This window comes from Synechococcus sp. CCY 9618 (genome assembly GCF_019038415.1).
Taxonomy (GTDB): domain Bacteria; phylum Cyanobacteriota; class Cyanobacteriia; order PCC-6307; family Cyanobiaceae; genus Cyanobium.
The window spans coordinates 108,652-219,199 of record NZ_JAFKRG010000048.1 but is presented as its reverse complement, the minus strand read 5'-3'; the positions used below and the strand labels follow the sequence as shown (position 1 = coordinate 219,199).

At 70.1% G+C, this 110,548-nt stretch carries 113 protein-coding genes (2 of these 113 running past the window's edge); 61 read left to right on the top strand and 52 right to left on the bottom strand.

The genetic code is table 11. The features are described 5' to 3' along the window. The 3 genes from trpS to KUG41_RS13050 all read left to right on the top strand — a co-directional run. On the top strand, positions 1-530 hold the 3' portion of the coding sequence (gene trpS, locus KUG41_RS13060; protein ID WP_216904622.1) for a tryptophan--tRNA ligase. Its footprint begins 508 nt before the window's first position; 530 of the gene's 1,038 nt are visible here — the last part of the coding sequence; its start codon lies beyond the left edge, outside the window; its stop codon occupies positions 528-530. Positions 531-762: 232 nt separating this feature from the next. Beyond that, positions 763-1,542 (top strand): hypothetical protein, encoded by a 780-nt coding sequence (locus KUG41_RS13055; protein WP_216904621.1) that lies wholly within the window; start codon positions 763-765, stop codon positions 1,540-1,542. 321 nt (positions 1,543-1,863) lie between these two features. Then, on the top strand, positions 1,864-2,445 hold the full coding sequence (locus KUG41_RS13050) for a muramidase (RefSeq protein WP_371734140.1): 582 nt from the start codon (positions 1,864-1,866) through the stop codon (positions 2,443-2,445). Between the two features lie 6 nt (positions 2,446-2,451). Here KUG41_RS13050 and KUG41_RS13045 read toward each other — a convergent pair whose 3' ends face one another. After that, positions 2,452-2,970 (bottom strand): TM2 domain-containing protein, encoded by a 519-nt coding sequence (locus tag KUG41_RS13045; protein WP_216904619.1) that lies wholly within the window; start codon positions 2,968-2,970, stop codon positions 2,452-2,454. Between the two features lie 86 nt (positions 2,971-3,056). On the opposite strand from KUG41_RS13045, the gene thrS reads away from it, so the two are divergent. The 5 genes from thrS to KUG41_RS13020 all read left to right on the top strand — a co-directional run bounded on the left by thrS (position 3,057) and on the right by KUG41_RS13020 (position 10,803). Next, positions 3,057-4,889, top strand: coding sequence for a threonine--tRNA ligase (thrS, locus tag KUG41_RS13040; RefSeq protein ID WP_216904618.1), 1,833 nt, complete (start codon positions 3,057-3,059; stop codon positions 4,887-4,889). After that, entirely contained in the window at positions 4,886-5,923 is a 1,038-nt protein-coding gene (locus KUG41_RS13035) for a glucokinase (protein ID WP_216904617.1), read from the top strand. Before thrS ends, KUG41_RS13035 begins: the two co-directional genes overlap by 4 nt. Before the next feature lie 46 nt (positions 5,924-5,969). Further along, complete coding sequence (thrB, locus tag KUG41_RS13030; protein WP_216904616.1) at positions 5,970-6,944, top strand: homoserine kinase; 975 nt, start codon at positions 5,970-5,972, stop codon at positions 6,942-6,944. Between the two features lie 93 nt (positions 6,945-7,037). Next, on the top strand, positions 7,038-8,633 hold the full coding sequence (locus KUG41_RS13025) for an NAD(P)H-quinone oxidoreductase subunit 4 (RefSeq protein WP_216904615.1): 1,596 nt from the start codon (positions 7,038-7,040) through the stop codon (positions 8,631-8,633). 61 nt (positions 8,634-8,694) lie between these two features. Further along, positions 8,695-10,803 (top strand): M3 family metallopeptidase, encoded by a 2,109-nt coding sequence (locus tag KUG41_RS13020; RefSeq protein WP_216904614.1) that lies wholly within the window; start codon positions 8,695-8,697, stop codon positions 10,801-10,803. Between the two features lie 28 nt (positions 10,804-10,831). Here the strand turns inward: KUG41_RS13020 and KUG41_RS13015 are convergent, their stop codons facing one another. The 5 genes from KUG41_RS13015 to KUG41_RS15955 all read right to left on the bottom strand — a co-directional run bounded on the left by KUG41_RS13015 (position 10,832) and on the right by KUG41_RS15955 (position 18,422). Next, entirely contained in the window at positions 10,832-11,422 is a 591-nt protein-coding gene (locus tag KUG41_RS13015; protein WP_254217244.1) for a triacylglycerol lipase, read from the bottom strand. A gap of 67 nt (positions 11,423-11,489) precedes the next feature. Beyond that, entirely contained in the window at positions 11,490-11,855 is a 366-nt protein-coding gene (locus KUG41_RS13010; protein WP_216904613.1) for a dihydroneopterin aldolase, read from the bottom strand. Further along, entirely contained in the window at positions 11,852-13,180 is a 1,329-nt protein-coding gene (locus KUG41_RS13005; protein WP_254217243.1) for a glutamate-5-semialdehyde dehydrogenase, read from the bottom strand. The genes KUG41_RS13010 and KUG41_RS13005 overlap by 4 nt, the downstream gene beginning before the upstream one ends. An 8-nt stretch (positions 13,181-13,188) precedes the next feature. Beyond that, positions 13,189-14,103 carry an ROK family protein gene (locus tag KUG41_RS13000; RefSeq protein WP_216904611.1) on the bottom strand — a complete coding sequence of 305 codons (915 nt, stop codon included), beginning with the start codon at positions 14,101-14,103 and terminating at the stop codon, positions 13,189-13,191. Positions 14,104-14,150: 47 nt separating this feature from the next. Beyond that, the gene (locus KUG41_RS15955) at positions 14,151-18,422 is read right to left on the bottom strand and encodes a translocation/assembly module TamB domain-containing protein (protein WP_216904610.1); all 4,272 of its coding nucleotides are present in this window, start codon (positions 18,420-18,422) and stop codon (positions 14,151-14,153) included. A gap of 128 nt (positions 18,423-18,550) precedes the next feature. On the opposite strand from KUG41_RS15955, the gene KUG41_RS12990 reads away from it, so the two are divergent. The 9 genes from KUG41_RS12990 to KUG41_RS12950 all read left to right on the top strand — a co-directional run bounded on the left by KUG41_RS12990 (position 18,551) and on the right by KUG41_RS12950 (position 27,373). Then, the gene (locus KUG41_RS12990; protein ID WP_216904609.1) at positions 18,551-19,018 is read left to right on the top strand and encodes a Ycf51 family protein; all 468 of its coding nucleotides are present in this window, start codon (positions 18,551-18,553) and stop codon (positions 19,016-19,018) included. A 4-nt stretch (positions 19,019-19,022) separates the two neighbouring features. After that, entirely contained in the window at positions 19,023-19,454 is a 432-nt protein-coding gene (locus KUG41_RS12985; protein WP_216904608.1) for a DUF4332 domain-containing protein, read from the top strand. Positions 19,455-19,517: 63 nt separating this feature from the next. Further along, positions 19,518-19,850: a hypothetical protein gene (locus KUG41_RS16185; protein WP_371734139.1), complete on the top strand. Its 333-nt coding sequence runs from the start codon at positions 19,518-19,520 to the stop codon at positions 19,848-19,850. 3 nt (positions 19,851-19,853) lie between these two features. Further along, on the top strand, positions 19,854-21,530 hold the full coding sequence (locus KUG41_RS12975) for a CocE/NonD family hydrolase (protein WP_371734138.1): 1,677 nt from the start codon (positions 19,854-19,856) through the stop codon (positions 21,528-21,530). A 21-nt stretch (positions 21,531-21,551) separates the two neighbouring features. Then, positions 21,552-22,322: a DUF3887 domain-containing protein gene (locus tag KUG41_RS12970; RefSeq protein WP_216904607.1), complete on the top strand. Its 771-nt coding sequence runs from the start codon at positions 21,552-21,554 to the stop codon at positions 22,320-22,322. A gap of 52 nt (positions 22,323-22,374) precedes the next feature. Further along, the gene (glgB, locus tag KUG41_RS12965) at positions 22,375-24,669 is read left to right on the top strand and encodes a 1,4-alpha-glucan branching protein GlgB (RefSeq protein ID WP_216904606.1); all 2,295 of its coding nucleotides are present in this window, start codon (positions 22,375-22,377) and stop codon (positions 24,667-24,669) included. Between the two features lie 170 nt (positions 24,670-24,839). Then, the gene (gene hemE, locus KUG41_RS12960; protein WP_216904605.1) at positions 24,840-25,898 is read left to right on the top strand and encodes a uroporphyrinogen decarboxylase; all 1,059 of its coding nucleotides are present in this window, start codon (positions 24,840-24,842) and stop codon (positions 25,896-25,898) included. Then, on the top strand, positions 25,895-26,926 hold the full coding sequence (locus KUG41_RS12955) for an NAD(P)-dependent oxidoreductase (protein ID WP_216904604.1): 1,032 nt from the start codon (positions 25,895-25,897) through the stop codon (positions 26,924-26,926). Before hemE ends, KUG41_RS12955 begins: the two co-directional genes overlap by 4 nt. A 105-nt stretch (positions 26,927-27,031) precedes the next feature. Then, positions 27,032-27,373 (top strand): c-type cytochrome, encoded by a 342-nt coding sequence (locus KUG41_RS12950; RefSeq protein WP_216904603.1) that lies wholly within the window; start codon positions 27,032-27,034, stop codon positions 27,371-27,373. A gap of 76 nt (positions 27,374-27,449) precedes the next feature. Here the strand turns inward: KUG41_RS12950 and KUG41_RS12945 are convergent, their stop codons facing one another. Further along, a complete protein-coding gene (locus tag KUG41_RS12945; RefSeq protein WP_216904602.1) occupies positions 27,450-27,659 on the bottom strand; it encodes a hypothetical protein in 210 nt (69 codons plus the stop codon). Positions 27,660-27,747: 88 nt separating this feature from the next. Here KUG41_RS12945 and KUG41_RS12940 point away from each other — a divergent pair, with 88 nt between their 5' ends. From KUG41_RS12940 to KUG41_RS12930, 3 genes are all read left to right on the top strand, one after another. Then, complete coding sequence (locus KUG41_RS12940) at positions 27,748-28,077, top strand: hypothetical protein (protein WP_216904601.1); 330 nt, start codon at positions 27,748-27,750, stop codon at positions 28,075-28,077. 161 nt (positions 28,078-28,238) lie between these two features. Continuing rightward, positions 28,239-30,872, top strand: coding sequence for an ATP-dependent chaperone ClpB (clpB, locus tag KUG41_RS12935; protein ID WP_216904600.1), 2,634 nt, complete (start codon positions 28,239-28,241; stop codon positions 30,870-30,872). Between the two features lie 33 nt (positions 30,873-30,905). Further along, on the top strand, positions 30,906-31,376 hold the full coding sequence (locus KUG41_RS12930; protein WP_216904599.1) for an NUDIX hydrolase: 471 nt from the start codon (positions 30,906-30,908) through the stop codon (positions 31,374-31,376). A 2-nt stretch (positions 31,377-31,378) separates the two neighbouring features. Here KUG41_RS12930 and KUG41_RS12925 read toward each other — a convergent pair whose 3' ends face one another. The 5 genes from KUG41_RS12925 to KUG41_RS12905 are packed head-to-tail and all read right to left on the bottom strand — an operon-like array spanning position 31,379 to position 34,205. Next, positions 31,379-32,011: a Uma2 family endonuclease gene (locus tag KUG41_RS12925; RefSeq protein ID WP_216904598.1), complete on the bottom strand. Its 633-nt coding sequence runs from the start codon at positions 32,009-32,011 to the stop codon at positions 31,379-31,381. A 49-nt stretch (positions 32,012-32,060) separates the two neighbouring features. Next, positions 32,061-32,348, bottom strand: a complete 288-nt coding sequence (locus KUG41_RS12920; protein WP_216904597.1) for a 4a-hydroxytetrahydrobiopterin dehydratase — start codon at positions 32,346-32,348, stop codon at positions 32,061-32,063. A gap of 45 nt (positions 32,349-32,393) precedes the next feature. Next, entirely contained in the window at positions 32,394-32,666 is a 273-nt protein-coding gene (locus tag KUG41_RS12915; protein WP_216904596.1) for a cupin domain-containing protein, read from the bottom strand. A 16-nt stretch (positions 32,667-32,682) separates the two neighbouring features. After that, positions 32,683-33,135 (bottom strand): secondary thiamine-phosphate synthase enzyme YjbQ, encoded by a 453-nt coding sequence (locus KUG41_RS12910; protein ID WP_216904595.1) that lies wholly within the window; start codon positions 33,133-33,135, stop codon positions 32,683-32,685. An 8-nt stretch (positions 33,136-33,143) separates the two neighbouring features. Then, positions 33,144-34,205 (bottom strand): fatty acid desaturase, encoded by a 1,062-nt coding sequence (locus KUG41_RS12905; RefSeq protein WP_216904594.1) that lies wholly within the window; start codon positions 34,203-34,205, stop codon positions 33,144-33,146. A 160-nt stretch (positions 34,206-34,365) separates the two neighbouring features. Here KUG41_RS12905 and KUG41_RS12900 point away from each other — a divergent pair, with 160 nt between their 5' ends. Continuing rightward, on the top strand, positions 34,366-35,967 hold the full coding sequence (locus KUG41_RS12900) for an NAD(P)/FAD-dependent oxidoreductase (RefSeq protein WP_216904593.1): 1,602 nt from the start codon (positions 34,366-34,368) through the stop codon (positions 35,965-35,967). On the opposite strand, the gene KUG41_RS12895 is transcribed toward KUG41_RS12900, so the two are convergent. Next, a complete protein-coding gene (locus KUG41_RS12895; protein ID WP_216904592.1) occupies positions 35,954-36,403 on the bottom strand; it encodes a DUF2721 domain-containing protein in 450 nt (149 codons plus the stop codon). The two genes, KUG41_RS12900 and KUG41_RS12895, sit on opposite strands and share 14 nt — an antisense overlap. Positions 36,404-36,480: 77 nt before the next feature. Here KUG41_RS12895 and KUG41_RS12890 point away from each other — a divergent pair, with 77 nt between their 5' ends. Beyond that, positions 36,481-36,894 (top strand): OsmC family protein, encoded by a 414-nt coding sequence (locus tag KUG41_RS12890; protein WP_216904591.1) that lies wholly within the window; start codon positions 36,481-36,483, stop codon positions 36,892-36,894. 7 nt (positions 36,895-36,901) lie between these two features. On the opposite strand, the gene KUG41_RS12885 is transcribed toward KUG41_RS12890, so the two are convergent. From KUG41_RS12885 to KUG41_RS12875, 3 genes are read right to left on the bottom strand one after another with little or no spacing between them, the layout of a single operon-like run. After that, positions 36,902-37,597, bottom strand: coding sequence for a hypothetical protein (locus KUG41_RS12885; RefSeq protein ID WP_216904590.1), 696 nt, complete (start codon positions 37,595-37,597; stop codon positions 36,902-36,904). 57 nt (positions 37,598-37,654) lie between these two features. Then, positions 37,655-38,050, bottom strand: a complete 396-nt coding sequence (locus KUG41_RS12880) for a type II toxin-antitoxin system VapC family toxin (protein WP_216904589.1) — start codon at positions 38,048-38,050, stop codon at positions 37,655-37,657. Then, positions 38,047-38,298 carry a type II toxin-antitoxin system Phd/YefM family antitoxin gene (locus KUG41_RS12875; protein ID WP_216904588.1) on the bottom strand — a complete coding sequence of 84 codons (252 nt, stop codon included), beginning with the start codon at positions 38,296-38,298 and terminating at the stop codon, positions 38,047-38,049. The genes KUG41_RS12880 and KUG41_RS12875 overlap by 4 nt, the downstream gene beginning before the upstream one ends. 124 nt (positions 38,299-38,422) lie before the next feature. Here KUG41_RS12875 and KUG41_RS12870 point away from each other — a divergent pair, with 124 nt between their 5' ends. From KUG41_RS12870 to KUG41_RS12855, 4 genes are all read left to right on the top strand, one after another. Beyond that, positions 38,423-39,937: a carboxypeptidase M32 gene (locus tag KUG41_RS12870; RefSeq protein WP_216904587.1), complete on the top strand. Its 1,515-nt coding sequence runs from the start codon at positions 38,423-38,425 to the stop codon at positions 39,935-39,937. Positions 39,938-39,987: 50 nt separating this feature from the next. After that, positions 39,988-40,575 (top strand): inorganic diphosphatase, encoded by a 588-nt coding sequence (locus KUG41_RS12865; protein ID WP_216904586.1) that lies wholly within the window; start codon positions 39,988-39,990, stop codon positions 40,573-40,575. A gap of 45 nt (positions 40,576-40,620) precedes the next feature. After that, the gene (locus tag KUG41_RS12860; protein WP_216904585.1) at positions 40,621-41,211 is read left to right on the top strand and encodes a L,D-transpeptidase; all 591 of its coding nucleotides are present in this window, start codon (positions 40,621-40,623) and stop codon (positions 41,209-41,211) included. Between the two features lie 143 nt (positions 41,212-41,354). Next, positions 41,355-41,525, top strand: a complete 171-nt coding sequence (locus KUG41_RS12855) for a hypothetical protein (protein WP_216904584.1) — start codon at positions 41,355-41,357, stop codon at positions 41,523-41,525. Here KUG41_RS12855 and KUG41_RS12850 read toward each other — a convergent pair. From KUG41_RS12850 to KUG41_RS12830, 5 genes are all read right to left on the bottom strand, one after another. Continuing rightward, a complete protein-coding gene (locus tag KUG41_RS12850; RefSeq protein ID WP_254217242.1) occupies positions 41,471-43,519 on the bottom strand; it encodes a chloride channel protein in 2,049 nt (682 codons plus the stop codon). The two genes, KUG41_RS12855 and KUG41_RS12850, sit on opposite strands and share 55 nt — an antisense overlap. Continuing rightward, on the bottom strand, positions 43,494-44,447 hold the full coding sequence (gene hemC, locus KUG41_RS12845) for a hydroxymethylbilane synthase (RefSeq protein WP_216904583.1): 954 nt from the start codon (positions 44,445-44,447) through the stop codon (positions 43,494-43,496). Before hemC ends, KUG41_RS12850 begins: the two co-directional genes overlap by 26 nt. Before the next feature lie 108 nt (positions 44,448-44,555). Next, on the bottom strand, positions 44,556-44,978 hold the full coding sequence (locus KUG41_RS12840) for a DUF1824 family protein (RefSeq protein WP_216904582.1): 423 nt from the start codon (positions 44,976-44,978) through the stop codon (positions 44,556-44,558). Beyond that, positions 44,975-45,637, bottom strand: coding sequence for a phosphatase PAP2 family protein (locus KUG41_RS12835; RefSeq protein WP_216904581.1), 663 nt, complete (start codon positions 45,635-45,637; stop codon positions 44,975-44,977). Before KUG41_RS12835 ends, KUG41_RS12840 begins: the two co-directional genes overlap by 4 nt. Next, positions 45,637-47,430 carry a glycosyltransferase family 39 protein gene (locus tag KUG41_RS12830; protein WP_216904580.1) on the bottom strand — a complete coding sequence of 598 codons (1,794 nt, stop codon included), beginning with the start codon at positions 47,428-47,430 and terminating at the stop codon, positions 45,637-45,639. The genes KUG41_RS12835 and KUG41_RS12830 overlap by 1 nt, the downstream gene beginning before the upstream one ends. A 168-nt stretch (positions 47,431-47,598) precedes the next feature. Between KUG41_RS12830 and KUG41_RS12825 the strand changes: the two genes are divergently transcribed. Further along, the gene (locus KUG41_RS12825) at positions 47,599-48,852 is read left to right on the top strand and encodes a hypothetical protein (protein WP_216904579.1); all 1,254 of its coding nucleotides are present in this window, start codon (positions 47,599-47,601) and stop codon (positions 48,850-48,852) included. Positions 48,853-48,870: 18 nt separating this feature from the next. Here the strand turns inward: KUG41_RS12825 and KUG41_RS12820 are convergent, their stop codons facing one another. After that, positions 48,871-49,962 (bottom strand): glycosyltransferase family 2 protein, encoded by a 1,092-nt coding sequence (locus KUG41_RS12820; protein WP_216904578.1) that lies wholly within the window; start codon positions 49,960-49,962, stop codon positions 48,871-48,873. 10 nt (positions 49,963-49,972) lie between these two features. Then, a complete protein-coding gene (gene rpoD / locus KUG41_RS12815) occupies positions 49,973-51,241 on the bottom strand; it encodes an RNA polymerase sigma factor RpoD (protein WP_216904577.1) in 1,269 nt (422 codons plus the stop codon). 437 nt (positions 51,242-51,678) lie between these two features. On the opposite strand from rpoD, the gene priA reads away from it, so the two are divergent. Continuing rightward, on the top strand, positions 51,679-54,003 hold the full coding sequence (priA, locus tag KUG41_RS12810) for a primosomal protein N' (RefSeq protein ID WP_216904576.1): 2,325 nt from the start codon (positions 51,679-51,681) through the stop codon (positions 54,001-54,003). Between the two features lie 26 nt (positions 54,004-54,029). Here the strand turns inward: priA and KUG41_RS12805 are convergent, their stop codons facing one another. The 3 genes from KUG41_RS12805 to KUG41_RS12795 are packed head-to-tail and all read right to left on the bottom strand — an operon-like array spanning position 54,030 to position 56,658. After that, a complete protein-coding gene (locus tag KUG41_RS12805) occupies positions 54,030-55,163 on the bottom strand; it encodes a DUF3153 domain-containing protein (RefSeq protein ID WP_216904575.1) in 1,134 nt (377 codons plus the stop codon). An 11-nt stretch (positions 55,164-55,174) separates the two neighbouring features. Continuing rightward, positions 55,175-56,071, bottom strand: coding sequence for an acetylglutamate kinase (gene argB / locus KUG41_RS12800; protein WP_216904574.1), 897 nt, complete (start codon positions 56,069-56,071; stop codon positions 55,175-55,177). Further along, positions 56,068-56,658 (bottom strand): DUF2854 domain-containing protein, encoded by a 591-nt coding sequence (locus KUG41_RS12795; RefSeq protein ID WP_216904573.1) that lies wholly within the window; start codon positions 56,656-56,658, stop codon positions 56,068-56,070. The genes argB and KUG41_RS12795 overlap by 4 nt, the downstream gene beginning before the upstream one ends. Positions 56,659-56,717: 59 nt before the next feature. Between KUG41_RS12795 and KUG41_RS12790 the strand changes: the two genes are divergently transcribed. Continuing rightward, positions 56,718-56,957 (top strand): hypothetical protein, encoded by a 240-nt coding sequence (locus KUG41_RS12790; RefSeq protein WP_216904655.1) that lies wholly within the window; start codon positions 56,718-56,720, stop codon positions 56,955-56,957. A gap of 4 nt (positions 56,958-56,961) precedes the next feature. Here KUG41_RS12790 and KUG41_RS12785 read toward each other — a convergent pair whose 3' ends face one another. Beyond that, a complete protein-coding gene (locus KUG41_RS12785; protein WP_216904572.1) occupies positions 56,962-57,492 on the bottom strand; it encodes a single-stranded DNA-binding protein in 531 nt (176 codons plus the stop codon). A gap of 14 nt (positions 57,493-57,506) precedes the next feature. Between KUG41_RS12785 and KUG41_RS12780 the strand changes: the two genes are divergently transcribed. Together KUG41_RS12780 and cutA are read left to right on the top strand one after the other, a co-directional pair. Beyond that, positions 57,507-58,364: a precorrin-6A/cobalt-precorrin-6A reductase gene (locus KUG41_RS12780; RefSeq protein ID WP_254217241.1), complete on the top strand. Its 858-nt coding sequence runs from the start codon at positions 57,507-57,509 to the stop codon at positions 58,362-58,364. A gap of 24 nt (positions 58,365-58,388) precedes the next feature. Further along, positions 58,389-58,811 (top strand): divalent-cation tolerance protein CutA, encoded by a 423-nt coding sequence (cutA, locus tag KUG41_RS12775; protein ID WP_216904571.1) that lies wholly within the window; start codon positions 58,389-58,391, stop codon positions 58,809-58,811. Here the strand turns inward: cutA and KUG41_RS12770 are convergent. From KUG41_RS12770 to KUG41_RS12755, 4 genes are all read right to left on the bottom strand, one after another. Further along, positions 58,747-59,745, bottom strand: coding sequence for an adenosine kinase (locus KUG41_RS12770; protein ID WP_216904570.1), 999 nt, complete (start codon positions 59,743-59,745; stop codon positions 58,747-58,749). The genes cutA and KUG41_RS12770 overlap by 65 nt on opposite strands. A gap of 64 nt (positions 59,746-59,809) precedes the next feature. Further along, positions 59,810-61,123, bottom strand: a complete 1,314-nt coding sequence (locus KUG41_RS12765; protein ID WP_216904569.1) for an adenylosuccinate synthase — start codon at positions 61,121-61,123, stop codon at positions 59,810-59,812. A gap of 74 nt (positions 61,124-61,197) precedes the next feature. Continuing rightward, positions 61,198-61,611 carry a photosystem II protein Psb27 gene (psb27, locus tag KUG41_RS12760; protein ID WP_216904568.1) on the bottom strand — a complete coding sequence of 138 codons (414 nt, stop codon included), beginning with the start codon at positions 61,609-61,611 and terminating at the stop codon, positions 61,198-61,200. 25 nt (positions 61,612-61,636) lie between these two features. Beyond that, positions 61,637-63,424, bottom strand: coding sequence for a proline--tRNA ligase (locus KUG41_RS12755; RefSeq protein WP_216904567.1), 1,788 nt, complete (start codon positions 63,422-63,424; stop codon positions 61,637-61,639). A gap of 314 nt (positions 63,425-63,738) precedes the next feature. Between KUG41_RS12755 and KUG41_RS12750 the strand changes: the two genes are divergently transcribed. After that, a complete protein-coding gene (locus KUG41_RS12750) occupies positions 63,739-64,149 on the top strand; it encodes a hypothetical protein (protein WP_216904648.1) in 411 nt (136 codons plus the stop codon). Between the two features lie 512 nt (positions 64,150-64,661). On the opposite strand, the gene KUG41_RS12745 is transcribed toward KUG41_RS12750, so the two are convergent. Continuing rightward, positions 64,662-65,348, bottom strand: a complete 687-nt coding sequence (locus tag KUG41_RS12745) for a class I SAM-dependent methyltransferase (protein ID WP_216904566.1) — start codon at positions 65,346-65,348, stop codon at positions 64,662-64,664. A gap of 133 nt (positions 65,349-65,481) precedes the next feature. On the opposite strand from KUG41_RS12745, the gene KUG41_RS12740 reads away from it, so the two are divergent. Both KUG41_RS12740 and KUG41_RS12735 read left to right on the top strand, forming a co-directional pair. After that, positions 65,482-65,844: a 2Fe-2S iron-sulfur cluster-binding protein gene (locus KUG41_RS12740; protein WP_216904565.1), complete on the top strand. Its 363-nt coding sequence runs from the start codon at positions 65,482-65,484 to the stop codon at positions 65,842-65,844. A gap of 6 nt (positions 65,845-65,850) precedes the next feature. After that, positions 65,851-66,216: a Spx/MgsR family RNA polymerase-binding regulatory protein gene (locus KUG41_RS12735; protein WP_216904564.1), complete on the top strand. Its 366-nt coding sequence runs from the start codon at positions 65,851-65,853 to the stop codon at positions 66,214-66,216. Here KUG41_RS12735 and KUG41_RS12730 read toward each other — a convergent pair. Continuing rightward, a complete protein-coding gene (locus KUG41_RS12730; protein WP_216904563.1) occupies positions 66,213-67,730 on the bottom strand; it encodes a hypothetical protein in 1,518 nt (505 codons plus the stop codon). The genes KUG41_RS12735 and KUG41_RS12730 overlap by 4 nt on opposite strands. A 67-nt stretch (positions 67,731-67,797) precedes the next feature. Between KUG41_RS12730 and lepB the strand changes: the two genes are divergently transcribed. Then, positions 67,798-68,544: a signal peptidase I gene (gene lepB / locus KUG41_RS12725; protein ID WP_216904562.1), complete on the top strand. Its 747-nt coding sequence runs from the start codon at positions 67,798-67,800 to the stop codon at positions 68,542-68,544. Here the strand turns inward: lepB and KUG41_RS12720 are convergent. Together KUG41_RS12720 and KUG41_RS12715 are read right to left on the bottom strand one after the other, a co-directional pair. Continuing rightward, entirely contained in the window at positions 68,498-69,778 is a 1,281-nt protein-coding gene (locus tag KUG41_RS12720) for a dihydroorotase (RefSeq protein WP_216904561.1), read from the bottom strand. The genes lepB and KUG41_RS12720 overlap by 47 nt on opposite strands. A 32-nt stretch (positions 69,779-69,810) precedes the next feature. After that, positions 69,811-71,136 carry a histidine phosphatase family protein gene (locus KUG41_RS12715; protein WP_216904560.1) on the bottom strand — a complete coding sequence of 442 codons (1,326 nt, stop codon included), beginning with the start codon at positions 71,134-71,136 and terminating at the stop codon, positions 69,811-69,813. A gap of 82 nt (positions 71,137-71,218) precedes the next feature. Between KUG41_RS12715 and KUG41_RS12710 the strand changes: the two genes are divergently transcribed. From KUG41_RS12710 to KUG41_RS12690, 5 genes are all read left to right on the top strand, one after another. Next, complete coding sequence (locus tag KUG41_RS12710) at positions 71,219-72,637, top strand: lysostaphin resistance A-like protein (RefSeq protein ID WP_371734144.1); 1,419 nt, start codon at positions 71,219-71,221, stop codon at positions 72,635-72,637. 58 nt (positions 72,638-72,695) lie between these two features. Beyond that, entirely contained in the window at positions 72,696-73,136 is a 441-nt protein-coding gene (locus KUG41_RS12705; RefSeq protein ID WP_216904558.1) for a hypothetical protein, read from the top strand. Then, the gene (locus KUG41_RS12700) at positions 73,136-74,992 is read left to right on the top strand and encodes a peptidoglycan D,D-transpeptidase FtsI family protein (protein ID WP_371734137.1); all 1,857 of its coding nucleotides are present in this window, start codon (positions 73,136-73,138) and stop codon (positions 74,990-74,992) included. Before KUG41_RS12705 ends, KUG41_RS12700 begins: the two co-directional genes overlap by 1 nt. Positions 74,993-75,100: 108 nt before the next feature. After that, positions 75,101-76,270, top strand: a complete 1,170-nt coding sequence (locus KUG41_RS12695) for a transaldolase (RefSeq protein ID WP_216904557.1) — start codon at positions 75,101-75,103, stop codon at positions 76,268-76,270. A 70-nt stretch (positions 76,271-76,340) separates the two neighbouring features. Continuing rightward, the gene (locus KUG41_RS12690) at positions 76,341-76,730 is read left to right on the top strand and encodes a cyclic nucleotide-binding domain-containing protein (protein WP_216904556.1); all 390 of its coding nucleotides are present in this window, start codon (positions 76,341-76,343) and stop codon (positions 76,728-76,730) included. 6 nt (positions 76,731-76,736) lie between these two features. Here KUG41_RS12690 and KUG41_RS12685 read toward each other — a convergent pair whose 3' ends face one another. From KUG41_RS12685 to pyrH, 3 genes are read right to left on the bottom strand one after another with little or no spacing between them, the layout of a single operon-like run. Then, entirely contained in the window at positions 76,737-77,876 is a 1,140-nt protein-coding gene (locus KUG41_RS12685; RefSeq protein ID WP_216904555.1) for a geranylgeranyl reductase family protein, read from the bottom strand. Continuing rightward, on the bottom strand, positions 77,873-78,412 hold the full coding sequence (gene frr, locus KUG41_RS12680; protein WP_216904554.1) for a ribosome recycling factor: 540 nt from the start codon (positions 78,410-78,412) through the stop codon (positions 77,873-77,875). The genes KUG41_RS12685 and frr overlap by 4 nt, the downstream gene beginning before the upstream one ends. Positions 78,413-78,443: 31 nt before the next feature. Then, positions 78,444-79,163, bottom strand: a complete 720-nt coding sequence (pyrH, locus tag KUG41_RS12675) for a UMP kinase (RefSeq protein WP_216904646.1) — start codon at positions 79,161-79,163, stop codon at positions 78,444-78,446. A gap of 100 nt (positions 79,164-79,263) precedes the next feature. Here pyrH and KUG41_RS12670 point away from each other — a divergent pair, with 100 nt between their 5' ends. After that, a complete protein-coding gene (locus KUG41_RS12670; RefSeq protein WP_216904654.1) occupies positions 79,264-79,464 on the top strand; it encodes a hypothetical protein in 201 nt (66 codons plus the stop codon). A gap of 25 nt (positions 79,465-79,489) precedes the next feature. Here the strand turns inward: KUG41_RS12670 and cobO are convergent, their stop codons facing one another. Together cobO and KUG41_RS12660 are read right to left on the bottom strand one after the other, a co-directional pair. Further along, on the bottom strand, positions 79,490-80,188 hold the full coding sequence (cobO, locus tag KUG41_RS12665) for a cob(I)yrinic acid a,c-diamide adenosyltransferase (RefSeq protein ID WP_216904553.1): 699 nt from the start codon (positions 80,186-80,188) through the stop codon (positions 79,490-79,492). 62 nt (positions 80,189-80,250) lie between these two features. Continuing rightward, positions 80,251-81,387 carry a site-specific integrase gene (locus KUG41_RS12660; protein WP_216904552.1) on the bottom strand — a complete coding sequence of 379 codons (1,137 nt, stop codon included), beginning with the start codon at positions 81,385-81,387 and terminating at the stop codon, positions 80,251-80,253. 165 nt (positions 81,388-81,552) lie between these two features. Between KUG41_RS12660 and hemH the strand changes: the two genes are divergently transcribed. The 6 genes from hemH to ppsA all read left to right on the top strand — a co-directional run bounded on the left by hemH (position 81,553) and on the right by ppsA (position 88,405). Beyond that, positions 81,553-82,728, top strand: a complete 1,176-nt coding sequence (gene hemH / locus KUG41_RS12655) for a ferrochelatase (protein ID WP_216904551.1) — start codon at positions 81,553-81,555, stop codon at positions 82,726-82,728. Positions 82,729-82,792: 64 nt separating this feature from the next. After that, the gene (locus KUG41_RS12650) at positions 82,793-83,347 is read left to right on the top strand and encodes a M23 family metallopeptidase (RefSeq protein ID WP_254217239.1); all 555 of its coding nucleotides are present in this window, start codon (positions 82,793-82,795) and stop codon (positions 83,345-83,347) included. A gap of 166 nt (positions 83,348-83,513) precedes the next feature. After that, positions 83,514-85,286, top strand: coding sequence for a biosynthetic-type acetolactate synthase large subunit (gene ilvB / locus KUG41_RS12645; RefSeq protein WP_254217259.1), 1,773 nt, complete (start codon positions 83,514-83,516; stop codon positions 85,284-85,286). Beyond that, on the top strand, positions 85,268-85,624 hold the full coding sequence (locus KUG41_RS12640) for a hypothetical protein (RefSeq protein WP_254217238.1): 357 nt from the start codon (positions 85,268-85,270) through the stop codon (positions 85,622-85,624). The genes ilvB and KUG41_RS12640 overlap by 19 nt, the downstream gene beginning before the upstream one ends. Further along, the gene (locus KUG41_RS12635) at positions 85,621-85,866 is read left to right on the top strand and encodes a GIVxVP protein (protein ID WP_216904548.1); all 246 of its coding nucleotides are present in this window, start codon (positions 85,621-85,623) and stop codon (positions 85,864-85,866) included. Before KUG41_RS12640 ends, KUG41_RS12635 begins: the two co-directional genes overlap by 4 nt. Before the next feature lie 94 nt (positions 85,867-85,960). Next, entirely contained in the window at positions 85,961-88,405 is a 2,445-nt protein-coding gene (gene ppsA / locus KUG41_RS12630) for a phosphoenolpyruvate synthase (protein WP_216904547.1), read from the top strand. Here ppsA and KUG41_RS12625 read toward each other — a convergent pair. Continuing rightward, positions 88,384-89,136, bottom strand: a complete 753-nt coding sequence (locus tag KUG41_RS12625) for an MBL fold metallo-hydrolase (RefSeq protein WP_216904546.1) — start codon at positions 89,134-89,136, stop codon at positions 88,384-88,386. The two genes, ppsA and KUG41_RS12625, sit on opposite strands and share 22 nt — an antisense overlap. A gap of 232 nt (positions 89,137-89,368) precedes the next feature. On the opposite strand from KUG41_RS12625, the gene KUG41_RS12620 reads away from it, so the two are divergent. Then, positions 89,369-91,072 carry an FAD-dependent oxidoreductase gene (locus KUG41_RS12620; protein ID WP_216904545.1) on the top strand — a complete coding sequence of 568 codons (1,704 nt, stop codon included), beginning with the start codon at positions 89,369-89,371 and terminating at the stop codon, positions 91,070-91,072. On the opposite strand, the gene KUG41_RS12615 is transcribed toward KUG41_RS12620, so the two are convergent. The 4 genes from KUG41_RS12615 to KUG41_RS12600 all read right to left on the bottom strand — a co-directional run bounded on the left by KUG41_RS12615 (position 91,011) and on the right by KUG41_RS12600 (position 94,485). Then, positions 91,011-91,373: an AbrB family transcriptional regulator gene (locus KUG41_RS12615; protein ID WP_216904544.1), complete on the bottom strand. Its 363-nt coding sequence runs from the start codon at positions 91,371-91,373 to the stop codon at positions 91,011-91,013. The genes KUG41_RS12620 and KUG41_RS12615 overlap by 62 nt on opposite strands. A gap of 166 nt (positions 91,374-91,539) precedes the next feature. Then, complete coding sequence (locus KUG41_RS12610) at positions 91,540-92,346, bottom strand: polyphenol oxidase family protein (RefSeq protein ID WP_216904543.1); 807 nt, start codon at positions 92,344-92,346, stop codon at positions 91,540-91,542. Then, positions 92,339-93,223 carry a Tab2/Atab2 family RNA-binding protein gene (locus KUG41_RS12605; RefSeq protein ID WP_216904542.1) on the bottom strand — a complete coding sequence of 295 codons (885 nt, stop codon included), beginning with the start codon at positions 93,221-93,223 and terminating at the stop codon, positions 92,339-92,341. Before KUG41_RS12605 ends, KUG41_RS12610 begins: the two co-directional genes overlap by 8 nt. Further along, a complete protein-coding gene (locus tag KUG41_RS12600) occupies positions 93,220-94,485 on the bottom strand; it encodes a S1 RNA-binding domain-containing protein (RefSeq protein ID WP_216904541.1) in 1,266 nt (421 codons plus the stop codon). The genes KUG41_RS12605 and KUG41_RS12600 overlap by 4 nt, the downstream gene beginning before the upstream one ends. A 71-nt stretch (positions 94,486-94,556) precedes the next feature. Between KUG41_RS12600 and KUG41_RS12595 the strand changes: the two genes are divergently transcribed. From KUG41_RS12595 to folE, 6 genes are all read left to right on the top strand, one after another. Further along, positions 94,557-95,387, top strand: a complete 831-nt coding sequence (locus tag KUG41_RS12595) for a creatininase family protein (RefSeq protein WP_216904540.1) — start codon at positions 94,557-94,559, stop codon at positions 95,385-95,387. 41 nt (positions 95,388-95,428) lie between these two features. Next, positions 95,429-96,169: an aldehyde oxygenase (deformylating) gene (locus KUG41_RS12590; RefSeq protein ID WP_216904539.1), complete on the top strand. Its 741-nt coding sequence runs from the start codon at positions 95,429-95,431 to the stop codon at positions 96,167-96,169. Between the two features lie 83 nt (positions 96,170-96,252). Continuing rightward, positions 96,253-97,302 (top strand): long-chain acyl-[acyl-carrier-protein] reductase, encoded by a 1,050-nt coding sequence (locus KUG41_RS12585; RefSeq protein WP_216904535.1) that lies wholly within the window; start codon positions 96,253-96,255, stop codon positions 97,300-97,302. A gap of 22 nt (positions 97,303-97,324) precedes the next feature. Next, the gene (locus KUG41_RS12580; RefSeq protein ID WP_216904534.1) at positions 97,325-98,314 is read left to right on the top strand and encodes an acetyl-CoA carboxylase carboxyltransferase subunit alpha; all 990 of its coding nucleotides are present in this window, start codon (positions 97,325-97,327) and stop codon (positions 98,312-98,314) included. 26 nt (positions 98,315-98,340) lie between these two features. Continuing rightward, the gene (locus KUG41_RS12575; RefSeq protein WP_216904532.1) at positions 98,341-99,051 is read left to right on the top strand and encodes an SDR family oxidoreductase; all 711 of its coding nucleotides are present in this window, start codon (positions 98,341-98,343) and stop codon (positions 99,049-99,051) included. Between the two features lie 8 nt (positions 99,052-99,059). Then, complete coding sequence (folE, locus tag KUG41_RS12570; protein ID WP_216904531.1) at positions 99,060-99,803, top strand: GTP cyclohydrolase I; 744 nt, start codon at positions 99,060-99,062, stop codon at positions 99,801-99,803. 19 nt (positions 99,804-99,822) lie between these two features. Here folE and KUG41_RS12565 read toward each other — a convergent pair whose 3' ends face one another. Continuing rightward, entirely contained in the window at positions 99,823-100,347 is a 525-nt protein-coding gene (locus KUG41_RS12565; RefSeq protein WP_216904530.1) for a hypothetical protein, read from the bottom strand. A gap of 56 nt (positions 100,348-100,403) precedes the next feature. After that, a complete protein-coding gene (locus KUG41_RS12560) occupies positions 100,404-101,051 on the bottom strand; it encodes a phosphoribosylanthranilate isomerase (RefSeq protein ID WP_254217237.1) in 648 nt (215 codons plus the stop codon). A gap of 95 nt (positions 101,052-101,146) precedes the next feature. Between KUG41_RS12560 and KUG41_RS12555 the strand changes: the two genes are divergently transcribed. Then, entirely contained in the window at positions 101,147-102,451 is a 1,305-nt protein-coding gene (locus KUG41_RS12555) for a site-2 protease family protein (protein ID WP_216904643.1), read from the top strand. On the opposite strand, the gene KUG41_RS12550 is transcribed toward KUG41_RS12555, so the two are convergent. After that, entirely contained in the window at positions 102,385-103,239 is an 855-nt protein-coding gene (locus KUG41_RS12550; RefSeq protein WP_216904528.1) for a lipoate--protein ligase family protein, read from the bottom strand. The two genes, KUG41_RS12555 and KUG41_RS12550, sit on opposite strands and share 67 nt — an antisense overlap. 62 nt (positions 103,240-103,301) lie before the next feature. Here KUG41_RS12550 and KUG41_RS12545 point away from each other — a divergent pair, with 62 nt between their 5' ends. Beyond that, positions 103,302-104,114, top strand: a complete 813-nt coding sequence (locus KUG41_RS12545) for a sulfite exporter TauE/SafE family protein (protein WP_216904526.1) — start codon at positions 103,302-103,304, stop codon at positions 104,112-104,114. Here KUG41_RS12545 and KUG41_RS12540 read toward each other — a convergent pair. Next, positions 104,075-104,560, bottom strand: coding sequence for a CRR6 family NdhI maturation factor (locus KUG41_RS12540; protein WP_216904525.1), 486 nt, complete (start codon positions 104,558-104,560; stop codon positions 104,075-104,077). The genes KUG41_RS12545 and KUG41_RS12540 overlap by 40 nt on opposite strands. 91 nt (positions 104,561-104,651) lie before the next feature. Here KUG41_RS12540 and psaM point away from each other — a divergent pair, with 91 nt between their 5' ends. The 5 genes from psaM to KUG41_RS12515 all read left to right on the top strand — a co-directional run bounded on the left by psaM (position 104,652) and on the right by KUG41_RS12515 (position 108,065). Continuing rightward, positions 104,652-104,756: a photosystem I reaction center subunit XII gene (psaM, locus tag KUG41_RS12535; RefSeq protein WP_035828799.1), complete on the top strand. Its 105-nt coding sequence runs from the start codon at positions 104,652-104,654 to the stop codon at positions 104,754-104,756. Positions 104,757-104,998: 242 nt separating this feature from the next. Then, positions 104,999-105,457 carry a hypothetical protein gene (locus KUG41_RS12530; protein WP_254217236.1) on the top strand — a complete coding sequence of 153 codons (459 nt, stop codon included), beginning with the start codon at positions 104,999-105,001 and terminating at the stop codon, positions 105,455-105,457. A gap of 35 nt (positions 105,458-105,492) precedes the next feature. After that, positions 105,493-106,518 carry a protochlorophyllide reductase gene (locus KUG41_RS12525; protein ID WP_254217235.1) on the top strand — a complete coding sequence of 342 codons (1,026 nt, stop codon included), beginning with the start codon at positions 105,493-105,495 and terminating at the stop codon, positions 106,516-106,518. Between the two features lie 99 nt (positions 106,519-106,617). Beyond that, complete coding sequence (locus KUG41_RS12520) at positions 106,618-107,184, top strand: hypothetical protein (RefSeq protein ID WP_254217234.1); 567 nt, start codon at positions 106,618-106,620, stop codon at positions 107,182-107,184. Continuing rightward, positions 107,181-108,065: a hypothetical protein gene (locus KUG41_RS12515; RefSeq protein WP_216904524.1), complete on the top strand. Its 885-nt coding sequence runs from the start codon at positions 107,181-107,183 to the stop codon at positions 108,063-108,065. The genes KUG41_RS12520 and KUG41_RS12515 overlap by 4 nt, the downstream gene beginning before the upstream one ends. Here KUG41_RS12515 and KUG41_RS16180 read toward each other — a convergent pair. From KUG41_RS16180 to KUG41_RS12500, 3 genes are all read right to left on the bottom strand, one after another. Beyond that, complete coding sequence (locus KUG41_RS16180; protein WP_371734143.1) at positions 107,999-108,376, bottom strand: manganese efflux pump; 378 nt, start codon at positions 108,374-108,376, stop codon at positions 107,999-108,001. The genes KUG41_RS12515 and KUG41_RS16180 overlap by 67 nt on opposite strands. Positions 108,377-108,717: 341 nt before the next feature. Continuing rightward, positions 108,718-109,629, bottom strand: coding sequence for a ferredoxin:protochlorophyllide reductase (ATP-dependent) iron-sulfur ATP-binding protein (gene bchL, locus KUG41_RS12505; RefSeq protein WP_216904523.1), 912 nt, complete (start codon positions 109,627-109,629; stop codon positions 108,718-108,720). A 115-nt stretch (positions 109,630-109,744) separates the two neighbouring features. After that, positions 109,745-110,548 carry the end of a ferredoxin:protochlorophyllide reductase (ATP-dependent) subunit B gene (locus KUG41_RS12500; protein ID WP_216904521.1) on the bottom strand. The gene runs 873 nt beyond the window's last position, so 804 of the gene's 1,677 nt are visible here — the last part of the coding sequence; its start codon lies off the right edge, out of view — the gene reads right to left on this strand; its stop codon occupies positions 109,745-109,747.

The following is a 110,548-nucleotide window of genomic DNA, read 5'->3' as shown; positions in this document are numbered from 1 at the left end:
AGCGGATCAATGCCCGCTTCGCCCCCGACGGGGAGCACCCCATCCTCAAGGTGCCCGAACCCCTGATCCTCAAGGAGGGGGCTCGGGTGATGAGCCTCACCGACGGCACCAGCAAGATGAGCAAGAGCGATCCCAACGAGGGCTCCCGCATCACTCTGCTGGATCCGCCGGAGGTGATCACACGCAAGATCAAGCGGGCCAAGACCGATCCGGTGATGGGGCTGGAATTCGGCAATCCGGAACGGCCCGAGGCCGACAACCTGCTCGGCCTCTACGCCCTGCTGGCCGGCCGCAGCCGCGAGCATGCGGCTGCCGAATGCGCCTCCATGGGCTGGGGAAGCTTCAAGCCGCTGCTGGCGGAGGCCACGGTGGAGGCCCTGCGGCCCCTCCAGACCCGTTACCTGGAACTGCGCAGTGATCCCGCCACTCTCCAGCAGGTGCTGCGCGCCGGCAGGGAGCGGGCTGCCGGCGTCGCCACGGCCACGCTGGAGCGGGTGCGCGCCGCCCTCGGGTTCCTGGAGCGGGGCTGAACCAACGGGGTCCTGAGCCCGGGACAGCGGCGGGGGCCGGACACCGGAGCACAGGGCAATGTCATGGAATGCCTGGTGAAAGCCGGCTTGGAATTTGCTGGGAGATCAGGGTGTAGATTTCTGCAATCCTGCTGCGGTCGGACCCGCGTTCTGCATCCCACTCCCCATGAGGCTCTCCGCACGCAGGCATGTTCATCGTTGGCTTGTCCTCACAGGACTCACCAGCCTGGCAATGGGTCCCTCGGCCGCCCATGCCGCCTCCGCCATCTTCGAGTACGGCGGCCTCGTCCCCGGTGCCGGTGCCACCCCCGGCAGTGTCAGCACCCCCGGCCCCTGGGCCAGGGTCACGCTCAGTGACACCATCGCCAACACGGTGACCCTGCTGGTGGAGAACCTGGTGCCGGCTCCGTACGGCGACACCCTCACCGCTCTGGTCTTCAACCTGAGCCCGAGCAGCAACTTTTTGCTTTCTGCCACCTGCAGCACCGGGGGTACGGCCTACGTCGCCACCACCGCCGGATCCGCCTGTGGAACCCTCAGTGGCCAGGGGACGAACAACCAGTCCCTGAGTGGCGGCGGACAGGCCACCAAGCGCTTTGATCTGCTCTTTGATCTCAAGCCCCAGGACAACAACCCGAACAAGGCGCTGAATGGGGGCGAGACGATGACCTTCCAGGTCACCAACACGGGCGCGGGCCCCTTCAGCGTCAGTTCGCTGCTGGCCACCAACCCAGTGTTCAAATCCGATCAACCCTCCACCGGCGGCTACTACAGCTTCGCCAAATTCCAGAGCGTGGGGAACGGGTCCGGCAGCGTCGAGGTGTACGGCACCCCCCGTCCCGTAGGTGGGCCCGGAGATGCTCCCGGTGACCCTCCTGGCACTGCGGTGCCCGGTCCGGTGCCTCTTCTGGGCGCCGCTGCCGGCTTCGGCTGGAGCCGGAAGCTGCGCCGGCGCCTGCGGGACTCGCGAAATGGAATCACTCCAGCCGGACGGGGCCGCCGCGAAGGGTGAACAAAGACTTAAGGATTGATCACAACACCTGATCATTCGCCGCAGATGGGGCAAGCCCCCAGCGTCCCGATCCGGTGACACCCGCATGCTGGACATCGGCGGACAATTCCTTGGTCCTGACTAGATTCTGTGCGAAACCTCCCAGCTCGGTGAGGAATCCAGAGCACGGTGTGGGTGGTTCTGTCCAGTACGGGCAGCGGGGTATCGCCCGGAGGCCTCGGATCTGAGCAAGGTCATGGCTCCCTTGCCTCCGGACCGCCCTTGCGTCTTGCTTCCCAGTTTCCGTCGGTGTCGCGGCAGCACGGGCCACTAGCCCTGGTCGTGGCGCTGCTGATGCTGCCGATGGGCGCCCGGCCAGCGCCACCCGCCCCGACCATCGCCCCAGCGGTGGTCAAGCCGCCGGTGGTGGTCGCCGCAGCGGGCCCCTTCAGCATCACCCCGGAGCGGCGGGCCCTGCTGAACACGATCCGCTACGCCGAAGGCACCTGGAAGGGCGGCAGCGTCGCCGGATACCAGGTGCTCTACGGGGGCGGCCGCTTCGGCGACCTCAGCCGTCATCCGGAGATCACCGTGCGACGCCGTTACATCAGCGCCGCCGCCGGCGCCTACCAGTTCCTGCCCACCACCTGGAAGCGGGCGGCCCAGCGGCTGCGGCTCAGGGATTTCCGTCCGGAAAGCCAGGATCAGGCGGCCCTGCATCTGGTGCAGCAGCGCGGCGCCCTGAAGCGCTTCGACCGCCAGGGCCTCAGCGCCGACGTCCTGGCGCGTCTGGCGCCGGAGTGGGCGTCCCTGCCGACGCTTCAGGGCGCCAGCCACTACGGACAACCGGTGAAGAGCCGCGAGGAACTGCAGCGCTTCTACGACCGGGAGCTCGACCGGCAGCGGCGGCTGGTCAGCGCCTGAGCCTGATCAGGGTTCGCGGTAGACCACCCGGCCCCGCTCGTCATTGCCCACATCCAGCAGGTGATCGAGCAGCAGCCGCTCGATCTCCGCGGTCACCACGGCGCTGTTGGCCTCCGGAGGCAGTTCCATCTCCAGCAGGGCGTCGTTGAGGGTGAAGCCGGTGGGACCGGTGCGCCTGGCCAGTTGCAGCAACTGGCGCTCGATCGGTGGGTAGGCCACCGCAGCAGTCCCTGCCAGGGTCTCCTCCAGCAGCAGGGCCTGGTTGGCCTGGCGCACCATGTCGGGCACCAGGATCAGATCCAGCAGCTGGCCGATGCCGCAGAGCCCGAAGGTGAGCAGCCAGAGCACGCCACTGGCGGGTTTGCGGTTGTAGAAGCGCTGGAGCCCGCACACCCCCACGAAGCAGGTGCACCAGAACAGATAGCTGAGGGCGACACTGCGCTTCTCCGCCGGGCGATCCAGGGCCGTCAGGCCAGCGGGGGACGCTGATCCTGGGACCGGTCTCGGCGCGGGTCGGGGGGCCATCACTGGATTCAGCCGATTCAACCTACGTCCGTCCGGCCCGGGCGCCAGGTGGAGCCTCGATACCATGCCATCAACAGATGCCCTCCATGACGTCCGCGCCCCCCTCGCCGGTGCCACCGGCCTCCAGCCCCGCCACGGCCGATGGGGCGACCCTCGCGCTGCCGAAGACCAGCGAGAGCCCCCGGCTGCTGAAGATCCGCCATTCCATGAGCCACGTGCTGGCGATGGCGGTGCAGAAGCTGTTCCCGAAGGCCCAGGTGACCATCGGCCCCTGGACCGAGACGGGCTTCTATTACGACTTCGACAACCCGGAGCCCTTCACCGAAGCCGATCTCAAGGCCATCCAGAAGGAGATGGGCAAGATCATCGGCCGCCGGCTGCCCCTGGAACGCATCGAGGTGAGCCGCGAGGAGGCGGAACGGCGCATCCGGGCCCAGAACGAGCCCTACAAACTCGAAATCCTCGCGGGCCTGAACGAGCCCATCACCCTCTACACCCTGGGCGACCAGTGGTGGGACCTCTGTGCCGGCCCCCACGTGGAGCACACCGGCGAGCTCAACCCCAAGGCCTTCGCCCTCGAGAGCGTGGCCGGGGCCTACTGGCGCGGCGATGAGAAGCGCGCCCAGCTGCAGCGCATCTACGGCACGGCCTGGGAAACGCCGGAGCAGCTGGCGGAATACAGACGGCGCAAGGAGGAAGCCCTGCGCCGCGACCACCGGCGCCTGGGCACCGACCTGGATCTGTTCTCGATCGAGGAGGAGGCGGGCGCCGGCCTGGTGTTCTGGCATCCCCGCGGCGCCCGCATGCGGCTGCTGATCGAGGACTTCTGGCGTCAGGCCCACTTCGAGGACGGCTACGAGCTCCTCTACACCCCCCACGTGGCCGACCTGAGCCTGTGGAAGACCTCGGGCCACCTCGACTTCTACAGCGAGAGCATGTTCGGCCCGATGGCGGTGGACGAGCGGCAGTACCAGCTCAAGCCGATGAACTGCCCCTTCCATGTGCTCACCTTCGCCAGCCGGATGCGTTCCTACCGGGAGCTGCCGATCCGCTGGGCCGAGCTGGGGACGGTGTACCGCTACGAGCGGCCCGGGGTGATGCACGGGTTGATGCGGGTGCGGGGCTTCACCCAGGACGACGCCCATATCTTCTGCCTGCCGGAGCAGATCTCCGATGAGATCCTGCGGGTGCTGAACCTCACCGAGCGGATCCTCTCCACCTTCGATTTCCGCAGCTACGAGATCCACCTCTCCACCCGGCCGGAGAAGTCGATCGGCGACGACGCCGTCTGGGAGCTGGCCACCGCCGGCCTGGTGGAGGCCCTGGAACGCAAGGGCTGGGCCTACCGGGTGGACGAGGGCGGCGGTGCCTTCTACGGCCCCAAGATCGACCTCAAGATCGAGGATGCGATCGGCCGGCTGTGGCAGTGCTCCACCATCCAGCTCGACTTCAACCTGCCGGAACGCTTCAACCTGGAGTACGTGGCGGCCGACGGCAGCCGCTCGCGGCCGATCATGATCCACCGCGCCATCTTCGGCTCCCTGGAGCGCTTCTACGGAGTGATGGTGGAGAACTATGCCGGCGACTTCCCCTTCTGGCTGGCGCCGGAGCAGCTGCGGCTTCTGCCGGTCACCGATGAGGCCCTGCCCTGGGCTGAGGAACTCAGGGGTCTGCTGATGGCCGCCGGCATCCGGGCCGCCATCGACCACAGCGGCGAGCGGCTGGGCAAGCTGATCCGCAACGGCGAGCAGATGAAGATCCCCGTGCTGGGCGTGATCGGCGCCCGCGAGGCCGAGACCCGCAGCGTCAGCCTGCGCAGCCGCCGCCAGGGGGATCTGGGCAGCGTGGCGGCCGACGCTCTGCTGGCCGCCGCCGCCGCCGCCAATGCCGGCCGGCTGGCCACCCTGGAGCTGGCATGAGCCTCCTGCTGGCCGGCGACATCGGCGGCACCAAGACCCTGCTCAGCCTCTGGCGGCAGGGCGGGGAGCGGCCGGAGCTGCTGCTCGAGGAGCGCTACCCCTCGGCCGCCTGGGACGACCTGGCCCCGATGGTGCGCCATTTCCTCGAGGGTCCCGGGGCGCAGGCCGGGGGGCCGGTGGCCGCCGCCTGCTTCGCGGTGGCCGGGCCGGTGCAGGGAGGCCGGGCCCGGCTCACCAACCTGCCCTGGCAGCTGGATGCCGGCGCCCTGGCCAGCGGCTGCGGCCTGCCCCGGGTGGAGCTGGTGAACGACTTCGCCGTGCTGATCTATGGCCTCCCCCACCTCTCCCCCGACCAGACGGCGAGGGTGAAGGAGGGCTCGCGGGATCCCCTGGCGCCGGTGCTGATCCTGGGGGCCGGCACGGGCCTGGGGGTGGCCATGGGCCTCCCCACCAGCGAGGGGCTGCAGGCGATCCCCAGCGAAGCCGCCCATGGGGAGTTCGCCCCCCGCGACCAGCAGGAATGGGAGCTCAAGCAATGGCTGCGGGCCGACCTGGCCCTGGAGCGGGTCTCGATCGAGCGCGTGGTGAGCGGCACGGGCCTGGGCCACGTGGCCCGCTGGCTGCTCAGCCTGCGCCATCCCGACGGCGACCATCCGCTCAGTCGCAGCGCCCGGCTCTGGAGCACCTCCGGCGATGGTCCGGCGGTGGCCGACCTGCCGGCGGAGGTGGCCATGGCCGCCGCCGCCGGCGACCGTCTGGCAGCGGCGGCCATGGATCTGTGGCTGGGGGCCTACGGCAGTGTCTGCGGCGACCTGGCCCTGGCCTGCCTGAGCCGCGGCGGGGTGTGGCTGGCCGGCGGCACCGCCGCCAAGCTGCTCGACGGCCTGCGCAGCGATGCCTTCCTGGAGCCATTGCTCACCAAGGGGCGTCTGCGGTCGGCCCTGGAGCCGATGGCCATCACGGCCCTGGTGGATCCGGGGGTGGGCACCTTCAGTGCCGCCTGCCGCGCCGGCATGCTGCTGGCCTCAGCCTGAGCGGACATGGGCCGGCTGCAACACTGAGCCCAACGACGCTGCACTTATGGTCCGGCCCCAGATCGGCCACGGGGTGCTGGTGGTGGTCCCCGCCACCACCGCCAACATCGGCCCTGGATTCGACTGCCTCGGCGCCGCCCTGGCGCTCGACAACCGCTTCGAGCTGCGCGTGATCGAGGGCGGCGGCGAGCGCTTCGAACTGATCATCGAAGGGCCCGAAGGGTCCCACCTGCGCGGTGGCCCCGACAATCTGGTGTATCGCTCGGCCCAGCGGGTGTGGCGGGAGGCCGGACTGGAGGCGGTGGCCCTGGAGGCCCGGGTGCAGCTGGCCGTGCCGCCCGCCCGGGGCCTGGGCAGCAGCGCCACCGCCATCGTGGCGGGCCTGATCGGTGCCAATGCCCTGGTGGGCGAACCGCTCAGCCGCGAAAAACTGCTGGAGCTGGCCATCGACATCGAAGGCCATCCCGACAACGTGGTGCCTTCCCTGCTGGGGGGGCTGTGCCTGACGGCCCGGGCCGCCTCCCACCGCTGGCGGGTGGTGCGATGCGAGTGGAACCAGGCCGTGAAGGCGGTGGTGGCCATACCCACCATCCGGCTGAGCACCAGCGAGGCACGCCGGGCCATGCCCCGCAGCATTCCGATCAGCGATGCGGTGCTGAACCTGGGGGCTCTCACCCTGCTGCTGCAGGGGCTGCGCACGGGCAATGGCGATCTGATCGCCGACGGCATGCATGACCGCATCCACGAGCCCTACCGCTGGGGCCTGATCCAGGGGGGACGGGCGGTGCGGGAGGCGGCCCTGGAGGCCGGGGCCTGGGGCTGCGTGATCAGCGGCGCCGGCCCCAGCCTGCTGGCCCTGGCTGCCGAGGACCGGGCCGCAGCGGTGGGAGCGGCCATGACCCGGGCCTGGGAGGGGGAGGGGGTGGGCAGCCACAGCGCCGTTCTCGATCTTCAGGAAGCCGGCAGCACCTGGAAGGCCCTGGCCACGGCCCAACCCCATCAAGCCGCCGGCCGTGAGTAGAACTACCCAGCTGGTAGGCTCCCGGCTTCCGGGATGTCCTGCCGCTGGGACCGAGCCTCCCGCCATACTTCCTGCCTGGAGCATTGCACCGTGATGGACGCCAGCCTGCCGCTTTCGCTCGCGTCCTCCCCGATCACAGATGTCCTTCCGGAATCCACAGCCTTTCCCTGGCTCAGCCTGATCGTGCTGCTGCCGGCCATGGCGGCCCTGCTGATGCCGCTGCTGCCCGGTGACGGCAGTGACCCTCGCCTGCCCCGCACCGTGGCCCTGGGGGTGCTGGGGGTCGACCTGGCCCTGATCCTGTGGGTGTTCTCCCGACACTTCGATGGCGGCCTGGCCGAGCTGCAGCTCGTGGAGCGGGTGCCCTGGGTGCCGGCCCTGGGACTGGAGTGGTCCCTGGCGGCCGACGGCCTCTCGGCCCCCCTGGTGGTGCTGAGCGGCCTGGTCACCCTGCTGGCGGTGGCCGCCAGCTGGAACATCCGCCTCAAGACGCGCCTCTATTTCGCCCTGATCCTGCTCCAGGCCACGGCCCAGAGCCTGGTGTTCCTGTCCCAGGATTTCCTGCTCTTCTTCCTGGCCTGGGAGCTGGAGCTGGTGCCGGTGTATCTGCTGATCGCCATCTGGGGCGGCAAGCAACGCCAGTACGCCGCCACCAAATTCATCCTCTACACCGCCACCGCCTCGCTGCTGATCCTGATCAGCGGCCTGGCCCTGGCCCTCTCCGGTGACAGCTTCACCCTCAACCTGAGCGAGCTGGCGACCCGCTCCCCCGGCGGCAGCTTCGGCCTGCTCTGTTACCTGGGCTTCCTGGTGGGCTTCGGTGTGAAATTACCGATGTTTCCTCTGCACACCTGGCTTCCCGATGCCCATGGGGAGGCCAATGCGCCGGTGTCGATGCTGCTGGCGGGGGTGCTGCTGAAGATGGGCGGTTACGCCCTGCTGCGCTTCAACGTCCAGATGCTGCCCGAGGAGCACCTGCGCCTGGCCCCGGCCCTGATCGTGCTGGGCATCATCAACATCGTCTATGGCGCCCTCAACGCCTTCGCCCAGGACAACGTCAAACGGCGCATCGCCTGCAGCTCGGTGAGCCACATGGGCTTCGTGCTGCTGGGCATCGGCGCCATCGATGCCCTGGGAATGAGCGGGGCCATGCTGCAGATGATCAGCCACGGTCTGATCGCCGCGGCGATGTTCTTCGTCACCGGCGTGTTCTACGAGCGCACCGGGACCCTCTCGATCCCCAACATGGGGGGCCTGGCCAAGGTGCTGCCGATCACCTTCGCCTTCTTCCTGGCCAGCTCGCTCGCCTCCCTCGCCCTGCCCGGCATGAGCGGCTTCATCAGCGAGATCACCGTGTTCCTTGGGGTCACCTCCTACGACGGCTTCACCATCGGCTTCCGGGTGATCACCATCGTGCTGGCCGCCATCGGCCTGGTGCTCACCCCCGTCTACCTGCTGTCGCTCTGCCGGAGGGTGTTCTTCGGTCCCCGGATCCCGGCCCTGGCCGTGGTGGGTGACATGAAGTCCCGCGAACTGGTGATCGGCCTGACCCTGCTGGTGCCCACCCTGGTGATCGGCTTCTGGCCCCGGGTGGCCATCGGGGTGTACGAGGGCAGCACCAACGCCCTGGCCGCGGCGCTGGCCAGCCAGGGTGCGGTGGCCATGGGGCGGTTCGCCGCCCTCGGCTGAGCCACATCCAGGCGAAAGGGTGGGCTGAAATGGTTCATCCCCATCAAGCGGCCCCCTGGCGATGACCTCCACCCTGAAGAGTCCTCCCGCCCTGCTGGCCGGCGAGGGCCTGCCCCGCTTCGAGGCCATCACGCCCGACCAGGTGGTGGAGCACATGCCCGAACTGCTCCAACGCCTGGGGGCTGAGCTCGACGGGCTGGAGACGGTCCTGGCGGCGGCGGCAGGCGAAGGCCGCCAACTCAGCTGGTCGGAGGTGATGGACCCCCTGCACCGGCTGGGGGAGCGGCTGCGCTGGAGCTGGGGGGTGGTGAGCCATCTGAACGGCGTGTGCAACACCCCCGCGCTGCGGGAGGCCCACGCCAGCCAGCAGTCGGCGGTGGTGGCCTTCGGCAACCGGGCCGGCCAGAGCCGGGTCCTGTTCGAGGCCCTGCGCAGCCTGCAGGCCCGGGAGGACCTCGATGCCACCCAGGAGCGGATCCTCAGCGCCGAAATCCGTGAGATGGAACTGCGCGGCGTCGGGCTCGACGGCCCGGCCCAGGAGGCTTTCAACGCCGCGAGCCAGGAACTGGCTGAGCTGGCCACCGGCTTCGGCAACCGGGTGCTGGATGCCACCAACGCCTGGAGCCTGAAGCTCACCGACCCCGCCGAGGTGGACGGGCTGCCCGAAAGCCTCAGGGAGCAGCTGGCCCAGGCCGCCCGCCAGGAGGAGGACAGCGAGGCCACCGCGGAGGCAGGGCCCTGGCTGCTGGGGCTCGACTTCCCCCGCTTCGGCCCGTTCCTGAAGTACAGCCGTCGCCGCGACCTGCGCGAAAGGGCGTACAAGGCCCACGTGAGCCGGGCGTCGGGTGAAAGCGACAGCAACTGGCCGACCATCGAGCGGATCCTCACCCTGCGCCGGGAGCAGGCCCAGCGGCTGGGCTACGCCAACTGGGCCGAGGTGAGCCTGGCCTCGAAGATGGCCGGCTCGGTGGACGAGGTGGAGGCCCTGCTGGAGGACCTCCGTGCCGCCGCCTACCCGGTGGCCGAGAAGGAACTGGCGGTGCTGCGGGCCTGCGCGGAGCGGGAGGGAGCCCAGGAGGCGGCCGACTTCAGGCCCTGGGACGTGAGCTTCTGGGCTGAGGTGCGACGCCGGCAGGCCTTCGAACTCGACAGCGAGGCCCTGCGCCCCTGGTTCCCCCTGCCCCGGGTGCTGAACGGTCTGTTCGGCCTCTGCGACCGGCTGTTCGGCATCCATATCCGCCCGGCCGATGGGGAGGCGCCGGTGTGGCATCCCGACGTGCGCTTCTTCCGCGTCAACGACGGCGCCAGCGGCGAGCCGATCGCCGCCTTGTACCTGGATCCATACAGCCGGCCGGGGAGCAAGCGCGGCGGGGCCTGGATGGACGAATGCCTGACGCGTTCCCTCGATGAGGACGGCCGTCCCGTGCTGCCGGTGGCCTACCTGGTGTGCAACCAGAGCCCGCCGGTGGGGAACACCCCCAGCCTGATGACCTTCGAAGAGGTGGAGACCCTGTTCCACGAGTTCGGTCATGGCCTCCAGCACATGCTGACCACGGTGGACCGCCCCCAGGCGGCGGGCATCAACAACGTGGAATGGGATGCGGTGGAGCTGCCCAGTCAGTTCATGGAGAACTGGTGCTACGACCACGCCACCCTGATGGGCATGGCCCGCCACTGGCAGAGCGGCGAGCCGCTGCCGGAGGCGGAATTCGCCAAGCTCCAGGCCGCCCGCACCTTCATGGGCGGCGCCGCCACCCTGCGCCAGGTGCACTTCGCCCTCACCGACCTGCGGCTGCACAGCCAGTGGAGCCCGGAGTGCGGCAGGACACCGGAGCAGCTGCGCCGGGAGATCGCCGCAACCACCACGGTGCTGGAGCCGATCGAGGAGGATGCCTTCCTCTGCTCCTTCGGCCACATCTTCGCCGGGGGCTATTCGGCCGGGTACTACTCCTACAAGTGGGCGGAAGTGCTCAGCGCTGATGCCTTCAGCGCCTTCGAGGAGGTGGGGCTGGAGAACGAGAACGCCATCCGGGCCACGGGCCGTCGCTTCCGCGACACTGTGCTCAGCCTCGGCGGCAGCCGCCATCCCGGCGAGGTGTTCGAGACCTTCCGCGGCCGGCCCCCCAGCCCCGAGGCCCTGATCCGGCACACGGGGCTGGCCGGCGACTGAGATCCGGCCGGGGCCCTCCCCTCCCGGCTCAGGGTCGCAGCAGATCCTGCACCAGCACGTCGAGGGCCCGCCTGTCGCGGATCAGGTTCCGGTGGTTCCACACCGGCAGACGGGTGCTGGATCCCAGGGGCAGCACGCCGCTGCCTGGGGGGATCACCATGTGGTCGAACCGGCCGACGTAGCTGTGGCACTCCACTTCCTCGAGGCTGGAGAGGTCGTCGTTGAGCCGGCGCAGCAGCGGACTGCCACGCTTCATGTCAGCGATTCCGGCCACCAGCCAGCCGGGCCAGGGCTGGGCGGTGAGCGTGCCGTTCTGAGGGGAGCCGACGCTGAAGAAGCGTCGGGTGCGGCGGTGCCCTCCCAACCGCTGCAACCACTGACGGGCGATCACCCCGCCCATGGAGAAACCGAGCAGGTCGATCGGCCTGCCCGGCCCATAGCGCTCCTCCACCAGGGTGCCGAGCCGATCGGCCAGCACCGGCAGCGGCGTGGCCCCGCAGCGATGGCTCAGATGGGGCGCGTACAGGTCCGGCAGCCGGCCGGCGAGCCGTTCCTGGAGCCGGCGGAACAGGCGCGGATCGTCCCACAGCCCGTGAACGAGCACCAGCGGAATCGTCAAGGCACCCTTCTCTCCTGCAGGCAGGGATCAGCCCGGCCAGGCGGCGCCAGGGAGGCCTGGGTGGCGGTCACTCCCAGCGACGCGTCCGGCGCACCGTCACCGAGCCGCCGAAACCTGGAATCGGAGGCCGGCACTTGGTGAGCTCCAGCGCCAGAGGAATCGGCCCGTAGCACTCCTCCAGCACATCGAGAATCCGTTCGCTGTAGTGCTCCAGGGTGTTGCAGCAGATCACCCGGGACCGGGCGCGCAGGGCTTCGATGCCGATGGCGTAGTCGGAACCGTCGCTCAGATCGTCGCGACAGGCCGTTTCGGAGAGATCGGTGCCCAGGGAGAAGGCCAGCTCGAACCACTGGCCGTGCAGCCGCTCTCGCTCCAGCACCCCCACATGGGCCCAGAGGCGCAGACCGCGAACGTGAATCACATCGCTGGTCACGGCAGCCGGCGGTGGGTGAACTGGCGGCGGCCGTCGGCATAGTCGGCGGCGATGTGGCCCTCGCCCCGCAGCCGGTAGCGGTAGGTGACGAGTCCCTCCAGACCCACCGGGCCCCGGGGGGGCAGGGTCTGGGTGCTGATGCCCACCTCGGCGCCGAAGCCGTAGCGGTTGCCGTCGGCGAAGCGGGTGGAGCAGTTGAGGAACACCCCGGCGCTGTCCACGGCGGCCAGGAAGCGGTCGGCAGCCACCGGATCGGTGGTGGCGATGGCATCGGTGTGGCGGGAGCTGTGGCGGCGCACATGCTCAAGGGCCTCCTCCAGATCGCTCACCAGCTTGACGTTGAGGATCAGATCCGAATATTCCGTGTCCCAGGCGCCGGGGCCGGCGGCATGGGCCACCCCGAGGGCGCAGGCACCGGGATCGCCGCGCAGCTCCACCCCCGCCGCCGCAAAGGCAGGAATCGCCTCCTCCAGAAAGGCGGGGGCGATGGCCTGGTGCACCAGCAGGGTCTCGATGGCGTTGCAGGCCGCCGGGTACTGGGTCTTGCTGTCGAGGGCGATGCGCAGCGCCAGGGCCGGATCGGCGGCCCGATCCACATAGAGATGGCAGATGCCGTCGGCGTGGCCGAGCACCGGAATGCGGGTGTGGTCCTGGATGAAGCGCACCAGGGCATTGGAGCCCCGGGGGATGATCAGATCCACCAGCCCATCCAGCCGCAGCAGGCCCAGGCTCTCCTGGCGGCTGGTGAGCAGCTCCAGGCAGCCCGGATCCACCGCGGAGCCGGCCAGGCCCCGCTGCAGGGCCGCCACGATTGCCCGGCAGCTGCGGCCGGCCTCCCGGCCCCCCTTGAGCAGGGCGCCGTTGCCGGAACGGATCGCTAGCGAGGCGATCTGCATCACCGCGTCGGGGCGGGCCTCGAAGATCACCCCCAGCACCCCGAGGGGCACACTCAGCCGCTCCAGCACCAGGCCCGCGTCCAGTTCGGTGTGCAGCTGACGGCGGCCCAGGGGATCCGGCAGGGCCGCCACCTGGCGCACCCCGGCGAAGGCGCCGGCCAGCTTGGGGCCATCCAGCTTCAGCCGCGCCACCAGGGCCGGGGCCAGCCCCTCCCCGTCGGCGGCGGCCAGGTCAGCCCGGTTGGCCTCAAGGATCTCCTCGGCGGCGGCCGCCAGGGCGTCGGCCATCGCTTCCACCGCAGCACGCCGCTCGGCGTCACTCGTCTGACCCAGGGCCATGGCGGCGCGGCGCACGACGGCGGCCCGCTGCAGCAGCTGGGCATCGGGTTCGGGGACGACGCCCGCGGGGGGGGTGATGGTCTGGCTCATGGCCCCCATCATCCCAAGCGATCGAGAGCCAGCCGCACCGCTCCCAGCCGGCCGGCTCCATTGCCCAGGGCACAGCGGCGGATCACCAGCCCCTCCCGGCTCACGGCCAGCACCCGCCGCTCCACCTCCTGCCACACCGCCGGCAGGAAGTGGTGGCAAGCGCCGCTGAGGCCGCCGCCGATCAGCACCAGTTCCGGGGTGAGTACATAGAGCAGCGAACTCAGCCCCACCCCCAGGGGCCGGCCGTAGGCCGCCCAGACCGCCCGGGCCTGGGCGTCACCGCCGTCGGCCCGGCGGCAGAGCTCCAGAGGGTCCACCGGGCTGAGGCGGTGCAGGGCCTCGATGCTGCAGAACTGCTCCAGGGAGCCCCGGTTGCCGCTGCGGCAGGGGGGGCCGTCGGGATCCACCACGATCAGGCCGGGTTCGGCCGCCGCGCCGCCATGGCCGGTGAACAGCCGGCCCTCCAGCAGCACCGCCCCGCCCACGCCGGTGCCCAGGGTGAGCAGCAGCACATCAGCCACCCCCCGGGCCGCCCCCTGCCAGGCTTCCCCCAGCAGGGCGCAGTTGGCATCGTTGCCCAGCACCACCCGTCGCCCCAGCCGGGGTTCGAGCCAGTCGGCCAGGGGCACGTCGTGCCAGCCCGGCAGGTTGATGGAGATCCGGGCCACCCGTCCGGCCCCGTCGCAGGGGCCCGGCAGGCCGATGCCGAGCCGATCCGCCAGGTGATCGGGGTCCAGCTGCTCGACGGCCTCCGCCAGGGCCATGGACACCGCCCCCGGTACGGCCGGCTGGGGGGTGGGGTGCTCGGCTTCGGCCAGCACGGTGCCGTGGCGATCGCAGCGGGCCAGCTTGATGGCGGTGCCCCCCAGATCGATGCCGATCAGCTGCCCCTCTGAGGGAGGCCGTGCGAAGGACGACGCCATCGGCGAACCTTACCGAGGGGCCTGAGGCCGGTCGGCAACCAGGGCGATCAGAACCGCAGGAACACCTGCAGCAGGGACTGCCAGGCCCCATCGGTGTCGATCGAGGTCTGCAGGTTGAAGGTGTCGGAGGCCTTGTAGGTGAGGGTCAGCTGGGGAGGCACGTCGGAGCGGTTCGGAGCCGCCAGCACCGAGGCGCTGAAGCGGTTGGTGATGTCGACCCCGATCTCCGCCCCCAGCACCAGCTGGGGCGGCACCCGCGTGGAGGTGAGCTCCTGATCGTTCCTGACCGACTGGTTCACGTAGGTGGGATAGAGGGCGAGGCTCACCCGCTGGCCGAAGGCGTCGCTGAGCGATGACAGCAACGGCGAGAGCAGGGTCTGGCCCACCACCGTCGCCAGGGCCGCCCCCGCCCCGCCGCCGCTCAGTCCCGCCAGGGAGTTGCCGCCGATCAGGGCCACCAGTCGTTCCTGGGGCAGGGGCGGACTGCTGCGCAGCTCGAGGTTTTCGGCGATGCGATCGGCCGGTCCGCTCACCGACACCGTCACCAGGATCAGATTCAGCTGGTTGAGTGCCGAGAAGCCCGTCTGGTTGGGCGCGTTCTGCACCGAGGGGCCGATCTCCCCCACCCCGGCGGGATTGAGGACACTGAGGCTGTCGGAGATGCGCGTGCGCAGGGCGATGTCGAGGAAGGGCACCAGCCCCAGGGAGGGGGTGAAGATCGCCACGTTGGGGGCATCGGGATCCAGGCTGAAGCTGGTGGTGAACAGGTTGAGCCGTCCCCCCAGCAGCCGCACCACACCGGAGGCCCGCAGGGAGGGATCCAGCCGGCCGGCGATCCGCAGCTGCCCGGCGGCGTTGAAGTTGGCGATGTTGGGGATCACCACGCGCAGATCCGGGCCCAGCCGCAGGATGAGGTTCTGGAAGGCCAGATAGGGGAAGCGGGGCACCGCCTCCCGCAGGGACTCGGCGGTGGTGGACTCCACGTCCGGGCCCAGCAGCACCAGAGGCTTGTCGAAGTTCCACTTCGACTCCAGCAGCTCGGGCATGGTGCGGGGCTGCACCGGCTGGTCGGACACCGGTTCGCTGATCGCCAGCTGGCCCGGCTGCACGTTGATGGTGCCGCGGCTGATGGCCACCTCACCCCCGAGCACCGGAGACACCAGGCTGCCGCTCAGGTCCAGCTGGCCATCCCCGACCGCCGCCAGCCGCGGCACCGAGAAGGGGATCTGATCCAGCTTCACGGTCAGGGTGCGGTCCTCGGCCAGGGGGCGGAACAGGCCCAGGCGGCCCTCACCGGCCACCTGGCCCTTCTCTCCCACCCGGGCACGGAACTCCTGCACCACCAGCTGCTCGAAGTCGAACAGGACCGTGGCGTCCACATCGCGCACGTCCTGGCCGACGAAGCGGCAGCGCAGATCCCGGAGCCGCAGGAAGCCGTTGGCGATCGGGTCGTCGAGGCTGCCGCGCACCAGCAGCTGCAGATCGGCGCCGCCCTCCTGCCACTCGAACGCCTGGCCGGCCAGCCGGGTGAGGAACTTCAGGCCATCGCCCCGGGTGGCGAGCCGCAGCTCCAGTCCCTGCTCGGACGCCACCAGCGGAACGGTGCCCGACAGGTCGACGCTGCGGGATGCCCCCTCGGCCCGCAGGGCCAGATCGAGGCCCAGTCCCTCCTCCTTCAGATCCACCCGGCCCCGCTCCAGCCGCAGGGGCTGGTCGCCGAGGCGACCATCCGCCAGGCTCAGATCCAGGCTGAGCTCGGGCCGGGCACCACCCAGCCGGTACCGGCCCTTCATGGCCAGGCTGCCTCGCAGGTTTTCGGGCAGGGGGGTCAGCAGGGCCAGAAGGGAGAGGGGCAGGTTCTCCAGGCTGAAGCTGCCGGCACCGCCGGTGAGCGGTCCCTCCAGCCGCACCACGAAGGGCTGGCCGGCCAGGGCCTCGGCCCGGTCACCCTGGTCGTACCAGAGATGGCCGGTGGCCTTGAGAACGGCCCGGGTGCGGGCAAACTCCGGGCCGCTGAGCTGCAGATCGGCGTCGATCAGGGCCTGCAGGCGGTTGAGCCGCTCCGCCCGGCTGACCTGGCTGGCCGCCTGGGTCCGGGCGGCCAGCCGTTGCTCGGCCTGCTCCAGGGCCCGCAGCTGCTCATTGACCGTGCCGCCCATGGTGTCGATCGCCAGGCTGCCCAGATCACTGGCCTGGCCGCGGGGTGGGGCCGGCGCCCCACGCCAGATGGGCCAGGCATCGTTGAGCTGCCGGAACAGGAGGGTGGACAGCTGACTGGCCTGGAAGCGGGCCCGGAAGGGTCCGTTCCAGCTGCCGCTCAGCGTGGCGGCGATGGTTCCCCGGCCCAGGGGCTCGATCCGCCCCTTCAGCTGGTAGCGGCGGTCGTCGTACTGCACGTCGGCCAGGATCCGGCGCCCCCCGACTCCCAGGAACTGGGGGGAGCGCAGATCCACCCGGCCCTCAAACCCGAGCGGCTGGAGCCCCAGTCGGCCACTGCCGCTGAGGGCCCCCTCCAGGGGGCGCAGCCGTCGCTGGGGTCCGGTGGTCACCGCCAGCCCGCGCAGGGGAAAGGCGCGCGCCGTCCAGCGGTAGTCCGCCGGACGCCCCTCCAGGGACAGCAGGCCACCGCCCCGCTCGATGCTGGCCCGCACCGGCTGCCAGCGCCGGTCCAGCAGGGCTGTGATACGGCCCTCGGGGGTCGGCGCCACCGCCGTCAGGTTGAGGCTGCGGTCCCGCAGGCTGCCGCGCCAGGTCTCGCTCAGCAGCAGGGGGCCCGCACCGGGCCTGGCGACCCGCAGCTGCAGATCGGGGCGCAGCTCGGCCAGGGGACCGGCGATGGCCCCCTCCGCGTCCAGCCGGCCCTGCAGGGAGGTGCCCAGCAGGGGTTCGAGGCGGGCGAGGGGATAGTCCCGGATGGCCAGGCGGGACTGGAGAGGACCGGCCACCAGGCCCTTGCCGGCCTGGATGGCCAGCGGCATGCGGGCCGTGGCATCGACGTGATCGGAGCGGAAGCGTTCCAGCCGCAGGGTGCGATCGCTCCACACCAGCGCCGCCTGCCAGGGCCCCAGCAGGAGCTGGGAGGGCTGTCCCGTCTCCAGCCGCAGGCGTGGAGTGGCCAGGCGGCCATCAGCCCGCAGCCGGCCCGCCAGGGGCAGGCGCAGCCACTCGGGCAGCTGGGAGGCCACCGGGAAATCCCTGGGATCCACCCGCCAGCGGGCGTCGAGGGCCAGGGAGCGCCCCACCGAACCGCGGGCGTTGAGCGTGGAGCGGCCCAGGCCGGCATCGAGCCGGGCGATGCGCAGCGCGCCGGCCCCCCAGCGGCCCTCCAGCTGGGCCTTGAGGGGCCGGCGACCGAGGGGATGGCGGGGCGGGGGCTGGGCTTCGAACTGCACGGACAGCCGGCGGTCCGCATCGGCCCGGGCCGCCAGACGACCGCCCCAGGGGCCGAAACGCCAGGGGCTGGCGGGCAGGGTCAGCGCCCGGTCGCGGCAGGTGAGGGGCAGCCGTTCCGCCGTCAGCGGGGCCGTGTTGCCATCCAGCTGCCAGCGCAGGGCCCGCAGCTCCAGGCCACCGTCACAGCGGCCCTTGCCGCGCTCCAGTGTCAGCCCCAGGCGGCCGTCGGCTTCGCCGGCCAGGATCCCTCCGGCCCGATCCCCGTAGGGAAGCAGGGGACGCAGCAGGGCCAGCGGAAAGCGGCGGGCCGTGAGCCGGCCCCGCCAGACATGCTGCTGCCACTGGCCGTCCAGGCTGACCAGCACCGACCCGCCGCCGCTGGCTGCGGGGGGTTGCAGCCGCAGGCCCAGATCGATCTCCCGCCGATGCAGGCGCAGGGACACCCGGCCCGCCGCCGTCAGCGCGAGGGGGCGGCTGGTCGCCCCCGCGCCCGAGAGACGCACGGCGGCGGGCTGGAGCAGGCTCAGGCGCAGGTCGAGCCGGGGGGGCTCCTGATCGGCGGGGATGGTGCCCAGCACCCAGAACTGCCCACGGGAATTGCGGTGCAGATCGGCCCGGGCCCGATTCAGCCCGATGTCCAGCACGGCACCGCGCAGCCACAGACTGGCCAGGGGGTCGACCCGCAGCCGCACCCCTTCCACCCCGGCGGTGGAGCGATCCTCTGGGCCGGGCAGGAAGCGGGTGGGGCCGATCCAGAGCCCGTCGGGCCTGAGACCCCGGTAGGGCCCCAGCAGCATCGGCCGGCCCATGGCCGCACCGATCTGGCGCTCCAGGGAGGGCTTGAGGCGGTGGTAGATCCCGGCGACGATCCGGTCGAACCAGAACACGCCACCCGCCAGGCCCAGCCCCAGGAATCCGGCTGCCATGAGCCCTCGACGCGCACGCCGGCGCGTCGAGGGGGACCATCGCCGGGGCAGCCAACGCATCACTGGGGGTCTACCGCCATACCCGCGCGGCCGCAAGATAGGAGGCCTGTTGCGTCCACCCGAGCCCGATGGCCCCTGATCCGATCCTGCTCGTGGCCGGAACCTGGCTCGGGGCCGCCAGCGGGGTGCTGGCCGTGCTGACCGTCGCCGGGTTCCTCTCCCGCTGGGGCATCCGCTTCCGCCTGGTGGGGATCACCAGCTTCACCGCCCTGCTGTCCCTGTCCTGCCTGGCCTTCTCCATCAGCTACAGCCCGCGGGTGAGCGTGCCGGGAGCCGTCCGGGCGCCCGTGGTGTTCGACAACGGCACCGACCTGGTGATCGCTGCCGCCTCCGCGGATCTGGCGGAAGAGGCCGTCGCCCCGACCCTGGAGGAGGTCGCCCGCAACCTGCGCGGCGGCGGCCGCAGCAGCAGCGTCGGCGAGGTGAGGGTGCGGCTGCGTCGGGTGGAGCCGGTGGAGCCGGGCCTGGGCCGGCCGGTGGTGCTGGCGGAAACCACCCGCGAACTGGCGACGGGCACCGTGGCCGGAGCCTCCTGAGCCCATGCAGCAGCCCCTGCAACCGGGCGACGATGCCCCCCCACCCTTCCGGCCCCCGGCCCACATGGAACGGGAACAGCGGCGGCTGCGCCAGGTGGGGATCGACAGCTGGGCCGGGCTGGCAGGGCTGGACGACCGTCGTCTCAGGCAGCTGGCAGCCTCCGGTGAGGCCAGCGAAGCCCGGCTGATCCGGCTGCGGGGCCAGGCGCGGCTGGTCACGGAGGTGGGACTGGCCCCGGAGGAAGCGGCCCTGCTGCTCCATGGGGGCATCGCCAGTGCCGCCGGCCTCGCCGAGGCCGATCCCCAGCGGCTGCTGCTGCAGCTGGGCCGGCTGCAGCGCCGTCTGACCGGGAGCACGGTGCCGCCGCTGGAGCTGCCCCGCGTCCTGGCCTGGATCCGCCGTGCCCGTCAGGGCTCCGGTCGCTCCCCGAACTGACCCCTCAGGCCTGCGCTTCCTCACCGGGCTTGACTGGAATGGAAACAACAGACGGAGGCAGTCATGCCCCGATCAGCCCCATCCCGTCGCAACAGAGCCACGAACCATCCCTTTCGCCTTCGCCGCAGCCTTGCCGCCCTCTGTGTCACGGCCTGCCTCGCCGCCGTGGCGGCGCCCCAGGTCCGGGCCCAGTCGGCCCTGCTGGAGTCGGTGAAGCAGAACCCGGCCCTGGCCAAGAGCATGTGTCAGCAGTTCCGCCAGCTGAATGCCCAGGGCATCTCAGCCACCTCGAAGGCCTCGATCACCAGCCTGGCCGGCAGCAGGGGGCTGAGCACCATGGATGCTGAGGTGCTGGCCACCTACGTGATCGGACTGCACTGCTCCAGCGTGTTCTGAACCGTGGCCCGAGCGGTCCGGATCCGGGACGCCTCGCTCACCTGTGCCGATGGCGTGCAGCTGGTCAGCCGCCTCTGGCAGCCCGATGGGGAAGGCCCCTGGCCGGTGCTGGTGATGCGCCAGCCCTATGGCCGGGCCATCGCCTCCACCGTCACCTACGCCCACCCCAGCTGGTACGCCGCCCGAGGCTTCCTGGTGGTAGTGCAGGACGTGCGCGGCCGCGGTGATTCGCAGGGCCGCTTCGCCGGCTTCGCCCAGGAGGCCAGCGACGGCGCCGCCACCATCCGCTGGGCCCGTCAGCTCCAGGGCAGCAACGGTCGGGTGGGCACCTACGGGTTTTCCTACCAGGGCCTGACCCAGCTGCTCAACGACGGTGGGGGGTCCGGCGATGGGACCGCCCTGCCCGACTGCCTCGCCCCGGCCATGTGCGGCCTCGATGAACGGCTCCACTGGGCGAGCGAGGGAGGGGCGCACTGGTGGGCACTGGGCCTGGCCTGGGCACTGCAGCTGGCGGCCGAGGGCTGCCGGCGCCGCGGCGATCTGCCCGCCTGGCAGGAGATCCGCCGCAGCCTCCGGCAGGGCACCTACAGCGAGGAGGGCCCGGCCCTGCTGGAGCGCCACGACCCCGGGGGCATGGGGTCCCACTGGCTGCGCCGGGATCCCGGCGAGCCGGCCCAGTGGACCGTCCACCCGGTGGCCAGCGAGCTGCTGAGGCGACCGATGCTGCTGATCGGCGGCTGGCACGATCCCCACCTGGGCGGCGTGCTGGATCTCTGGCAACGGGCGAGGGCCGCCGGCGGTGAGCCCGGCCTGCTGATCGGTGCCTGGACCCATCTCGACTGGGGCGGGGGGGTCGACGCGGAGCTGCTCGCCTTCTTCCGCCGCCATCTGCAGGAGCCGGCGAGCAGCGGGCCCGCGGAGTCGTTGCGGCTCCAGTGCAGCAGCACGGGCGCCTGGCACGACCTGCCGGGGCCCTGGAGCCTGGCGCAGCCGGAACCGCGGGCAGCGGCCTGGTCGCTCCACTCCAGCGGCCTGGCGGCGATCCGCTGCGATGAAGGGGAACTGCTGCCTGCGGCCCCGGAAGCGGGCGGATCAGCGGCGCACCCCGGCGGGGCCGGGCTGGGACCGGTGGTGCTGGTGCACGATCCCTGGCGGCCCGTGCCCGGCCGCGGCGGCCACCTCGGCACCGATGCCGGTCCGCTGGAGCGGGCCGATCTGGACCGGCGCACCGATGTGGCCTGTTTCAGCACGCCGCCCCTGGAGGAGGCCCTGCCCCTGCGGGGCACCTTCCTGCTGCAGCTGCGGGTCAGCGCCGACCAGCCGAGCTTCGATCTCTGCGGGACCCTCTCGAGCGTGGACAGCGGAGGCGGCCGGGTGGTGCTGCTCGCCACCGGGGTGGCCCGCTTCGGGGCTGCAAGCAGGGCCGCGAGCGGGGCCGGCGATGGTCTGCGGGACCTGCGCTTCCAGCCCCTGGCCGTCCAGCTGGCCGCCGGGCAGCGACTGCGGCTCTCGCTGGCGGCGGCGGCCTGGCCCCAGATCGCCGTCAACCCCGGCGACGGGCGACCGCCGATGGGGGGCAGCAGCCCCAGCCATCGGGTGATCACCCTGAGCCTGGACCTGGAGGGCGGCCTGCTCCGCCTGGAGCCCCTCTGTCCGATGCGGACGGTTCGGGCACACTGATACACACCCACCCCACCGCCCATGCCGCGTCTCCCCCTGCGTCCCGCCCTGATCGGACTGACGCTGCTGCTGAGCGGCCCGGCGCTGCTGGCCCCCCGTGGAGCCGGCGCCCAGGGCGCCCCGACTCCGGTCGCCAGCGGCCAGCCCAGCGCGGCCCTCAGCCAGGCCCAGGCGCGGGCGGCGGCCAACCGCATCCTGCGCACCCTCCAGAACGGCGACGCCCAGGAGCGTTTCGACCAGTTCTCCCCGGCCCTGCAGAGCGTCAGCAGTCCCGGCATGGTGGCCACCACCATGAAGACCCAGCCGCGGCTGCTGCGCTGGACCATCCGCAGCATCCAGCCCGGCTACGACTCCAGCACGGTGGAGGCGACGCTCTACACCAGTGCCGGGCAGCGGGATCTGCTGATGGTGATCGACGCCAACGGCAAGATCGACGGCTACCACTTCGACGTCACCGATGTGCCCGCCGAGAAGGTCGTGCGCGACTTCATCGCGGCGCTCTCCAGCGGTCACTTCATCTCCGCCAGCAGCTTCCTGTCGCCGGAGATGCAGGAGCAGATCCCCCAGGCCCAGCTGCAGCAGAAATGGCTCGGCCTGCAGCGCATCACCGGCAACTTCGTGGGGGTGAAGCGGGTCAGCCGGGCCGAGAGCACCCCGGACATGCGCCTGGTGATCGTGACCACGGAGTTCAACCGCCTCACCGACAACCTGTTCGTGACCCTGGACGCCAGCAACCAGATCATCGGCGTGGATTTCCCCACCGATCCGGCGTCTCCCTCAGCGCCGCGGTGAGGCTGGGACACCAAGCGACCTAAGCTCCCGGCGCGTGTCCCATCGATCTTCCATGGCCCTGCCCAGCCTCGAATGGATGGTCGATGACGCCCAGCGGCTGGCGGAATGCCGCCACGACCACCCCTTCGCCGTGCTCGGGCCCCAGCTCCTCGATAACGGCGGCTGGGTGGTGCGGGCCTGGATGCCGGAGGCCGAGAGCGTCGAGCTGATCGTGGGCGGCCAGCGGCTGGCCATGGCCACCCCCCATCACCCCTGGATCTTCGAGGCGGCCGTGGGTGACGACCCCGGCTGCACCTACCGGCTGCACGTGCGCCGCGGCGGCATCGAGCACGAGCAGCACGACCCCTGGGCCTTCCGGCACGAGTGGATGGGCGAACTGGATCGCCACCTGTTCTCCGAAGGCAACCACCACCACATCTGGCGGCGCATGGGCGCCCACGTGGTGGAGCGCGACGGGATCCACGGCGTCCAGTTCTGTCTGTGGGCCCCGAATGCCCGCAGCGTGGCCCTGCTGGGTGACTTCAACGGCTGGGACGGGCGCCTCCATCCCATGCAGCAGCGGGTGGGGGGCAGCTGGGAGCTGTTCGTCCCGGGCCTGGCCGCCGGCCAGATCTACAAGTACGAGGTGCGGGCCCAGAACGGGCACTGCTACCAGAAGGCCGATCCCTACGGCTTCCGCCATGAGATCCGCCCCAACACCGGTTCGGTGGTGGCCGAACTGGGCACCTACCACTGGAACGACGGCAGCTGGATCGACGAGCGGGACGGGCGGGACCCCCTGCCCCAGCCGATCTCCGTCTACGAGATGCATCTGGGCAGCTGGATGCATGCCGCCGCCGACCAGCCCTTCCTCGAAGCCGACGGCAGCCCCAGAGCGCCGGTGGCGGCCGCCGATCTGAAGCCGGGGGCCCGGATGATGACCTACCCCGAACTGGCAGACCGGGTGATCCCCTACGTCAAGGCCCGGGGCTTCACCCACATCGAGCTGATGCCCGTCGCGGAGCATCCCTTCGATGGCTCCTGGGGCTACCAGGTCACCGGCTGGTACGCCCCCACCAGCCGCTTCGGCACCCCGGACGAATTCCGGGCCTTCGTGGACCGCTGCCACGGCGAGGGCATCGGCGTGATCCTCGACTGGGTGCCGGGCCACTTCCCCAAGGACGGCCACGGCCTGGCCTTCTTCGATGGCGCCCACCTCTACGAGCACGCCGATCCCCGCATCGGCGAGCACAAGGAGTGGGGCACACTTATTTTCAATTACAGCCGCAACGAGGTGCGCAACTTCCTCGTCGCCAACCTCATCTACTGGTTCGAGGAGTTCCACATCGACGGCATCCGGGTGGATGCGGTGGCCTCCATGCTCTACCGCGACTATCTCCGCCCCGACGGCGAGTGGCTGCCCAACGAACACGGCGGCCGGGAGAACCTGGAGGCGGTGCGCTTCCTGCAGCAGGCCAACCACGTGCTGTTTGAGCACTTCCCCGGGGCCCTGTCGATCGCGGAGGAATCCACCACCTGGCCGATGGTGACCCAGCCCACCGACATGGGAGGCCTGGGCTTCAACCTCAAGTGGAACATGGGCTGGATGCACGACATGCTCGATTACTTCGAGCTCGATCCCTGGTTCCGCCAGTTCCACCAGAACCACGTCACCTTCTCGATCTGGTATGCCTTCACCGAGAACTTCATGCTGGCCCTGAGCCACGATGAAGTGGTGCACGGCAAAAGCAACCTGCTGCACAAGATGCCGGGCGACGACTGGCAGAAGTTCGCCAACGTGCGTGCCCTGCTGGCCTACATGTGGACCCACCCGGGCAAGAAGACGATCTTCATGGGCATGGAGTTCGGCCAGCGGGCCGAGTGGAATGTCTGGGGGGATCTGCAGTGGGAACTGCTGCAGTACGAGGCCCATCAGGGGCTGCTGAATCTGGTCGACGATCTCAACGTCTTCTACAAGTCCGAACCGGCGCTGTGGGGCGAGGACTTCGACCAGTACGGCTTCCAGTGGATCGACTGCAACGACAACCGCCACTCGGTGATCAGCTTCATGCGCCGCGACAGCGGCAGTGGCAACTGGCTGGTGGTGGTGGCCAACTTCACCCCCCAGAGCCATTCCCACTACCGGGTGGGAGTGCCGATGGAAGGCTTCTACGCGGAGGTGTTCAACACCGACAGCAGCCGCTACGGCGGCAGCAACCTGGGCAACCTGGGCGGCAAGTTCACCGACCCCTGGGCGATCCACGACTACGAGAATTCCCTTGATCTCTGCCTGCCGCCCCTGGGGGTGCTGGTGCTGCGCCTCGATCCCACCCGGCTGCGGCCGGAGAACGACGCTCCGGCCGGCTGACAGCGGACGGGAGGGATCCGCGAAGGATGAAGAAAAGCGTCCCTGCGCCGGCGGCCCCGGTGGGCCGACCCAGCCGCACAGGGGCAGAATCCTGACCAGCAGAGGGATCAGCGCCCCAGCCCGGGCCCTGATCGTCGGCTAGGTTGCCGAACGCTGAGAGCATCCTCCCCATGGCCGACACCGCCCCCCTGCTGCTGCGCGCCGCCCGAGGGGAGCAGGTGGAGCGGCCGCCGGTGTGGATGATGCGCCAGGCGGGCCGCTACATGAAGGTCTACCGCGACCTGCGCGACCGCCATCCGGGCTTCCGCGAGCGCTCGGAGAACCCCGATCTCTCCTACGAGATCTCGATGCAGCCCTTCCACGCCTTCCGGCCGGACGGGGTGATTCTCTTCTCCGACATCCTCACGCCCCTGCCGGGCATGGGCATCGACTTCGACATCATCGAGAGCAAGGGGCCGATCATCGAGCCCGCCATCCGCAGCCAGGCCCAGGTGGAGGCCCTGCGGCCCCTGGATCCGGCGGCGGCCCTGCCCTTCGTGGGTGAGGTGCTGGGCCGGCTGCGGGCCGATGTGGGCAACCAGGCCGCCGTGCTCGGTTTCGTCGGCGCCCCCTGGACCCTGGCCGCCTATGCGGTGGAGGGCAGGAGCTCCAAGACCTATTCGGTGATCAAGGCGATGGCCTTCCAGGAGCCCGCCCTGCTGCACCGGCTGCTGGGCCACCTGGCCGATGCGATCGCCACCTACGTGCGCTACCAGATCGATTCCGGCGCCCAGGTGGTGCAGCTGTTCGACTCCTGGGCCGGCCAGCTCAGCCCGATCGACTACGACGTCTTCGCCGCCCCGTACCAGAAGCGGGTGATCGACCAGGTGAAGGCCACCCACCCCGACACCCCCCTGATCCTCTACATCTCCGGCAGCGCCGGGGTGCTGGAGCGCATGGCCAACACCGGGGTCGACTTCATCTCCCTCGACTGGACCGTGGACATGGCCGACGGCTGCGCCCGCCTGCCCCAGCACCTTGGGGTGCAGGGCAACGTGGATCCGGGTCTGCTGTTCGGCACCCCCGAGGCGATCCGCGAGCGGATCCTGGACACCGTGCGCAAGGCCCGCGGCCGCCGCCACATCCTCAACCTGGGCCACGGCATCCTGCCCGGCACCCCGGAAGACAACGCCCGGGTGTTCTTTGAGACCGGCAAGGCCGTCAATGAGCTGCTGGGGGCCGCTGTTTGAGCGCCGCCACCACCGGGCCGCAGCGGATCCTGATCACCGGCGCCAGCGGTTGTGTCGGCCAGTACATCGCCGAGAACCTGCTGGCCAACAGCGACGCCCAGCTGCTGCTGCTGCTGCGCGATCCGGCCAAGCTCAGCGCCGTGCCCGCCGACCACCCGCGCATCACGGTGCTGGTGGGTGATCTGCGCGAGCTGGGCCCCCACGCCGCGGCGATCGCCAGCGCCGACCGGATCATCCACACGGCCACGGCCTGGGGCGACCCGGAGCGGGCCCAGGCGGTGAACGTGGTGGCGGTGAAGGAACTGCTGCGGCTCAGCGATCCGGAGCGGCTGCAGCAGGTGATCTACTTCTCCACCGCCAGCATCCTCGACCGGCAGCTGCAGCTGCTGCCGGAAGCGATGGCCTACGGCACCGAGTACATCCAGACCAAGGCCACCTGCCTGCAGGACCTGGAGCGCCACCCCCTGGCGCCGAGGATCGTGGCGGTGTTCCCCACCCTGGTGTTCGGTGGCTCGGTGGGCACGGCCGATCCCCACCCCACCAGCTATCTCACGGCCGGGCTGAAGGAGGCCTTCGGCTGGCTGTGGCTGGCCCGCTGGCTGCGCACCGACGCCAGCTTCCACTTCATCCATGCCGCCGACATCGCCACGGTCTGCGCCCACCTGGCCACCACCCCCCACGGCCCCAACCCGGAGCCGGGCCAGGGGGCGGTGCGGCGACTGGTGCTGGGCCAGGCGCCGATCACGATCAACACGGCGGTGGCCAGCCTGTGCCGCTGGCGGCGGGTGTGGCTGCCGCCGGTGGGGATCGATCTACGGGGCTGGCTGATCGAGGGCCTGATCAAGCTGCTGCGGATCGAGGTGAACGCCTGGGATCGCTTCTCGATCCGCCAGCGCCACTTCGTGCACCAGCCGGTGAGTCCGCCCGAGCGCTTCGGCCTGGTGAGCCTGGCTCCCACCCTGGACGCGGTGCTGGAGACGGCGGGGGTTCCCCACCGGGGGCGGCTGGGATCGGGCCGCACCCCCTGACGCGGCAATTGTTGCGAATGTGTCGGAGGGCCGCATGGGCAGCCGGCCATTGCCTAATTTGGGCCGGTTGCACGTGCTTTCGGGCACCTTCCTTCGCACCTTCCCATGCGTCGTCTTCTTTCCTTCTTCGCTCTCTGCCTGGCGCTGGTGCTCGGTGCCGCCCCGAGCTTCGCGGCCGATGCGGCCCACGGTGGCCAGATCTTCTCGGCCAACTGCGCCGCCTGCCACATGGGTGGCGGCAACGTGGTCAACGCCGAGCGCACCCTCAAGGCGGATGCCCTGAGTGCCTATCTGGCCAACTATGAGTCCGACCATCAGGCCGCCATCGCCTACCAGGTGACCAACGGCAAGAACGCCATGCCCGCCTTCGGCGGCAAGCTCACGGAGGCCGACATCGCCGACGTGGCCGCCTACGTCGACGACATGGCTTCCAAGGGCTGGGCCTGATTCCCGGCGATCCACCGAACGGCACGGATCGACCCCTTCCGATGAGCCCCGGCCCCGCCGGGGCTTTTTCATGGGCTCAGGGGAGGGCGCGACGGGCGGCCAGCACCGCCAGGTAGAGCTCCTCCGGCACCTCGCGGATGTCGTACTCGGAGGGAAGCATGCCGTGGACGTGGCGATGCACGGCCCGCCAGCAGTCGCGCTCCGGCTCGGCGCCGCTGCCGTCGAGGGCGAGGGACTGGCAGGCCAGCTCAGCCACCAGGGCCGGATCGGCGGCGGGGGAGGACATCGGCACGGGCGGAGCACTGGTGCAGAACCCTAGGTGCTGGCTGAAAGCCGTTGCGGAAGCGAGAATGGGGCCCAGCAGACTGCACCCGATGGCGATCCCCGCCGCCTCCCTGGCTTCGGCCGTCACGGTGCTCCTGGCAGGGGTCCTGCCGATGGCGGCCGCCCCCTCTTGGGCCCAGGCCGTCTCCCCCAACCAGCCGCTGGCGATCCAGGTGAGCCCCGGGCTGCCGCCCGATGCCTGCCGGCTGGTGGTGCCGCTCCAGGAGCAGGTGCTCCAGCCCCTGCGCATCGCCCCGGCCCAGGTGGCCCAGAAGAACGCCATGGGCTGCCTGTCGGCGGCCGATGCGTTCTACGGCCCCGACGGCTGCCCCACCAGGCTGTGCGGCAAGACACACGGCCAGCGGCTGCCCCTGCCCTGAGCGGCCGGGGCGCGGCCGGGACGGTTCTCCCACCCCTTCGGTTCGGCCTGCACGGCGCCGGGGAGGAGGGCCGAACGGGGCGGTTCGGTCCTCCCTCTCGGCCGATCCGGCGAGGATTCATACGTTGGCTTCAGCGATCGTCCCGAGGGAGGAGTCCACCCATGCATCCCACCGCCGAACTGTTCACCGAAAAGGCCTGGGGCGCCGTGGTGGCCTCCCAGCAGCTGGCCCAGCAGAAGCGCCAGCAGCAGATGGAGAGCGAGCACCTGTTCGCCGCCCTGCTGGCCCAGCAGGATCTGGCCACCCGGATCCTGGAGAAGGCGGGGGTCGACCTGGGCGTCCTGGGCCAGAAGCTGGAGGCCTTCATCGCCTCCCAGCCCAGCCTGGCCAGCAGCCCCGACAACGTGTATCTGGGCAAGGGCCTGAACGCGGTGCTGGACGGGGCCGACGCCCTCAAGAAGGAATTCGAGGACAGCTACATCGCCGTGGAGCACCTGCTCCTGGCCCTGGCCGGTGATGACCGCTGCGGCCGCCAGCTGCTCTCCCAGTGCGGCACCGATGGCCGCAAGCTCAAGGAGGCGGTGCAGGCGGTGCGGGGCAGCCAGCGGGTGAATGACCAGAACCCCGAGGGCACCTACGAATCGCTGGAGAAATACGGCCGCGACCTCACCGCCGCCGCCCGCGAGGGCAAGCTGGATCCGGTGATCGGGCGGGATGAGGAGATCCGCCGCACGATCCAGATCCTCAGCCGCCGCACCAAGAACAACCCGGTGCTGATCGGTGAACCCGGCGTCGGCAAGACGGCGATCGTGGAAGGTCTGGCCCAGCGGATCGTCAACGGCGACGTGCCCAGCGCCCTGCAGAACCGCCAGCTGATCGCCCTCGACATGGGCGCCCTGATCGCCGGTGCCAAGTACCGGGGCGAGTTCGAGGAACGGCTCAAGGCCGTGCTCAAGGAGGTCACCTCCAGCGAGGGTCAGATCGTCCTGTTCATCGACGAGATCCACACGGTGGTGGGAGCCGGCGCCACCGGCGGCGCCATGGATGCCAGCAACCTGCTCAAACCGATGCTGGCCCGCGGCGAACTGCGCTGCATCGGTGCCACCACCCTGGATGAGCACCGCCAGCACATCGAGAAGGATCCGGCCCTGGAGCGCCGCTTCCAGCAGGTGTTCGTGGATCAGCCCACGGTGGAGGACACGATCTCGATCCTGCGGGGCCTGAAGGAGCGCTACGAGGTGCACCACGGCGTGCGCATCGCCGACAACGCCCTGGTGGCCGCCGCCGTGCTGTCCAGCCGCTACATCGCCGATCGCTTCCTGCCCGACAAGGCCATCGACCTGATGGACGAATCGGCGGCCCGCCTGAAGATGGAGATCACCTCCAAGCCCGAGGAGATCGACGAACTCGACCGCCGCATCCTGCAGCTGGAGATGGAGAAGCTCTCCCTGGGGCGGGAATCGGATCCGGCCAGCCGCGACCGGCTGGAGCGGCTGGAGAAAGAACTGGCCGAGCTGGGCGAACAGCAGAGCAACCTCAACGCCCAGTGGCAGAAGGAGAAGGGCTCGATCGACGAACTCTCCGCCCTCAAGGAGGAGATCGAGCAGGTGCAGCTGCAGGTGGAGCAGGCCAAGCGCAACTACGACCTCAACAAGGCGGCCGAGCTGGAGTACGGCACCCTGGCCGGGCTGAACAAGAAGCTGGCCGCCCGCGAGGCGGAGCTGAGCGCCCACGCCGGTGAGAAGAACCTGCTGCGGGAGGAGGTCACCGAGGACGACATCGCCGAGGTGATCGCCAAGTGGACGGGCATCCCGGTGAGCAAGCTGGTGCAGTCGGAGATGGAGAAACTGCTCCACCTCGAAGACGAGCTGCACACCCGGGTGATCGGCCAAGAGCAGGCCGTGACGGCGGTGGCCGATGCGATCCAGCGCTCCCGGGCCGGCCTCTCCGACCCCAACCGCCCGATCGCCAGCTTCCTGTTCCTGGGCCCCACCGGCGTCGGCAAGACCGAGCTCTCCAAGGCCCTGGCGGCCCAGCTGTTCGACAGCGAGCAGGCCATGGTGCGCATCGACATGAGCGAATACATGGAGAAGCACGCCGTGTCGCGGCTGATCGGAGCGCCTCCGGGCTACGTGGGCTACGAGGAGGGCGGCCAGCTCACCGAAGCGGTGCGGCGGCGGCCCTACGCCGTGATCCTGTTCGACGAGGTGGAGAAGGCCCACCCCGATGTGTTCAACGTGATGCTGCAGATCCTCGATGACGGCCGCGTCACCGACGGCCAGGGCCGCACGGTGGATTTCACCAACACGGTGCTGATCCTCACCAGCAACATCGGCAGCGCCTCGATCCTGGATCTGGCCGGCGATCCGGCCCGCTTCGGCGAGATGGAGAAACGGGTCAACGAGGCCCTGCGCGCCCACTTCCGCCCGGAATTCCTCAACCGGCTCGACGAGTCGATCATCTTCCGCAGCCTGCGGGAGGAGGAGCTGCGCCAGATCGTGGTGCTGCAGGTGCAGCGGCTGCAGCAACGGCTGGAAGACCGCAAGCTCAGCCTGCGCCTGGAGGAGGAGGCCCTCGACTGGCTCGCCGGCGTCGGCTACGACCCGGTCTACGGGGCCCGGCCGCTGAAGCGGGCGATCCAGCGGGAGCTGGAGACCCCGATCGCCAAGGCGATCCTGGCGGGGCGCTTCCCCGCCGGCAGCACCATCGCGGTGGATGTGCAGGACGAGCGCCTGCGCTTCCGCCAGGCCGAACCGGCCGAGATCCAGCGGGTGGAGCCGGCGCTGGTGGGATGAGCACTTGTTGATCGGCGCAGGGCCACCTGGCTGATGGGGAAACGGCTGAAGCGGCTGGTGGCCTGGCTACGCCTCTACTGGCTGGCGGCGAGTCTGTATGGCATCTATCTACTGCTGTCCCGGCCCCACAACCACGGCGCCCTGGTGGCGATCTGGCACCGGGGGCGGCTGCTGCTGGTGCAGACCAGCTACCGCCACGGCCTGGGGCTGCCGGGAGGGGGACTGGAGCGAGGGGAAACGGCGCGGCAGGCGGCGGTGCGGGAGCTGGCCGAAGAGCTGGGGCTACGGGTGTCGGCAGAGGAGCTGCTGGATCCCTGGCAGATCACCGAAACCTCAGCGCGGGGGAAGAACAGCGTGACGATCTTCACGCTGCAGGCGGCGCGGGAGCCCGCGATCCGCCTAGACGGCCTCGAGCTGGTGGCAAGCCACTGGCTGACTACGGGAGCGGCGCTGGGCCGGCCCCTGGTCAGCCATGTGCGGACGTATCTGATCGAGAGGGGTTGAGTTCAGCCCGCCCACACCTCGGCCAGCTCGATCTGCAAACCGGGGAACAGCTGTGCGGCATCCAGGACCTGGGCCGGGGCGAGGCGTTGCGGTGCGGCCTCGGCGGCGGTCCAGATCTCCACGGCCAGCTCCTCGGGAATCAACAGCCAGCCGAGTTGGGCGCCATTGGCGCGGTAGCGCTTCATCTTCTGTCGCAGGGCCGTCAGCCCGCGGGGGCCTTCCTCCGACGGGCTGGCCAGGTCCACCACCACATCGGGGCAGAGGGGGACGAAACCCCGGCGTTGCTCGGCCGTGAGGGCTGTCCAGCGCTCCTGGCGCACCACGGAGACGTCGGGGCTCAGCACAGAGCCATCGGGCAGGCGAAAACCGGTGGAGCTGTCAAACACCTCCAGGGCAAGACCCGTGCGGCGGACGGCCAGCCAGATCAGCGCACCCAGCGCCTGATTGCGGGCGCCGGTTTCGCTGCCGGTGGGCGTCGTGGCGATCAACTGACCATCGGCGGCGAGTTCGAGCACAGCCTCAGGGTTCGCCTGACACACCCGCTCAAACTGCTCCGGGCTGAGGCGCAGATCCCAGGGCAAGGCCAACGGCTCCAGCGTCGGAGCGGCTGGACGGTGGGGAGGTGCCGGGGTCATGCGGCGTGCGGCACACCTGCGGAGGTAGCGCGATCCCGTGGGGGCGGCCTCAGCTCACCAGCCCATCGATCCGCTTGGCCAGCTCCAGATCCAGGTCCGACAGCCCACCGGTGTCGTGGGTGGTGAGGTTGATCGTCACCCGGTTCCAGACGTTGCACCATTCCGGATGGTGGCCCATCGCCTCAGCGGCCAGGGCCACCCGGGCCATGAAGCCGAAGGCGGCGGAGAAGTCGGCGAAGCGCAGCTCGCGGTGCAGCTTGCCCTCGCGCACGGTCCACTCCGGCAGCTCCCGGGGCAGGGAATCGATCTGGGCGGGGGTGAGGGGTTGGGCGGCCATGGTGGAACAGAGCGAAGAACAGTGGGGACGGACGGGGGCTACCGGTCAGGCGAACCGGTAGTGCTTGCGCACCGGCGCGTGCACCTGCCAGCGGCAGCGGAGCCCCTCGGGGAACACCACCAGATCGCCGGCCCCGAAGCGCACCGGCTCTCCCCCCTCCGGCGTCACCGTCACCTCCCCCTCCAGCAGCAGGCAGGTCTCCTCGGCGTCGTAGGTCCAGGTGAAGCTGCTGGGCTCACAGGTCCAGATGGGCCAGGAGTGGATCTCCAGCCGCTCGATGGTGGCGTCCGGACAGGGGGAGGTGACGGAGATGGCCATGGCGGGGAAGCGGGGGTCATTCCCCCACCAGATGCAGGCTGAGCCGGCGCTGATGGGGAAGGGTGCGGTGTTCCCAGAGATAGACGGCCTGCCAGGTGCCGAGCAGAAGCCGGCCGGACTGGAAGGGCAGGGAGAGGCTGGTGCAGGTCAGGGCGGTGCGGATGTGGGCGGGCATGTCGTCCGGCCCTTCCTCATCGTGCACCCAGGCACGCCGCTCTCCAAGCCCGCTCAGGGAGCGCACACCGTCCTGGGGCACGAGCGCCCGCAGATAGGCGGCCAGATCCACCAGCACCCGGGGGTCGGCGTTCTCGTTCACCGTCAGGCTGCAGCTGGTGTGCAGGCAGGCGATGGTGGCCGTGCCGAGCTGCAGGCCGCTGGCGGCGATCTGCCGGTTCAGCGCCTCGGTGATGTCGTCGAAGCCCTCCCCCGCCGTGGACACGCTCAGCTGCAGCAGGCTCTGGCGCAGCATCGCCGGACTCAGGCCGCCGCCGGATCCGCCGCAACCCCGCCGGCGTCGATGGTGGTCAGCCGGCAGGCCAGGGGATCCCAGAGGATGTAGCTGAAGCAGGTGGGAATGTCGGCCAACGACAGCCGGCGCACGCCTCCGAGCAGGTGAGCATTGCGCTCCTGGGCGGCCCGCAGCCGGTAGTTGGGAATCCGGGACGAGAGGTGGTGGATGGCATGGCAGCCGATGTCGGCGGAGAACCAGTTCAGCAGCGGCGGCAGATCCAGGTCGCTGGTGCCCTCCAGCACCCCGGCCATCTCGCTCCAGCCCTCGGTGCGGTGGGCATAGGAGCCCGGAAAGTTGTGCTGCACAAAGAAGATGCAGATGAAGATCGCCGCCGCGCAGGCCATCACCGGGGCATAGATCGACCAGAACACGCCGGCCCCGAGCCAGCGGGACATCAGCCACCAGGAGCTGATCACGGCGATGTTGTTGCCGAGCAGATCCCAGAATTCCGTGGGTGTATACCAGCCCTTCGAGCGATAGCTGGCCAGGATCTGGCGCAGCCCCATGGGCTCGTCGGTGCTGCGCAGGCAGCGCACCAGGTGGGGGAAGAACCCGGCCGCACCCAGCAGCAGGGCCAGGCGGGGCTTGATCACCAGGTAGAAGAAGCCGCCAGGGAACAGCATGGCCGGGTGGCGCAGCCAGCGGTAGAACCTCTGGCCACCCGGGCTGAGGGCGGCGAAGGCGCTGGTGGTGACAAGGGCCGAAGGTCCCTGGTACTTCTCCCAGTCGCCATTGTGGCGGTGGTGGTAGGCGTGGCCCCGCGACCAGGGGTACTGGGGGATGGCGCTGAGCACCCCGAGCAGGAAGCCGAACAGTCGGTTCAGGCGCCGCTGGCGGAACAGGGAATAGTGGCCGCAGTCGTGCATCAGCGAGAAGCAGCGGGCCAGCAGCAGCACCATCAGGGCCATGGCTGGCACCAGCAGCAGCGGCGCATGCAACCGGCTCCAGGCCACCACCAGCCACAGCGCCCCATAGGGAATCACCGTGTTGGCGATCTGCCAGGACGCCCGCAGATTGGAGCTGTCCATGAAGGAGGTCAGCTCGAAATCGTTGCGCGAGAGACCACGAAGTCCGGACGGCTGGGCTGGAACTGCGGCCGGCCAGGAATCGTGCAGGGTGGCGGAAGAGAAGCCCTGCGACAACACATTTCCTTCAACGAGGTTTGAACCATAGCCATCCGCAGCAGCAATGAACGGACGGCAATCCGAAGCAAATCTGCATAGCATCGCTGCGGCGGAGGCAAGCGTGGACGCGGATCTGATCGTCGTGGGCAGCGGGCTCGGCGGCCTCTGCGCCGCAGCCATCGCCGCCCGCCACGGGCTGCAGGTGCTGGTGCTCGAGGCCCACACGGCCCCCGGTGGCGCCGCCCACGGCTTCCGGCGCGGCCCCTACCACTTCGAATCCGGTCCGTCGCTCTGGAGCGGCCTGGGCCGCTGGCCGAGCACCAACCCCCTGGCCCAGGTGCTGCGGGCCGTGGGTGAGACCGTGCCGGTGGCCCAGTACCGCGACTGGGGGCTGCTGCTCCCCGAGGGCAACCTGCGGGTGGAGGTGGGCACCGGGCCCTTCCTGGCCCTGGTGCGCGACCTGCGCGGACCGGCCGCCGCCCTGGAATGGAGCCGCTTCCTGGAGGCGCTGCGGCCCAGCTGCGAGGCGGCCCGCTGCCTGCCCCTGCTGGCCCTGCGCCCCGGGGCGGGGATGGCCACCACCCTGGGCGGCGGCCAGGCCCTGCGCCTGCTCGGCCAGGCGGGCCGGCTGGCCGGCCTGGGCGGCGCCTTCGGTCCGATCGCCCGCCGCCACCTGCGCGATCCCTTCCTGCTCCACTGGGTCGACCTGCTCTGCTTCCTGATCTCCGGCCTGGCCATGGACCAGACCAGTGCCGCCGCCATGGCGACCCTGTTCGGCGAATGGTTCGAGCCCGACGCCTGCCTCGACTACCCCATCGGCGGCAGCGCCGCGGTGGCCGAAGCCCTGGTGCGCGGTCTGGAGCGCCATGGCGGTCGGCTGCGCACCGGCGCGCCGGTGGCGGAGATCCTTGTGGAGCAGGGCCGGGCCGCCGGGGTGCGCCTGGCCGGCGGCGAGGCCCTGACGGCCCGGCGGGGGGTGATCGCCAACACCAGTCCCTGGGATCTGCTGGCCCTGCTGCCCGACGCTGCCGTGCCGGCCCGCTGGCGGCGGCGTCAGGCGGCCACCCCGGCCTGCGCCAGCTTCCTGCACTGGCACCTGGCCCTGCGCGGGGCGGATCTGGAACACCTGCCGATCCACCACGTCTGGGTGGGCGACTGGCAGCGGGGGATCGGGGCGGAGCGCAACATGGTGGTGCTGTCGATGCCGTCCCTGCTCGATTCCTCCCTCGCGCCGGAGGGCCATCAGGTGCTGCACGGCTACACCCCGGCCAATGAACCCTGGGCGCTGTGGCAGGGGCTGGAGCGGGGCAGCGCCGCCTACGAGGCCCTGAAGGCGGAGCGCTGCAGCGTCTTCGGCGACGCCCTGGAGCGGGTGCTGCCCGACTGGCGCGAGCGGCTGGTGCTCGAGCTGCAGGGCACCCCCCTCAGCCACCGCCACTACCTGCGCACCCACCGGGGCAGCTACGGGCCGGCCTGGCCCGCCGACAGGGGCCCCTTCCCGGGCGGCGCCACCCCGATCGAGGGCCTGGTGCTCTGCGGCGCCGGCGTGTTCCCCGGCATCGGCGTGCCGCCGGTGGCCGTGAGCGGCGCCATGGCCGCCCATCGCTTCGTGGGCGCCCGCCAGCAGAAGCATCTGCTGGAGGAGATCGGCCTCAGAAGCGCCTGAGGGCCTGGTTGCCGAGCCGCACCTCCCGCAGCAGCAGGGTCACCGCCGCCATCAGCGAGCCCATGGCCAGCACGAACAGCGAGGCCACCAGGGGGGTGAGATCGATCGCGGCCAGGGTGCTGAGGAACAGCACCATCACCACCGTCGCCACCAGCAGGAAGCTGGTGGCGGCACAGGTGAAGGCCCCGGAGGCCAGGGCCATGCGCCGCCGGTGCGTCGCCAGTTCCCCCGCCAGCTCCCGCTCCTGCAGCAGGCTGGCGGCGGCCTCCCGGGTCTTGATCACCCGGGCCCGGTCGACGATGCGGGAGAGGCGGGTGGTGATCACCCCCAGCAGCCCGCTGATGCCCGCCAGCAGGAACACCGGCGTCACCGCCAGCCGGATCGTCTCGGCCAGGGACTGCACCGGCGGGCTGGCCACGAGCAGGATCGGCGTCAAGGCCCCGGCACAGGGAGCGCCCAACCTAGGTCGATGGCCCCTGCCAGCCTGGGCCCGCGTCCGACGCCCCGCCTGCCATGCCCACCACCATCACCTGCCGCTACGAGGGCGCCCTGCGCTGCACGGCCACCCATGCCGCCTCCGGCGCGGCGCTGATCACTGACGCCCCGCTCGACAACCAGGGCAAGGGGGAGTCCTTCTCCCCCACCGATCTGGTGGGAACGGCCCTGGCCACCTGCGTGCTGACGGTGATGGGCATCGTGGCCGAACGCCACGGCATCGCCCTGGAGGGAACCACAGTGCGGGTGGAGAAGACCATGACCAGCGGCGGCCTGCGCCGCATCGCCCTGCTGGAGGCCTGGATCGAGCTGCCGGCGGGGCTGGCGCCCGATCAGCACCAGCTGCTGGTGCGCGCCGGCGAGACCTGCCCGGTGAAGGTGAGCCTGGAGGGCAACGTGCCGATGCAGCTGCACTGGAGCCCGCAGGGTTGAGCGCCGTTCAGGTGCCGGCCCCCGGGCTGAGGGTGACACCCACCTCGAGCTGCTCCAGCGGAGCTTCGGGGTCCTCGGGCACCAGCAGCACCATGGTGCTGGCGGTGGGGCGGGTGCCGGGCTGCTCCTGGAGGATCTCCAGCGCCACCATGGTCTTGCGCCACTGCAGGATCTTGCCCTCCAGCAGGGCCACGAAGTCGTCGCAGTTCCAGCGGGCCGCCTCGCCGCGGCAGGGGTAACGCTCCAGCACATCGAGGATCTCCATCTCCCGCAGCGGGGAGGCGTCGGCCGGATCCCACACCAGCAGGTAGTTGCCGTCGAGGGCATTGGCCTCCAGCAGGCTGGCCTCGCTGGCCAGCAGGCTGTCGAGGGCCATCTCGTCGTCGTCCCGCTCGATGGCGGTGAGCAGGGCCTCCAGCACCAGCTGGGTGTCGTCGTCGAGGCGATCGCAGTGGGTCGCGAGCAGCCCGGTCACCGCCAGCTCGATCTCCTCGATCGGCAGCACCATGGTGAGGGCGCGCAGGATCGCGCCGAGCACATCGCCGGATTCGGCGGCGTCGGCGTCAGCGCCCGACTCCTCGCCCTGCCCCTCCAGGGCCAGATCGGGGTCGGCCATGAACCGTTCGATGGCCGCGAGCACCAGGGCCTGCTCCGGTGAGGGGGGATGCATCGATCCGGGGGCGGGAGAGGAGATCTCCACCATGGCGCCGGTGGCGGCGGGGTGGTGCCTGCCAGAAGCGATCGGCCGGGGATCCAGCCATCACCAGAGCAGGCGGCAGGGAAAGGAGGCCAGCGCAGGGTCGATGCTCACCAGTTGCAGGCCCTCCAGCTCGGCCTGGGCGGCCAGCAGTCGGTCGAACGGATCACGATGGGTCTGTTGGTAAGAGCCGGCGCGAACGCCGTGATGCAACAGCACGGCCAGCGGCTGAAACCCCTGCTGTTGCAGGAGGGACGGTAAATCCTCCAAAAGCCCTTCGGCGCCGGGGAGTTTGCCCAGGCGAGCTTTGGTGGCGATTTCCCAGCCGGAGGCGGCGCTCACGAAAACGGCCGCCGCTGGATTGCCGATGGCCTTCTGGGCGGGTGAAGAGAGCCTTTCGGGTTCCACCAGCCACCAGAGCAGGGCGTGGGTATCCAGGAGCAGGGACGGGCTCGTCAAGACGGCAGAGGAGCGTCCAGAGCTTCGAGCTCCTCGGCAGGCAGCGGGGCGAGCAACTCCTCGGTGCTGGGAAGCTGCAACTGCCCTCGCAGCACTCCTGGCTGGCGACGGGGCCGCTCGGGTTCCAGCGGCACCAACCGCGCCCAGGGCTTGCCGTCCTTGGCCACAAGGATGGTTTCGCCCGCATGGGCGGCGTCGATCAGCCGAGAGAACTGGGTCTTGGCCTGATGAACGTTCACGGTGCGCATGATCGATGCCTGACCCAGCAGCCCCAGCGATGGAGCGAGCCTAGTCCAGATCTGAGTCCATGCCTGCGCTCGCCCCCCGGCTTTCCACGGGCGCCATGCTGGCCCCATTGGCTCCACCGTTCCCATGGGTTCCGCGGCCCCGGCCCTCGAAGCGCTCCACCGGCACCTGCACACGACCCGCCTGCTGGGCTCGATCAGCAGCACCCTCTATTACGACCAGAACACGGTGATGCCCGCCGCCGGCGCCGCCTGGCGCGGCGAGCAGCTGGCCCTGCTGGCCGGCCAGCTGCACGAACGCCAGAGCAGCGACGCCTACGCCGACCTGGTGGCCGCCGCCGAAGCCGATCTCCAGCCCGCATCCCCGCCCCAGCAGCGCCGCAACCTGGAGCTGCTGCAGCTGGAGCTGAACCGCCAGCGCTGCCTCGATCCGGCCCTGGTGGGCGCCATCGCCCGGGCCCAGTCGAAGGGCAATGCCATCTGGCAGCAGGCCCGGGCGGCCAAGGATTTCGGCGCCTTCGCACCGGCGCTGCGGGAGCTGATCCGCCTGCGCCGTGAGCAGGCCGGCCAGCTGGCGGCAGCCGAGCCGGTGGCCCGCAGCCCCTGGGAGATCCTCGCCCAGCCCTTCGAGCCCGACATCAGCAAGGCGCGGCTGGCCCAGCTGTTCGCCCCCCTCGAGGCCGGCATCCCGCCGCTGCTGGAGCAGGTCGCCAGCACCGGCCCGGCCGGCGTCGATCTGCCGGAGGCCCTGCAGGAGCGCCTCTGCAGCGAGCTGCTCGACAGCTGGGGCTACGACAGCCGCCGCTGCCAGCGTTCCCGCTCGCCCCATCCCTTCTCCTGCACCGTCGGCCCCGACGACTTCCGCATCACCACCCGGGTGGTGGCCGGTCAGCCGTTCTCGGCCTTCCTGGCCACCGCCCACGAATGGGGCCACTCCCTCTACGAGCAGGGCCTGCCCCGCAGCGACGACCATTACTTCCCCTGGCCCCTGGGGGAGGCCACCTCGATGGGGGTGCACGAAAGCCAGAGCCTGTTCTGGGAATGCCGGGTGGCCCGCGGCCGGGCCTTCGCCGAACGCTGGCAGCCCCGCTTCTGCCGGGGGCTCGGCGCCGACCCCTGGCGCGGTGCCGCCGGCTTCTGGCGCGCCCTCAACCCGCTGCGGCCCGGCCTGATCCGGGTGGAGGCCGACGAGCTCAGCTACACCCTCCACATCGTGCTGCGCTTCGAGCTGGAGCTGGCCCTGCTGGAGCAGGAGATGCCGGTGGAGGAGCTGCCGGAGCGCTGGAACCGGCGCATGGGCGAACTGCTTGGCCTCCAGCCCCGCACCGACGCCGAGGGCTGCCTGCAGGACATCCACTGGGCGGAGGGGCTGTTCGGCTACTTCCCCTCCTATGCCCTGGGCCATCTGATCAGCGCCCAGATCGCCGAGGCCCTGGAGGCGCAGATCGGTCCGATCGAGACGCTGGTGGGGGCAGGCCAGGAGGCTGCCCTGCAGGCCTGGCTGGCGGAGCAGGTCTGGCCCCTGGGCCGGATGGTGAACGCCGAAGAGCTGGTGGAGCGGGTGACGGGGCGGCCCCTGGGCGCCGAGCCCTTCCTGGCCTATCTGCGCACCAAGCTCAGCGGCCTGGCCGCCGCCCGCTGAGCCGGCCGGGCCTGGCTGCGTAAGATGCCGCCGCAGAAAATCAGGCCCCCATGGCGAACATCGACCACGCCCCCAGCCGCACCATGTTGAATCTGCTGCATGTGCTGCCGGCCTTCGCCGATGAGGCCGAACTGCGGCTGAACGCCATCGTGGAGCTCAACTCCAGCACGATCAACAAATACGAGCTGATCACCGAGACCGGCCACCTGAAGCTGGACCGGGTCGGCTATTCCTCCCTCGCCTATCCCTTCGCCTACGGCTGCATCCCCCGCACCTGGGACGAGGACGGCGATCCCCTCGACATCGAGATCGTCGGCGTCACCGAACCCCTGGTGCCGGGCAGCCTGGTGGAGGCCCGCATCATCGGCATCATGTGCTTCGACGACGGCGGTGAGGTGGACGACAAGGTGATCGCCGTGCTGGCCGACGACAAGCGCATGGATCACATCGCCAGCTACACCCAACTCGGCGACCACTGGCTCACCGAGACCCAGTACTACTGGGAGCACTACAAGGATCTCAAGAAACCCGGCACCTGCAAGGTCAACGGATTCCACGACGTCGGCGAGGCGGTTCGCATCATCAAGGAGTGCGAAGATCGCTATGTTTCAGTGATTGCGCCCCGTCTGGTCGGCTGACGTCCACCCCGGCGGTGCGGCATCTCTGCTGTTGATCCGCCTCCCATGTCGCGCCCCCCGGCCCTGTTTCTGCTTCTGGCCGCCGCCTGGGGGGCGACCGCCGGAACCGGCGCCCTGGCCGCCAACCAGCCTGATCTCCAGCCTGCGCCCCAGCCTGATCCCCGTCCCGTGCTGCAGCCGGCGGCTCAGCCAGCGCCGGAGGCCGCCGCTCCCACCCCGGCCGCCGCAGTGATCACCCGGGAGATCGTGCTCGAGCTGGGCAAGCGCACCATCAGCCTGCGCGACAACGGCAGGGTGCTGGGCAGCTGGCCCGTGGCCATCGGCGACGCCGCCACCCCCACCCCCAAGGGACGCTTCCAGGTGGAGGTGAAGGTGGTCAATCCCCAGTACCAGAGCACCAAGAGCGGCAGGATCAACCCCACCAAAGGGCCCAACGGGCCCCTCGGCGACCGCTGGATCGGCTTCAAGCAGAGCGGCCTCAATCAGTACGGCATCCACGGCACCCCCAGCGCCTGGGCCTGGACCGTCACCTCCCGCTCTGCCGTGACCAACGGCTGTGTCCGGATGCTCACACCCCATGTGCGGGCCTTGTTCGATCAGGTGGAGGTGGGCACGCCGGTGGTGGTCAAACCCTGAGCCACCGGAAGCGTTTCCGGGCAACGGGGCAGCAGACCGAAGAGATTCTGGAGATCGACCAGGAAGGCTTTGAGGTATGGGTTAGAACACCTAATCTCACGCATCAGCCTTCTTGCGGCACCCTGTTCCGCGAACCAACACCCATGGTCGACTCCGGCACCCAACCCACCACCGATCAGCTGAACAGCACGTCGCTGAAGTGGGGCAACGACGGTGAGCTGTCCGAACTGGATCTCCAGCGGATCCTCGGCCTCCTCTCTCAGGTCGATCCTGTGGCCGAGGCCCTGATGGAGGGCCGCTCCGAAGCGGCCTGAAGCCTCCGGGCCAGGGCCCTGGCCATGCCGTCGCGGCTGGCCAGGCCCCGCAGCAGACCGACGGAAAGGCCCCCCGTCGGCAGACCATGGGGCAGATGGCCGCCAGTGCCCTCCGGCACCGCGAAGACGGGCACCTGGCGCAGACCGTTCGGGCCCAGCTGATCCTCCAGCCGGTCGAGATGGGCTCCGCTCGGCAGCCAGACCAGTTCGGTCCGCAGACAATCCCTCAGGATCCGGGGCTCGCCGCGGTTCAGCTCCGATGAGAGGGCCCGCTGCAGGTCGGCCAGGGTGACCAGCCCCAGGGTGGTCCCGGCCTCCTCCACCAGCAGGCAGTGGCCGTGGCTGTCGATCAGCCGGGCCAGGGCCATCGGGGCCCCCATGGCCGCCGGCAGCACCAGCGGCGCCTCCGGCTCGAAGGCCTCCTCCACGGCGATGGCCGCCAGCTGGCTCCGGCGGCGTTCCTCGACCGGATCGGGTCCCATCAGGCCGGGGTCATGGATGCCCTGCCAGCGCTCCACCAGGGCGGCGCTCAGCCCGGCGGCCGCCATCAGCGGCAGCACGATGCGGATGTCTCGGGTGAGCTCGAACAGCAGCAGCAGCGCCGTGAGCGGGGCCCGGGCGCTGCCCGCCAGCACCGCCGCCATGCCCACCATGGCGTAGGCGGGCGGTTCGGCCACCGGCAGATTCAGGCCGCCGCTGCCCAGCACCTGGCCGTAGCAGTTGCCGAGCACGGCCCCCAGGAACAGGGACGGGGCAAAGCCACCGCCCACGAATCCGGTGGCATTGCTCACGGTGGTGGCAACCAGCTTCACGCCGATCAGCGCCACCAGGGTGAGCAGGGGGATGCCCCCGTCACGGCCCAGCAGGGCCTCGATCGTGTCGTAGCCCACCCCCAGCACCTGGGGAAACACCAGGGCCATGCCCCCCAGGGCCGCCCCGCCCAGGGCCGTGGGCAGTCCCGGCGGCAGGCGCCCGATCCAGCTCTGGACGCGCTCCTGCCGACCGGCCGCCAGCAGACGGATCAGCAGCCAGGACATCAGGCTGGCCACCAGCCCCAGGCCCAGATACAGGGGCAGTTCCAGGGGTGAGCGCACCTCGTAGGCGGGCAGCCGCAGGATGGGCGTGTCGCCGAGGCAGAGCTGGGTGACCAGGGTGGAGGCCACCGCCGCCACCAGCACCGCCCGCAGGCTGGGTCGCCCCGGGATGGTGCTGTAGCTGCCCTCGAAGGCGAAGAACACCCCGGCGATCGGGGCCTTGAAGCCCGCGGCCAGACCCGCCGCCACGCCCGCGGCCACCAGGGCCTTCTGGGCCTGGGGGGAGAGGCGGCCCCGCAGGGCCACCCAGAGGCCGATGTTGCCGCCCCCTTCCACACTCGGGCCCTCCGGTCCCAGGGACGCGCCGCTGCCCAGGCTGAGGGAGGCGGCCACCAGGCGCAGCAGGGGCAGCCGCGGCTCGCCCCCCTGGCTGCCGTCGGCGATGGCCATCAGGCTGGAGAGGCCCGGGCCGATGCTGCCGGCCAGGTGGCGCAGCAGGCCCACCGCCAGGCCACCGAGGGTGGGCACCACCACCACCGGCCAGAGGGCCAGCCAGTCGGGGGTGGCGGGCAGGCTGATCGGCGGGGGTTCGGGCGCCGCCGGGGCCGCCGCCATCAGGCCGATGCCATCGAGACCGAGCTGCAGCAGGGCCTTCAGGGGGGTGCCGCCGTCGGCCGCCAGGGGCGGCAGGTCGATCGGCAGCGGAGCGGAGGCCGCAGGGGTGGAGCGGCCGATGACCAGCAGGCCCTCCACGAACGGGCCGAACAGGAAATTGTTGATGAACCCGTAGAGCTCATGGAAGGCCACCACCGCCAGTCCGGTCATGGTGCCCACCAGGGCCGCCCAGGCCAGCAGATTCCACTGGAAGGGCAGGCCCCTCAGATCGGCATCGGGTGCACCGGAAGGCTCCCCGGGGACCGCCCTGCCGCCGGCCTCAGCGCTCGGGGCGGACGCTGGCAAAGATCTCCTCCAGGATCTCCCCGGCGCCCTGGGAGCGCAGGATGCCCGCCAGGGCCACACCGATCGCCTCCGGATCACTTGCCGGCCCGCGCTGGCTGTCGCGCAGCAGCCGCTGGCCATCGATGCTCGCCACCATGCCGGTCAGCACGAGCTCATCGCCCTCGAAGCGGGTGTTGACGCCGATGGGCACCTGGCAGCCGCCTTCCAGGCTGCGCAGGAAGGCCCGTTCCGCCAGGCAGCGGCGGGCGGTGGGCTGATGCTCCAGCACGCCGATGGTGGCCAGCACGGCGGTGTCGCCCTCGCGGCACTCGATCCCCAGGGCCCCCTGTCCCACGGCGTGGAGGGAGATCGAGGGATCGATCAGCTCGTGGATGCGGTCCCCCAGCCCCAGCCGGCTGAGGCCCGCCGCCGCCAGGATCAGGCAGTCGTAGACGCCGGCGTCGAGCTTCTCGAGCCGGGTGATCACGTTGCCCCGCACATCCTTGAACACCAGGTGGGGGTAGTGGTGGCGCAGCTGGGCCAGACGCCGCAGGGAGCTGGTGCCCACCACGCTGCCCTCCGGCAGGGTGGCCAGGCTCTTCTCCCGGTGCTTCTGGTGCACCACCACGGCATCGGCGGGGTCCTCCCGCTCGGTGATGCAGCCCAGCACCAGTCCCTCGGGCAGGTTAGTGGGCAGATCCTTGAGGCTGTGCACGGCGATGTCAGCCCGGTCCACCAGCATCTGGGCCTCCAGTTCCTTGGTGAACAGACCCTTGTCGCCGATCTTGGCCAGGGCCACGTCGAGGATCTTGTCGCCCTGGGTGGCCATGGCCTCGATCGAGATCGCCAGGCCGGGATGGGCAGCGGCCAGTTCATCCCGCACCCAGTGGGTCTGGACCATGGCCAGCTGGCTGCGGCGGGAGGCGATGCGCAGGGTGGAGCTGGTCATCGGGCGCTTCGGGCGGCAGCGACGGCTGCCAGGCAACAGCCGCCCAGCCTAGGGACTGGCCGTCCGGCGCTCCCCTGGCGGCGGCGGGAACGTGATCAGCTGATGGGATCAGGCGAACAGGTCCAGGGGCAGGGGGCCCCAGGTGTCCTCGGCGGCAGGATCGGTCGCCTCATGCCCGGTGATCAGCACCCCCTCGCCCAGGCCGTCCTCCCGGCGCAGGCGGAAGAGGCCGTTGCGCTGGTTGCCCTTCAGGAACACGGGCCCCACAGCGTCGTCGGCCGTGCTCCCGGCCCCTTCTGCCTCCTCCGCCGGCCCCAGGGCCGGCCAGCCCAGGGCTGACTCGTACGCCCGCAGGGCGTCCAGCGCCGCCGCAGAGGACGGGGCCATGATGCCCACCGTGCACCAGCCGCAGGCCGCCAGCAGGGGCAGGAGCTCCTGGCGCAGCTGGCGTCGCTGCTCGTCCTCCAGCGCCGGGGCGGTGCGGAGCCCGCGCAGGCCGGCCAGACCGGTGAAGGGATGGGGGGCGGTCAAGGGGAGGGGGGCGCAGGGGTGGACCCACTCTGGAGGTCGGACGGCGGGGGCTCACGCCAGAAGCCCAGGCACACGCTCAGCCAGGCCAGACCGACAGCTCCCCCCGCCAGCAGGTCCGTGGGCCAGTGGGCACGGACGTAGAGGGTGCTCAGCCAGACCAGCCCCACCCAGAGGCAGGCGCCGAGCGCCAGGGGGCGCCGCAAGCGGGGATGGTGGGACGCCAGGATCACCACCATGGCGAAATAGAAGGCCACCGCCCCGGCCGCATGGCCACTGGGAAAGCTGTGTCCATCCACCGGCAGGAGCTTGCCGGGGGGGCGACTGCGGCTAAACAGGGGTTTGAAGACCAGATCCACCAGGATCAGGATGCCGCCGCTGGCCATCACCAGCAGGCGCAGATCCCGCCACCAGCGGCGCCGCACCACATGGATCAGGGCCATCACCACTAGGACGGCCGTGAAGCCGACGCCACTCAGCCGGTACACCTGAGCCAGGCCATCGCCCACCGGACCGCGGAGCTGATCACCGAGCCAGGCAAGGACCCTGGTGTCCAGCGGCTGCAGCGGACGGTCCGGGCCCACCGCAAGGCTGAGACCCACCAGGAGGGCCAGACAGAGGGGAATCAGAACCTTGTCCCTCGGCAGCGGAACGAAGCGCATCACGGTTGAAGCAAGCGAGCCTGCACCCGCCAGAGGGCCAGTTCCCCCCGCTGGGCCAGCCGTTCGACGCCGGCCTCCGGCAGGTCCAGCTCCTCGAGGTCCCGGCGATCCCCCAGCAGACGCACGGTCGGGCTGGCCGGTGTGCCGTCGGAACCGGCCTGCTGGCGGAGCGCCAGCCGGGCGATGCGGCGCCGGTCGGAGATGAAGAACGCCTCGGGCTCTCCGTAGAAAAGGATGCTGTAGCGCTTGGTGCCGACGATGAACAGGGGCTCGGCTGGCCGGCCCTCGGCCTGGGCCACCCGGGCCAGCTCACGCAGAGGCAGCTGGCGTTCGCGGTCGAGCAGCGGAGCGAGGGGGGCGATCACCAGGGCCAGGACGGCCAGAAACCCGGCCAGGCTGGGAACCCAGAGCCAGGCCGCCCACACCGGCCCCAACACCATCACCAGCAGGGCCAGGGCGCTCAGCCCCAGGCAGAGGCAGAGCACGAGCGGCAGGCCCGAGTCCTGCAGGGCCGCTGCGAAGGCCGGATAGGCCGGATCACGGGCCACCCAGCCCGGAGCGAGGGCGGCCGCCACCGCCATGGCGGCCAGCAACACCACCTCCACGCCGGCGGCGATCCTGGCGCCGGTGGGGCCCCGGCCCGCGGGCCGGCCATCGGCGACGGCCGGCAGGGGGCGCCAGAACAGAGCCACCAGCAGGCTTCCCGCCGGCAGGGCCGGCAGGATGTATCCCGGCAGCTTGGTGGCGGCGGCGGAGAAGAAGGCCACCATCAGCCCCAGCCAGAGCACCAGAAACAGACCCAGCCCTCCCCCAGGCCCTGCCTCAGCGCGCCAGCTCCGGAGCCTCCAGAACCGTTGCTCCGCCATGGCAGCGGGCAGGAACAGGGACCAGGGCAGCAGGAGAACCACCACCCAGGGCAGATAGAACCAGGGGGGCCCGGGGTGGTCGTAGAGGACCGTGGTGAACCGCTGCAGGTTGCTGAAACCGAGGAAGCCGCCCAGGAAATCGGCGCCGTTGACCGCCGCCGCCGCCCCGTACCAGGGCATGGTCACACCCAGGAACAGGGCCGCCATCGCCAGCAGCGGCCGCCAGCGCAGCCAGGCCCGCCAGCCGGCCGTGAGCAGCAGGAACAGCACCACCACCAGGCCGGGCAGCAGCAGCCCCACCGGTCCCTTGGCGAGAACGGCGATCCCGGCGAACATGGCCAGGGCCGCCCGGCCCAGGGGCGCCAGCCACCGATGGTGGGGATGGCGATGGGCGAGCAGGAAGCCGAACAGCGCCAGGGTGATGGCGCTGGAGAGGAACATGTCGGTGGTGGAGGTGCGGCCCCAGCCGACCCAGCCCGGGGTCGTCGCCAGCACCCCCGCCGCCAGGGCAGCCCGCAGGATCCGGGGCCGGCCCGCCTCCCCCGCCGGAGACCAGGCCAGCATCAGCCCAAAGGCCGCCACAACCACCGCACTGGCCGCCAGGGCCACCGGCAGTCGGGCAGCCCATTCGGAAACGCCGAACAGACGGAAACTCAGCCCCACCATCCAGTACCCCCAGACGGGGTAATCGAAGAAGCGCTCGCCGTTCCACCAGGGGGTGACCCAGTCACCCCGCTCCAGCATCTGGTGGCCCACCTCCACGAACAGGGCCTCGGTCTTGTCCATCAGACCGAGGCTGCCCAGACCCTGGAAGAAGGCCAGCCAGCAGATCAGGAGCAACCAGAGCCCGCTCAGCACCCAGATCAGACGCCCGTGGGCCCGGCTGCGGCGGCCTGCCGCCCATGCCCCTGGAGGAGCGACCACCATTCAGAACCCGGTCAAGAAAGTCAAGGAGAAGTTAAGGCCCGGGCCCCCCCATCCCGGCAGGCCCCTGGGACGCCGGTGGCAGGGGCTGCCGTCGCCAATCAGATGTGGTCAGCAGGCCCATGGCGCAGCCAGGATGCGCGCAACGGGCAAGGCATACGGGGGGTCGGCATGGCTGGTGACGGGCTGAGCGATGGGGGCATTCAGGCGCGGAAACGCTGGTCGATTCTCTATTTCCTGGTGCTGGCGGTCCTGATCGCGGCCTCCTTCCTGCTGATCCTCAACGACAGCGGATCGCCGCCCGCGTGGCCGATGGATCAATCCTTCATCAGCACCGTGGATCTGCGGATCTATAGAGAATCCGGTCACTGGATCTTCCAGTATCCGCAACTCCAGAACTCCGGAGGCATCAGCTCGAGCCTGCTGGTGGGTCTGTACAAGCTGATCATTCCCACCAGCCCCGCTTCCCTCAACTGGCACATCCGAACCCTGGCGATGCTCGGGTATCTGCTCTCCACCGACCTGCTGCTGAAAACCTTCGTGAAGCCTGTCGCCGTGAGGATCGCGGGACTGCTTCTGGTGGCCACATCCGGTTTCGCCCTGGTTCAACCCTCCAGCGAGATCCTGGCCGGCAGCCTGTTCACGCTCTTCGTGGTGGCCGCCACTTGCCGATGGCCGCTGCTGCTCAGCTCGCTGCTCCTGGGAGGTTTTGCCCTCTGCAAGGTGGAATTCCTGCTCGCGGCCCCCTTCCTGGCCCTGCTCTGGTGGTGGCGGGAGCAGGGAACCATCAAGAATTCCTGGCGCATTCCCTGCCTGGTGGGGCTGTGGATTCTGCTCTTCCTGGCCCCTGGATTTGCCGTCTATGGATGGGGGGTGATCGCAGGCAACCGCAGTTTCGATGCCTTCGCGGTGCACTATTCCACGCTGTTCCTGGCCCACCAGTACCAGGCCTATCCGTTCGATCCCTGGATGACGGCATCGTCGATCATGAAACAGGTGTTCCCAGGGGCGGCCAGCGTCTTGGATGTGGTCTCAGGCCATCCCCGGGCCTACATCGATTTTCTGGCCCTGTCGGCCATCGAGAGCATCAGGAACATCGTGTTTTCTCTGAAGCTGATGCTGATCCCCGCCGGCTTCACGCTCTATCACTTCAGGCATCTGGGTGTGCTTCGTTTCCCCGTCCTGCTCCTCGCCTTGGCCATGGTCTGCACCCTGGTGCCCGGCTGGCTGTTCGCCTTCGTCCATATCCGTTATCTGGCGAAGTTCTATCCCGTCTTCATCGGCCTCACCCTGGCTGGTGTGCTGGAACTCCAGTCGATGCTGCGGCCGGCAGGGCGTACGGTGATCCTCGCCGCGGGACTGATCACCCTGCTGTGGCAAGGGCTGAATCTCCCCACCATGGTGAGTCTGTCGCACCACCTCTAGCCACCTCGGATCCCGCTCCTAGGGGGTGTTCCAGACGAAGCGTGAGGACGCCGCATACTTCCAGACGAAATCGACGGCGATACCGGCCAGCAGGGCCAGCAACGGCTGGGGGGTGACCTGGCGGTAGAACGCGGAGGAGACGCCCACATTCGCCGCCATGCCCAGGGAGGTGACGAGCAGAAAGCGGATCAGGCCGAACAGCAGGGCGATCCCGCTGAGCTGCTGGGAGCGGAAGGTCAGCACGTTATTGATCAGGTAGTTGGAACATCCCGCGCTCACCACCGCCAGCACCTGGGCCTGCTCAAAACTGAAACCCAGCAGCTCCTGGGCCAGGCCGAACACCGTCAGGTGGATCCCGATCCCCGTGGCGCCGACCAGGGCGAAACTGACCGCTCGCCGGGGCACCATCCGCAGCAGCAGGGTATGCAGGATCGAGACGCCGAGATCCCAGACCACCGCCAGGTTGAGCTTGGATTCTCCGGTGCTGCGGGGCTGAAAACTGAGCGGCACCTCGACCACCGCCAGGTGACCATGGCTGAGGGCCAGCAGTTCATAGAGAAACTTGAACCCGTTCACATCCACCTGGCGCACATAGGGGAGACAGCGCTCCGGGCGCAGGGCGAAGAAGCCACTCATGTAGTCGCTCAGATGGCGATAGCGGGGCAGGCTGAAACGGGCCACCGCGTTCGCCCAGGTGGAATTGCGCTCCCGCCGCTCACTGAGTCCCTGGATGCTGGCACTGGGGTGAAAGCGGCTGCCGATCACCAGGTCGGCGCCGCTCTCCAGCAGGGTGGCGACCGTCCGGGCCACGGCAGCGGGCTCATGCTGCCCGTCGCTGTCCATGACCACCACCACATCCCCGGTGGCATCGAGAATGCCCTCCTTGATGGCACTGGACAGGCCGAAGCGACCGACGCGCCGAATCAACCGGACACAGCCATGCTGATGGGCGAGAAGACGGACTTTCTCTGATGTTCCGTCGCTGGAATCATCGTCGACAAAGAGAAGTTCCAGGTCGAAGTTCTGCTGGAGAGGCAGCAGTTCCGCAACAATGGGCTCCACATTGGCGCACTCATTATAAGTGGGCAATACCACCGTCAGGCGCAACACTTGAAGGGGGCTACTTGATGTATTCCTTCAGGACGCCATTGCGATTGGGATGCCGAAGTTTGCGCAGGGCCTTGGCCTCGATCTGACGGATGCGTTCACGGGTCACATCGAAAATCTGGCCGATTTCCTCGAGGGTTTTCATCCGACCATCGTCGAGGCCGTAACGGAGGCGAAGCACATCCCTTTCCCGGGGGCTGAGCGTGGCCAGAACGCCTTCCAGGTCTTCACGCAGGAGATTCTTGGCCACATCCTGCTCAGGATTCTCGATGTCGGCTTCGATGAAATCACCCAGGCGGGAGTCTTCCTCCTTGCCGATGGGGGTTTCCAGGGAAATCGGCAGCTGGGCGGACTTGGCGATGAAGCGCAGCTTCTCGATGGTCATCTCCATGCTCTCGGCGATCTCCTCCTCCGTGGGCTTACGGCCGAATTCCTGGGAGAGGGTCTTGGTGGTTTTCTTGATCCGGGAGATGGTTTCGTAGAGGTGAACCGGCAGCCGGATCGTGCGGCTCTGGTCGGCAATGGCGCGGGTGATCGCCTGCCGGATCCACCAGGTGGCGTAGGTGGAGAACTTGTACCCCTTTTCGTGGTCGAACTTCTCGGCGGCGCGAATCAGGCCCAGGCTGCCTTCCTGGATCAGATCCTGGAACGACAGGCCCCGATTCATGTATTTCTTGGCGATCGAGACCACCAGGCGCAGGTTGGACTGCACCATCTTTTCCTTGGCCCGCCGGCCGAGCATCAGCCGGCGGCGGAACTTGATCAGCGGCATGTCGAAGATGGCCGCCCATTCCTTGGTGTCGGGGAAATGGCCCTTGTCAGCCTCGAACTCAGCCGCTTTCTCCTCCAGTTCCAGCAGATCGGCGATCTTGCGGGCCAGTTCGATCTCCTCATCGGGTCGCAGCAGCCGGATGCGACCGATCTCCTGGAGGTAGACCCGGATCGAATCCTCGGTGTACACCCCCTTCGGACCCACCTTGATGCTGGCGAGCGCCTTGGCGCTCTTGGCGTCCTTGCGCGCTGCCGCGCTCTCATCGGCCCCGGCCAGGTCGTCCTCGGCGTCAAGCTGGGCAGCGGGAGATGGGGCCGCCGTGGCCTTCACGGCCGACTTGGCGGTGGCCTTGGCCGGGATCTTGGCGGCCTTGGAGCGGGGGGCACGCTTCCGGGTCGTCGCAGGGGCAGCGGCGGCCGTCGGCTCGATGGGCACCACGTCGCCGCCGGTGGAGACGGTGGCCAGGATTTCGGGAGCGGCGGCTTTGGCCTTGGCGGCGACTGGGCTCATGGAAACGACGCGAAAGGAGAAGGAAACGGGGGAGATCGAAACGGAAACGCTGGGGCGGGTGGCAACCCGCCGGCTCCGGAGCTGATCAGAAACATGAACCCTCCCTCTACCGACCCGGCACTGGACCAGGGGAGAGGAACGGAGGGAGAAGCAGGTGACCGTGGAGAGGTCTGGGCCTCTCAGGCGATGCCTGGTTCTGGATCAGTGATGGAGCACTCCGGGACGATGGCGGATTGGATGAAGCGGCGGCCAGAGCCGGTGCAGGGCTGTCACGGGTGGTCTCAGACCGGAGGGCCGGGTGGGAGCGGAGTCCCTTGGCAACCTCAGCATGTCTTCCCTGTGGACGGAACTCTGCTTGGTTCCGACGGCAGCCTTTCGAACTGCCCAACCCTGACATCCTAGGAATGGGGTGAGATCTTTGCAAGATTGATGGCCTGATGCTGCCCTCCTCCCCTCGGCCCGCCGCCCCAGGCTGGCTCGAGGTCTGGCTGGAAGCCGGCCGGGAGGGGCGAACCTTCACCTACGCCAACCCCGGGCACCTCGGCATCGGCGTCGGGGATCTGGTGCGGGTACGGCTCCAGGGCAGACCCCACACCGGCCTGGTGGTCGCGACCAGCGCCGAGCGCCCTGCTGCGCTGGAGGGCAAGGGGATCCTGCCCGTGGATGAGGTGCTGCAGAGTGCGGCGATCGATCCCCTCTGGCAGGCCTTGCTGGAAGGCGTCGCCGGCCAGTGCCATGCCGGACTCTTCCGCACCCTCAAGAGCGCCCTCCCCCCGGGCTGGCTGGGACAGAGCCGTCGGGCGGCCGGGCTGGGCCGGCTCCAGTGGCAGCTGCGCCCCGACCCCGCCGGCTCCGAGGTGCCTCCCAGCGCCCGCCAGCAGGCCCTGCTGGACCATCTGGCCCGCCATGGCGGCCAGCGCCTGCTGCGGGACCTGGTGGCAGCGGACGGATTCGGACGCTCCCTGATCGCCACGATGGAGCGCCGGGGGCTGCTGCTGCGGGAGTCGATCCGGACCCCCGCACCGGGCGGCCCTGGGGGCCCCGGTGGGGAGCCGGGCTGCCTCCGGCAGGAACCTCCCCGTCCGCCCAACCCGGCCCAGGCCGCGGCGATCCGGGCGATCGCCGCGGCCCCCGCCGGCCAGTCCCTGCTGCTCTGGGGGGTGACCGGATCCGGCAAGACCGAGGTCTACCTGCAGGCCGCGGCGCAGGAGCTGGAGGCGGGCCGCAGCGTGCTGATCCTGGCGCCGGAGATCGGCCTCATCCCCCAGTTGCTGGATCGTTGCCGCAGGCGCTTCGGTCAGGACGTGATCGAGTACCACAGCGGCATGGGGGATGGGGAACGGGTCGTGGCCTGGCGACGCTGCCTCGACGCCGGCCTGCGCCGCCAGCCGTGTCTGGCCGTCGGCACCCGATCGGCGGTGTTCCTCCCCCTGGGCCAGCTGGGTCTGATCGTGCTCGATGAAGAGCACGACGGGTCCTACAAGCAGGAGAGTCCCATGCCCTGCTATCACGCCCGCGAGGTGGCCCGGCTGCGCGCCCGGCTGACGGGGGCCCGCCTGCTCCTCGGCAGCGCCACCCCCTCGCTCGAGAGCTGGTGCCGCTGCCAGCCCGCTCGCCGGGGCGAGCCCGCCGACACCCTCCTGCTGGCGCTTCCCGAGCGGATCGGCCAGCGGCCCCTGCCGCCGGTGCGGTTGGTGGACATGCGCCAGGAACTGGTCGACGGCCACCGGCGCCTGATCAGCCGCCCCCTGATGGCCCGGCTGGAAGGACTGCGGGAGAAGGGCGAGCAGGCGGTCGTGCTGGTGCCACGCCGGGGCTACCGGGCGTTCCTGAGCTGCCGCAGCTGCGGCGAGGTGGTGCTCTGTCCCCACTGCGACGTGGCCCTGACGGTGCATCACGCCCCCCGGGCCGGCGGTGATGGCCGGGAGTGGCTGCGCTGCCACTGGTGCGACCACCGCCAGGAGCTGGGCGATCGCTGCGGCCACTGTGGCTCCAGCGCCTTCAAGCCGTTCGGGGCCGGCACCCAGCGGGTGATGGAACAGCTGGCCGCCGAACTGGAGGACCTGCGGCTGCTCCGCTTCGACCGGGACAGCACCAGGGGCAGGGACGGCCACCGCCGGCTGCTGGAACGCTTTGCCGCCGGCGAGGCGGACGTGCTGGTGGGGACCCAGATGCTCGCCAAGGGCATGGATCTGCCCAGGGTGACCCTGGCGGCGGTGCTGGCGGCCGACGGTCTGCTGCACCGGCCGGATCTACGCGCCTCGGAGCAATGCCTGCAGCTGCTGCTGCAGCTCGCCGGCCGCGCCGGCCGGGGGGAGCGGCCGGGGGAGGTGCTGGTCCAGACCTACAGCCCGGAGCACCCCGTGATCCGCCATCTGGTGGACGGACGCTACGAGGCGTTCCTGGCCGAGGAACTGGAGCTGCGCCGCCAGAGCGGCATGGTGCCCTTCGGCCGCGCCTGCCTGCTGCGGCTGGCGGGACTCACCGCCAGCGGCACCGCCACCGCCGCCGCCGCCCTGGCCGAAAGGATCCGGCCCGGCCTGGAGGCGGCCGGCTGGATGCTGATCGGACCGGCGCCGGCGCCGGTGGCCCGGGTGGCGGGCCGCAGCCGCTGGCAGCTGTTGCTCCACGGCGCTGCGGCCACGCCGGCCGGATCCGAGCCTGGTGCAGGCGGGCTGCCCCTGCCGGCGGAGAGCGAACTGCGCCGGGCCCTGCCCCCGGGGGTGAGCCTGACGATCGATCCCGACCCGCTCGAGCTCTGAACCGGAACCGGATCCCTGCGGGACGATCAGGCCGGCAGTTCCGGCAGACCGAAACCCAGCCGGCGACGGATGCCCTGCAGGGTGAGCACCAGCGGCAGGGCCAGGCCCACCGCCGCCGCCCCCAGTCCCAGGCCGCTCCAGCGCCAGCAGCGCAGCTCCAGCACGTTGCGCTGGCCGGGCTGGAGCGGCCAGAGCAGCCGGGGCCCGTCGCCCTGGCCGGAAGGCGGCGCCTTCTCCACCCCCGAGGGGGCCGCCCGCCGCACGGCGGCCGGGCGCACCGGGGCGAGTCCGACCGTGAGATCCAGGCCCGGGATGGCATCAAGGGGCCCCAGATCGAGCTCCAGAACCAGCAGCTGGCGCACACCCACCAGCCAGTTGCGCTCCTCCCAGCGCAGCACCGGAGCCGCCAGGGCGACGCCACTGAGCTCGCCGGCCACCTGCAGGCTGGCGGCCAGGGCGTCGAGGGCCTGGGCGGCCGGCAGCACGGGGGTGGAGAGGACCCGTTCGCCCCTGGCTGCCTGCGAGCGGAACAGCCCGGCGTCGGGAATCAACGGGGGCGAGCCCGCTTCGAGTGCCGCTGTGAACCGCCGCTGCCAGGGACTCTCCTGGCCGGTGTCGCTGCGCAGGTGGTGGCTCAGCTGCAGCCGTCCGGGCCCCTCGAAACGGAGCTCGGTGTGCACCTCCATGCAGCCCCCCAGCAGGGTGGCCAGCAGGAGCAGCAGCACCACCACCACCGCGAATCCCACCGGCGCCCGGGTGGGCCCCACCGGCGGGGGCGGCGGCGGGTCCGGCCGGCGACGGGGGCGACGGGAGCTGGCGCCGCCGATCCCCTCGATCGGCGTGGTGCCGCCGAGGTCCGGCAGGGTGAGCGACCAGTCGCGGGGGCGGCGCAGCTCCGGGGCCTCGAGCACCATCAGAAGGGCCTTGGCCTGGGCCCGCAGAGTGGTGTCGCGGCAGCGCACCAGACTGCGGCAGCAGGCGGCCGCCCGGTCCGTCTGACCCTGGCCCATCAGGGCGGTGGCCATCAGCAGCCGCAGCTCGGCTCCGGCGGGGGTGAGCGGGGAGCGCTCCTGCTGGAGGGGCTCCAGCAGCCGCAGCACCTGGCCGTACTCACCGCGATCGAGGGCCCGCCGCGCGTCTGCCAGTGGATCCTCAGCCATGCAGGGGATCCTCAGCCATGCAAAAGGCCGGGGCTGCCCACCACCATGGTGCCGATGCCGGCGTTGGTGAACACCTCCAGCAGCAGGGAGTGGGCCACCCGGCCATCGATGATGTGGGCCGCCTTCACCCCCTGGGCAAGGGCCCGGATGCAGCATTCGGTCTTGGGGGTCATGCCCCCGTCCACCACGCCGGTGGCGATCAGCTCGCGGGCCTCGGAGAGGCTGAGCTGGCGGATCAGGCTGGAGGGTTCGTTGCGGTCGCGCAGGATGCCTGGGGTGTCGGTGAGCAGGATCAGCTTCTCCGCCTGCAGGGCCGCCGCCAGCTCCCCGGCCACCGTGTCCGCATTGATGTTGTGGGCCAGGCCTTCGGCGTTGGGGGCCACGCTGGAGATCACCGGGATGTAGCCGCTGGCGAGCAGCGGGGAGAGCACCGCCGGATTCACCCGCGCCACATCCCCCACCACCCCGAGGGTGCCGTCTCCCATGGTGCGGGCCTGGACCAGGGCGCCATCGCTGCCGGAGAGTCCCACCGCCCGGCCCCCCACCCGGTTGAGGCCGTTGACGATCTGCTTGTTGACCCGGCCCACCAGCACCATCTCCACCACGTCCATGGTGTCCGGGCAGGTGACCCGCAGGCCGTCCCGGAAGCGGGGCTCGATCGCCAGTTTCCCCAGCCACTGGTTGATCTCCGGGCCACCCCCGTGCACCACCACCGGCTGGACGCCCACACAGGCCAGCAGGGCGAGATCCCGGAACACCGCATCGCGCAGGTCCTCCTGCACCATGGCCGCGCCGCCGTACTTGATCACGATGCGTCGGCCGGCGAAGCGCTGGATGTAGGGCAGAGCCTCACTGAGAACGGACACCCGCAGGGTGTCTTCCGAACTGATGTGCCGATCGGGACTCAAGGGACGGGGGCAGCGGGGGACGGGTCGGGGGCGGACGGGTCGCTGGGAGCGGGGGCGGGCAGCAGACTCAGCTGCAGGCGGCCGGGGGCGGCCTGGTGGAGCTCGGCCGTCAGGCCCGGACCGAAGAAACGGCCCAGCCGCTCTAGGCGATCCTGCCAGCGCTCGAAGGCCACCCCGTGGCAGTCGATGCTGAGGCGCAGCCCGTAGCCGCCGCCGTGGTCGAGCTCCTCGATGGCCACCAGCTGGGGAGGGGCATCCTCATCCCACAGTTTCAGGGCCTCCAGGGAGCTCTCCAGGTGGGCCTTCTGGCCGTAGCGCCAGCGGGTGACATCGCCCAGCAGCTTGCGCAGGGGCTCGCTCTCCGGCAGCTGGCGCAGCTCGCGCAGCTGGGCCGCGGGGGTGAGACGTTCGGCCGGCGGCAGCTCGGACGACTTCAGGGCCAGGCCGCCCAGCAGGATCGGCACCCCGTAGAAGACACCCGCCAGGCTGATGTTGGGGCTGTCGGTGGCGTAGGCGATCGAACCGATCACTGTGAGCACGGCACCGGCGACCGTGACCAGACTGCCGGGGGAAAGGAACGCTTGCATCTCCCCATCCTCCAGCAGCGGGGGGCAGGATGGGGGCCCAGGCCCTGCCCCGTCCGTCCATGGTCAGCTCCCACGACGCCTCCAGCTCCAGCAGCGGGCAGGGACCCGGGCCGGAGGCCTCCCCCTGGAGCGCCGCCGTAGCACCCACCACCGCCGAGCTCCTCACCCAGCTGGGCGAGGACAGACTGTGGCTGCTGCGCCAGCTCGACAGCGGTCGCTGGAGCGCATGGCGGCTCGATCTGGCGGCCCTGGAGCGGGAACTGGGCCAGCTGCTGGAGCAGGCTGCTGAGCGCCTCTGAGCGCTCAGAACGGGATCTCGTCGTCGTCGTCCCCCAGGGGCACCAGCGGAGAGGTGTCCCAGACGGGGGCGGCGGCCTCGGTGGGAGCGGGACTGGAGGGAGCGGGACTGGAGGGGCGGGACGGGGCCGGAGCCGGGGCCCGTCGGGCTGGAGGAGGGGTGCCCCCGGGCCGTGGGCCGGCGGCCGGTGCGGCGGCGCGGGTGTGCTCCTGAGGCGCCGCACCGACCGGTCCCGGGGTGAGGGAATGGAGGCGGGCCAGGGTGAACTCCGCCCGCTTCTCCTTCATCCCGTCCTGACGGGAGACGGTGTTCATCCGCAGCCGGCCCTCGATCACCAGCCGCTGACCCACCTGCACCCGGTTCTGCAGGTCCTGGGCGAGGTTGCCCCAGCCCACCACCTTGAGCTGACCCGGGGGGTCATCGGGCCGGAGCCCCTCGATCTGGACGGCCATTTCAGCCACCGGGGTCTGGTTGTCCTGGGTGTATCGCACCTGGGGTGCCTCCAGGACCTCCACCTCAAGCAAACAGTGATTCACGCCCGGATCAACGCATGGCAGGCCCCATCCTGATGCATGGTCCCCGCAGACACCAGAGCGATCCACCCGGGGCTGCCGGCTGCGGCGGCAGGATCTGGCTGATCGCCGGCACGGGGGAAGGTCCGCCGCTGGCGTCGACGCTGCTGGCCCGGGGCTGGCGTCTGCGCGTCAGCCTGGTGAGCCGGGCCGCCGCCCTGGCCTATGGCCCCCACCCCGGCCAGGAGCTGGCGGTGGGGGCGATCGGTGGCCCGGACGGACCGGAGGCAGGGGTGGCCCAGGAGCTGGCAGGTGCCCGGGAGCGGGGCGATCCCTACCGCTGGGTGATCGACGCGACCCATCCCTTCGCCACCCGCATCAGTGCCGCCCTGGCCCGCACCTGCCAGGCCCTGGCGCAGCCCCTGCTGCGGCTGCGGCGGCCCGATCTGGCCCTCGCAGGCGCCGTGCCCCTGGCCGATCTGGACGCCCTCGGAGCCCATTGCCGGCCCGGCCTCCGGCTGCTGCTGGCCATCGGCGCCCGCCGCCTGGCCGATGCCGTGGCGGCATCGCCCGGAGCCGTTCACCACGCGCGGCTGCTGCCCAGCGGGGAGGCCCTGGGGAGGGCCCTGGCCGCGGGACTCGCCCCCCGCAGGCTGGCCCCCCTGCGGCCCACCGGCGACGGCCGCATCGAGCGGGCCCTCTGCCTGCACTGGGAGATCGAAGCGGTGCTCTGTCGTCGCTCCGGCGGCCCCAATGAAGCCCACTGGCACCGCATCTGCTCCGAGCTGGGACTGCGCCTGCTGCTGCTGGAACGTCCCCGGGAGCCCGGGGAGGTGGAGGCCCTGGCGCTGCAGGAGCTGCTGGAGCGGCTGGGCCAGAGTGATCAGCACGGCTGAGCCCGGCAGCGCCGATCCCGTCCCATGCCCCAGGACCCTGCAGCCCCGGCGACCGACCCCTGTCGCCTGAGCCTGGTGCTCAGCACCGAAGCCGACAGCGAGCGGGCCGAGGCCCTGGCCCGGGCCCTGCTGGAGCGGGGCCTGGTGGCCTGCGCCAGCCTGCACCCGGTGGTGTCCCTCTACTACTGGCAGGGGCGCCTGGAGCGCTCGGAGGAGGTGCAGCTGCTGCTCAAGACCAGCCCGGAGCGGCTGCAGGAGCTCCGCAGCGCCCTCAGGGAGCTGCACAGCTACGAGACCCCCGAATGGATCCACTGGAACGCGACCAGCGACGGGCCCTACGGCCACTGGCTGCTGGAGCCACTGACGCCGCCGCCGTCGCCGCTCAACCCAGGTGGCGGGCCACCAGCTCCGGCAGGGACGCCTGGGGGCGGGGCCCCAGCTGGGTGACCACCTGACCGGCGCAGAGGGAGCCGAGCCGGCCGCAGCGCTCCAGACTCTCCCCCCGGGTGTGGCCGTGGAGGAATCCGGCGGCATAGAGATCACCGGCGCCGGTGGTGTCCACCAGCGGACCGAGCAGGACAGGCTCGATCGCCACCGTGGTGTCCCCGCTCAGCAGCAGGGACCCCCGCTCGCTGCGGGTGAGGGCGGCGATGCGGCAGCGGCCCCGCACCCGGTCGGCCGCCGCCTCGAAGCTGGCGGTCTCGTAGAGGGAGGTGATCTCCATCTCGTTGGCGAACAGGATGTCCACGTGGCCGTCGACGAGTTCCTGGAAGCTCTGGCGGTGACGCTCGACGCAGAAGGCATCGGAAAGGGAGAGGGCGACCTCACCACCGCTGGCCCGCATCACCTCGGCGGCGGCGAGGAAGGCCTGCTTGGCCTCCTCGCTGTCCCAGAGGTAGCCCTCCAGGTAGAGCACCTTCGCCTGGCGCACCATCTCCAGGTCGAGGTCGGCGGGATCCAGCCCCACCGACGCCCCCAGGTAGGTGCACATGGTGCGCTGGGCATCGGGGGTGACCAGGATCAGGCAGCGGGCGGTGGAGGGGCCGCTGCCGGCAGGGGGCGTCTCGAAGCGCGCCCCCACGGCCCGGATGTCGTGGGTGAAGATCGCCCCGAGCTGGTCGTCGCGCACGCGGCCGATGAAGCCCGCCCGGCCCCCCAGCATGGCGATGCCCGCCAGGGTGTTGGCCGCCGAACCGCCGGAGGTTTCGAGTCCGGCGCCGACGCTGGCGTAGAGCGTCTCGGCCCGGGTCTCGTCCACCAGGGCCATGGTGCCCTTGGTGAGGCCATGGCTCTCGAGGAACGCGTCGTCGGCCTGGACGAGCACATCGACGATGGCGTTGCCGATGCCGACCACGTCGAAGGTCTTGGCGGAGAGGGTCAAACGGGAAAGGGAGCGAGGGGACGGCCCGGGGGAGCGGGGGGCGGGCTCAGGCGCGAGGGCAGGCTCAGACGCTGAGCAGGGCCCGCTTGGGCCCGTGGATGGGATCCTCGACCACGATCGTCTGATCCCGCTGGGCCCCGAGGGAGACGATGGCGATGGGGACCTCCATGAGCTCCGCCAGGAAGCGCAGGTAGGCCATGGCGGTGGGGGGCAGATCCTCCAGGCGGCGGCAGTCGGCCGTGGAGCACTGCCAGCCGGGCAGGGTCTCGTAGACAGGCCGGCAACGGGCGAATTCGTCGGAGCTGCTGGGGAAATACTCGATGCGGCGACCGTCGAGCTCGTAGGCGACGCACACCTGGATCTCGTCCAGCTCGTCGAGCACGTCGAGCTTGGTGATCGCCAGGCAGTCGAGGCCGTTGACCTGGACCGCGTAGCGTCCGATCACGCCATCGAACCAGCCGCAGCGTCGCCGGCGGCCCGTGGTGGTGCCGAACTCGCCGCCGCGGTCGCAGAGGTGGTCGTTGAGGCTGCCCTCCAGCTCGGTGGGGAAGGGCCCCTCTCCCACCCGGGTGGTGTAGGCCTTGGCCACCCCGATCACCCGGTCGATCAGGGTCGGGCCCACCCCGGCGCCGATGCACGCCCCCCCCGACACCGGGTTGGAGGAGGTGACGTAGGGATAGGTGCCGTGGTCGAGATCCAGGAGGGTGCCCTGGGCGCCTTCAAAAAGGATGTTCTTGCGGGCCCGGGCCGCCTCGTGGATGGTGCGGGTGCAATCCACCACATGGGGGGCCAGGCGCCGCCCGTAGCCGGCGTATTCCTCGATCACCCGGTCGGGATCCAGACCGGGGATGCCGTAGACCTTTTCGAGCAGGTCGTTCTTCTCCGCCAGGGGGCCGAGCAGCCGATCCCGGAGGCAGTCCGGATCGAGCAGGTCGATCACCCGGATGCCGTTGCGCTCCGACTTGTCGGCGTAGGTGGGGCCGATGCCGCGGCCGGTGGTGCCGATGCGGCGATCGCCCCGCCGCTGCTCCATCGCCTGATCCAGCAGGCGGTGGTAGGGCATGGTGACGTGGGCCGTGGAGGCGAGCTTCAGCCCCGAAACGTCAATCTCCAGATCGAGCAGGGTGTCGATCTCACCGAGCATCACCTTGGGATCCACCACCGTCCCCGAACCAATCAGGCAGGTGGTGTCTGGGTAGAGGATTCCGGAGGGAATCAGGTGCAGCTTGAGGACCCGGTCCTCGACGACGATGGTGTGACCGGCGTTGACTCCGCCCTGGTAACGGACGACGACATCGGCGGAGCGACTCAGCAGATCGGTGATCTTGCCTTTCCCTTCGTCACCCCACTGCGCACCGATGACGACAACGTTGGCCAAGGAAACAGCGGCCCGAAGCCGCTTCTGAGCACAAGGGGTGAGCTTCTCAGATCGGGTGCCCCTACGTCAAAGGATCAGGCGCCTCGTACCACGCTCGCCTCGGCCTGCTTGAACTCCTTCTCCAGGCGGGTGCGCAGGGTGTCCGGCAGGGGACGGTTGGCGTAGCCGGCGTAGTGGGCGGCCAGGGCGTTGACCGCGGTCTGCATGGTGGTGAAGGAGGCCAGGCTGTGGATGTCCTGACGGGGCCGATAAAGGGCGGTGTAGCCGTTGATCAGCCGGCGGGCCTCCACCTCGGCGTCCTGCCGTGATGGGTCGTCCTGGGGCAGGGCGATGGTGGTGAGCAGGGTCTCGGCCACGCTCACCGTGTCGTCGACGTAGTTGCCGCTGAGTCCGGCCGCGGCCTGGGTGCAGCCGCTCAGCCCCAGGCAGAGGCACAGGCCCAGGGCCAGCAGGGGACGGAGCAGGCTGCGGCGCAGGAAGGCGAGCACGGCTGGGGAGGCGTCTGGAGGAATCCTACGGGCCCTCCCCCTGGAGCCCGAGCAGGGCGTCCAGGGCGGCCTCCACCGTCAGCTCCTGCTTGCCGCTGTCGCCGCTGCGGTCCACCAGCTCCACCCGGCCCTCAGCGGCGGCACGACCCACCACCAGCCGCCAGGGGATGCCGATCAGATCGGCATCCTTGAACTTCACACCGGCCCGCTCGGGCCGGTCGTCGAGAAGGGTGTCGATCCCGGCCTGAAGCAACTGCCCGTAGAGCCGTTCGGCCAGGCCCACCTGCACCGGATCCTGGCTGCTGGCAATCACGATGATCACCGTGTACGGGGCGATGGCCACCGGCCAGCGGATGCCATCAGCGTCGTGGTGCTGTTCCACGGCCGCCTGGGCCAGGCGGGACACCCCGATCCCGTAACAGCCCATCCAGAGGGGCTCCTCGCTGCCGGCCTCGTTGGTGAAGCGGGCCTCCAGGGCCTCCGAATACTTGCGACCCAGCTGGAAGATGTGGCCGACCTCGATGCCACGGGCCGCCTCCAGCCGCTGGGTGGGGTCGTGCAGACAGCGATCCCCGGGCTGGGCCGCCCGCAGGTCCACCACCTGCGGGAGCGGGCAGAGCTCCCCCCAGCGCGCCCCCACCAGGTGCTCATCGGGGCGGTTGGCCCCGCACACGAACGCGCCCAGTTCGGCGGCGGAGGAATCGGCCAGCCGCAGCATCGGCAGCCGTTCAGCGCCCCCCAGAGGGGGATCCTCCAGGTGGGGGCCGAGGTAGCCGAAGGGCACGGCAAGCCCGTCGCCGGCCAGGTGCTCGGCGCCCAGCGGAGTGATCTCCAGCAGGGCCCCGGCCTCGGGAGAGAGGGTCGTCACCGCGTTGGCCAGCTTGACGTCGTTGAGCTGCTGATCACCCCGCAGGCTCACCAGCACGGCCCGGGGCGCGGCAACGGCGAACCGGGCCACCAGCAGCAGCACCTTCAGGGTCTGGGTGGGGTGAAAACCATGGGCGGCGCAGAGCTCCTCGATGCTCTTCTGAGCGGGGGTGGCCAGGGAACGGGCGGCATCCGCCTCCAGCGGCAGCGCCGGCGCCGGCAGGGACACCGCCCGTTCCTGGTTGGCGGCATAGCAGCCGTCGGGACTGGCAAGGATGAGGTCCTCGCCGGCCTCGGCGGTGACCATGAACTCCTGGCTGGCGGACCCGCCGATGGCGCCGCTGTCGGCTTCAACGGCCACCGCCCGCAGGCCGCAGCGCGCGAAGATGCGCCGGTAGGCCCCGTCCATGGCCGCGTAGGTGCGGCGCAGACAGGCTTCGTCGGCATGGAAGGAATAGGCGTCCTTCATGATGAATTCCCGGCCCCGCATCAGGCCGAAGCGGGGCCGGATCTCATCGCGGAACTTGGTCTGGATCTGATACAGACAGACCGGCAGCTGGCGATAGGAACGCAGCAGGTCGGCGGCCAGTTCCGTCACCACCTCCTCGTGGGTCGGACCCAGCCCCAGGGCCCGGTCCTGGCGGTCGATCAGGTGAAACATGATGCCCTCGCCGGCGGTGTACCCGTCCCAGCGGCCGCTGCGCCGCCAGAGATCGGCCGGCTGCAGCTGGGGCAGCAGGGTTTCGAGCGCATCCACGGATGCCATCTCCTCCCGGACGATGGCGGAAATCTTCTGCAGCACCCGGAAGAGCAGGGGCAGATAGGCGAAGATTCCCGGCGCCAGGCGCCGCATGTAGCCGGCCCGGAGCAGCAGCTTGTGGGAGGTGATCTCCGCTTCGGCCGGGTCGTCGCGAAGCGTCACCAGCATCAGGCGGGAGACGCGCATGGAGAAAGACCGGATCGGCGCTGGACGTTATCACCGCGAAGTGAAGGCACACACAAGGAAGCGGCGAGGAGCGAGTGACCGCAATGGGCCTGCCGGTCGCTTCGATTTCGCCGGAAACGGGAATTCCTGCTAATGTCAGCCGCTAGTCCAGCCCGTCCAACCCCGGTCTCATGCTTGCTCACCCCGCTCAGGCCGGCTCTTCAGCAACCGGCCCGCTGGCACCGCAGGCGTCATCGCAGACAGGACAGCAGACCGGACGGCTGACAGGACAGCCGAACGGACAGGCACCTTCCGCCCAGCACTCCCCGAACGGCCTGCACGGCGGACCGATCGCCGCCGAGGCCGAGGCCCTGATCGGCATCGATGAGGTTCAGCGGTCCCTGAACCGATCCAGGGCTTCGGTGTATCGCTACACGAACACCGATCCCCGCCATCTCAACCCCCCCTTCAATCCCCGCAAGCTCAATCCCGAATACCGCAGCGATCAGAAGGAGCCGCTGGTGTTCCACCCCCACGAGGTGGCCCGCTTCGCCCGCGACGTGCTGCGGATCAAGGAGGTGACGGTGGAGGTTCTCAACTCCCCCTCCACGGCCACCCAGCAGCTGCTGGTGTCGATCCTCGAGGAACTGCAGGCGATCCGGGCCCGGCTGGAGGGCACCGAGATCCCCCCCACCGAACTGGACCTCCACCGCCAGCAGCACTCCCACTCACGGCCTGCGGCCTGATCCCCCGGGCGGTGTGGGCTTCCGTTCCGAGGGGCCCGGGCAGAGGATCGGTGGCAGAATGCTGCGCAGTTCCTCTTTTCTCCGCCCAGTGCTGCCGGTCCAACCGGAGCACGCATGCATGGATCATTCCCGACCCGTCCATCCTGGTCACCGCTCCGCACCCCCTTCCGGGGCCCACCTTTCCCCGGCGTTGTCCGCCAGTTCCTCCGCCTCCGCAACCGCCGGTCCGGTTCCCGTCCTGACGGCGACCACCGCCGAAGCGGAAGCCAGCGGAGATCCCGACAGTCCGGGGCCCAGACCCCCTTCCAAACCCGAGGCGTCTTCCCCGCCGTCCCGCAGCGGTCAGCGACCCGCCGGAGGCGATGACACTCTCTCCGGCCTGGTCTTCGACCAACCCCTGGGGTTCGTCGGCGGTTTCCTGCTGGGAGTGCTCACCCTGGTGGTGCCCATCTCCGGGGTGGTGATGGACCGCCGCCTCCTCCCCAACCGCGTCGAATCAGGCGAGCTGCCCTTCAGGCCCGTCGCTGCAGCAGAAACCCCTGAAAGTCCAGGGCCTGGAAGAACGGCGCCGGATCGCTGAGTCCGGCGGCCTCCACCAGGGCCGTCAGCCGGGCGATGCCGATGGGATGGAACCCCTGGATCTGGCCGGTGAGATCCACCCCTTCACCGACCACCCCGCTGGCCCGCTGGAAGCCCTGCCAGGCTTCGGCCACCTGGGCTGAAAGGGGTGAGCGCTCGGGACGCATCAGATCAACGAGCACCAGCTGGCCGCCGGGACGCAGGCTGCGGGCCAGGGCGGTCAGGAAGCTCAGCTTGGTGCCGTCATCCGGGAGTGACTGGAGAACCAGCACCGAAAGGGCCCCGTCGAAGCGGGCGTCGGCCCCCAGGGCTTCCACCGTGGTGCAATGCCAGTCGATCGTGCCCCGATCCCGGAGTCGCTGCTGCGCCACGGCCAGCATCTCCGTGGACGGATCGATGGCGGTGAGTCGCCAGTCAGGTCGCTGGGCGTCGGCCTCGAGCAGTTCGGCCCCCGTGCCGCAGCCGGCCACCAGAACAGCGGCCCCTTCCCCGGAGGCCAGGGGGGAGGAGGACAGCAGCGAAACCGACAGTCGCGCCAGGCTGGCGTAGCCGGGAATGAGCTGCTGCACCACCAGGTCGTAGGTGGCCTGCCGGGCCGGTGAGGGGTCGGAGGAAAGCAACGGCTACCGGGCGACCCGACCATGGTAAGCAGCCCTTCGCGGCCGTCCTGAACCTTTCTCAAGACAACGAAAGTGGGATCGATGGGACCGGGTGTGACCTAAGTTGGGCGGCGCCCGTCACCCCCGATCGACCGTGCCCACCATCCGTTTCGAAAAGGAAGGCCAGCAGGTTGGTTGCATCGAAGGGGCGAATCTGCGCAAGGCGGCCCTCGACGCCGGGGTGAACCCCTACACAGGCCTCAACAACCTCAACAACTGCGGCGGCCTCGGCCAGTGCGGCACCTGCGTGGTGGAAGTGGTGGAAGGGGCCCGCAACCTCTCCCCCCGTAGCGACGTCGAGGAGGTCTACCTGTCGGATCGGCCCGCCAGCTACCGCCTCAGCTGCCGCACCACCGTGAACGGCGATGTCACCATCCGCACCCGCCCCGATGCGGGCGTGGGCAAGGGTTCCAACAGCCTGGTCGGTGCCCTCAAGGCGCTGGTCGGCCGGAAATAGTCCGCAATGGCTGAGCCGGCCGGGCACCGCGTCTACCTGTACGCGGGTTGCTCCACTTGCCGCAAGGCCGTGGCCTGGCTCCGGGAGCGGGCCCTTCCCTTCGAATCCATCGACATCACCACCACCCCGCCGTCCCTGGCGCTGCTGGGTCAGGCTCTCGACCAGTTCGGCCACCGCGGCAGGTTGTTCAACACCAGTGGCCAGAGCTACCGGGCCCTGGGCCCGGCCACGGTGAAAGCCATGGACGACGCCACGGCCCTGGCCGCCCTGGCGGCCGACGGACGGCTGATCAAACGCCCCTTCCTGGTCACGGCGTCCGGGCGCATCGTGACGGGCTTCCAGCCCCGGGAGTGGGAGGAGCTGTTCGCCTAGCCGGCATCCTCCCGTTGCTCCGACTCCCGGGCGCCCTTCACCATCAGCTGGTCCAGCTCCTCGATCAGGCCTTCGATTCCGGCCCGGCTGATCTGGCTCAGGTAGGTGCCCTTGAACTCCTCGAGGAAGGTGCACAGCAACTGCTGGGAGCGTTCCAGCACCGGCCCGCTCTCCAGGGCCTCGGCCAGCTCCTCCCAGAAGCGGTCGATGAACCGCTGCAGCAGTTCGAGCTGCTGGTCGTCGCGCCGGCTGAGTCGCTCCCCGGTGCTGCGGGTGAGATCGAGCAGGCTCTCCACCATGCCCACGGCCAGCTGACGGCTGAGCCCCTTCTCCACCTGCAGCAGCGGCTGCAGCTGGCGCAGGCCCGGCGGCACGATCGCGTTCTGCACGCTCTGCTGCAGGGCATGGCTGAGCACCCCTTGGAGTTCAGGGGCCAGCCGCGGAGCCACCCGCACCAGCAGCAGCGGACCCCAGATCCGCACCAGTTCCACCAGCTCCCGTTCCTCGTTGTTCACCACTGTCTGGTGGCTGCGCAGGGCCCGGATCCGCATCGGCCAGCGGCGGGAGCGGATCAGTTGCTGCAGGCCGTCGATCAGCTGCAGGGCCAGCACCTCGAACAGCTCCACCGCCAGCAGGGCGACCACGCCCCGGCTGATCACGGCGCGGATCGGTTCGATGGTGATCAGCCCGCTGGTGTGGAGGCGCTCCAGCACGGGCACCACCCGCAGCCAGCGCCAGAAGGGCAGCAGCAGGGGCAGATCGATCCAGCGCCGCAGCAGGGCCCGGCCCCAGCTGAGGCCCGGCAGGCGGCGGCGCAGGCGCAGGGCCCGCAGCAGGATGTCCAGGGCGAAGACGCTCTGGAAGAGGATCAGGTCGTAGCGCCAGAAATGGTCGGTGGGGCGCCCGTTCTCGTCGATCGACCGCCAGTAGGTGGTGGCCACCAGCGGGAGCACCTGCTGGCGCCAGAACAGCCGTTCCTGCTCCCAGGGGTGGGTGGCGAGCCAGGTGGGGGTGAGCAGGGCGGCGGCGGCCTGCTTGGCCGAATCCTGGTCGGCCCGCTGGCGCAGGCGGTTCTTGATCTTCTCCAGGGTGCCGGAGGTGCCGGACGCCAGCATCGGGTTGGAGTCGATCATCTCCTCGGTGAGCCGCACCTGCTCCTCCAGCAGCTGGCGCTGGGAGGCGGTCAGGGACCCGCGCGGCCCCTGGCGCATGGCGGTGTCGAGCCTGTCGAACTGGCGCAGGTAGGCCTGGGTCTCCCGGTGGGGTTCGATCCCCTTCACCGGGTCCACCCAGGGAGTGATGTCGGGGATGAAGGTGAGCGGCACCGCCAGGGGCACCGAGGGCAGCGGATAGAGATTGCGCTGCAGCCAGAAGGTGCGCAGCGGGATGTAGGTGATGTCGAAGGCCACCCACACCAGATTGACGGCGGCCCAGAGCGCCACGAACCGGTCCCAGCGCCGGCCCGGGCCACTTGTGGGAAAGGCCAGGGTCTGGTGCCAGCGTGGGCGTGCCATGGGGGACGCGGCGGGCGGATGCGTGCCTAATCTGCCTCCCGTCCACGGAACCTGTCGCACGAGCCCCTTGACCCCCTCGGATCCCCTGGCCGACGACGGCGACCGTTCCCGGCCCCCCGCTCCAGAGGGTCAGCCGGGAGGCCGCCAGGAAGGGGAGGAAAACCCCTGGGCCTTCTGGCGCAGCGTGCTCATCACCCTGGCGGTGGCCCTCGGTATCCGCCAGTTCCTGCTGGAGGCCCGCTACATCCCCTCCGGTTCGATGCTGCCGGGGCTCCAGCTCCAGGACCGGCTGCTGGTGGAAAAGATCAGCTTCCGCAACCGGGGGCCCAGGCGTGGGGAAGTGGTGGTGTTCCGCTCGCCCTATCACTTCGATCCGATCCTCACCGGTCCCACCAAGCCGGGTCCCCTGCGCTGCCTCCTGGTCAACCTGCCCCTGATCGGCTCCCTGCCGGGTATCCAGCAGCCGGCCTGCGACGCCTACATCAAGCGCGTCATCGGGCTGCCGGGGGAGCGGGTGACGGCCGACCCCCGCGGTCGGGTCAGCATCAACGGTCGCCCCCTCGACGAGCCCTACGTCCGGAACTACTGCCCCGTCGATCGACAGGGGGTCGGTCCCTGCCGCACCATCGACGTGGTGGTGCCCCCCGGCCATCTGGTGGTGATGGGGGACAACCGGGCCAACAGCTGGGATGCCCGCTTCTGGCCCGGCGGCCCGCTGCTCCCGGAGAGCGAGCTGATCGGCCGCGCCTTCTGGCGTTTCTTCCCGTTCACGTCGGCGGGTCCGCTGCCAGCGCCCAGCTCGCCGGATCGCTGAGGCCGGAGGCGATCACCCGACCCTGCAGCAGGCGCTCCCTACAGGGCCGGTTGGCGGCCAGGGAGCCCGTGCCCTCTTCGGGCCAGCGCCAGGTCCGCCCGGGATCGAACAGCAGCCAGTGGCGGCTGCCGGGCTCCAGAACGGCTTCCGGCAGGTCCAGAAACCGGGAGGGGCCCCAGCAGAGCACCTGCCAGAGCTGCTCCGGCCGCCAGCCCTGGCGGCCCACCAGTTCCTCCCACAGCAGGGGCAGCACCAGCCCGTGGCCCGCCACTCCGGGCCGGCGCTGGTCGAGGGGCAGCAGCTGCTCCTCCGGATCCAGGGCCACGTGATGGACCGCGACCGCGGTGATCAGGCCATCGGCCAGGCCCCTGATCAGGGACCGGCGATCCTCGGGTCCCCCCAGCGAGGGCACCAGCCGCCAGCCTTCCTCGGCCGGATCGAGACCTCCGCTGTCCGCCACCAGATGCCACCAGCCCACCGAGGCCATCGGCGGCCGGGGCTGGCGCCGCAACCTCTCCACCGCCTCGGCGGTGGACAGGTTCATCAGCCGCAGGGCCGGGGCGGGAAGGTCGTCGGCCAGGGACAGCAGGGTCTCGAGGGGAATGGTTTCGCTGGCGGGGGGATCAAGGGGCCAGCCGGCTCGCAGGGCCTCCACCCGCTCCCGCACGAAGCCGCGCTCCGCCAGGGAGCCATCCCGCGGCGGCAGCAGCACCGGCCGATCCGCCGTCTCACCCAGGCTGAGCCCCCGCTCCAGCAGGTCGATCGGCGGCAGGGCAGCGCCACCCGCCAGACCGCAGGCTCCGGCCTCGAGCTGGTCGCCGTGGGGAGCCAGTTCCCGGTCGAGGCCATCGAGGCTGAAGCTTCCCCAGCACAGCAGCCGCAGGGGTTCGGGCCAGTCGAGGCCCAGCCGCTCGGGCCGGTCCCGCCAGGTGGAGGCCCAGGGCAGCAGGGCCACGGTTCCATAGCCACCGGCGGCGGCCGCCGCCGCCAGGCTGGCAAGGGTCTCGGCCCGGCCCTGGAGCGGGTCCTCCAGCACGCTGTGGGGATCCACCAGGGCCGGCCCCAGCCACCAGCCGCGGCCATCGACACTCTCCAGGTTCCCGGCGATCTCCCCGCTCAGGACCGGATCGATCGCCCGGAGCACGCCAGCCTCGAGCAGCACATCCGCCTGCCGCGCCGGCCGGTCGGGGCCTTCCAGCAGCTGCACCCCTCGGATCAGCAGGCGACGGTCCATGGCGGAGCACCTCGGGGGCAGACAGGGACGGGCTAGAGGGCGCCGGCGGCGGTGCGGTCGAGCACACCCCCAAGATGGGCGGTGAGGTTGAGGCTGGCCACCACCGGAGGAGCAGCAATCCCGCGGGGATAGTCCACCACGGTGACGCCGCCGTTGCCCTGTTTCACCATCCAGATGTCGGCGGGGCTGAGGCCCAGCAGGGCGCAGAGGATGGTCTTGTTGACGGCGTCGTGGGCGACCACCAGGGCCGTCTCCCGGGCCCCCAGGCCGGCGACGATCCGGTTCCAGGCCGCCAGGGACCGGTCCCAGACCTCAGCGATGGTTTCCCCTTCGGGCATCTGCACGGTCTGGGGGGTGCGCTTCCAGTCGGCCAGGAGATCGGGCCAGCCGGCGGCGATCTCGCTCTCCAGCCGGCCCTCCCAGAGGCCGTGGCCGATCTCGCGCAGGCCCCGGGTGGTGGTGAGCGGCACGCCGGGATGGGAGCAGAGGATGACCTCCGCCGTGCGCAGGGGGCGGGCCATGTCGCTGCTGTAGGCCCGCTGCATGGGTACCGGGGCGAGGAAGGCCCGTGCCGCCTCCGCCTGGGCCAGTCCATGGGCGTTGAGGGGGATGTCGATCTGGCCCTGGAAACGCCCTTCCCGGTTCCAGTCGGTTTCGCCGTGGCGCACCAGCAGCAGGCGGCAGCCGGGGCCGGCGGGGGGAAGGGCCGTCCCCAGGTGGGCGGTGCCGTTGAGCGACTCCAGCTGCACCTGGGGGCGACCACCCCCGGCGCGGGTCAGATTGAGCACCGAGATGGCGGCGTTGTCGAGCCGCAGGCGCAGGAAGCCGCTGGCCGGGAGCCCGAGCAGGTGCAGCACCAGACAGCGCAGGATGGCGTTGTGGGCCACCACGAGCACCGTGTCGCCGTCGCCGTGGCGGGCCAGCAGCCCGTCGGCGAAGCGGGCCGCCTGCTCCAGCAGCTCCGGCACCGGTCGGTAGACGCTGCCGTCGGCCCGCCGCAGCTCCATGGTTTCCGGGGCTTCGCGCCAGCGGCGCTCCTGCTCCGGATCCAGGGCCCGCAGCTCGCTGCGCAGGAGCCCGCTCCAGGGGCCCAGATCGATCTCCAGCAGATCGTCGTGGAAGGCGGGCGCCAGATCCGCTCCCTGACTGGCCAGCAGAAGCTCCGCCGTGGCCCTGGCCCGCTGCAGGGGTGAGCTGTAGGCCGCCTGGAAGCCAAGCTCCCTCAGGGCCTCTCCCGTGCGACGGGCCTGGAGCTGGCCCGCTTCGGTGAGGCTGGAGAGGTCGTCCCGGCCCTGGATGCGTTGCTCCAGGTTGAAGCTGCTGAGGCCATGGCGGACCAGCACGATGCGAAGGGGCAAGGTGCCTGTGGCGCGGGGGGGCCATCGTATGGGACCGCCCGGCACCGGCGCAGGGGAGAATCGATGGCCCCATGCCCTCCAGGTGCTCCGGTTGAGCGGTCCCCCTTCCCGATCCGGACCACCCTCTGCGCCTGCGGGCTGGAAGGTGCCGCTGGCTTTGCTCAGCCTTGCCCTCAGTGGCCTGCTCTGGGTCGGAGGGCTGATCGACAGCCTGGACCGGCCGTCGGTGGTGGATTCCCTCAGCCTGCGGCAGCTGGAACTGTCGGCCCTGGCGGCCGGGTCCCTGCCGGAGGGACTGCAGCCGGCCCTGGCCGGGGAGACGCCGCGCCGCACCCTCACGGAGGAGCTCCGGCGCCAGATGGAGGCCTCGGAGGAACCGGCGAGGGCCCTGCGGCGTCTGGAGCTCGCCCTGCTGGAGCGCTCCGGAGAGACCGCCACCACCACGACCGGCGACGCCGATCTCGGGCTGCTGCTGAACCAGGTGGATGCCCCCCGGCGCCCCCTGATCCAGGCCCTGCTGGCCGGTCGCAGCATCGACGCCGGTCAGCGGCAGCAGCTGCTGGCCCCCTGGTCGGCGCCCGTGATCGTGCAACAGCTGGTCTGTGAGCAGCTTCCCGGAGACCCGGGGGAGTGCCCGGCGGAACAGCGCTCGCTGGGGCTGGTGCTGAAGCTTCTGGCGGTGACCCTCCTGCCCCTTCTCTTCCTGCTCGTGGGGGTCGTGCTGCTGCTCAGGCAGCTCTGGCTGGCCTGGCGCCGCAGACTGCCGGCCGCGGCTCCGCTGCAGGGCCCACCCCTGGCCCCCGTCGACGTGATCCTGCTGATCGCCGGCGGCTTCGTGGTGCTCGGCGAGGTGGTGGTGCCCCTGCTGGTGCAACCAGCTCTCCAGGCCTTGGTGCAGCGTCTGGCCACCCCCAGGGCCCTGAGCCAGGGCATCGAGGTGCTGGTGCTCTACCTGGCCCTGATGGCCGTTCCCCTGCTGCTGCTCGCCCTGCTGCTGCCGGGCCCCAGTGCCAGGCCGGCGGCTGGCTGGCTGCAGTGGCACTGGCGACCGATCGCCACGGCCTTCGCCGGCGCCGTGGTCACCCTGCTGATGGTGCTGCCGGTGGTGACGGCTTCGAGCTGGGCCATCGACCGGATCTGGGCCGATCCGGGCGGCAGCAATCCCCTGCTGGAACTGGTGCTCACCAGTGCCGATCCCCTGGCTCTCGCCTGCTTCGCCTTCACCGCCCTGCTGGTGGCGCCCCTGTTCGAGGAGACCCTCTTCCGCGGCGTGCTGCTGCCGGTGGCGGGTCAGAGGCTGGGGGGGCCGGCGGCGGTGGTGCTGAGTGCGGCGGTGTTCGCCGTGGCCCACCTCAGCCTGGGGGAACTGGCCCCCCTGTTCGTGCTGGGTCTGGGGCTGGGCTGGCTGCGCTGGCGCAGCGGCCGTCTGGCCAGTGCCGTGCTGATGCATGCCCTCTGGAACGGCCTGACCTTCATGAATCTCCTCTTTCTCGCCGACTGACAGCGCTTGCTGCCGTCCCCCAGGGGTGGTTCACTTGCGCAGAGTCCCGTCAGGTCCCTTGGCCGCCTCCCCCCTCCCACGCAGCCAGAAGCGCCTGCCGGAACTGCGTTCCCTGCGGCTGATCGAGGGGTCGCTGTCGGCCCGCCGCATCGAACGCCAGGCCCCCTGGCTCGCCAGCCTGCATCGGATCAGCACCGGTGCCCTGGTGGGACTGGGTCTCTCCATGCTCGGCCTCAGTGCCCTGACCCTTCACTGGCAGAACCAGTGGGCCCACAGCTTCACCCAGCTGGAGGCCTCCAAGACCCTGGAGCACCGGATGCAGGAGGCCTCCGCTGTCCTCGAGCAGCATCACCTCAGTGTGGTGCGGCGGCCCGGGCTGCTGGAGCCCACCAGCAGCGAGAAGCTCATCCATCTGCCCGAACCGAAGGCCCCCCGTCCCCGCTCACCCCTGCCCCTGCTCGCCGGCTTCCAGTTGCGGGCCATCCCGGCCGGCTACTGATGCCTGCCGCCTTCCGCCCGAGGGCCGGCGGTTCCGGTCCCCCACCGACTGCGGGCAGCCCGCCCCCCCGCCGGTCGCCGGGATCGAAGGGACGTCGGGTGGTGGAGATCCAGCCGATCCCGCCCGGCAGGATGCTGGCGGTGTACCTGCTGCTCTGCGCCGCGCTGCTCGGCCTGGCCGGCCGGCTGGCCTGGCTGCAGGTGGTGCAGGCCCCCCGGCTTCAGGCCCGGGCCCTGGCCATCCAGACCCAGTCGATCGCCCCCATCGGCAAGCGCCGCACCATCGTGGATCGCATGGGTCGGCTGGTGGCCCTCGACGAGGAGCGCTACACGCTCTGGGCCCATCCCCGTTATTTCAACCTGCCCGGCGACGAACCCCAGCAGATCCGCCCTGCCTCCGACGTGGCCCGAAAGCTCTCCGTGGTGCTGGCCCGCCCCACGGAGGATCTGGTCAGGACCATCGGCAGCCGCCGCAGCGGCGTCAAGCTCGCCACCGGCCTGGATCCGGAAACGGCCCACCGGGTGAGGGCGCTGGGCATCAGCGGCCTCGACCTGGAGGCCTATCCCCAGCGGGTTTACCCGCAGGGCCAGCTGTTCGCCAACGTGGTGGGCTTCCTCAACCTGGAACGGGTGGCCCAGGCCGGCCTGGAACAGAGCCGGGATCGGGACCTGCGGCGCCAGGAGGTGACCCTGAGCATGCGCCGCGGGGCCGACGGCACCCCTCTGCCGGAAGGGCTCCAGGCCGGAGCGCTGTACGGCGACGACCTGCGGCTGCAGCTCACCCTGGATGCCCGCCTGCAGCAGGTGGCCCAGCAGGCGCTCGGCAAGCAGGTGAAGCAATGGAAAGCCAAACGCGGGGCCGCCCTGGTGATGAACGCCCGCAACGGCGAGATCCTGGCACTGGCCTCCACGCCCAGCTACGACCCCAACCGCTTCTGGAGCTACAACCCCGGACTGTTCCGGGAATGGTCGGTGCAGGACCTCTACGAACCCGGCTCCACCTTCAAGCCCATCAACCTGGCCCTGGCCCTGCAGGAGAAGGCGATCCGCCCCGGCGACAAGGTCAACGACGTGGGTCAGCTGGAAATCGGCGGCTGGCCGATCTTCAACCACGATCGCCGCGCCAACGGCCTGATCGATTTCCCCACCGTGCTGCAGGTCTCCAGCAACGTCGGCATGGTCAGGGCGATGGCCAATGTGAAACGGGATCGCTTCTGGCACTGGTTGCATGCCATGGGCATCGACGACATGCCGGACACGGACCTGCCCGGAGCCGTGGCCGGTCAGCTGAAGAGCCGCAGCGAATTCACCTCGGCCCCGATCGAGCCCGCGGTGGCCGCCTTCGGTCAGGGGTTCTCCCTCACCCCTCTGAAGCTGCTGCAGCTGCATGCAATGCTCGCCAACGGCGGCCGGCTGGTGAGCCCCCACATCACCCGGGGCCTGCGCTCAGGCGAAGCCCTGGCCAGTTCCAGCTCCCCCACGGGGGTGCAACTGCTGGATCCGAAGGTGACACGCACCGTCGTCGACTGGATGGAGTCGGTGGTGGAGAACGGCTCGGGCAAGGGCATGAAGATCCCCGGCTACCGGATCGCCGGCAAGACCGGCACCGCTCAGAAGGCCCGCAATGGGGTCTACATCCCCGGAGCCAGGATCTGCAGCTTCGTGGCGATCCTGCCGTCGGAGGACCCCAGCTACGTGGTGCTGGTGGTGGTCGACGAGCCCCAGGGGGGCAACGCCTACGGTTCCACCGTGGCCCTGCCGGCGGCCCGCCAGATCGCCGAAGCCCTGCTGGTGATCGAGAAGGTGCCCCCCACCCGGCCGGTCCCCAGGCCGGCCGGAAAACCCGCCGCCACCTGATCAGCCGCCTGCGCTCCCTGTCCTCATTCCCACAACCCCCTGGCTGTCGTCCCGGGGACCATGGCTAGCGTCGGAGCCTGAGGACCCCTTGCACGACGCCGTTCAACGATGGCCAATCTTCTCGAACAACTGGCCGCCATGACCGTGGTGGTGGCCGACACCGGCGACATCGACGCCATCCGTCAGTTCACGCCGCGGGATGCCACCACCAACCCTTCCCTGATCCTGGCCGCCGCCCAGATCCCCACCTACCAGGAGCTGATCGACCGTTCCCTGCGCGAATCCCGGGAGGTGATCGGCGCTGACGCCCCGGCCGAGGAGGTGGTGCGCGAAGCGATCGACGAGATCAGCGTCACCTTCGGCAAGGAAATTCTCAAGATCGTGCCGGGCCGGGTCTCCACCGAGGTGGATGCCCGCCTGAGCTACGACACCGACGCGACCATCGCCAAGGCCCGCAAGCTCATCAGCCTCTACGACCAGGCCGGCATCGGCAAGGACCGGGTGCTGATCAAGATCGCTTCCACCTGGGAGGGCATCAAGGCCGCAGAGATCCTCGAGCGGGAAGGCATCCACTGCAACCTGACGCTGCTGTTCGGCTTCGCCCAGGCCGTGGCCTGTGCCGAGGCCGGGGCCACATTGATCTCCCCGTTCGTGGGGCGCATCCTCGACTGGTACAAGAAATCCACCGGTCGCGACAGCTATCCAGGCCCGGAGGATCCCGGGGTGCTGTCGGTCACCCGGATCTTCAACTACTTCAAGACCCATGGCTACGCCACCGAGGTGATGGGTGCCAGCTTCCGCAACATCGACGAGATCGTGGAGCTGGCGGGCTGCGACCTGCTCACCATCTCCCCGGCTCTGATGGACCAGCTGCGCCAGAGCGAGGACGTGCTGGAGCGGCGCCTCGACGCCGCCAACCCGGCCGCCGGCGAACCCCGGATCCACGTGGATGAGACCCTGTTCCGGACCATGATGGCCGAGGACACCATGGCGAGCGACAAGCTCGACGAGGGGATCCGGGGCTTCTCCAAGGCCATCGAAACCCTGGAGGGCCAGCTGGCCCACCGGCTGGCGGTGGTCGAGGGCGGAGCCGCCTTCACCCACGCCGTGCACGAGATCTTTCTGCTCAACGATCTCGACGGCGACGGCTGCATCACCCGGGAGGAGTGGCTGGGCAGCGATGCGGTCTTCGATGCCCTCGACACCGACAACGACGGTCGTCTGGCCCCCGAGGACGTGCGCGGCGGCCTCGGCGCTCCCCTGGCGATCAGCCGCTGATCCTCAGGCCCGGGGCCTTGACCCCACCTTCACCTCGATGGGCAAGGATGGAGCACCGTTTCCCAGACGAATGGCCCGCACCGTCCATGCCCTCGACACCATGCGTGCCCTCGCCGACAGGGGCGAGGTGAAGGACGTGGAGGCCGGAGCCACCATCTTCCGTTCCGGTGAACCCGGGGACTGCATGTTCGGGCTGCTGGAGGGCACGGTGCGGCTCAGCTGGAACGCCGATGCGGGCCACGAGGACATCCGGGCAGGGGACGTCTTCGGAGCCGGCGCCCTGGTCACCCTTGACCACCGCCGCTACGGAGACGCCAGGGCCGTCACCCCCTGCAAGCTGCTGGTGATGAACCGGGAGAAGTTCCTGTTCGCCGTCCAGGAGGCGCCCATGTTCGCGATCGAGCTACTCGGCTCCATCGACCAGCGGCTGCGCGACCTCAAGGCCGCCACCCGCTGCTGAGGCCGATCAGCCCCTCTGGAACAGGAGCCGCCGGATCACCCGCTGGGCGATCTCGCCGTAGCCCATCTCCCCGGAGAGGATCTGGGCGATGCGCTGGGGGGCGGTGGGGCGTTTGATCCCGAGCTGATAGCCCACCCGGGGCACCCGGTAGAACACCTGGGCGATGCGCTTGCCCCAGGCCATCGAATCGCCCCACTCCTGGCGCATGCGCAGGCTGTAGGACTCCAGGGCCGCCGGATCGCCGCAGAGCCAGCGGTCAAGCGCGCCGGCGGCCTCGCGACCGCTCAGCAGGGAGGGCCGCAGCCCCTCGGCCAGAAAGGGATCGCAGAGCGAAGCCGCATCGCCCACCACCACCAGGCCCTGCCCGTGGAGGGGATGGTGGCCGTTCCAGATGCGCAGCCGCCCCTGGCGCCGCTCTCCCGCTGCCTCCGGCAGGCCAAGGCTCGGCAACAGGGAGCGGAGCACCGCCTGGCTGTCCGCCTCCTGCTGGCCGATGAAGGTGCCCACCCCGATGCTGTAGCCGCCCCGACGGGGAAACACCCAGCAGAAGCCGTGGTGCACCAGACCGAATTCGAACCGGACCATGTCGGCGGGTTCGGGCTCGGCCGCCACCTCCACCGAGACGGTGGCGGCGAAGCGGGGCCGGGGGGGACCCAGGCCAAGGGGAGCGGCAAAGCGGGACGAGGATCCGTCGGCGATCACCACTGCCGCCGCCCGCAGCACCTCTCCCCCCGCCGCGGCCACCTGCCAGAGCCCGTCCGCACCTCGCTCGATCCGCTCGGCCCGGCAGCCGTGGCGCAGATCGCAGCCCGCCTGGACAGCCTGCTCCCCCAGGTAGGCATCGAGCACGCTGCGGCGCACGATCCAGAAGGGGGCATCACCGGGGAGCTCGGCGGTCACCGGATCCTCCAGGCACCAGGTGAAGCGGACGCGGCGGATCACCTGGTCGACGGCGGGGGCCAGGTCGAAGGGGAACAAGCTCTGCACCGAGGCGGCCATGCCGCCGCCACAGGGCTTGGATCGGCCCTTGTCCTGGGCCTCCAGCAGGATCACCCGCCGACCCCGTGCCGCCAGATGGAACGCCGCTGCCGACCCGGCGGGACCGGCACCCACCACGATCACATCGGCATCGCCGGAGCCGCTCACACCTTGAGGATGTCGGCTTCCTTGTCGGCCAGATGCTTCTCCAGTTCGGCGATGTAGCGATCGGTCAGCTTCTGGATCCTGTCCTGCTCGTCGTGGCTCTGGTCCTCGGAGAGCTCACCATCCTTCTCCTGCTTCTTGATCCGATCGATGCCCTCGCGCCGGATGTTGCGCAGACCCACCTTGCCTTCTTCCGCATATTTCGCAGCGAGCTTGCAGAACTCCTTGCGGCGCTCCTCGGTGAGGGGGGGGATGTTGATGCGGATCAGGCGGCCGTCGTTGTTAGGGGTCAGGCCCAGGTCGCTCATGGCGATCGCCTTCTCGATCAGGGCCATGGACCCCTTGTCGAAGGGCTGGATCTGGATCGTCTGGGCGTCCGGGGTGGAGATCGTCGCGAGCGACTTGAGGGGTGTGTCGGCCCCGTAGTACTCGACGCTCAGCTTGTCGAGCAGGGAAGGGTTGGCCCGGCCGGTGCGGATGGTGTTGAAGGTGCGCTGGGTGGCTTCCACCGACTTGCGCATGCTGGCTTCGAGATCCATGGCAGGGGGAAAGGGCGGAGGGGAAGGGGGGTCAGCGGGGGGGCGCCGGCACGATGCTGGTGCCGATGGGCTCTCCGGCCACCGCCCGGCCGATGTTGCCCGAGCCGAACAGGTCGAAGACCACGATCGGAATGGCATTGTCCTTGCAGAGGGCGATGGCGGTGCTGTCCATCACCTCCAGTTCGCCGCTGAGCACGTCGAGGAAGGTGAGGCTCTCGTAGCGGACCGCATCGGGGTGCTTGGCGGGGTCCTTGTCGTAGACCCCATCCACCTTGGTGGCCTTGAAGATCACGTCGGCATTGATCTCGGCGGCCCGCAGGGCGGCGGTGGTGTCGGTGGTGAAGAAGGGATTGCCGCAGCCGGCCCCGAAGATCACCACACGCCCCTTCTCCAGGTGCCGGATGGCCCGCCGGCGGATGTAGGGCTCCGCCACCTCCTGCATGGAGATGGCGCTCTGGACCCGGGTCGGCACCCCGGCCCGCTCCAGACCGTCCTGGAGGGTGATGGCGTTCATCACCGTGGCCAGCATGCCCACGTAGTCGGCGGTGGCCCGGTCCATGCCGGCGGCGGATCCCTTCAGGCCCCGGAAGATGTTGCCCCCGCCCACCACGATCGCCAGCTGGGTGCCCCCGGAGACCACCTCGACCACGTCCTTGGCGATCGACTGCACGATGGCGGGGTCGATGCCGTAGCCCTGGTCGCCCATCAGGGCTTCACCGCTGAGCTTGAGAAGAACGCGCCTGTAGGCCATCGGCTCATGCGATCGGCCGAACAGTAGCAACCCCTCCCGCGGCCCCACCAGGTTGCGGGCGCCGCCCTCTGCCGCTTCACTGCCCCAAAGCAGCGGTGCCATGACCTTTCCCGCGTCCGGTTGCCCCCCGCATGGCCCCCGCAGCAGTGATGTGATGGCCCGGCTCACCCTCTCGGCCCTGGATCGGGCCAGCTCCCAGCCCGGCTTCTGGAGCGAGCCTGAGGTGCACCGGGCCCTGCTTGTCAGCGGGCTGTCGGTGCTGGTCTGCGGCCTGGCCCGGCTGCGGACGGATCTGGGCTGAACCGGCCCCTGGGGAGCCGGCGCCTTCAGAACTCGATGCCCGCCTGGGCCTTCACCCCCTGCTCCCGGAAGGGATGGCGGATGGCCTTCATCTCCGTAACCAGGTCGGCCCGCTCCAGCAGGGCCGCCGGGGCTCCCCGGCCGGTGAGGGCCACGTGGGTGAGGGGCGGCCGCAGGGCGAGGCCCTCCAGCACCTGGGCGGGATCGAGGTAGCCCAGCTTGAGAGCCACGTTGATCTCATCGAGCACCACCAGCTTGCGGGAGCCGTCGGCCAGGTAGGTGCAGGAGCGCTCCCAGGCGGCCTGGACCAGCTGGCGGTCCCTCTCCCTGTCCTGGGTTTCCCAGGTGAAGCCCTCCCCGAGGGCATGCCAGTGGAGGGCCTCACCGAAGATCTCCAGGGCCCGGGCTTCCCCCGGCTGCCAACCGCCCTTGATGAACTGCACCACCGCCACCTGACCGCCGTGGCCCAAGGTGCGCAGCACCAGCCCCAGGGCGGCGGTGGTCTTGCCCTTGCCCTCGCCGGTGAAGACCAGCACCAGGCCCTTCTCCAGGTTCCGCTCTCCCACCCGCTGCTGCTGCACCTCCTTGCGCCGGGCCATGCGGCGCCGGTAGGAGTCCTGATCCACCTCCGGGGCCAGATCGCCCCCCGGACCCAGTTCCTCGGCCTGGCGATCCAGCGGATCCGTGGCCGGCGCTGACGCGCTGGTGGAGGCGTTCGCCGTCATGGGATGGGGGTGGCTTTCCCCTCACTCTGGCGGAACCCCAGCCAGAGTCACCGCCACCGCACTCAGGAGGCCCGCAGGCGGGCCAGGGCGGTGTCGACCGCCTGCTGCTGATCCCGGCGGGTGATCCAGTGGTGGTAGGTGCGGGTGTGGATCGCCACGGAGTGGCCCATCATCCGGGCCGCCACCGTGTCCGGCAGGCCGATGTGGATGGTGCGCACAGCCCAGGCATGTCGCAGGTCGTAGGGGGTGATCGGCAGGTCGTAGCGACGGAACTGTTCCGCCACCCGCCGTCCGACCTGCTGCAGGGTGGTGCGCCGCAGATCGGTGGTCACCTCCGGCAGGCCCGTGGCGCCGTGGCCGAGCCGATCCAGCTCGAACCGCTCCACCCAGTCGGGCTGGAACGGCCACACCTGATGCTCTCCGGTCTTGCTGGTGGGCAGCACCCGCAGCACCCGGTCTCCCCCCGGGGCCAGGGCCGAGACATCGCAGAAGAACACCTCGTGGTTGCGCAGGCCATAAGTGGCCATGAGGCCGTAGGCGAGCCGCCAGCGGGGGTTGGGGATGGCCTCCACCAGCTCCAGGATGCGCGCATCGGTGGGCAGGCCCCGGAACCGGGCCGCATGGAGGCCGTAGCCACCGCTGCGTTCGCTCCAGTCCTCCGGGAGCGTCATTCCCAGGTGCCGGGCCAGGGCCGCCAGGGCGATGCCGCACTGCTGGCGGCTGCGGCTGGCGAGGGGGTAGCTCTCCAGAACGCGCTCCAGCAGGGGAGCGTCGACACTGCCCTGCGCCGCACCGGCCAGCGCGGCCAGACGCCGCAGATAGGGGCGGTAGGCGCCGCTCCAGGTGCTGCGGCTGCCCGCGGGCCGGCGGCGGCGGCGGGGTTCGGCGAAGAAGGCGGCCTCGAATCCCGCCAGCACCGGGGCGATCCAGGGGCCCCCATCGAGCGGCGGGGCAGGCGGCGCGGCCGTGGTGCCGGGGGAGCGGCGGCGCCACAGCTCCCAGCGGAAGGTGCCCCGATCGAGCCCATCGCGCACCGCCGCGAGCTGCTCCAGGGCCGCCGCCACCCCCGCCGCCGTGGCGGGCAGGCCCAGGCTGATGCGCTGCACCGGCCGGGCCGAGCTGCCCCTGGCACAGGGCAGGGGGCCGCGCAGGCCCAGCCGGCCCTGGCGGATCTCCAGTCTCAGGCCGGTACCGGACATCGCCAGGCGACCGTTCTCCCGACGCACCAGGGCAATGGTGTCGGCGTCGGGCAGTGGGAGGGCGGCCGGAGGGATGGTCAGCGGGCACGAGCCTGGGGCGGACGTTACCCGGCCCGCCCCCGTGGCGCCAGGGCGGCGTTACGCTCAGCCTTTCTGATCGAAGGCATGGCCAGGGTCGGCGTGCTGCTGCTGAACCTCGGCGGTCCTGAACGGATCGAGGATGTGGGGCCGTTTCTCTACAACCTCTTCTCCGACCCGGAGATCATCCGCCTGCCCACACCGGCGCTCCAGAAGCCCCTGGCCTGGCTGATCAGCACCCTGCGCAGCGGCAAGTCAAAGGAGGCCTACCGCTCCATCGGCGGCGGCTCCCCCCTGCGGCGCATCACGGAGCAGCAGGCGAGGGAACTGCAGAGCCGCCTGCGCCAGCAGGGGGTGGAGGCCACCAGCTACGTGGCGATGCGCTACTGGCATCCCTTCACCGAATCGGCCGTGGGCGACATCAAGGCCGACGGCGTCGAGGAGGTGGTGGTGCTGCCCCTCTATCCCCACTTCTCGATCAGCACCAGCGGCTCCAGTTTCCGGGAGCTGCAGCGCCTGCGCCAGGCCGACCCGGCCTTCCGCCGGCTGCCGATCCGCTGCATCCGCAGCTGGTACGACCACCCGGGATACATCGATGCGATGGCCGGCCTGATCGCCCGGGAGGTCCGGGCCTGCGTCACCCCGGAGGAGGCCCACATCTTCTTCAGCGCCCACGGGGTGCCCAAGAGCTACGTCGAGGAGGCCGGCGACCCCTACCAGCGGGAGATCGAGGCCTGCGCCGACCTGGTGATCAAGCGCCTCGAGGCGATGCTCGGCCACACCAACCCGTTCACCCTCGCCTACCAGAGCCGGGTCGGGCCGGTGGAGTGGCTCAAGCCCTACACCGAGGACGCCCTGCGCGAACTGGGCGAGCAGGGGGTCAAGGAGCTGGTGGTGGTGCCGATCAGTTTCGTCAGCGAGCACATCGAGACCCTCGAGGAGATCGACATCGAATACAGGGAGATCGCCACCGAGGCCGGGATCACCCACTTCCGTCGGGTGCCGGCCCTCGACACCGATCCCACCTTCATCCAGGGCCTCGCCGATCTGGTGCAGGAAGCCATGGCGGGGCCTGAGGTGAACCTGGATCAGGCGGCCCAGCTGCCCAAGAAGGTGAAGCTCTACCCCCAGGACAAATGGGCCTGGGGCTGGAACAACAGCTCCGAGGTCTGGAACGGCCGACTGGCGATGGTGGGATTTTCCGCTTTTCTGCTGGAATTGCTCACCGGTCACGGCCCCCTGCATGCCCTCGGACTGCTCTGATCCTCCGCCGCGCCCGGGGCTCCCGGCGGGGCGGCAGCTGGGACTGCGGCCGTGGACCCTGGCGATGGTCGGTGCCCTGGGCCTGATCGGCCCGGCGGATCCCGCCCGCGCCAGCAACGTCAGCCTCTGGGCCCGGGGCGCTTTCCCGGTGGCCAGCTTCGCCGGCTACACCAGCGGTTTCGGCATGCGCTCCCATCCCCTCAGCGGTGATGTGCGTCCCCATTACGGCATCGACATCGCCGCCCCCCTGGGTTCGCCGATCCGCAGCTGGTGGGCAGGGACGGTGAGCGAGGTGATCGTCGATGGGGGCTGCGGCAACGGGCTGGTGATCCGCTCCGGCAGCTACGAGCACATCTACTGCCACCTGGGGGGCCAGGCCGGCAGCGGTGTCTACCGCAGCGGCGGCGTCCGGCTGCAGGTGGGCCAGCGGGTCGCCACCGGCCAGGTGATCGGCCACGTCGGCCTCACGGGCAGCACCACCGGTCCCCATCTGCACTGGGGCATGCGCTATCGGGGATCCTGGATGGACCCCGCCCGCGTGTTGCGAGCCATGGCCGAAAGCCGGCGCCGACGCAACCCAAACCCCATCCAGAGACCTAACCTGGGCGTGTTCCGCTGATGGCCCCGCCCCCATCGACCGGTCTCCCGTTCGCCTGTCCCAAGCAGCAGCCGTGACGCTCACGCCCCTCCCCTCCCCGGCCGCCGGCACCAGCACCTCCCAACCATCGGTCGCCGACAGCGGCGCGTCCGTCGCCCCTCAGCGCGTGAGCGGGGCCTACGCCCTGATGGATGCCCTGCACCGGCATGGGGTCGGGCACATCTTCGGCTACCCCGGCGGCGCCATCCTGCCCATCTACGACGAGGTCCACAAGGCCGAAGCCCGTGGCTGGGTCAAGCACATCCTGGTGCGCCACGAGCAGGGCGGCACCCATGCGGCTGATGCCTACGCCAGGGCCACCGGTCGGGTCGGAGTCTGCTTCGGCACCTCCGGGCCCGGCGCCACCAACCTGGTGACGGGCATCGCCACGGCCCAGATGGATTCGGTGCCGATGGTGGTGATCACGGGCCAGGTGCCCCGGGCCGCCATCGGCACCGACGCCTTCCAGGAAACGGACATCTTCGGCATCACCCTGCCGATCGTGAAGCATTCCTGGGTGGTGCGCGACCCCGCCGACATCGGCCGCATCGTGGCGGAAGCCTTCCTGATCGCCGCCAGCGGCCGGCCGGGACCGGTGCTGATCGACGTGCCCAAGGACGTGGGCGCCGAGGAGTTCGACTACCTGCCCGTCGCCCCGGGCACGGCCGTTCCCTCGGGCTTCAAGCGGTCCCCATCCCCCCGGCCCGAAGCCATCCAGGCGGCCCTCGCCCTGATCCGCCAGGCCCGTCGCCCCCTCCTCTACGTGGGGGGAGGGGCCATCGCTTCCGATGCCCACGGGGTGGTGCACCAGCTGGCCGAGCGGTTCCGACTGCCGGTCACCACCACCTTGATGGGCAAGGGCGCCTTCAACGAGAACCACCCCCTGGCGGTGGGCATGCTCGGCATGCACGGCACGGCCTACGCCAACTTCGCGGTCACCGAGTGCGATCTGCTGATCGCCGTCGGCGCCCGCTTCGATGACCGCGTCACCGGCCGGCTCGACAGCTTCGCCCCCCGGGCCCAGGTGATCCACATCGACATCGACGCGGCCGAGGTGGGCAAGAACCGGGTTCCCGAAGTGCCGGTCGTCTCCGATGTGAAGCAGGCGCTCCAGGCCATGCTGGAGGCCTCCTCCGGGGAGGGTTCCAAGGGGCGCACCGACGCGTGGCTGGAGCGCATCGACACCTGGAAGCATCACTACCCCCTGGTGATCCCCGATCCCACCGGTGAGATCGCTCCCCAGGAGGTGGTGATCGCCCTGCGGGAACTGGCACCGGAGGCCTTCTACACCACCGACGTGGGCCAGCATCAGATGTGGGCGGCCCAGTTCCTGCGCAACGGGCCGCGCCGCTGGATCAGCAGTGCCGGCCTGGGCACCATGGGGTTCGGCATGCCCGCCGCCATGGGCGTCCAGACCGCCTTCCCCGACGAGACGGTGATCTGCGTCGCCGGTGACGCCAGCATCCTGATGAACATCCAGGAGCTGGGCACCCTCAGCCAGTACGGCCTGCCGGTGAAGGTGGTCGTGCTCAACAACGGCTGGCAGGGCATGGTGCGGCAGTGGCAGGAGAGCTTCTACGAGGAGCGCTACTCCAGCTCCGAGATGACCGGCGGCATGCCTGACTTCCCCGCCCTCGCCGAGGCCTTCGGGGTGAAGGGCATCGGCATCTCCGACCGGGCCCGGCTGCTCCCCGGCCTGGCCGAGGCCCTGGCCCATCCGGGTCCGGTCTTCGTCGACGTGCGCGTGAGGCGCAACGAGAACTGCTACCCGATGGTTCCGCCAGGAGCCAGCAACGCCCAGATGGTGGGGCTGCCCAGCCATCCCGAACTGGCCATCGACACCATCCGCCAATGCAACGCCTGCGGCAGCACCACTGCCAGCGCCCATCTGTTCTGTCCCAGTTGCGGCGCCAAGCTCTGACGCTGTTCGGTGTGCTGCTCGCGCTGCTGATCGCCTGGCCCGGGGCGGCGGCGGCGGCGGAGGTGTACCAGGTGCGCAGCGGCCGCTTGCTGCAGGTGGGGGATGGCAACCGCAGCTACCCGGTGCAGCTGGCCTGCATGGAGGTGGATCCCGATCAGGAGGAACAGGCGATCGCCTGGCTGCGCCAGGCCCTGCCGCGCCGCACCCGGGTCAATCTGCGTCCCATGGGGGAGAGCGGGGGCACCCTGCTGGCCCGCGTCAGCCGGCTGTCCGACGGCGACGACATGGCCACGGGCCTGATCGACGCGGGCCTGGCTCTGGCCGAAGCCTGTCCATGAGCCTCAACCGCACCGCCAAGGGGATCGTGCTGGTGCCCAGCCTGCTGCTGGGGGGCGCCTTCCTGGCCACAGGAGCCTGGATCGACGGCCCCGCCGCCGCCAACCGCGGCCTGGCCCTGACCCTGGGGGGCATCCTGATGGGGGCCGGCCTGCTCGCCCAGCTGCTGCCCGAGCCCGAGCGCCCGCCCGGCCCCTCGGCGTCCGACGCCCCATCCCCTCCCCCTGCCGACCCCGGAGCCTGAGCCGCTTCGACCCGCCCCACCGGGTGGGCGAACATCACAGCCTGCGGCGACGGCCGGATGGCCGCTTCACAGTTGGAGCAGTCACGGTGAAGGGATGCAGAACCGCGAAGAGCTCGTCGTTCCCCTGGCCCAGGTGGGCCTTGAGGCCATCGCCCGGGTGGGCGGCAAGAACGCCTCCCTCGGGGAGATGATCCGACGGCTGCAGCCCGCGGGCGTGAACGTGCCCGGAGGGTTCGCCACCACGGCCGCCGCCTACCGCCTGTTCATCGCCGCCAACGGGCTCAGGCCGGCCCTGGCCGGGCTGCTCGAGGGGCTGGACAGCGGCGATCTGGCGGCCCTGCAGGCGGCCGGCCAGGGGGCGCGGAACCTGCTCAACGGGGCGGCACTGCCCAAGCCACTGGTGGAGGCCATCCTCACGGCCTACCGGGAACTGGCGGCGGAGATGGCCGCCGCCGGGGTGCCGGCCGCGGTGGCGGTGCGCTCCAGCGCCACCGCCGAGGATCTGCCGAATGCCAGCTTCGCGGGCCAGCAGGAGACCTTTCTCCACATCGAGGGGGAGACGGCGCTGCTGGAGGCCTGCCGCCGCTGCTTCGCCTCCCTGTTCACCGATCGGGCCATCGCCTACCGGCAGCAGAACGGTTTCGATCACCTGGAGGTGGCCCTCTCGATCGGGGTGCAGCGCATGGTGCGCTCCGACCTGGCCAGCTCCGGTGTCATGTTCAGCATCGACACCGAGACCGGCTTCCGGAACGCGGTGCTGCTCACCGCCGCCTACGGGCTCGGGGAGAACGTGGTGCAGGGGGCGGTGAACCCCGACGAATGGCTGATCTTCAAGCCCACCCTGGCCCAGGGCTTCGCCCCGATCCTGAGCCGGCGGCTGGGGAGCAAGGCCCTGCGGATGGTCTATGCCGATCCCGGCAGCGGCGATGGTCGGGCCGTTCGCAACGAGGAGGTGACCGCCCAGGAGCGGAAGCGCTTCGCCCTCAGCGACGCCGAGGCGCTCACCCTGGCCCGCTGGGCCTGCGCGATCGAGCGCCACTACAGCGAACGGCGGGGCACGCCCACCCCCATGGACGTCGAATGGGCCAAGGACGGCCTCAGCGGCGAGCTGTTCATCCTCCAGGCCCGACCGGAAACGGTGGAATCCCGCCGCGGCGGGGCGGTGCTGCGCAGCTGGCACCTGGAGCCTCACCAGGCGGAGGAGATCACCCGCGGCCGGGCCATCGGCGCCTCGGTGAGCAGCGGCCGCGCCCGGGTGATCAGCGACCCCAGCGCGATCGCCAGCTTCACCGCCGGCGACCTGCTGGTGACCCGCCGCACCGACCCCGACTGGGAGCCGATCCTGAAGAAGGCCAGCGGCGTGGTCACCGACCAGGGCGGTCGCACCTGCCATGCGGCGATCATCGCCAGGGAGATGGGCCTGACGGCGATCGTCGGCACCGCCGACGGCACCGGCCGCATCCGGGACGGCGAAGCCATCACCCTCAGCTGCTGTGAGGGGGACGTGGGCCACGTCTACCGGGGGAAACTCCCATTCCACATGGAGGAGCAGGCCATCGACGAGCTGCCGGCCACCCGCACGAAGATCCTGATCAACGTGGGCAATCCCGAGGAGGCCTTTCAGCTGGCGTCGATTCCCTGCGACGGGGTGGGTCTGGCCCGGCTGGAGTTCATCATCGCCAACCACATCCGGGTGCATCCGATGGCGCTGCTGCAGCCGGAGCGGGTGGCCGATTCAGCCGAGCGGGCGGCCATCGCCGAGCTGGTGGAGGGCTACGACACCCCGGCCGACTACTACGTCGACCTGCTCAGCCAGGGCATGGCCCGGATCGCGGCGGCCTTCCATCCCCGGCCGGTGATCCTGCGTTTCTCCGATTTCAAGAGCAACGAGTATGCCCGCCTGCTGGGGGGCAGGGCCTTCGAGCCGGTGGAGGAGAACCCGATGATCGGCTGGCGCGGCGCCTCGCGCTACTACGCTCCCGCCTTCCGCGACGCCTTCGCCCTTGAGTGCCGAGCCCTGCGCCGGATCCGGGAGGTCATGGGTCTGACCAACGTGATTCCCATGGTTCCCTTCTGCCGCACCCCGGAAGAGGGCGACCGGGTGCTGGAGGCCATGGCCGCTGAAGGGCTGGTCCGGGGCCAGGACGGCCTGGAGGTGTACGTGATGTGCGAACTGCCCAGCAACGTGATCGGCGCCGAGGCCTTCGCCGAGCGCTTCGACGGCTTCTCGATCGGCTCCAACGACCTCACCCAGCTGACCCTGGGACTGGATCGGGATTCGGCGCTGGTGGCGGAACTGTTCGACGAACGGCATCCCGCGGTGAAGGAGATGATCCGGCTGGCGATCCGCACGGCCCGGCGCTGTGGCCGCAAGATCGGCATCTGCGGTCAGGCCCCCAGCGACTACCCCGACTTCGCCCGCTTCCTGGTGGAGGAGGGAATCGACTCGATCAGCCTCAATCCCGATGCGGTGGTGCCCACCCGAATCGCCATCGCCGCCATGGAGGCAGAGACGGCTCACCGGGTCGCAGGGGTGTAGGCGGTGCCGGGCACCGGATCGAGCAGACGGCACTCCCCGGATCGGCAGGCGGCCACGGTGGCGGCCGCCTCCTGCACACTTCCCTCCTGGCGGAACACGCGGCTCAGCAGACCGTCGAACTGCACCTCCCCCCCCGCCGTGCTCGCCAGCACCGTGAGCGGATCGAAGCGCTCCAGGAGCCTGGGCAGCACCTGCCGGCCCTTCACGAACGCCCCCGCCAGGGGCAGGCCCAGATCGACCACCGGAGTGATCACCGCATCCAGGCGACGGGCGGGCAGATCCTCGGCCAGGAACCCGTGGGGTTCCAGGTAGAGGTGGCCGCAAGGGTGATCGAGCAGGTAGCCGTTCTCCACAACGGGGACTGCGGCGCCGGCGGTGGCAGTGATCTCCAGGTCCCGGTGCCGGTGCACCTCTCCGGGGCGCAGGGCCGTGACAGCCGTGAAGCCCAGACGCCGGACCTGGGTGACCGCGCTGGTGGAGCCCACCACCGGCAGTCGTCGGTCGAGCAGCTGCAGGCTGGGGGGATGGCAGTGATCCGGCAGACCCTGGGTGAGCAGCAGCAGGTCGGGGGGCCCAGGAAGGGGGCAGGGCTCCAGGAGTCGGCCCCGCAGCAGCCAGGGACCGGGGGGAAACACCAGATCCCCGGTCAACCAGGGATCCACCAGCACCGTCAGATCACCGAAAGCCAACCACCAGCCGTTGGCGCCCAGGTACGTGGTGCGAAGCATCATCAGGCCAGGCGCAGGAGCATCATGGCGTGGGCGCTGCAGCGGACGACACAGAGCAGAGCGAGTCCCATGCAGAGGGGGCAGTGACCCAGACCCATCGGAACATTTCCCGGCAACCTGCATCATCGTCCACCTGGATCCTTCCTGTGGGACACGGCCTGCCGATGGGGACATTCGTGGCGCCCGTCGCGTCGCCGTGCCCTAGAACGCCATCAGACCTCCGCCTGCCCCGGCCGTGCTGCGCCTCAGCGAGCTGAAGCTGCCGCTCGATCACAGCGCCGCCGACCTGGAGGCGGCCATCCAGCGCCGGTTGGGGCTGGTCCCGGGGGAACTGCGGGGCCACCGTCTGGTGAAACGCAGCGTGGACGCCCGACGGCGGGGGTCCATCGCCCTGGTGTACTGCCTTGACCTGGATCTGGATGCCGGCGTGAGGCGCCGGCTGCTGCGGCGCTTCGGCACCGACCCCCATCTGCGGCCGACCCCGGACACCCGTTACCGGCCCGTGGCCCAGGCCGATCCGGCGGCACAGGCGCAGCGGCCGGTGGTGGTGGGCGCCGGCCCCTGCGGTTACTTCGCGGCCCTGTTGCTCGCCCAGATGGGATGGCGGCCCCTGTTGCTGGAGCGGGGCAAGGCCGTGAAGGAACGCACGGCCGACACCTTCGGGTTCTGGCAGGGCCGCCGCCGCTTCGATCCCGGCTCCAATGCCCAGTTCGGCGAGGGGGGCGCCGGCACGTTCTCCGATGGCAAGCTCTACAGCCAGGTGAGCGAAAGCCCCACCTACATCCGCAAGGTGCTTGAGGAACTGGTGGCAGCCGGTGCCGATCCGGAGATCCTCACCCTGCACCACCCCCACATCGGCACCTTCAAGCTGGCCACGGTGGTGCGGGGCCTGCGGGCCCGGATCGAGGCCCTTGGAGGAGAGGTGCGCTTCGGCCGGCACGTGGTCGGTCTGCTGCTGGAGGAAAACCCTGACCGACAGGTGCGCGGCGTGCGGCTGGCCGACGGCAGCACCATCGCCACCCGCCATCTGGTGCTGGCGCCGGGCCACAGTGCCCGCGACAGCTTCGTCATGCTGCGGGAGCTGGGGGTGGCGATGGCGCCGAAGCCCTTCGCGGTGGGTGTGAGGATCGAGCACCCCCAGGCCCTGGTCGACCGGGCCCGCTGGGGGGAGGCCGCCGGCCACCCCCGGCTCGGCCCTGCGGAATACAAACTCGTGCACCACTGCACGGGAAAAGCCACCACGGGACGCAGCGTCTACAGCTTCTGCATGTGTCCCGGGGGGCTGGTCGTGGGAGCCACCTCCGAAGAAGGCTGTGTGGTCACCAACGGCATGAGCCAGCACTCCCGCCGGGAACGCAATGCCAACAGCGGACTGGTGGTGCCCGTGAGCGAAGAGGACCTGGCACCCTTCGGCCGGGAACCGGGGGATCCCCTGGCCGGCATGGCCTTCCAGCGCCACTGGGAACGGCAGGCCTTCCTGGCCGGCGGTGGCGACTACCGGGCTCCGGCCCAGTGGCTGCAGGATTTCCTGGCCGGACGACCGAGCCAGGAGCCACCTGCTGGCGCCGTGGCTGGCTCCTACCAGCCCGGCCTGCACTTCGGCAGCCTTGAAGGCTGTCTGCCGGACTTCGTCCTGGAGGCGATCCGGGAAGCGCTGCCGGTGTTCTCCCAGCGAATCCCGGGCTACGCCATGGCGGGGGCCCTGCTGACCGGTGTGGAGACCCGTACCTCTTCGCCGTTACGGCTGCAGCGGAACCCGGTGACGTTCGAGAGCACCAACATCGCCGGCCTGTTCCCGGCGGGGGAGGGGGCCGGCCATGCGGGTGGGATCCTCTCAGCCGCGATCGATGGCATCAAGGTGGCTGAAGCGGTGGCGCTCAGCCTTCCTCGTCCTCCGCACCCAGCGGCGTCAGACGGATCTGCTTGCGCCCCAGCTTGATCTCGAACTCATCGCCGGGTTTGAGATCCAGCATGGCGGTGTAGGCCCGGCCCACCATCAGGTTGCCGTTGAACTGCACCTTGGTGCTGAAGCTGAGCTTGCGGCCGGCCTTGCCGCTGCGGGGAGCGGAAGAGAAATCCATGCCCTTGGCATGAAGAAGTGCCTCGTAGAAGGCGGTGAAGTTGAGTCGTTCAGCGCCATCCTTGCGGGACGTCACGTAGCCGCAGGCCCTGACGAGATCGGATTTGCTCGCTTCTCCCATCTCTTTGACCTTTGCCAGTAGTTCCGCACCGGTGAGCATGTCTGAAAATTGCATCCAATGCATTTTCTCTCGCCGTGGTGTCCCAGGCAACCTTCCGGCTGGTCGGTTATCCCGTTAAATCCTTTCTCACAGAAGGAGTTCATCCGACCTTCATCCCAACCCCAGCGATTTCTGGGCTGCCTACTGATCAAGGGCTGCGTACTGATCAAGCCTGGGAAACCACCCCGCTCCACTGCACCGCCCTGACCCCATCGCGGCGCCACGAGTGGAACAGCAGCGGCTCGGCCACCGTGCAGAGCGGGCAGAGGGCCATCCGATCCACCGTGATGCCTTCCCGACGCAGCTGCCACACCGTGGCCCGGCGGATGTCCAGCCGGTCCCGGCCCGGCTGCGGATCCGGCAGCAGGCTTCCGCAGGCCTCCAGATCCGCCAGGGCGGCCTCGATGTCCCCAAGGGAGCCCAGGGAGGCCGCCACCTGCAGGGTCACCGACCGCTGCACCTGGTAGCGGGAGCCATCCACCGCCGGACCGAGGGCCACCAGCAACCGATCACGACGGGCGCCCTCCGCCACGAGGGCGTCGATCGCCGCCGGCACGATCCGGGCGGCCACCCCCCGCCATCCGGCATGGCAGGCGGCCACCCGACCCGTGGCAGGGTCGGCGATCAGCACCGGGGTGCAGTCAGCGCCGCACACCCAGAGACTCTGGCCACCCCCATCGCTGCGCAGGCCGTCGGCCTCCGGCCAGGGGGGAGTCGCTGCGGCGGCAGCGGCGAGCACCGTCGCTCCATGCACCTGGCGGGTGCGATGGACGCTGATGCCGGCGCTGATCGCCCCGGCGAGTTCATCCGGTTCCCTGCCCTGCCACCGGCGGGTGAAGAAGCCGTGCTCGAAGCCGGCCAGCAGATCGCACTGCAGGTAATGACCGCCATAGGTCCCTACCCAGGTCCAGCCGGGCAGGTCGTTGAAACCCGCATCGGTGCGGTCGAAGGGCGGGTCGAGACCCTCAGCCATCCGGCAGGTCCCGCAGCAGCCAGAAGCCGTCGAGAGCCGGGGCCTCCTCGCTCGCCTGGATGGCGATGAACTGCAGCCCGCCGGCCCGCTCCCGGGCCTGGGCCAGGGCCGCCGCTGCCGCCTGCGCTTCCTGCTCCGGCAGGCGCGCCAGGATCCAGCGATCCTCCAGGCCAGCCTCGAGCACCAGCTGGCCGGAGCAGACCTCGAGCCTCACGGGCTCCAGGCCGGACAGCCAGCCGGCGATGGCCAGGGCCCGCCGGCGGCTGAACAGACGGATGCCGGGCACCGGGGTGGTGGGATCCAACTGAGCAGGCAGGGCCACCAGGCCGGGGAAGGCGATCTCCCAGCCGGCGGCTTCCGACAACGCCTCCGCGCTGAGGGTGGCCCAGCTCCAGCTGTCGCCCCGGGCCGCCTCCGGCAGGGGCACCGCCACCGGCGGGATCGGCTGGGGGGCGGGGGCCAGGGGTCCGGCCATGTAGCCGGGCTCCAGGGGGTAGACGTTCATCTGCCGTTCCTGCAGCCACTCCACCAGTCCGTAGCAGCGACGGCTCGGCACCAGCTCGAGCCCCAGGCCCTCCGCCGCCCGCTGCACCATGGTCCGCATCGAGCCCCGCCAGCAGCGCAGCCGCCGCGGCGGTCCGTAGCCCTGTTCGGCGCTGGCTTCCAGGGCCGCTTCGATGGCCCCCCGCAGCCACTGGGAATTGACGCTGGACGCCGGACAGTCCCTGACCCAGCGGAACGGGACCGCCGGGGCCTGGGACGTGGCGGTGGAGCAGATCAGCAGTTCCCAGCGTTTTTTACCATCAGCCTCCAGGATCGGCCTGGAGTAGTAGTCGAGCTCCCAGTCGGGGCCCGCCACCTGCATCGCTGCGCTCATCCCGCGTCCTGTTCCTGCTGACGCAGGAGCGCGCGGGCCCGGTGGGCCCGGTCGGCGGCTTCGGCCATCACGGTCTCCTTGGCGATCAGCAGTTCACCGGGAGGCCCCTCCAGCAGGGCGGTGTTGAGGGCGATGCGCCCGCGGGCGGGATCGATGGAGGTGATCAGGGCCTTGAGGTGCTCGCCCTGCTGGAAGGCCTCGCGCAGATCGCGCAGGGCGCCGCCGGTGATGCAGGAGTGATGCAGCAGACCGCTGACGCCGCCCAGGTCGACGAAGAAGCCATAGGGCTTGATCGACACCACCTGGCCCTCCACCAGCTGGCCCACCTCCAGGGTGGCGAAGCGGGCGGCGGTGGCGGCCCGTTTCTCGGAGAGCACCAGTTTGCGGGTTTCGGGATTCACCTCCAGGAAGGCGACCCCCAGGGTCTGGCCGACCAGGGCCTCATGGTTCTCGCCCTCGTTGAGCTGGGAACGGGGGATGAACCCCCGCAGTCCCTCCAGATCGCAGGTGACACCGCCACGGTTGAACCCGTTCACCCTGACCTGCACCGCCTTGCCGTCCTTCTCCAGCTGGCGCACCTTCTCCCAGCTCTGGCGCAGAGCCAGGGCCCGGGCGCTGATGGTGACCATGCCGTCGGCGTTCTGCTCCCGGGTGACGAGCACCTCAATGGGCAGCCCCTTGGGGAAACGCTCCTTGAGGTTGGTGATGACCCCCAGGCCGCATTCGCTCTTGGGCATGAAACCGGGGGCCTTGCCGCCGATGTCCACGTAGACGCCGTCGCTCTCCAGACCGATCACCACCCCCTGCACCACCTCTCCGGTGGTGCCGACCGGGGCGTTCTCGTCGAGGGCGGCGAGGAAGGCCTCCTCATCGAAATCGAAGTCGTCGACGGTGCGGGCGGAGGCAGCGGCCGAGGCCGTTCCGGCGGCGGCGGACGGGGCGCCTGACGTGCGGCCGCCCCGCCCTGGAGCAGGGCCGAGCAGGTCGGCCATGGTGAGGCCCTCCAGCCCATCCGGATCGAAGCGGTCCCCGTCCGCTGGAACAGGCGCGGGGCGCTCGGGGGGGGCGGCAGCACCAGCGGAGCTCGAAGCGGCGGGAGCGGGGAGTGTCTCGGCAGCCACCTCCTCCTCCTTCTTGATCATCAGCACCTGGGGGGGCTTGCGCAGGGGCGCAGGGGCCGTCCCGGAACCCGTCGCCGGCGACACCGGGCGCTGGGCGGGGTTCCTGGGCTGGCGCGGCGCGGAGTTGCCGGTTCCTGCCATCGAGGTCCTCAGCGAAGCACGGGGCTCCACACTGTACGAATCCCCCCCGGAGGCCCGGCCTCCCCCAGCCGATGGCCCTCCGCCGCGACCGCCACCTCGCCAGCCTCAGCTGGCCCGAGCTGCGTGATCAGGCCTCCCGGCCGGGGAGCACGGTGCTGTGGCCCCTGGGCGCCATCGAGCAGCACGGCCCCCTGCTGCCCCTGGAGACCGATGCCCTGTTCGCCGACCGGGTGGCGGACGCCGTGCTGGCGCAGCTCGACCCCGACCTGCCGATCTGGCGCCTGCCGGTGCAGAGCATCGGCTTCTCCCCCGAGCATCTGGGCTTCCCCGGCACGCTCAGCCTGCCCGCCGACCTGCTGATCGACCTGGTGCGTTCCGTCGGCAGGGGGATCGCGGCGGCGGGGTTCCAACGACTGGTGCTTCTCAACGCCCACGGCGGCCAGATCGGCCTGCTGGAGGCCGCGGCGCGGGAACTGCGGCTGTTCGAACCCCGCCTGGCCGTGCTGCCCTGCTTCCTCTGGCGCGGCGCCGACGACCTCGGAGCCCTGATCCCCGAACCGGAACGCAGTGAGGGGCTCCACGCCGGCCTGGCCGAGACGAGTCTGATGCTGTTTCTCGAGCCCACCATGGCCGGTGCCCTGCCCGGCCCCGATGGTCCCGGCGCCGGGGGTCATGGGGGCCACGCTGAGGCTGCGTCCGGGATCCCGCCCGAAGGCTGGAGCCTGGAGGGGGCCTGCCCCTGCAGCTGGCTCACCGGCGAGCTGAGCGCCAGCGGCGTGATCGGCGATCCCACCGGGGCCAGCGCCGAGCTGGGCCGCCAGCTGTTCCAGCGGCTGGTGGGCGGCTGGGAGCGACGTCTGGACGCCCTGATGCGCAGCGCCTGGCCATCGACGGGTGGCTGACCGTGACTAGAGTTCCTCGAATCAACACCGACGTGGTTCCCATGCCCACCCTCGAAACCACCAAGTCCGCCGATTCATCGCTGGATCCCACGGGCCCGGTCGAGGGAAGCGACCTGCCCGACTTCACCACGGACGCCTACAAGGACGCCTACAGCCGCATCAACGCGATCGTGATCGAGGGCGAGCAGGAGGCCCATGACAACTACATGTCGCTGGGGACCCTGCTTCCCGACCAGGCCGAGGAGCTGGCTCGCCTGGCCCGGATGGAGATCAAGCACATGAAGGGATTCACCGCCTGCGGCAACAACCTCGGTGTCGTCGCCGACATGCCGTTCGCCCAGGAGTTCTTCTCCCCCCTCCGCAACAACTTTCAGGCCGCTCTGACGGAGGGCAAGGTGGTCACCTGCCTGCTGATCCAGGCCCTGCTGATCGAAGCCTTCGCCATCTCGGCCTACCACATCTACATTCCCGTGGCGGATCCCTTCGCCCGCAGGATCACCGAAGGGGTGGTGAAAGACGAATACACCCACCTCAACTACGGTCAGGTATGGCTCAAGGCCCATCTGGAGGAATCCCGCGCCGAGCTGGAACAGGCCAACCGGGAGAACCTTCCCCACGTGCGCCGCATGCTGGATCGGGTGGCCGCCGACGCTGCCGTGCTTCACATGGAGAAGGAGGATCTGATCGAGGATTTCCTGATCGCCTACCAGGACGCCCTCACCGACATCGGCTTCACCCCGAGGGAAATCGCCCGTATGGCGGCTGCGGCCCTGATCGGCTGACCCTCTCCTGACGTCCACCCTGGGAGGATGTAGCGTCGGCGACATCCGGCTCTCCCCCCTCGCCGCCGCGTTCTTCTTCCTGCATGTTCGGCCTGATCGGTCATTCCACCAGCTTCGAGTCGGCCCGTCAGCTGGCCCGGAGCCTCGGTTTCGAGGACTATGCGGAAGGCGATCTGGCCATGTGGTGCAGTGCTCCTCCCCAGCTGGTGGAGAGGATCAGCCTCACCAGCCCCACGGGTAAGCGCATCGAAGGGGCCTACATCGATTCGGTGTTCGTGCCCGAAATGCTGAGTCGCTTCAAGACGGCCAAGCGCAAAGTGCTCAACGCCATGGAACTGGCGCAGAAGAACGGCATTGACATCACCGCCCTCGGGGGCTTCACCTCGATCATCTTCGAGGATTTCAAGCTGCTCAGGGAACAGCAGGTGCGCGCCACCACCCTGGAGTGGCAGCGCTTCACCACCGGCAACACCCACACGGCCTGGGTGATCTGCCGCCAGGTGGAGGAGAACGCCCCCCGGCTCGGCGTCGATCTGCGCCGGGCCCGGGTGGCTGTGGTGGGCGCCACCGGCGATATCGGCAGCGCCGTCTGCCGCTGGCTCTCCCAGCGCACCGGCGTGGCGGAACTGCTTCTGGTGGCCCGCCGTCCCCAACCCCTGACCGATCTGCAGGCCGACCTGGGCGGCGGCCGCATCCTCTCCCTGGAAGAGGCGCTGGAGGAAGCGGATGTGGTGGTGTGGGTGGCCAGTCTGGCCCAGGCCAGCACGATCGATCCCCAGCGGCTGCACCGCCCCTGCCTGATGATCGATGGCGGCTATCCCAAGAACCTGGACACCAGGGCGGCCGGCGAGGGCATCCATGTGTTGAAAGGTGGCATCGTGGAGTTCGCCTCCGACATCGGCTGGCAGATGATGGAAGCGGCCGAGATGGCCAATCCCCAGCGTCAGATGTTCGCCTGCTTCGCCGAAGCCATGCTCCTGGAGTTCGAAGGCCTGCACACCAATTTCAGCTGGGGTCGCAACAACATCACCCTGGAGAAGATGGACCTGATCGGCGCCGCTTCGTTGCGCCACGGGTTCCGGGCCCTGGGCCTGGAGAGTCCGGCCCCGATTCCCAGCCTCACCTCCGCCTGAGTCCTCCCACGACCGAAAGACCATGGCCAGACGCGCCCTCCTGGATTTCGAGAAACCCCTCGTGGAACTCGAGGAGCAGATCGAGCAGATCCGCCAGCTGGCCCGTGATTCCGAGGTGGACGTCAGTCAGCAGTTGCTGCAGCTGGAAACCCTCGCCACCCGCCGCCGCGAGGAGATCTTCAGCTCCCTCACACCGGCCCAGAAAATTCAGGTGGCCCGCCACCCCCAGCGGCCCAGCACCCTGGATTACATCCAGGTGATCAGCGACGAATGGATCGAACTCCACGGCGACCGCCGCGGCAACGACGACCGTGCCCTGGTGGGCGGTGTCGGGCGCATCGGTGACCAGCCCGTGCTGCTGCTCGGCCACCAGAAAGGGCGGGACATGAAGGAGAACGTGGCCCGCAACTTCGGCATGGCCTCCCCCGGCGGCTACCGCAAGGCCCTGCGGCTGATGGAGCACGCCGATCGCTTCCGCCTGCCGATCCTCAGTTTCATCGACACCCCCGGCGCCTATGCCGGGGTCGCGGCGGAGGAGCAGGGCCAGGGGGAGGCGATCGCCGTGAATCTGCGCGAGATGTTCCGGCTGCGGGTGCCCATCATCGCCGTGGTCATCGGTGAAGGGGGATCCGGTGGCGCCCTGGGCATCGGCGTTGCCGACCGGCTGCTCATGTTCGAGCACAGCGTCTACACCGTGGCCAGCCCGGAAGCCTGTGCCTCGATCCTCTGGCGCGACGCCGCCAAGGCCCCCGCCGCTGCGGAGGCCCTCCGCATCACAGGGGCCGATCTGCTGCAGCTTGGCCTGGTGGATGCCCTGCTGAAGGAACCCTCCGGGGGCAACCACTGGGCTCCGATCCAGGCTGCAGAAACGCTTCGCCAGGCCCTGCTGAGCCACCTGGACGAACTGCAGACCCTCACCGAGAGCGAACGGATCGAGGCCCGCTACGCCAAGTTCCGAAGCATGGGCCAGGTCCTGGAGGGGGCGGCAGCGGATCACGCTCTAGCGCCGTAGGGTTTGGCCCCCTGCCGCATCAGCCGTTGCCCGCCGCCCTGATCACCGGCGCCTCCAGAGGCATCGGTGCCGCCACCTCCCGCCGGTTTGCCGCCGAAGGCCTTGACCTGCTGCTGGTGGCCCGCCCCAGCCAGGATCTCGACGGACTCGCCACAGAGCTCCGGGCCACCGGCCGACGCGTGGAGACCCTGGGGCTCGATCTGACCCGTCCCGACCTCATCGGCCCCGGACTGGAGGATCTGCTGAGCCGGGGGCCGGTCCCCGGGGTGGTGATCAACAACGCCGGCGCCGCCTGGACCGGTCCCCTGGCGGAGATGCCCCTCGAACGCTGGCAGTGGCTGCTGCAGCTGAACCTCACCAGTGTCTTTCAGGTCTGCGCCGCGGTGCTGCCCCGGCTGCGGCAGGCGGGCGGCGGAAGGATCATCAATGTCAGCAGCCATGCCGCCCGCCATGCCTTTCCCGACTGGGGGGCCTACTGCGTCAGCAAGGCCGCCCTGGCCTCCTTCAGCCGCTGCCTCGAGGCAGAGGAGCGGGCCGCCGGCATACGGGTGAGCACCCTCACCCTGGGTGCGGTGAATACGCCACTCTGGGACAGTGAAACCGTCCACAGTTCCTTCGACCGACATGCCATGCTTTCAGCCGAGCAGGTGGCTGAAACCCTGCTTTACCTCGCGCGCCAACCCACCACACAGACGGTCGAAGACCTGACCCTGATGCCGGCCGCCGGAGCTTTCTGAACCCCCCTATGACATCCACCCTCCCCCATGGGCTCAGCGCCCGACAGGCCGCGCCCGTCACGACGCCCCTTCCCATCAGCGTGCGGATTCGCGAGCGCCTGCAGAAGGAGGGAGTTCCGTTCCTGGCCAACGACAACATCTCCGATCACCTGCGCGACGGGGAGCTCGACCAGCTGGAGATCGAGGTGGCCGGCAAGGTCCGCGAGCTTCTGAGAAGCCTGGTGATCGATATCGAAAATGATCACAACACCGAAGAGACGGCCGAGCGGGTCGCCAAGATGTACCTCCATGAGGTGTTCAAGGGCCGCTATCACGAGCAGCCCAAGATCGCCAGCTTCCCCAACGTGAAGCAGTTGGATGAGATCTATACCGTGGGGCCCATTTCCATCCGCTCCGCCTGCTCTCACCACCTGGTTCCGATCCTCGGCAACTGCTGGATCGGGATCAAACCCGGCGAGCGGGTCATCGGTCTCTCCAAATTCTCCCGTGTAGCCGACTGGGTCTTCTCCCGTCCCCACATCCAGGAAGAAGCCGTGATCATCCTGGCCGACGAGATCGAGCGGCTCTGCCAGCCCCTCGGCCTGGCCATCCTGGTCAAAGCCCAGCACTACTGCATGAAATGGCGCGGGGTGAAAGAGCCCCAGACCAGCATGGTCAACTCAGTGGTGCGCGGCGATTTCCGCCACGACCCCAGCCTGAAGCAGGAGTTCTTCGAGCTGGTCCGCCAGCAGGAGTCCGTGCTGAGCACCTGAGGCATTGCCCCCGCGCCGATCAGAGGCCCGGTGTGGCCATGATCGGCCCCACCACCTGGGAGGCGCTGCGCTGGCTGCCGGCGCCGGTCGGCACGGCCACCACCACCATCAGCTTGTAGGCCACGTCGGCGGATGTGAGGGGGTAGCTGGGTCCGCTGGCCCCCTGGATCAGCTGCCAGTGGCGCCGGCCCGGAGCCAGGCGGTACCAGTGGAAGGCACCGGGGGGCAGGGCCGCCAGACCCTCGGCGGAGGCGGTCGCCTCCAGCAGAGCACCCTGGCGCGCTTCCCCCTTCAGCACCAGGTTGTCGAGTCCCTCCACCCCCTGCTCCACCGCGCCCTCCAGCTGTTGATCCCCGGCGATCTCCTGACGCAGGATGCGGATCTGCTGCTGGGGATCCGCCGTGACCCCAGGAACGCACTGCAACGTGGCCCCTACCAGCTGACAGCCCACCAGATCCTGGGCCCGCAGGCCTCCAGCTCCTGTCCCGGCCAGCAGCAGGGTCAGAGCCAGGGGAAGGCCTGGGACGCGAGGGAGAAAGGCCAAGGGGGGAAGATGACGGTGAGCGCACCGATCCTGGCCCCGCCAGGGCCAAACGCCAATCAACCGGCGGCGCAGATCGATCCACGCACCGTCGCCACCAGGGCCGCGACCCGCGCCAGATCCTTGAAGCCCGGACTCCGCTCCACCGCACTGGAGGCATCGAGGCCATCGGGGCGAAGCAGGGCCAGCAGGTCGCCCGCCGTCTCAGGACCCACCCCTCCGGCCAGCCACCAGGGGATCGGCGGGCGGAAGCCCACGAGCCACTCCGTCGGGATCCGGTGGCCCGTGCCCCCCAGCTGACCGGGCACCCAGGCATCGAGCAGCAGGGCCTCCACCACTCCGGCGTAGGCGGCCGCCTGCTCCAGATCCGCGGGGCTGCGCACCCGCAGGGCCTTCCAGAGGCGGACGTCGAGCCGCTGACCCAGCTCGCGGCAACGCTCCACGCTCTCATCGCCATGGAGCTGCACTACCGCGTGGCCCCTCGCACCGTCCAGCTCCTCAAGTTGCGCGTCGGTGGGATCGGCCACCACCAGCACGCCGGAGCAGCCAGACCCTGCCGCCGCCATCGCAGCGAACAGCTCGGGCCGCTGGGGCGGCGACAGGAAGCGCGGAGAGGCGGGCACGGCGATCACGCCGATGGCATCGACCCCAAGGGCCGCGATCGCGGCGGCCTGGTCCGGCTCCCTCAGACCGCAGATCTTGAGCAATGGAGGGGAATCCAGAACCGGGACCGCAGGGTCACCTTTCTAGGATGGGAGGGAACGTTCCGGCCCTGGGCCGGAAACCTGCTGGGACGGTGGCCGTGGGAGAAGGCTGGCAACTGCTGACGATCCGCGGCATTCCCCTGCGCATTCATCCCAGCTGGTTCGTGATCCTGCTGGTGGCCACCCTGGCCTTTCAGCAGCAGTACGCCCTCACGCTCGGCAACCAGCTTGCGCCGGCGGGGCTTTGGGCCGTGGCCCTGGTCACCGCCCTGGCCCTGTTCGTCTCCGTCCTGCTGCATGAGCTGGGCCACTCCCTGGTGGCCCTCAGCCAGGGGGTGAAGGTGAAGAGCATCACCCTGTTCCTGCTGGGGGGAGTGGCCAGCGTGGAGCGGGAATGCGACACCGCCCGCGGCGCCCTGATGGTGGCGGCGGCAGGTCCGGCGGTGAGCCTGGTGCTGGGTGTCAGCCTGCTGGCCTCCAGTCACGCCGCCAGCCATGCCACCCCCATCCTGGGCCAGGTGGTGGAGCAGCTGGGTGCCCTGAACATGGTCCTGGGACTGTTCAACCTGCTGCCCGGCCTGCCCCTGGATGGAGGCCTGATCGTGAAGGCCCTGGTGTGGCAGTTCTCCGGCAGCCAGCGCCGCGGCGTGGAGGTGGCCAACGCCTCCGGTCGCTTCCTCTCCCTGCTGGCCGTGGGCCTGGGGACGGTGCTGCTGCTGCGGGGTGGCGGCATCGGCGGCGCCTGGCTGATCCTGCTGGGCTGGTTCGGCCTGGGGGCAGCACGCAACCAGAAGCAGATGCTGATCGTTCAGCAGGCTCTCAAGGATCTCAAGGTCAGGGACGTGGCCCAGAGGCGCTTCCGGGTCCTGGAGGCCGACACCAGCCTGCGCCAGCTCAGCCGTCTTCGCCTCGGCACCGCCCCTCCGATCGGGGAAGGCGCTGACGGAGCGCCCCCCTCCGAGGCTGACGGCAATGCCCTCCCCGACTGGCTGCTGGTCTGCGACCGGGGTCGCTGGCAGGGTGTCATCGATGACAGCCCCCTCCAGGCTCTGCCGGTCCAGTGCTGGGACCGGGAAACGGTGGGTGACCACCTCCAGCCCCTGGCCAGCCTGCCCACCATCCGCGAAAGCGCGCCGCTGTGGCAGGCGGCCCTTCAGCTCGACGACGGCAACCATCAGCGGCTGCTGGTGCTGAGTGCCGCAGGGCTGCCCTGCGGCACGGTCGAACGGCCCGAGCTGGGCGATGCCGTTCTCAAGAAGCTGGGGCTGAAGCTCCCCGCCAATCTGCTCACGGCTGCCCGCCGTCAGAACGGTTACCCCCTGGGGATGGCCCTCGGTCAGGTGGCCCGCGGCATGGTCAGCTCCGGCGACGTGACCGCACTCACCGACCCGGCAGGCCGGTAGCGGGCCAGGGTGGGGGCGATCCCCGCCAGTTCGGCGGCGCTCAGGGGCAGTTCCTGGAACCATCCCTCCCGCCGGTCTTCGCCAGGCCGGATCTGGGAGAGCCGTGCAGGGCCGGGATTGACACCGGCGAGCGGCGCCAGCCAGCGGAGGGCCGAGCGGCGCAGATGGGCCTCCAGTTCCGCCCCGGCCAGGGGCAGGGGCTCGAGCGTCGGGGGATCGGCATCGAAGACCTCCCGCCAGAGGTCGGGGCTGGGGTCCAGCTGGATCGATCCGTGCTGCAGCAGGTGCCCTGCGCGCCAGAGCTGGGCGCTGCCCACCCGCTTGGCACCACCCTCGTGCACCAGGTCGGCGACGGTGCCGGTGGCGAAGCAGCTGCTGCGCTGCGGGCTGGCGGCCTGACGGCCGCTGCGCAGGGGCTGACCTAGGGCCGCGAACGCCTCAACCAACCAGCGGAGGGCGCGGTCATAGATCTCGGAACGGCGTCCGCCCAGCCCGGGCAGGACGAGGGCATAGGTGAGGTCAGCGCCGTGGAGCACGGCCCGGCCTCCGCTGGGCCGGCGCACCAGGTCGATCCGTCCCTGCCGGACCAGATCCCACCAGTGGGGCTCCAGCCGCTGCTGGTGCCAGCCCAGGGAGAGGGTGGGCCGTGACCAGCGGTAGAGGCGGAAAGCGGCGGCCGGCACGATCGAGGCCGCAGGGTCAGCGGCGGCCGCCAGCCGTTCCAGCAACCAGGCATCGATGGCCATCTGCCAGGCACCACCGAGGCAGCAGGAGGGGATCCAGCGCATCGGTGCCGCTGGCTGGACGGATGGGGAGGCTGGCGCTGTCATGGGTCCTGCCGGGCCAGTCGATGGCATCGACCCTGATCTGGAGTCTGCTGCCCCTGCTGCCCCTTGGGCTGCTGGCCGGTCTCCTCTCCGGACTGCTCGGGATCGGCGGCGGGCTGATTTTCTCCCCCCTGCTGCTGCTGCTGGGTCTGGCGCCCCACCAGGCCCTGGCCACCAGCACCCTGGCGATCGTGCCCACCACCCTCGGGGGCACGATCGCCCATGTCCGCAGCGGCCGGCTGACCTGGTCGGGCGGCGTGGCGATCAGCGCCGGCGCCGCCCTCACAGCCGGTCTGTTCAGCCGTCTGGGCCAGGGTCTGGCCGGCTGGCAGCTGCTGGGCCTGCAGGCCCTGCTCTATGCCCTGCTCACCGGATTGATCAGACCCGGCAGAACCCTGGACCGGGAGGCAGCCGACAGGGAGCCCCCCGCCGTCGCCCTGGGCCTGGTGGGGGCGCTGGCCGGGATCGCCGCCGGGCTGCTGGGGGTGGGAGGGGGTCTGGTGCTGGTTCCCGTGCTGGTGCGGGTGCTGGGGATGCCGGTCCACGGGGCGATCCGCTACAGCACCCTGGCCGTGCTGGCCTCCTCCTGCAGCGCCTCGGTGGCCTTCCTGGCTGACGGCCGGGCGAATGGCCTGATCGGGCTGGTGCTGGGCGGCACCGCTGCCGTGGCGGCCCAGTGGTCCGCGGCCAGGCTGGAGCGGGTCCCGGAGGCACGGCTGGTGTGGATGCTGCGGACCGTCACCCTGGTGCTGGCCCTGGACAGCGGTCGCCGCGCCCTGGGCCTGTGGCTCGACGCTCAGGCCATGCCGCTCCAGAAGCCCGGATCAAGCTCATAACCCAGCACGGCGGCCATCTGCCCCAGGTTGGCGCGACATTCGATGCCGGCGGCAGCGGCCCAGTGGTCGAGGAGGAAGAGGCGATGGGTGATCCAGAGCTCCAGGCTCTCCGGCGCGAAGCGGATCCCCTCCGTGCGGCTGAAGCCGTGGGGCAGCAGCATCGCCACATGGCGGGTGAGCTGACCGCCGCTGCGCTCCAGCACCAGGGGCAGCCAGGGGTGAAGGGCATCGGCCCTCAGGCTCCAGAGACGCAGCTCGGGAATCTCAGACAGCTCGCGGGGATCCTCCGCCGGACGGGCCCAGTCGAAGCTGATCTCCAGGCCGCTGGCGGCGCTCAGCAGCTCGGCGGGTGCCAGCCCCGCCAGAGGGTCGAGGGGGGACAGGTCAAGCCCACCCACCTGGGCGGCGGAGACCTTCACGGGCTCGGAGCAGGAGGGAGGCGCCATCAAGAGCTGTGACAGGGCAGGGCCGCTGGCTGGACCGTAGCGGGCGATGGCCGAAGAATGGGTCGGTCAATCCCCCCTCCCCGCCAAGGACATGGTCACTCCGATCAATCAGGCTGAAGTGCTGATCGCCCTCGTCGTGGCCGCCCATGCCGGCGTGCTGGCCGTGCGTCTCTGCTTCAGCCTCTACAAAGCCTGAAGCCTCGCCCCTCGCTCCCTTGGCAAGGGGCGGGCAGGCTGCTACAAGCGGGGGGTCTTGCAGCCTTCCCTCCGGTGGCCCAGCCCCAGCGCCGACAGCGCCAATCTCAGTCGGCAGCGCGTTCCACCGGCCGGACGGGGGCTGCGGAGCCATCCCCCCGTCCGGCATGGACGTCTCGGGGGAGCACGTCTCCGCTGCGGCCGCTGCCCAGCCCGGGCAGCCGCCGGGAGAGCCGGCCGGTGATGCCTGCTGCGGCAGTCAGTTCCGGAAACGGCCCCGGAAACCGCGCCGGAAACGATTCCGTCGAGGTCCCCGGGTCCAGCTTCAGCCTCGAAAGCCAGCTGCTCTCCCTTTCCGCCGAACGCCAGGAACTGGTCTGCAGCCTCATCGGGCTCACGGTCAAGCTCGGTCTGGTCGCCGTCACGGGGGTGAGCCTGTTCCGTCTTGCCGGCGCCTACCAGCAGCGCATGGAGAGCCAGGGGGAGATCTCTGCCGTTCTGGAGCTGGAGAACGCCAAACTCACCAAGGCGAGGCAACGCTTCGACACCCTCTTCATGGTCGAGGGAGAACAGCGCCTGATCCGGGAGCAGAGCCAGTGGATCGCCCCCAACCGGATGCGGGTGATCTGGCAGTCGACCCGTCCGTTTCCAACTGTTGAATCCGCCCCCGCCGGTTCCGGAAACCAGGGCACCCGTCCGTAGGTTGGGGTCCCCTTCATCGCCGGACCCACAACTCCATGGTGCCCCCTTCCGGTGAGCCCGTCCGTTCCTCCTCCAGCCCCCAGGGCACCGCAGCCGCCAGCGGTGTGCCCGGAACAGTTCTGATCACCGGCGCCTCCTCCGGTGTCGGTCTGTTCGCCACCAAGGCTCTTGTGGATCGGGGCTGGCATGTGGTGATGGCCTGCCGCGACACCGACAAGGCTCGCCGGGCCCAGGCGGCCCTTGGCATCGACGATGCCGCGGTGACGCACCTGAAGGTGGATCTGGCCGATCTCGACAGCGTGCGCGCCCTCGTCGACGCATTCCGTGCCACGGGTCGCCCTCTCGATGCCCTGATCTGCAATGCGGCGGTCTACCTGCCGCGGCTCAAGCATCCCGAGCGCTCCCCCCAGGGCTACGAGATCTCGATGGCCACCAACCACTTCGGCCATTTCCTGCTGATCCACCTGCTCCTCGACGACCTCAAACGCTCCTCCCACCCCTCCCGCCGGCTGGTGATCCTGGGCACCGTCACCGCCAATTCCAAGGAGCTGGGCGGCAAGATCCCGATCCCCGCCCCGGCCGACCTCGGCGACCTCTCCGGCTTCTCCGCCGGCTTCAAGGCCCCCATCGCCATGGCGAGCGGCAAGAGCTTCAAGCCCGGCAAGGCCTACAAGGACAGCAAGCTCTGCAACATGATCACCACCCAGGAGCTGCATCGGCGCCTGCACGGGTCCACCGGCATCGTATTCAGCTCCCTCTATCCGGGCTGCGTGGCCGACACGCCCCTGTTCCGGAACGCCCCGAAGGCCTTCCAGGTCATCTTCCCCTGGTTCCAGAAGAACATCACCGGCGGCTACGTCAGCCAGGCCCTGGCCGGTGAGCGGGTGGCCCAGGTGACGGCCGACCCCGACTTCGCCACCTCAGGGGTGCACTGGAGCTGGGGCAACCGCCAGAAGAAAGGCGGCAAACAGTTCAGCCAGGAGCTCTCCGAGAAGGCCAGCAACCCGGTCACGGCCCAGCGGATGTGGGACCTTTCGATGCGGCTGGTGGGACTCGCCTGAAGCCATCGCCGTGCGGGCGGCAATGCTTCGAAATCTACAGATACATACGCAGTCCAGGCTGGAGTCGCTAGTTGTCATGCAGTACCGCCCCCGGAGTCCATGGCCCGCACGCTGCGCTGGGGAGTTGGGCTGCTGCTGATCGTCAGCCTGTCCATCGGTGCGTTCCTCCTGTTGCCTTTCCGCGCCTGGCTACCCGGGGGAACGGTGGCCGATATTCCCCTCAGCCAGGTGGTGAACGGCACGGCCTTCAACCGTCTGTTTCCTGAACCGGAGAAAGGGGACCAACTGGTGTTCACCCAGGAAAAGCGCGGCTTCAGTGAGGCCAGGCTCAAGCATGGCGGCCAGGTCAAGGCCCTGCTCGCCATCTCCGATGTCACCACCACACCGGAGGCCCGCAGCAAGTTCGAGGCCAGTGAGCGCCGGCTGCAGGGCTGGCCGCTGGTGGAGCAGGGTCAGCAAGCGACTGCCGTGCTGGTGGCCGACCGCTTCCAGGTCAAGGTGATCGGCCAGGGCGATGGGTTGGAGGCCGAGCAGCGTCAGGCCCTCATCGGACAGTTCAACCTCAGGGGCCTGGCGGCTCTGAAGGGGGAAAGCGCCTCCAGGGCAGCTCTTCCCACTGGCGAGCAACCCACCGGAAACCTTTCCGCCATGGAGCCCGCCCCATGAGCACCGTTCTTGAGCGCCTCGACCGCCTGCCCCGCCGCAACCTGACGGTGCTCGCCATCAAAGGCCTCAGCACCCTGGTGCCCGGCGGCTGGCACAACATCACCAGCGCCGACGAACTGATCGGCGACGTGCTGGGCAGCAAGGATCCGGACCTCATCCGCCAGGTGCGAGCCCGGGCCGACGCCTTGAGCCAGGCCCGCCACGAAGGTTACGGCCGCGCCCTGAGCCTGTACGACGCCGTCAACCGCTCCCAGAAGGCCGCCGGTGGCCTGCGGCTGCTGGCCAACATCGGTGGCGCCCTGCCCCTGGTGAAGCGAGTCGCCAACCTCACCCCCACCAGCGAAACCCTGCAGGCGGCGGATCTGAGCCTCAAGGTGGCCGCCGAAATGCTGGCCTTCACACAGGTGAACGGTCTGCCAGGTGACAGCTTCGGCGACTTCGCCGCCGCCTTGAACGACTACGCCGGTGAGGCCCGCGTCCGGATGGCCGCCCTGATCTGCTTCGACGCCCTGCTGCCCCTGGGCGATCAGGCGCTGCAGCGGTTGGATGGCCTGCTGGGAGGGGTCGGCAAGCGGGACCTGCACCAGCTGCCCGCCTATGCCGGCCTGGCCTCCATGCTTCCTGGACGGGGCGATGAGGCCCACCTGACCTTCCTGCGCCGGGGGGTGGACCAGTGGCTGGGCTGGGCTGGAGCGTTCAGCCACCAGCTGGGTCTCACCGGCCAGAAGGCCGTGCAGGCCCTGGAGAGCACCCTGGGCCCCTGGCAAGGAGGCTTCAAGCAGATGGCCACCTTCCTAGATGCCTTCACCGACACTTACCAGCACACGGGGGTGCAGGCCGTGGCCCGCCGACTGGTGGAGCGGGCCGCCGCAGAGATCTGAACGTCCCAGACCGGTTGCGGGTCGTGGAGTTGGGGCCTGCCGAGGGGAACAGGGCTGCTAGACCACAGGCCAGGACGACCTCGATCGGAAGCATCTTGATCCCTGGCGCGATCAGTAAATCCAGCAGCCAGGAGTTCCACCTTGCTGCCCAGTTTACCGGAAATACGGCGTCTCAGAAAGAGGCCCAGACAGGGGGAGACGAAGGCCCCCAGACCGATGGCAGCGGAGTCAATGCCGATGGGCTTGTTCACAATCCCGATCGATACGCCAACCCCCAGAGGATCGATGCTGGTGATGGCAGAAACAAACAGTATTCGGATGGGCTCATGCCCTCACCTCTTCTTCTAGGCACCCTCCATCGCGCTGTTCCACGTAGGTCGCCGAGCACCTTTGTTCCCCCGCCGCCACCAGCAGCCCAAAGGCCACCCAGTGGTCGTCATCCATCGCCAGGAGAAGTGCCGGAATCCCAGGGCACGCGCCGATGAGAACGAATCCACACACAGCACCGCCATGAACAGCAGCAGCTCAAGGATCGTTCTGCAGACGCTTATGCCATGAGCCTAGAACCCCCTTAAAAGGTGATCATGGTTTGATCAGGGTACTGGCCCAGGCTGGGGTCCTGGAAGGAGTGATTCGCCGCGAGGCCGTAACCTCAATCAAATCCGAGCAGGTCGAAGATCTCCCGGTCCTTGAGGGATTCGGCCTCCAGGGGTTCCACATCCGAGAGCATCTTCTGGGCCAGGCTCAGGTATTCCTGCTGGACGGCATCCACTTCGGGTGTGCTCTCCATCTCGAAGATGGTGCATTTCTTGAGGCGGGACTTGCGGATCGCGTCGACGGTCTTGAAGTGGGCCATGGTGCGCAGGCCGGTGCGTGCGTTGAACTTGTCGATCTCGTCGGTCTCCTCGGAGCGGTTGGCGATCACACCCCCGAGGCGCACCTTGTAGTTCTTGGCCTTGGCGTTGATGGCCTGCATGATCCGATTCATCGCAAAGATCGAATCGAAATCGTTGGCGGTCACGATCAGGCAGTAGTGGGCATGCTGGAGGGGCGCGGCAAAGCCACCGCAGACCACATCACCCAGCACATCGAAGATCACCACGTCGGTGTCTTCCAGCAGGTGGTGTTCCTTGAGCAGTTTCACCGTCTGACCGGTCACGTAGCCGCCGCAGCCGGTGCCGGCCGGTGGGCCGCCGGACTCCACGCACATCACCCCGTTGTAGCCCTCGAAGACGAAGTCCTCCGGGCGCAGCTCCTCGGTGTGGAAATCGACGGTTTCCAGGATGTCGATCACCGTGGGCACCATCTTCTTGGTGAGGGTGAAGGTGGAATCGTGCTTGGGATCGCACCCGATCTGCAGCACCCGCTTGCCCAGCTTGGAGAAGGCCGCCGACAGGTTGGAGGAGGTGGTCGACTTGCCGATGCCGCCCTTGCCGTAGACGGCGATCACCAGGGCGCCGGTCTCGATGTTCATCGACGCGTCCTGAAGCACCTGGAGGCTGCCCTCGCCGTCCTCGCGGGGGTTGGTGGTGGTGCCCGGCGGGGAGGTGAGAGTGGAGGTCATAGGGAAAACGAAGGAAGCCGGCGGGCCGGCGAATCACACGTAAGGAAACAGCCTGATCAGGTCCGATCCCCGTTGTCGGTGGATCACGCAAACCGAAACATCAACGCACGAGCCCTCAACGGCTGAAGTGGGCCTTGGCGTCGTAGAGGGCCTCGGCATCGATGCGCTCGAGACCCCTTTCGCGGGCGAAGGCCTCGGTGTTCTTGCGCACCTTGCCGCGCACGAAGAAGGGGATCTTGGCCAGCTCGGCCTCCCCGTCCGCCGTCCAGAGGCTCTCGAGGGCCTCCCGGACAGCCACCGCGGCGGTGATGGTGCCGGCGGCCGGAGCCGCTGCGGTGGCAACTGCGGTGGAGGTGGCGGAAGCCTCCTCCGGGGAAGGGGCCGTGGAGGCGGAGGCGGAGGCAGGGGCGCCGTCGCCCAGGTGGCTGCGGTGGCCGTCCACGAACTCGAAGTCGTGGCGGAACATGCCGATCAGGTGCTCCTCCAGGCCCATCATCAGCGGGTGCACCCAGGAATCGAAGATCACATTGGCCCCCTCCCAGCCCATCTGGGGGGAGTACCGGGCCGGCACGTCCTGGACGTGCAGGGGGGCGCTGATCACGGCACAGGGCAGCCCCAGACGCTTGGCGCTGTGGCGCTCCATCTGGGTGCCGAGCACCAGCTCCGCCGCCGCCTCGGCCATGGCCTTCTCCACCACCAGGTAGTCGTCGGTGATCAGGGCTTCCAGGCCCAGTTCGGCGGCGGCGGCCCGCACCTCCCGGGCCTGCTCGCGGCTGTAGCTGCCCAGCCCCACCACCTGGAAGCCCAGCTCGCGGGAGGCGATCCGGGCGGCGGCGATGGCATGGGTGGCGTCGGCGAAGATGAACACCCGCTTGCCGGTGAGGTAGGTGGAATCCACCGACTTGGAGTACCACGGCAG

Excerpts from the sequence above, each read along its gene's own strand:
- bchL (WP_216904523.1), bottom strand. The coding sequence starts at position 109,629 with ATGACCTCCACTCTCACCTCCCCGCCGGGCACCACCACCAACCCCCGC.
- KUG41_RS12860 (WP_216904585.1), top strand. The coding sequence starts at position 40,621 with ATGTCGCGCCCCCCGGCCCTGTTTCTGCTTCTGGCCGCCGCCTGGGGG.
- thrB (WP_216904616.1), top strand. The coding sequence starts at position 5,970 with ATGGTCCGGCCCCAGATCGGCCACGGGGTGCTGGTGGTGGTCCCCGCC.
- KUG41_RS12795 (WP_216904573.1), bottom strand. The coding sequence starts at position 56,658 with ATGCAAGCGTTCCTTTCCCCCGGCAGTCTGGTCACGGTCGCCGGTGCC.
- KUG41_RS15955 (WP_216904610.1), bottom strand. The coding sequence starts at position 18,422 with ATGGCAGCCGGATTCCTGGGGCTGGGCCTGGCGGGTGGCGTGTTCTGG.
- KUG41_RS12910 (WP_216904595.1), bottom strand. The coding sequence starts at position 33,135 with ATGCTGCGCCAGAGCCTGCTGCAGCTGAGCGTGTCCACGGCGGGGGAG.
- KUG41_RS12990 (WP_216904609.1), top strand. The coding sequence starts at position 18,551 with ATGGCCCCTGATCCGATCCTGCTCGTGGCCGGAACCTGGCTCGGGGCC.
- KUG41_RS12515 (WP_216904524.1), top strand. The coding sequence starts at position 107,181 with ATGAGCACCGTTCTTGAGCGCCTCGACCGCCTGCCCCGCCGCAACCTG.
- KUG41_RS12530 (WP_254217236.1), top strand. The coding sequence starts at position 104,999 with ATGCCTGCTGCGGCAGTCAGTTCCGGAAACGGCCCCGGAAACCGCGCC.
- KUG41_RS12900 (WP_216904593.1), top strand. The coding sequence starts at position 34,366 with ATGAACGGACGGCAATCCGAAGCAAATCTGCATAGCATCGCTGCGGCG.
- KUG41_RS12855 (WP_216904584.1), top strand. The coding sequence starts at position 41,355 with ATGGTCGACTCCGGCACCCAACCCACCACCGATCAGCTGAACAGCACG.
- KUG41_RS13005 (WP_254217243.1), bottom strand. The coding sequence starts at position 13,180 with ATGAGCCAGACCATCACCCCCCCCGCGGGCGTCGTCCCCGAACCCGAT.
- KUG41_RS12605 (WP_216904542.1), bottom strand. The coding sequence starts at position 93,223 with ATGAGCGCAGCGATGCAGGTGGCGGGCCCCGACTGGGAGCTCGACTAC.
- KUG41_RS12930 (WP_216904599.1), top strand. The coding sequence starts at position 30,906 with ATGGGGAAACGGCTGAAGCGGCTGGTGGCCTGGCTACGCCTCTACTGG.
- hemC (WP_216904583.1), bottom strand. The coding sequence starts at position 44,447 with ATGACCAGCTCCACCCTGCGCATCGCCTCCCGCCGCAGCCAGCTGGCC.
- KUG41_RS12970 (WP_216904607.1), top strand. The coding sequence starts at position 21,552 with ATGCCGCGTCTCCCCCTGCGTCCCGCCCTGATCGGACTGACGCTGCTG.
- KUG41_RS12915 (WP_216904596.1), bottom strand. The coding sequence starts at position 32,666 with ATGGCCATCTCCGTCACCTCCCCCTGTCCGGACGCCACCATCGAGCGG.
- KUG41_RS12660 (WP_216904552.1), bottom strand. The coding sequence starts at position 81,387 with ATGTCCGGTACCGGCCTGAGACTGGAGATCCGCCAGGGCCGGCTGGGC.
- KUG41_RS13055 (WP_216904621.1), top strand. The coding sequence starts at position 763 with ATGGGTCCCTCGGCCGCCCATGCCGCCTCCGCCATCTTCGAGTACGGC.
- KUG41_RS12735 (WP_216904564.1), top strand. The coding sequence starts at position 65,851 with ATGGCTGAGCCGGCCGGGCACCGCGTCTACCTGTACGCGGGTTGCTCC.
- ilvB (WP_254217259.1), top strand. The coding sequence starts at position 83,514 with ATGGATGCCCTGCACCGGCATGGGGTCGGGCACATCTTCGGCTACCCC.
- priA (WP_216904576.1), top strand. The coding sequence starts at position 51,679 with ATGCTGCCCTCCTCCCCTCGGCCCGCCGCCCCAGGCTGGCTCGAGGTC.
- hemH (WP_216904551.1), top strand. The coding sequence starts at position 81,553 with ATGGCCAGGGTCGGCGTGCTGCTGCTGAACCTCGGCGGTCCTGAACGG.
- KUG41_RS12835 (WP_216904581.1), bottom strand. The coding sequence starts at position 45,637 with ATGCGCTTCGTTCCGCTGCCGAGGGACAAGGTTCTGATTCCCCTCTGT.
- KUG41_RS12650 (WP_254217239.1), top strand. The coding sequence starts at position 82,793 with ATGGTCGGTGCCCTGGGCCTGATCGGCCCGGCGGATCCCGCCCGCGCC.
- pyrH (WP_216904646.1), bottom strand. The coding sequence starts at position 79,163 with ATGGCCTACAGGCGCGTTCTTCTCAAGCTCAGCGGTGAAGCCCTGATG.
- KUG41_RS12805 (WP_216904575.1), bottom strand. The coding sequence starts at position 55,163 with ATGGCTGAGGATCCACTGGCAGACGCGCGGCGGGCCCTCGATCGCGGT.
- cutA (WP_216904571.1), top strand. The coding sequence starts at position 58,389 with ATGCCCCAGGACCCTGCAGCCCCGGCGACCGACCCCTGTCGCCTGAGC.
- KUG41_RS12595 (WP_216904540.1), top strand. The coding sequence starts at position 94,557 with ATGGCCCTCCGCCGCGACCGCCACCTCGCCAGCCTCAGCTGGCCCGAG.
- KUG41_RS12580 (WP_216904534.1), top strand. The coding sequence starts at position 97,325 with ATGGCCAGACGCGCCCTCCTGGATTTCGAGAAACCCCTCGTGGAACTC.
- KUG41_RS13000 (WP_216904611.1), bottom strand. The coding sequence starts at position 14,103 with ATGGCGTCGTCCTTCGCACGGCCTCCCTCAGAGGGGCAGCTGATCGGC.
- KUG41_RS12890 (WP_216904591.1), top strand. The coding sequence starts at position 36,481 with ATGCCCACCACCATCACCTGCCGCTACGAGGGCGCCCTGCGCTGCACG.
- KUG41_RS12635 (WP_216904548.1), top strand. The coding sequence starts at position 85,621 with ATGAGCCTCAACCGCACCGCCAAGGGGATCGTGCTGGTGCCCAGCCTG.
- KUG41_RS12780 (WP_254217241.1), top strand. The coding sequence starts at position 57,507 with ATGGCAGGCCCCATCCTGATGCATGGTCCCCGCAGACACCAGAGCGAT.
- KUG41_RS12825 (WP_216904579.1), top strand. The coding sequence starts at position 47,599 with ATGGCTGGTGACGGGCTGAGCGATGGGGGCATTCAGGCGCGGAAACGC.
- KUG41_RS12540 (WP_216904525.1), bottom strand. The coding sequence starts at position 104,560 with ATGGCGCCTCCCTCCTGCTCCGAGCCCGTGAAGGTCTCCGCCGCCCAG.
- KUG41_RS12870 (WP_216904587.1), top strand. The coding sequence starts at position 38,423 with ATGGGTTCCGCGGCCCCGGCCCTCGAAGCGCTCCACCGGCACCTGCAC.
- KUG41_RS12885 (WP_216904590.1), bottom strand. The coding sequence starts at position 37,597 with ATGGTGGAGATCTCCTCTCCCGCCCCCGGATCGATGCATCCCCCCTCA.
- KUG41_RS12755 (WP_216904567.1), bottom strand. The coding sequence starts at position 63,424 with ATGCGCGTCTCCCGCCTGATGCTGGTGACGCTTCGCGACGACCCGGCC.
- hemE (WP_216904605.1), top strand. The coding sequence starts at position 24,840 with ATGGCCGACACCGCCCCCCTGCTGCTGCGCGCCGCCCGAGGGGAGCAG.
- KUG41_RS13025 (WP_216904615.1), top strand. The coding sequence starts at position 7,038 with ATGGACGCCAGCCTGCCGCTTTCGCTCGCGTCCTCCCCGATCACAGAT.
- KUG41_RS12670 (WP_216904654.1), top strand. The coding sequence starts at position 79,264 with ATGACCTTTCCCGCGTCCGGTTGCCCCCCGCATGGCCCCCGCAGCAGT.
- KUG41_RS12730 (WP_216904563.1), bottom strand. The coding sequence starts at position 67,730 with ATGGCACGCCCACGCTGGCACCAGACCCTGGCCTTTCCCACAAGTGGC.
- KUG41_RS12865 (WP_216904586.1), top strand. The coding sequence starts at position 39,988 with ATGGCGAACATCGACCACGCCCCCAGCCGCACCATGTTGAATCTGCTG.
- KUG41_RS12940 (WP_216904601.1), top strand. The coding sequence starts at position 27,748 with ATGGCGATCCCCGCCGCCTCCCTGGCTTCGGCCGTCACGGTGCTCCTG.
- KUG41_RS12610 (WP_216904543.1), bottom strand. The coding sequence starts at position 92,346 with ATGGCTGAGGGTCTCGACCCGCCCTTCGACCGCACCGATGCGGGTTTC.
- KUG41_RS12615 (WP_216904544.1), bottom strand. The coding sequence starts at position 91,373 with ATGCTCACCGGTGCGGAACTACTGGCAAAGGTCAAAGAGATGGGAGAA.
- KUG41_RS12790 (WP_216904655.1), top strand. The coding sequence starts at position 56,718 with ATGGTCAGCTCCCACGACGCCTCCAGCTCCAGCAGCGGGCAGGGACCC.
- ppsA (WP_216904547.1), top strand. The coding sequence starts at position 85,961 with ATGCAGAACCGCGAAGAGCTCGTCGTTCCCCTGGCCCAGGTGGGCCTT.
- KUG41_RS13020 (WP_216904614.1), top strand. The coding sequence starts at position 8,695 with ATGACCTCCACCCTGAAGAGTCCTCCCGCCCTGCTGGCCGGCGAGGGC.
- glgB (WP_216904606.1), top strand. The coding sequence starts at position 22,375 with ATGGCCCTGCCCAGCCTCGAATGGATGGTCGATGACGCCCAGCGGCTG.
- psaM (WP_035828799.1), top strand. The coding sequence starts at position 104,652 with ATGGTCACTCCGATCAATCAGGCTGAAGTGCTGATCGCCCTCGTCGTG.
- KUG41_RS12525 (WP_254217235.1), top strand. The coding sequence starts at position 105,493 with ATGGTGCCCCCTTCCGGTGAGCCCGTCCGTTCCTCCTCCAGCCCCCAG.
- clpB (WP_216904600.1), top strand. The coding sequence starts at position 28,239 with ATGCATCCCACCGCCGAACTGTTCACCGAAAAGGCCTGGGGCGCCGTG.
- folE (WP_216904531.1), top strand. The coding sequence starts at position 99,060 with ATGACATCCACCCTCCCCCATGGGCTCAGCGCCCGACAGGCCGCGCCC.
- KUG41_RS12690 (WP_216904556.1), top strand. The coding sequence starts at position 76,341 with ATGGCCCGCACCGTCCATGCCCTCGACACCATGCGTGCCCTCGCCGAC.
- thrS (WP_216904618.1), top strand. The coding sequence starts at position 3,057 with ATGACGTCCGCGCCCCCCTCGCCGGTGCCACCGGCCTCCAGCCCCGCC.
- KUG41_RS12925 (WP_216904598.1), bottom strand. The coding sequence starts at position 32,011 with ATGACCCCGGCACCTCCCCACCGTCCAGCCGCTCCGACGCTGGAGCCG.
- KUG41_RS12830 (WP_216904580.1), bottom strand. The coding sequence starts at position 47,430 with ATGGTGGTCGCTCCTCCAGGGGCATGGGCGGCAGGCCGCCGCAGCCGG.
- KUG41_RS12585 (WP_216904535.1), top strand. The coding sequence starts at position 96,253 with ATGTTCGGCCTGATCGGTCATTCCACCAGCTTCGAGTCGGCCCGTCAG.
- KUG41_RS12600 (WP_216904541.1), bottom strand. The coding sequence starts at position 94,485 with ATGGCAGGAACCGGCAACTCCGCGCCGCGCCAGCCCAGGAACCCCGCC.
- KUG41_RS13035 (WP_216904617.1), top strand. The coding sequence starts at position 4,886 with ATGAGCCTCCTGCTGGCCGGCGACATCGGCGGCACCAAGACCCTGCTC.
- KUG41_RS12520 (WP_254217234.1), top strand. The coding sequence starts at position 106,618 with ATGGCCCGCACGCTGCGCTGGGGAGTTGGGCTGCTGCTGATCGTCAGC.
- KUG41_RS12875 (WP_216904588.1), bottom strand. The coding sequence starts at position 38,298 with ATGCGCACCGTGAACGTTCATCAGGCCAAGACCCAGTTCTCTCGGCTG.
- rpoD (WP_216904577.1), bottom strand. The coding sequence starts at position 51,241 with ATGAGCCCAGTCGCCGCCAAGGCCAAAGCCGCCGCTCCCGAAATCCTG.
- KUG41_RS12695 (WP_216904557.1), top strand. The coding sequence starts at position 75,101 with ATGGCCAATCTTCTCGAACAACTGGCCGCCATGACCGTGGTGGTGGCC.
- KUG41_RS12905 (WP_216904594.1), bottom strand. The coding sequence starts at position 34,205 with ATGGACAGCTCCAATCTGCGGGCGTCCTGGCAGATCGCCAACACGGTG.
- cobO (WP_216904553.1), bottom strand. The coding sequence starts at position 80,188 with ATGACGGCGAACGCCTCCACCAGCGCGTCAGCGCCGGCCACGGATCCG.
- KUG41_RS12985 (WP_216904608.1), top strand. The coding sequence starts at position 19,023 with ATGCAGCAGCCCCTGCAACCGGGCGACGATGCCCCCCCACCCTTCCGG.
- KUG41_RS12720 (WP_216904561.1), bottom strand. The coding sequence starts at position 69,778 with ATGGACCGTCGCCTGCTGATCCGAGGGGTGCAGCTGCTGGAAGGCCCC.
- KUG41_RS13045 (WP_216904619.1), bottom strand. The coding sequence starts at position 2,970 with ATGGCCCCCCGACCCGCGCCGAGACCGGTCCCAGGATCAGCGTCCCCC.
- KUG41_RS12545 (WP_216904526.1), top strand. The coding sequence starts at position 103,302 with ATGGCATCGACCCTGATCTGGAGTCTGCTGCCCCTGCTGCCCCTTGGG.
- KUG41_RS12920 (WP_216904597.1), bottom strand. The coding sequence starts at position 32,348 with ATGGCCGCCCAACCCCTCACCCCCGCCCAGATCGATTCCCTGCCCCGG.
- KUG41_RS12550 (WP_216904528.1), bottom strand. The coding sequence starts at position 103,239 with ATGCGCTGGATCCCCTCCTGCTGCCTCGGTGGTGCCTGGCAGATGGCC.
- frr (WP_216904554.1), bottom strand. The coding sequence starts at position 78,412 with ATGGATCTCGAAGCCAGCATGCGCAAGTCGGTGGAAGCCACCCAGCGC.
- KUG41_RS12700 (WP_371734137.1), top strand. The coding sequence starts at position 73,136 with ATGCCTGCCGCCTTCCGCCCGAGGGCCGGCGGTTCCGGTCCCCCACCG.
- KUG41_RS12625 (WP_216904546.1), bottom strand. The coding sequence starts at position 89,136 with ATGATGCTTCGCACCACGTACCTGGGCGCCAACGGCTGGTGGTTGGCT.
- KUG41_RS12590 (WP_216904539.1), top strand. The coding sequence starts at position 95,429 with ATGCCCACCCTCGAAACCACCAAGTCCGCCGATTCATCGCTGGATCCC.
- KUG41_RS12950 (WP_216904603.1), top strand. The coding sequence starts at position 27,032 with ATGCGTCGTCTTCTTTCCTTCTTCGCTCTCTGCCTGGCGCTGGTGCTC.
- KUG41_RS16185 (WP_371734139.1), top strand. The coding sequence starts at position 19,518 with ATGCCCCGATCAGCCCCATCCCGTCGCAACAGAGCCACGAACCATCCC.
- KUG41_RS12945 (WP_216904602.1), bottom strand. The coding sequence starts at position 27,659 with ATGTCCTCCCCCGCCGCCGATCCGGCCCTGGTGGCTGAGCTGGCCTGC.